Here is a 109,390-nt window from a genome sequence, read left to right on the forward strand (position 1 = left end):
TTCCACCGGCTCGGTCGGTCGGTGGAGCACCGGCTCACCGACGATGCAGATGGGAAGAATTGCCATGCGGCACAGATTACTCGGCACGGCGAACCCGAAATCCCCATGACTTTCATGGTTAGATGTTCAACGAACCACACCGATGTAATTCGACCAGTCCGATCGTCGATGCGGGCACTGTTCGCAGGTCACGCGGTGTGTAAGCAGGAAAGACCTCGAGGGAGCGAGATGGACGGCGCAACTGCGCGTAGTCAAAAGGGGTCGGGCCCGGTCGGCACCGGCGAACAGTCTGACACCCCGGGCACCCCCACCACCGGAACCGACGCGAATGTCGTCGGTGCCGACGGCCTCACGCGCCGCGAACACGACATCCTCGCCTTCGAGAGGCAGTGGTGGAAGTACGCCGGCGCCAAGGAGGAGGCCATCAAGGAACTCTTCGGGCTCTCGGCCACGCGGTACTACCAGGTCCTCAACGCTCTGGTCGATCGACCCGAATCGCTGGCCGTCGACCCGATGCTGGTGAAGCGTCTGCGTCGCCTGCGTGCCAGCAGGCAGAAGGCGCGCGCCGCCCGACGCCTCGGCTTCGAGATCACCTGACGCCTCGATCCGTGGAGTCCCGGACCGCGATGAGGCACCAGACGTCCGTAGAGTGGCGGCCGTGATGGCCCCCGAATCTGACAACACGCGGTTGCCGCTGCGCGCCGGGGCGATGCTGCTGTTCGCGATCGCGGTGGTCTGCATCGGGTTGGGCTGGCATTCCGCGGTCACCACCACCAGCAGTCCCGAGGCCGACCTGCGGGCCGCCGCGTCGAGCGCGTCGGAGACCCCGTCGTCGTCCGCCGGGTCGTCGTCGGCGGAGGCCGGTGCGCCGGCGAGTGGTACGAGTTCGTCCACCTCGGCCTCGGCATCGGGTCCTCTCGTCTGTGTCTACAACGCCGGGTCGCAGTCGGGCCTAGCGGTCGAGGTCACCGACACCCTCAAGGCCAAGGGCTACCGCACCAGCGAGCCCGGCAACCTGCAGTCGGCGAGCATCACCGAGAACACGGTCTTCTACACACCGTCGCTGCGCGACGAGGCAGAGAAGGTCGTCGCCGACCTCGACAACGGTGCGACCGCAGATCCCCGTCCCTCGGCCTTCACGCAGTGTCGCGGCGGGATCGCGGTCATCGTCATCACCCGATGACGCCCGGCCCGTGATCGTCGTCGGGCGACGAGCGGGCGGCGGGACCCCGCACGTGGCACGCCGGATATGATTTCCACCGACGCGCCCGCCCCGCGCCCGATCACAACAAGGGAGACCTTCCGCGATGATGTTCCAGCCGACCCTCCGCCACGCCGGTGTGCGCCGCGCACTCGTGCTCGCCGCCTCCACGGTCGCCGCCGGAGCAGTCCTCACCGCGTGCAGCCCGGGCGAGGAGCCCAGCTCGCAGCAGGGCACCACGCCCGCCGTCGTCACCGGTGACCAGGCCCCGAACAACCTCGGCATCAACGAGCGGGAGGCCGGCGCATCACCGACCGAATCGGGCAACGCCGAGCCGTCGGGCTCGGGTCTGACCGCGTCGCTGATCAGCCCCGGAGGCGCACGCGTCGGCGAGGCCACCTTCTCCACCGAGGGCTCGGCGGTCCGTGTCGACGTGAAGGTCACCTCCGGGATCACCCCCGGCTTCCACGGTTTGCACATCCACTCGGTGGGCAAGTGCGAGAACAACTCCGTCGCCCCCACCGGCGGCGCCCCGGGCGCGTTCCTGTCCGCCGGCGGCCACTTCCAGGTCGACGGCCGCACCGGCCATCCCGCGAGCGGCGACCTGGTGTCGATCAACGTCACCGGGGCGGGCACCGGGGAGACGGTCACCACCACCAGCGCGTTCACCCTGAGCCAGATCGCCGGCAAGTCGATCATGATCCACTCCGGCCCCGACAACTTCGCCAACATCCCCACGCGCTACGCGCCCGCCCCCGACCAGGAGACGCTCTCGACCGGTGACGCCGGCACGCGCGTCGCCTGCGGAGTCATCGAACAGGGGTGATCGCCCCCATCGAGTTCCGGGGTTCTGCCGCACCGACACTGGGTGTCGAGTGGGAATTCGCCCTGGTCGACAAGACCACCGGTGAACTCTCGAATTCGGCTGCGGCACTGTTCGATCGGGTCGTCGACCTCGCGGATTCGACGCTGGACAACCGGATTCACCAGGAGTTGCTGCGCAACACCGTGGAATTGGTGACCGGTGTCTGCACCACCACCGGTGAGGCCATGGCCGATCTGCGGCACACCCTCGGCGTGGTGCGCGCCATCGCCGACGACATCGGCGTCGACCTCTTCGGCGCCGGCACGCATCCCTACAGCGAGTGGTCGACCCAGCAGCTCACCGAGTCACCGCGCTACGCCGAGCTGATCGAGCGCACGCAGTGGTGGGGACGCCAGATGCTCATCTGGGGCGTGCACGTGCACGTCGGCATCGACCGCCGCGACAAGGTCCTCCCGGTGGTGAACGCCCTGCTCGCGTACTACCCGCACCTGTTGGCGCTCTCGGCGTCGTCGCCGATGTGGGCGGGCACCGACACCGGCTATGCGAGCAACCGCGCCATGATGTTCCAGCAGTTGCCGACGGCAGGTCTGCCGTTCCAGTTCTCCGAGTGGGCCGATTTCGAGGCGTTCGTCGCCGACCAGAAGACCACCGGCATCATCGACGACATCAACGAGGTGCGATGGGACATCCGCCCCTCGCCCCGCCTCGGCACCGTCGAGGTCCGGGTGTGCGACGGCGTCTCGACGGTCGCCGAACTCGAGGCCCTCGTCGCACTCATTCACTGCCTCGTCGTCGACATCGACGACCGCCTCACCGCCGGTACCCTGCCGCGGGAGATGGCACCGTGGCTGGTGCAGGAGAACAAGTGGCGCGCAGCGCGGTACGGCCTCGACGCGGTCATCATCCAGGACGCCGACTGCAACGAGAGACTCGTGACCGACGACCTCGCCGACATCCTGACCCGGCTCGAACCCGTCGCGCGACGGCTCGACTGCGTCGCCGAACTCGCCTCGGTCTCGTCGATCATCGACGGCCGGGGCTCGTATCAGCGCCAGCGCGCGGTGTTCGCGCAGACCGGTGACATGCGCGACGTGGTGACCGCGGTGGTCAACGAACTCGGCCGCTGAGCCGAGTCGGTCAGACGGTCGGTCGGGTCGCCTGCTGCTCGAGGTCGCGGGCGAGCAACGCGATGTGTGCCCGCGAGATGCCCTCGGGGAGAGCCAGATCGATACCGGTGGTCTGGGTGATGCGACGCAGTCGGTAGTCGACGGTGTTCGGATGGATGTGCATCCGCCGCCCGGTGCCCTTGCGGTTGAGCCCGGTGTCGAGGTGCACCCGCAGCGTCTCGAGGAGCTCGGGATGGTTGTCGAGCGGCTCGAGGGTCGAGGCGAGATGATCGCGCGCCGGACCGGGACGGGTGATCTGGTACTCGATGAGCAGATCCTGCATCTCGTAGAGACCCGGCGGGCGGCGGATCGCGCGCACCAGATCCATGAGCTCATGGCTCTCCGAGGCGAGCTCGGGGATGCGGTCGGTGGTGCCGATCGAGTGCGTCGCGATGATCGGCGCCTCGGCCACGGCCGAGAGGTCCTCGAGCAGCTCACCGTTCAGCACCGGCATGTCGGTGTCGGCGGGGATCAGCACGGTGCCACCGTTGTTGCTCAGCAGCGTCAGCGCGCGGGAGTTGAAGGTGGTCGCCAGCGACGACTGGACGCGACGCAACTTGCGGCGCGCGGCGATCTTGGTGTTGACCCGCGGGTCGAGCTCGTCGGGATGGGGCGCGATGGTCATCGACACCACCTGGTAGCTCTGTGCGACCGGCAGTCCGGTCTGGCGAGCCACCGACGACGCCGTGTGCCCCGACAGCAGCGCCGACATCAGCGTCTGCGTCGCCGACTGGTGCTGGCCGGCGACGAGGCGCTGCTCCTCCACGTACGCGGTGGCGACGGTGACGGTGAACGTGTCGAGCAGCTTCATCACGAGGCGGAAACCGGAGACGAGGTCGGCGAGATCGTCACCGCCGGCCTTCGCGGCGATCAGGTCGAAACCGATCTTGATGCCCTCGTGGTAGGTGTGGATGATCGTGTCGAGCGGCACGCCCTCGCGAGCCCACTGCGCGGCGGCCTCGCGGAGCTGGGCGAGCTGCTCCTCGCCGGGCGGACGCTGCTCGTCGAGGATCTCGATGGCCATGCGCAGACAGGTCTGGGTGACGGCGGTGACGTCACCGTGCAGCTGCTCGCCCGGGAGCGTCCCGCAGGGCGCCACGTTGTCGGCGAAGTGCCCGACCAGTTGGGTCGCCAACTTGTTGATGTCCGACAGCGACCGCGATGCGGGAAGGCCCGCCACGGTGATGGTCGGACCCGGCGCGCGATCCCCCGACGCGGCCGTGGTGTCCAGATCGGTGCTCGGTGTCGACATGATCAGTGGTACTCCCCGCTCCTTCACACGCACCCCCAAAGCCACGTGCGATTCATTTCGTGAGGTGAACAGTAACGCATGTTGAGGGGCCCCGGAAGTGTGCAGCTACACAAGTTACACATCCTCACGATCTGCTACGCAGATCGGGCATTCCGAGGGGTGCGTACCGTCTGAGCACCGACGATGTCCATGCCGATCGGTACGGCCGAACCGGTCAGTCCGACGAGCCGGAGTCCGCGTCGGAACGCTGCATCAGATCGTCGCGCACCCGCTGCTCCTGATACGCGAGTCGCCCGATCCGGTGGGCGACGACCGGTGCGGTGATGAGGGCGAACAACCCCGACAGCACCAGCATCCCGAAATCGACACTCCCGGCGAGACGGATCATCGCGGCGATCAGGATGAGCAACAGCCCGAACGTCTGCGGCTTCGTCGTCGCGTGCATCCGCGTCATCGTGTCGGGGAAGCGGAGCACACCGATCGACGCGGTGAACGCCAACACCGACCCGGTCAACACCAGGATCGCCACCACCACATCCGTGATCACCGTCGGACCTCCGGACTCGTCATCACCATCGGACCTCCGGCGCCGCTCACCGTCGGACCTCCGGTCCGGCACTGGGCTCGCCGGTCACCGGATGCACCCGCACGACGTCGTCGCGGACGCGGAACCTAGCGATCGCCACCGACCCCACGAAGCTGAGCAACGACAGCGCGACGATGGCGGGCACCACGGTGGAGTCGAGGCTGTAGGCCGCCCAGCCGGCGAGGCTGCACATGGCCAGCGCGACCACCGTGTCGAGGGCGACGAGCCGGTCGAGGGTGTTGGGGCCCACCAACACCCGGATCATGGTGATCACCGCCGACGCCAGCAGCAGGATCGCCGCGATAATCCAGACGATCGTCATCGCCGGTCTCCCTTCGCCTCGGGCACGGAGCCCCTCGTCTCGTGCGGGTCGCTGCGGACGGGAGCCGCGCCGTGGAACTCGTCGTCGAGACCGTGGTACGGACTCGGATGCCATTCACTGTCCCGCTCGAAGGCCCGGATGAACAACCGTTCGACGGTCTCCATCTGCCGGTAGAACGCGCGCACCTTCTTCTCACTGCTCACGTCGATCAGGTGAACGTAGAGCAGGCGACGGCGATGGTCGATCTCGACGACCATCGTGCCGGGCACCAGGTTGATGTAGTCGACCGCCAGCGTCAGCACCATGTCGGACTTGATCGCCAACCGCGTCCGCAGCACCGCCGACAGCGGTGGGCGACGCGGGCGGACCGCGAGCCACGCGACCTCGGCGCTCGACACGAAGAAGTCGCGGATCAGGTAGGCCACGAGCAACACGACCGTGGCGGGGTGGATACGCCCCTCCACGGGCACCCGCGGCAGAGGTAGCAACACCAGGATCACCACCGCGACCGCGACACCGCCGAGGATGTTCGCCCACGAGATGGTGCCCCACAGGAGCACCCACACGAACGTGAGCCACCCGATGGTCCACAGGCGGACCGCGATCTCACGGCCGTCGCCGCCCAGCCACGACAGCAGGTGCACCCGCGACTTCGCCCACACCACCGCCTTCGTGAGATGCCACGCGACGCTGAAGAACGACACCCGCCACGCGTGGTGCAGCCGCCCGTAGACCGGCCCCTTCGTCGGGATCGGCCCCATCTCCCGCCGGGGTTCGTCCGTCATCGGGAACCTCCCAGCACGGCGTCGAGATAGAGACTGGAGTCGGTCAGCTCGGCCGCGGCATCGTTGGTGAAGTCGAAGATCGGCCCGGCCCACACGGTCAACGCGACACCGGCGACCACCATCAGCATCGTCGGGACCACCATGCCGATCGGCATGCGTCCGACGTCGGCACGATCACCGAACGCGATGTCACCCTCCTCCTCGACCAGCGCCGAGGGACCGGTGTCGGCGAGATCGCCCTCGGGGGCGTCGGCACGCGGACGCCAGAACGCCTTCGTCCACACCCGCGCCATCACGTACAGCGTGAGGAGGCTGGTGACGACCGACCCGGCGACGAGCAGCCACGCCAGCACACTGCCGTCCTGCGTACCCGCCTCGATCAACGCGACCTTGCCGATGAACCCCGAGAACGGCGGGATGCCGCCGAGGTTCAGCGCAGGGATGAGGAACAGCCCGGCCAGCAGCGGACTGGCGGCCAGGCCACCGAGGCGACGCAGCGACGCCGAGCCCGCCTGACGTTCGATGAGACCCACCACCAGGAACAGCGTCGTCTGCACGAGGATGTGGTGCGCGACGTAGTAGATGGCGCCGGACAACCCGAAGCGTGACGACAGGGCGATGCCGAAGATCATGTAACCGATGTGGCTGACCAGCGTGAACGACAGCAGTCGTTTGATGTCGGCCTGGGCGATGGCACCGAAGATGCCGACCAGCATCGTCAGCAGACCGGCCACCAGCAGCACCGTGTCCATCGAGCCGCCGGGGAACAGCAGGGTGTGCGCCCGGATGATGGCGTACACACCCACCTTCGTGAGCAACCCGGCGAACACCGCGGTCACCGGGGCCGGGGCCGTCGGGTAGGAGTCGGGCAGCCACGTCGACAGCGGGAAGACCGCCGCCTTGATCCCGAACGCCACCAACAACACCGCGTACAGCGCGCCCTTCGTCCCGTCGGGGATGTCCTGCAGCCGGACCGCCATCTGCGCGAGGTTGAGCGTGCCGGTCGCCGCGTACGCGAAGCCGATACCCGCCAGGAAGATCAGCGACGACACCATCGACACCAACACGTACGACACACCCGCCCGCACGCGGTCGGCACTCGCGCCGAGTGTGAGCAGCACGAAGCTCGCCGCCAGCAACACCTCGAAGGAGACGTACAGGTTGAACAGGTCGCCGGCGAGGAACGCGTTGCAGACACCCGCGGTCAGCGCGAGGTAGGTGGGCAGGAAGATCGACACCGGCTGCTCGGTGGTGCCGTCGCGGATACCCTGCCCGACGGCGTAGAGCACGACGCACAGCAGCACCACCGTCGACACCACCAGCATCAGCGCCGAGAGCTGATCGGCGACGAGCGTGATGCCCAACGGGCCGTTCGTGTAACCCTTGCCGTCCCAACCGCCGACGTGCAGCGCGTAGGTGCCGTACTTGTCGGTGAGATACAGCAGCAGACACGAGGCGACGAAGGCCGCGCCGATCGCGGTGACGGCCACGGCGCGCTGGATCCGGGGACTGCGACCCATCACCAGGGTGAGCGCCGCGCCGGCCAGGGGCAGCAGCGTCGGGATGATGGTCAGCGTCGCGAACCAGCTGGTGTCGATGGTCATCGCCGATCACCTGCTTCCGGCGAGCCGTCATCTGTCACACGCGATTCTGGCGAGCCGTCATCTGCCGCATCCGGGGCGATGTCCTCGGCAGCGACACCGGCGAGGTCCGGGTCGTCGGGGATGAGGTCGTCGTTGGAATCGTCGTCGGCCTCGTCCTCGGGCATCAGGTCGGCCTCGATGCGCCGACGCTTGCGCTCACGGATCTCCTCTGCCGACAACGGGGTGCCGTCGTCGTCGAACATGTCGCCGGACCGGGTGTCGACACCGGTGACGGGGTCGTCGCTGCGGTCACGGTCGGGCGCCTCCGACAGCGACTGCTTCTTCACCTTGAGATCCTCGGGGTCGTCGTCGACCTCGTCGTCGGTGTTGATCACGAACGACCGGTAGGCGAGGGCCAGGACGAAGGCGGCGATGCCCATCGTGATGACGATCGCGGTGAGCACCATGCCCTGGGCCAGCGGATCGGCGTCGGCGGTGCGGCGATCCGACGAGCGCCCGTAGATCGGCGGGTTGCCCTCGCGTCCGGCGATCGTGATGATCAGCAGGTTCAGGCCGTTGCCGACGAGCAACAGCCCCAACAACATCCGGATGAGGCTGCGCTCGAGCAGCAGGTAGACACCGCACGCGGCGAGGAGCCCGGCGACGATGAGCAGTCCGAGGTTGATGGTCACGGGCGTGCCCCCATCCCGGTCGCATCGGCCCCGGCCGACGCGCGGCCCGCGGTGGTCGAGGTCTCCTCGATGTCGAGACGCGCGCCGAGGCTACGCAACACGTCGAGCACAAGTCCGACCACGATGAGATACACGCCGAGATCGAAGAACAGCGCGGTGACGAGCTTGATGTCGCCGAGGACGGGCAACGTGAGCTCGATCGTCGCCGACGACAGCGCCGGCGCACCGGCGAACACCGACGCCAGCGCCGTACCCACCGACAGCGCCAGGCCCAGCCCGAGGATGCGACCGGCGTCGACCGGGATGGCCTCGCCGAGCTCGTATCGCCCGCCGGCGAGATAGCGCAGCACCAGCGCCATACCCATGGTGAGGCCGCCCGCGAATCCACCGCCGGGCGCGTTGTGGCCGGCGAAGAAGAAGTAGATCGAGGCGACGACCATGGTCGGGAAGATCAGCCGCGTCGTCGCCTCCAACACCATCGAGCGATGCCGCGGATCGCGGAGCTCGCTGCCCCGCAACCAGGTGGTGCGGGCGGTGGGCATGTCGTCGACGGCGTCGGGATCGGCGCCGTGGAACCGGGCGGCGTCGGCGACGCGCGGTGCGGCACCGAACCGACGGTGACGGAACACCATCGACGCGACACCGGTCGCCGCGACCAGCAGCACCGACACCTCGCCGAGGGTGTCCCAGGCGCGGATGTCGACCAGCAGCACGTTGACCGCGTTGGCGCCGTTGCCCAACTCGTAGGCGGCCTTCGGCAGATCGTCGGCGACGGGGGTGGTGGTGCGCGCGCCCGCCGCGTAGAGACCGATCACCACCAACAGCGCACCGAACGCGAGACCGATGAGCGCCCGCAGGGGCTTGAACCCGGTGGAGTGCCGCGCCTCGGCCTCGGCGGGCAGCTTGCGCAAGACCAGCACGAAGATCACCAGGGTCAGCGTCTCGACGAGGAACTGGGTGAGCGCGAGGTCGGGGGCGCCGTAGAAGGCGAAGATCATGCCGCAGCCGTACCCGGTGACGCCGACGACGAGGGCCGCGGCGAGTCGGTTGCGCAGCACGGTGGTGGCGATCGCCGCGGCGATCATGATCCCGCCGATGACGACCTGGGCGAACGAGTCGAACCCGTTGAGGTCCAAACGGTTTCGCGCACCGATCAGCAGTGCGACGGTGGGCACCACGATGGTGGTGACCATGATGACGCCCTGTGTCAGCGGCAGCGAGCCGCGCTGCGTCACGCGGGTCAACGCCAACGACACCGTGTCGGCGCCGCGCAGCACCGCATCGTAGATGCGGTCGGCGTTGCCCAGTGGCGGCGTGTGGAAGCCCAGGCGGCGGCGACGTCGTCGCAGCACCACGAACGTCCCGACACCACCGACGATGACGATCACGGTCAACAGCAGCGGCAGGGTGAACCCGTGCCACAGCGCGAGGTGCTCGAGTTCGTGGCCGTTCGTGGGCAGCGTCTCCGCGTAGGGCTCGAACAGCGATCCGAGCGGGCCCGCGACGAACCCGGCTGCGACACCGAGCGCGGCGAGGATGCCGGCGGGGGCGATGAACGCGACCGACGGGTGATGCATGCGGGCCACCGCGGCGCTGGGTTCACGGCGGACCTTGCGGCCGAACGCCCCCCAGAGGAATCGGGTGGTGTAGGCCATCGTGAGGATCGACCCGAACACGACCACCGCCGTCGACACGGGGCCCTGCCAGCCGTCGAACCCGTCGACGTCGAGCAGAGACGTGAGCGCGGCCTCCTTGCCGACGAACCCGAGGGTGATGGGCAGTCCCGCCATGCTCGCCGAGGCGACCGCGGCGATCACCGCCAGCGACGGCGCCGTGCTGCCCAGACGGGCCAGTTTGCGGACGTCGCGGGTGCCGGTGGAGTGGTCGATGACGCCGACGACCATGAACAGCGACGCCTTGAACAGGGCGTGTGCGACGAGCATCGCGACACCGGCCAGCGCGACGTTCGCATCGCCGGTGCCGACGAGCACCATGAGGAAGCCGAGCTGCGACACCGTGCCGAACGCCAGGATCAACTTCAGGTCGAACTCGCGCAGCGATCGCCAACCGCCCAGCACCATCGTCAGCATGCCCAGGCCGACGACCGAGATCTGCCAGGCCATGAGGTCGCCGAACCCGGGGGCGAGCCGCGCGACGAGGAAGATGCCCGCCTTCACCATCGCCGCGGCGTGCAGATAGGCGCTGACGGGTGTGGGTGCGGCCATGGCGCCGGGCAGCCAGAAGTGGAACGGGACGATCGCCGATTTGCTGAGGGCGCCGATGAGGACGAGCACGACCGCGACGGTGACCGCGGTGCCGGTCGGGGGGTTCGCGATCACGTCGGAGAGCAGGTAGCTGCCGGCCCGCTCGCCGAGGATGACGATGCCCGCGAGCATCGCCAGTCCGCCCGCGGTGGTGACCAGCAGGGCCTGGGTGGCGGCGCGACGCGACGTCGCGCGCTGGGCGTAGAAACCGACCAGCAGGAACGACAGGACGGTCGTCGCCTCCCAGAAGATGTAGAGCACGATCATGTTGTCGCTGACCACGAGCCCGAACATCGCGCCGGTGAACGCGACCATCTGCGCGCCGAACCCCGCCACACGCCGCCGGATCCGGGGTCCCGATGGGCTGTCGTCGTTGTCGAAGTACTCCGCGCAGTAGCAGAGGACGAGTGCGCCGACGCCGAGCACGAGGATCGACATGATCGCCGAGAGGGTGTCCATCCGCAGATCGATGTCCATATGCAACGCCGGGACCCAGTGGATCGACTCCAGGCGTGGTGACCCACCGGCTCGCGGCCACTCGACGATGACCCCGACCATCGCCGCCGCGGGGGCTGCTGCGAGCAGGTAGAAGCCACGGCGGCCGAGCCAGGAGATGATCGCGGGCGCGGCGAGAGCCGTGAGGACCAGCGCGATCAGGGTGGCGATCAACAGGCACTCCGTCGTTCGATGGGCGGGGTGTCACGCGACGGCCGATGGTGCTGCTGGGCGGCCGCGTTCTCCCAGCTTACCGGCGGCGCGAGCGCCGGTGCTGTTCGGGGGACGCGGTGCCGTGCGGCCCGCGATAGGGTTCCAGCGGCGAAGTGGACGGCCGACCGACCCGGCGGCACGTGGAGCGAAGGACGTGGTTGCAGGTGACAGGCCCGGATCATCAGTGGCGTCGGTGGGGGCGGCGGGGCGGTACGGCGACGCGGTGGGTGGCGACGGTGATGATGCTCGTCGCGGCGGTGCTGCTGGCCGGATGCGGGTCGGGCTCGTCCTCGCAGGCGGAGAGTTCCACGGCCGGCGCACTGCAGTTGCCCGCGGATTTCCCGCGTGCCGACGTCCCACTCATCGAGGGCGCGCTGTTGTCCGCGGGCGGCTCGGCCGGCGAGGGCTGGAACCTCACCGTGCAGGGCTCGTCGACCATCACCGCCGCACTCGACGCCGGCGTGAAGAAGCTGACCGATGCCGGGTACCGCGAGGTCCAGCGCAGCACCGACGGCGGCAACCAGGTGGTGGTGTTGACCTCGACGAGGTCGTCGACCACCTACACCGTGGAGGTGGGCAGTGTCGCGGGCGCTGCGGGCGGACCGAACTCGGTGTTCTACCAGGTCTCCCGGAGCTGAGCTCGCGCGCGGCCACAGCGACCTGACAGGTGATGTGAGGTCGCCCAGCAGTTCTCGTCGATAGAAACGGTCGTACCCGACGCCGTGTCGGGTATCCGATCGCGAACGCGCCGATGTGCGCGTCGCCCGACGAGAAGGTGATCTCGACGATGACCAGTCCCTCCGTTGCCCCGACCGTGCACGACGTTCCCCCGCCACCGCACCCGGCGATCGCCGCCGAGCGGCCGTCGTTCGGCGCGTCCCTGGGCAGCCGCAGCACCGAGTTCAAGAACGCCCTGATCGCCGGTGGTGTCGGCATCGCCGTGGCGTTCATGGCCGCCGGTTTCGGCCTCGGCTTCTGGGCCGGTGACTCCGGCTCGTCGACGACCGCACCCCAGCAGGGGTTCTCTCAGCAGGGGCCGGGCCAGATGGGCTCGACCCAGGGTGGTTCGACCCAAGGTGGTTCGACCCAAGGGGGTTCGACCCAAGGGGGTTCGACCCAAGGGGGTTCGACCCAAGGGGGTTCGACACAGGGCGGTCCGATGGGCGGCATGACCCCGGGTGGCCAGATGGGTCAGGGCCAGACGGGTTCGGGCCAGACGGGTTCGGGCCAGACCGGCACCGGCACCGCGGGCACGACGACGAGCTGAGACGGGTCAGCGCCGCTCGGGGCGGCGTAGGCCGAGCCGGGCCTGCGACTTCTGCGGCCGACTGCGGTCGATCGCGCGCATGGCCCGGCGTTCGGCGCGGCGTTCCTTGGGTGCCTGATCCCACGTGTGCGGACGCGACGCGATCCAGCGTTGGGTGCGCCAGGCGAACGGGATGTGGACCAGATACGCCGCGATCACCAGGAACATCAGCAGATACGGGAACGTGACGAGCAGTGCCGCACAGATCGCGACCAGGATGAGCAGGCCCACGACCGCGCGCGGCGGGATCGAGTAGGTCTTCAGCGACGCGGTCGGGATACGGCTCACCGCGAGCGCGGCGGTCAGCATCATCCAGGTACCCACGGCGGCGAGCGAGGTCCACCAGCCGGTGCCGAACTGCTGCTCGGCGGCCACCGGCAGCAGCGCGATGAGTGCGGCGGCCGGTGCGGGCACGCCGACGAAGTAGTTCTTGGTGTACTCGGGGACGTCATCGTCGTCGTCGATGATGTTGAACCGCGCCAACCGGAGCACCACCGCGCACACGAAGATCAGCGCGAGCACCCAGCCGGCGTCCTGCCCACGCAGCAGCAGCAAGTACAGCGTGAGTGCCGGGGCCACACCGAAGTTGATGGCGTCGGCGAGCGAGTCGAGTTCGGCGCCGATCTTCGTGGTGGCGCCGAGCAGTCGTGCGATGCGTCCGTCGATGCCGTCGAGAAGGGCCGAGGCCGCGATCATCCCGACCGCGAGATCGACGCGGCCGTCGAGGGCGAACCGTGCCGCCGACAGGCCCGCGCAGATCGCGAGCACGGTCAGCGCCGACGGGACCAGCAGGCGGCCGCCGCCGAGATCGGGGACACGGGAGCGGTTGTGCGCCACGGACTGTCGGAGGGTGCGACGCCGACCCGTGGTGCCCCGTCCCGCCCCCCGGCGTCCGGTGGGACGGCGCGGGGACCGCACCGACGTCCGCCGGGCGTCGATCACGTCAGGCTCGCGAGAACGGTCTCGGCGCCCACGGCCCGCTGGCCGGGCAGCACCAGCGGCGCGGCGCCCTCGGGGAGGTAGACGTCGACGCGCGACCCGAACCGGATGAGGCCGTAGGTGGCGCCGAGGGTCAGTGTGTCGCCGGGACGCGCCTCGCAGACGATGCGGCGCGCGATGAGCCCGGCGATCTGCACGACACCCACATCGACGCCGAAGGCGGTGCGGATGCGCATCGAGGTGCGCTCGTTGTCGGTGCTGGCCGCGGGGAGATCGGCGGACAGGAAACGACCGGGGGTGTGGGTCACCGACACCACCTCGCCGGCGATCGGCACCCGTTGCACGTGGACGTCGAGGACGCTCAGGAAGGTCGACACACGGGGCAGGGGACGGTCGCCGAGGCCGAGTTCGGCCGGGGGCACCGCGGTGTCGACGAGCGTGATCTCGCCGTCCGCGGGGGCGACGACCGCGCCGGTCGTCGTCGGGGGGACGCGAGCGGGGTGGCGGAAGAAGGTCGCCGACGCCAGGGCGAGCGCGGTGGCGGGGCGGCGGATCCACCGGTGTCGGCGCGCGACGAGCGCCACGGCGGCCGGCCCGGCGACGAAGGGGATGCCTGCGGGGTGCATCGGGGGGACGGTGTGGCGGACCAGTTCGACGACGTGGGCGACGCCGCTGGTGTGCTCGGTGAGGACGCCGTCGACGGGCGGGGCGGCGATGCCGTCGGTCTCGAGGAGATGCGGCTCGGGCCGGTCGATCGCGTCGACCGCGTGTGTCCGGCCGGGAGTGCGGGGCCGTCTCGCCACGTCCGCTGCTCCGTCCCTCGACAAGTGTGTGATGGTGCGTGCCCGGCATGCGCCGGACGTGTGTGCCGACGTACGCCGGACGCGCCCAGGATAGCCGAGCGCCCCCGGGCGCCCCGCGCCCCGCATGCGGGTGCGCCGCGGGTCAGGGGTCGAGCAGGATCACCTCGACGACGCTGCCCGCCGCGACGTCGGCGGCGTCGGCCGGGATGTCGATGAGGGCGTTCGCCGAGGCCAGGAAGCGGAGATGGTGCGACGACGGAGGCCCGATGGGCTGCACCGTCGCGGCCCCGTCGGGGTCGACGGTGACCACACCCCGGCGGAACTGCTCTTTGCCCCGCGGTGATCGCATGTCGTCGGTGAGTCGTGCGCGACGGCGGACGCGGGCGGCGGGGAGCCCCATCGATGCCCGTAGCGGCGGGCGCACGAAGATCTCGAACGACACCTGCGCGCTCACCGGGTTGCCCGGCAGCGTCACGATCGGCACACCCGGGGAGCCGGCGGTGTCGCGGTCCGCACGGTAGGTGCCGCACCCCTGCGGCATCCCGGGCTGCATCGCGACCTTCACGAACTCGACGCCGTGACCGGAGAGCGCGTCCTTCACCACCTCGTACGCGCCGGCGCTGACCCCTCCGGAGGTCAGGATCAGATCGACGCGCCCGGCAGGGCCGTCGCCGCGCACCATCGCGTCGAGACGCGCACGGAACTGCTCGACGTCGTCGGGGACGAAATGCACCGGCGTCGCCCGCCCACCGGCCTCGCGCACCGCCGCACACAGCATCGCGCCGTTGCTCTCGTAGATCTGGCCGTGCTCGAGATCGACCCCGGGCGCCATCAGTTCCGAACCCGTGGACAGCACCACGACGTGGAACGGTGCGTGCACCGGAACCTGTGCGACACCGAGGGCCGCGAGCAGCCCGACCTGGGACGCGTGCAGCACGGTCCCGGCGGTCAGCGCGGTGTCGCCGGCGGCGATGTCGGAACCCGCACGTCGGATGCTGGTGCCCTCGGCGACCGGTGCGGCGATCGCGACCCGCTCGACGCCGCCGTCGGTGGCCTCCACCGCGACCACGGCGTCGGCACCGTCGGGCAGCGGTGCGCCGGTCATGATGCGGTGGGCCGTGTCCGGGTCGAGTCGCAGGCGATCGGTCCGCCCGGCGTAGATGTCCTCGGTCACCACCAGTCGTGTCGGGGTGTCAGTGGAGGATCCGGCGACCTCGGCGGCGCGCACGGCGTAGCCGTCCATCGCCGAGTTGTCGAAACCGGGCAGGCTGACCGCGGCGCGCACGTCGTCGACGACCGCACGTCCGAGGGCGTCGGCGATGGCCACCGACTCGATCGGCGTGGGGGAGAACAGGTCGGCGACGATCCGCGCGTGGTCGGCGACCGACCGCAGCGTCGCGGGGTCCTCGAGGTGCTGGTGCCCGTGCCCGTGGTGGTCGCCGGCGCCCGCGGTCACGACGGGTACGCCGCGAGGAACAGCGCCTCCGACAGCGCGGTGCGGCGGATCTCGTCGGGGTCGACGCTCTCGTCGGGAGCATGGATGCGGCACCGGGGTTCCTCCACCCCGAGCAGCGCGATCTCGGCCTCGGGGCAGATCTCGGCGAGCACCGTGCACAGCGGGATGGAGCCGCCCTGGCCGGAGTGCGCGACCTCGGCGCCGTAGGCCGTCGCCATGGCCGCGGTGAGTGCGCGGTAACCGGGGCCGTCGGTGGAGGCGGCGAACGGCGCCCCGACCGCCTCGGGGTCGATCGTCACCCGTGCGTTCCACGGGATGGCGCGACGCAGATGGGCCTCGAGGGCGTCGCGGGCGGTCGTCGGATCGATGCCCGGTGGCACGCGCAGGTTGAGCACGGCCGATGCGGTGGGCACGATCGCCGCCGCGCAGTTCGCCGTCGACGGTGCGTCGAGGCCGATCACGGTGACCGCGGGCCGCGCCCACACCATGTCGGCCGGCGCGCCCGAACCGATCACGTCGACCCCGTCGAGAACCGTTGCGTCGGAGGCGAAGACATCGCGGTCGTACGGGACGCCCGACCACGTCTGGTCGGCGGCGAGTCCGTCGATGGTGGTGTTGCCGTCGGCGTCGCGCAGGCTCGCCAGTCCGGCGATGAGCGCGGCGAGGGCGTCGGGGGCGGCGCCGCCGAACTGGCCGGAGTGCACGTCGGAGGCCAGCGTGGACACGGTGACCTTGAGGTTGGCGACGCCGCGCAGGCTGGTGGTCAGTGTCGGTGCGCCGACGGCGACGTTGCCGGTGTCGGCGATGAGGATCATGTCGGCGGCGAACAGCTCGGGCCGCTCGCGGGCCAGGTGGTCGAGGCCCTCACCTCCGGCCTCCTCCGAACCCTCGATGACGACGCGGATCCCGCAGCCCAGCGCATCGAGGCCGGGGTGCGCCGCGAGTGCCCGCAGCGCGGTGAGGTGGGCGACGACGTTGCCCTTGCAGTCGGCCGCGCCACGGCCGAACCACCGCCCGTCGCGGTCGGTCAGCATGAACGGCGGCGAGTTCCAGAGACCCTCGTCGCCGGCGGGCTGGACGTCGTGGTGGCTGTAGAGCAACACCGTGGGCGACCCGTCCGGGCCGGGTCGGTGCCCGATGACCGCCGAACTGCCGTCGGAGGTCACGATCGATTCGCACACGACACCCACCTCGGCGAACGCGGCGGTCACCCAGTCCGCGGCCCCGGCGCAGGCGTCGCGGTGCGACGGGGAGCCGTGCACCGATGCGAACGACACCAACTCGGCGAGATCGGCACGCGCGGCGGCCATCAGCTCATCGGTGACATCGACCGCCTCGGCGTCGACGGGGGGACGGTTCGCGGGGTGGTCGGCCATGTTTTCAGCATGCCATCCCCACGTGCTGCGACCCCCCGCGGTGACGACTAGCTTGAGAACACATGACAATCGGGCTGCTGCTGGACATCGACGGGGTACTGGTCACCTCGTGGCGTCCGCTGCCGGGCGCGGTCGACGCACTGGCCGCGCTGCGCGAACGCGATGTCCCGCGGATGTTCCTGACCAACACGACGTCGCGATCGCGTGCCGAGATCGCCGACGCTTTGAGCGACTGCGGGTTCGCCGTCGACCCCGAGGAGATCCTGAGCGCCGCGCGACTGACCGGTGAGTACCTGCGGGCGAACCATGCGGGCAAGCGGGCGTGGGTGCTCAACAAGGGCGCCATCGCCGCCGACCTGACCGGCGTGGAGGTGGTGACCGATCCCGATGACGCCCCCGAGGTCGTCGTGCTCGGCGGCGCGGGACCGGAGTTCACCCATGACGCGATGTCGCGGGTGCTGGAGTTCATGATCGCCGGGGTGCCGGTGGTCGCGATGCACCGCTCGATGACGTGGTCGACCGAGCAGGGCGTCCGCATCGACACCGGTGTCTATCTCGAGGGCCTCGAGAAGGCCGCGGGCACCACCATCCGGGCCATCGGCAAGCCGTCGCCGATCGGCTTCCGCGCCGCGGTGGAGATGATGGGACTCGAACCGACCTCGGTCGTGATGGTCGGCGACGACATGCACAACGACGTCCTCGGCGCCCAGGCCTCGGCGATGATCGGGGTGCTGGTGCGCACCGGCAAGTTCCGGGCGACGGCCCTCGAGAAGTTGCAGGCCGACGAGTTCGGCCCGGTGCCCGACCACGTGATCGATTCCGTCGCCGATCTGCCCGCGCTGCTCGACCGGCTGGGTCGCTGACCGCCGGATCGACTCCGCAGCGCTCACGGAGAGCGAAACCCGGTGATCGACGGCGGGCGTCTCCTACGCTGTCGCGGGAACGGTGCCGACTCCCCGGCGCCGACCGCCACGAGAGGATGGGTCAGATGAGCGGATTCAAGGACAAGTTCGACAAGGCCTTCGAGGACAAGCCGATCGACGAGCTCGCCGACGCGCCGGTGGACGCGTTGCAGGGGGTCAGCCCGCGGCACGCCGAACTCCTCAAGGAGGCGTTCAACATCACTACGGTGAAGGACCTCGGCACCAACAAGTACTTCCTGTGGGCCCAGGCGGTGTCGAAGCTCGCCGAGTGAGATGAGCTGACGGAACACCTCGAGGCCGTCGCCGGATCGCGTGGCCCGGAGAGCGTTTCAGCCCCGTTCGGCGGCGGCCTTGATCTTCTGGAGGGTCTCGCGCATGCCCTCGGCGAGTTCGTCGTCGAACGGCTCGGTGCCGCCCATGAACTTGCCGATGAGGAACGCCGATGCGGCGGTGGTCTTGCCGTTCTTCGCGACCCGGCGTTCGGTCAGCGTGACCCCGCGGTCGGTGGGGGTGATCTCGAATCCCCACTCGGTGCGGTTCTCGGCGATCCGGTAGGTGATCTGACGATCGGGCTCGAACCGCGTGACGGTGGCGGTCGTCGGCCACACCAGCAGTCCGCGCTTGTTGACGTTGATGGTCTTCGCGCCGAGTCGGGTCCTCCCGCCTCGTACGATCACCTTGCGGCACTGCGGACTCCACTCACCCATGCGGGCGAGGTCGGAGACGATCGACCACACCTTCTCGGGGGTGGCCTCGATGTCGGTCGAGGTCTCGATCAGCGGTGCTGCCATGGGTTGTCTCCTGGTGGTCGACGCGTCGATGCGTGAAGTGGGAGTCTATCGGCCCCGACGTTCACGCCGAGGTCTCGGCCGGGCCCATCGACACGCGGCCGGTGCCGATGCCGGCGAGTGTCCCGCCGTCGACCAGCAGGTCGACACCGCTGATGAAACTCGCCTTCGTGTTGTCGAGGAGGAAGTCCGCGGCGGCGGCCACGTCCTCGGCGGTCCCGAACCGGCCGGCCGCGTTGTCGTTCACCATCGACTTGTACGCGTCGTGGGCGAACTCGGCCTCGTACTCGTCCCAGCCCATCGGGGTGGCGACCACCCCGGGGCTGATCGAGTTGACCCGTGCGCCGCGGTCGCCCCACCGCGGCGCCTGGGCCTGTACGCGGATCTGGTTGGCGCGCTTGGCGTATCCGTAGGTCATCGCCCGCGCGAGGTCGGCGGGGACATCGGGCATCGACAGCAGCCCGACCTCCGCGAGGTCCTCGGCCGGTGCCGTCGCGAACGTCGCAGCGGTCGCGGAGTCCACGGCGTCACGGAAGATGTGACCGGCGATGCTGGCGATGTAGATCCCGGCGCCGCCGGGAGCGATGACCTCGCCGAACTCGTCGAGCGAGATCGCCATCCCCACCAGGTCGACGGCCGCGATCCGCTCGGCCGACGCCTGTGCGGGCGACAGGCCCGCCGTGTGCGCGACCGCGGTCACCGGGCCCAGCCCGGCGGCGAACTGCGCGAGATCGCGCACCGACCCGCGGTCGCTGACGTCGACGGCGTGGTCGCGCACGTCATGGCCCTGACGACGCATGGCCGAGGCCAACGCCTGCAGACGGGCGTCGTCGTGGTCGGCGAGGACCACCGGACGACCGGACCCCAGACGACGCGCGATGGCCTCGCCCATCCCACCGACGCCGACCACCACCAACACATCACCGATCATCCAGTCAGAATAGACACCTGTCTGGACGATCGTCCGCAAATGCGGCGATCGGTGACGTCAGATCAGCGTGAGCATGTCGTGATCGGCGACCGTCTCCGACAGGGCGCGCAGGTGGCCGTCGGACCCACCGAGGGTGTGGGCGATCGCGGTCAGGCGGCTCACCACGTGACCCACGGGGTACTCGGCGGTGAGGCCGATGCCGCCGTGGAGTTGGATGGTCTCCTGGCCGATGAGACGCGCCGAGTGGCAGATCTGCAGCTTCGCGCGTGATGCGGTCGCCGGGTCGACGTCGTCGTCGGCGAGACGCATCGTCGCGTAGGTGCTGATGCTGCGCGCCAGCTCGAGCTCGACGTACATGTTCGACGCGCGATGGGTGAGCGCCTGGAACGTCTTGAGCGGCACGCCGAACTGCTTGCGCGACTTCAGGTATTCGGTGGTCTGGTTCAGGGCCTGCTCCATGGCGCCGACGGCCTCGGCGCACAGGAGGGTCTGGGTGACGACCTCGGTCTTCGTGATCACCGCGGCGGCGTCCTCGACCGGCAGTGCGGTCGCGGCCGCACCGTCGAGGGTGACCCGGGCGGCGCGACGCCGGTCGTGGGTGCGCAGCGCGGTGCGGGTCACGCCGTCGGCGTCGGCGTCGACGAGGAACAGCGCGGGTGCGCCGTCGAGCGTGGCGGTGACGACGAACTTCCCGGCGACGTCGCCGGCGAGCACGGGGCTCTTGATGCCGGTCAGGGTGTAGCTGTCGCCGGAGGCGGTGGCGGTGGTCGCCAGGGCTGCGGTGGGCCACCGGTCGCCGGGCTCGTCATGGGCGTAGGCGAGCACCAGCCCACCCTCGGCGACCGCGCCGACGATCTCGCCGCGCAGAGCGTCGTCGGTGACCGCGGCGATCGCCACACCCGGCGTCGCCATGCCGGTGATGAACGGCTCCGGGGCCAGCGACCGTCCGAATTCGCCGGCCACGACCGCGGTCTCGGCGAAACCGGCACCGGCGCCGCCGTCGTCCTCGGAGAACGGGAGACCGAGGATGCCGATCTCGGCGAGCGAGCTCCAGACCTTCTCGCTCCAGCCGCGGTCGGTCTCGGCGACCTCGCGGAGCTTCTCTACGTCGTAGGCGCGGCCGAGCACCTCACGCGCGGTGTCGCGCAGGAGCGACTGCTCCTCGGTGAGTTCGAAATCCATGGGGGAGTGACCCTTTCGTGGGTGCAGAAAAGATGTGTGGGGTGCGGTGGACCGGTCTCTACAGACCCAGGATCCCCGAGGCGATGATGGTGCGCTGCACCTCCGACGAACCGCCGTAGATCGATACCTTGCGGGTGTTGAGGTACGTCGGCATGGCGAGGTGTGCCCACTCGGCGTCGTCGAGGGCGGGGTCGAAGACGGTCAGGGCGTCGGTACCGGCCAGGTCGGTCATGAGCTCGGTGACCTCCTGGGTGAGCTCGCTGCCGCGGAGCTTCAACACCGACGACACCGGGTTCGGCTTGCCGTCGCCGTCGGAGGCGACCACGCGCAGCTGGGTGAGTTCCAGTGCCAGCAGGGCGTTCTCGAGTTCGACGAAGCGGGCGCGGGTGAACGGGTCGTCGAGCAGGGAGCCGTTCGGGGTCGGGATCGACGCCGCGATCTCCTTGGCCCGGGCGAGACGGATCTTGTTGTACGAGACGCGGGCGATGCCACCGCGCTCGTTCGACAGCAGGAACTTCGCGTAGCTCCAGCCGGCGTTCTCCTCGCCGACGAGGTTCTCCACCGGGACGCGGACGTCGGTGAACCAGACCTCGTTTACCTCGTGGCCGCCGTCGATGAGCTGGATCGGACGCCGCTCGATGCCCTCGGAGTTCATGTCGATGAGCAGGAAGCTGATGCCGGCCTGCTTCTTCGGTGCATCGGGATCGGTGCGCACCAGGCAGAAGATCCAGTCGGCGTACTGCGCAAGCGTGGTCCAGGTCTTCTGGCCGTTGACGATGTAGTGGTCACCGTCGCGGACGGCCTTCGTCTTCAACGACGCGAGGTCCGAGCCGGCCTCGGGCTCGGAGAAGCCCTGGCACCACCAGATGTCGAGGTTCGCCGTCGCGGGCAGGAAGCGGTCCTTGATCTCCTGTGAACCGAACTGCGCGATGACCGGTCCGACCATCGCGGCGTTGAACGCCAACGGTTCGGGCACGGCGGCGAGGTTCATCTGGTCCTGCCAGATGTGGCGCTGCACCGGGGTCCAGTCCTTGCCGCCGTCGGCGACGGGCCAGTTCGGGACCGCGATGCCCTCCTCGTTGAGGATGCGCATCGTGGTGACGATGTCGTCGGGGAAGTTCAGATTTCCCGCGGCCGAGCGTTCGCGAATCTCTTTGGGGATCTTCGTGGTGAAGAGCGTCCGCATCTCATCGCGAAAGTCCGCTTCTTCGGGGGTGAGGGCGAGGTGCATAGCTCCTTATTACTCCCACTGCGGCCCGGGACGTCAACGCAGGTGGCCTCCGTGCGGACACCGGGACACGATCGCCGCTGCCGTTATCGCTTCGTGATCTTTCGAGACCTTCTCGTGATGTCGCGGGAGCGGTCGGCGAGATGTCTCCTTGACATCGTCCATTGTGACGGTGATCCACGACGGATTCCGCAGGACAGAGAGCAGGACCGCCATGAGTGCCGCCACCACGGAGACCTCCCGCCCCACCCGCCGGCGTTCCATCGGGGCCGGATCGGGTGTACTCCTCGTCCTGACCGTCGTGGTCATCGCCGCGCTGGTGACCTTCGTGCTGCAGAACACCGACAAGGTGAGCGTGAAGTTCCTCGCCTGGCAGCTCGATCTCGGGCTGGGTCTGGCGCTGCTCATCGGTGCGGCGGTCGGCGCCGTCCTCGCCTGGCTGATCTCGGGCTCGATCCGTGCGCGCCGAGCGCTGAAGTGATCCCGCTCCTGGCACGGCGCTACATCTACCGCTACCTGCTGGTGGCGTTCGCGCTGCCGCTCGTCGCCCGGCTCAGCCTGTCAGCGGGCGCCCGACTCGAACGCCGCAAGGGCCGCCGCACCATCGTCTCGCGCATCCTGACCGGCGTCGGTCGCTTCTCGCGCAAGCGGGTGACCAAGGCCGTCGACAAGGGCGTCGTCACGCCCAAGGCCGCCGAGCGCGCCCGCGCCTGACGGTCCGTCGTCGGTCGGGAGTTCGCCGCGGTCGCGCAACACCACCGCGGCGATCGCGGCCGCGGCGATCAGCGACACGATGAAGATCGCGTAGCCCACCGCGGTCGCGCGCAGGCCCACGTGGCCGGTGACGACGCCGGCGATCACCGCAGGAACGCTGAACGCGGTGTAGCAGACGGCGAACACCGCCGCGAACACCTGCGCGCGCTGCGAGGGCGCACTGACTCGCGCCATCTCCGACATGATGCCCAGAAGTGTGGTGCCGAAACCGATTCCGGCCAGGATCGACCCGATCACGTACACCGGTGCCGACTCGGCCAGGACCGCCGACATCGAGATCAGCACCCCGCCGGCGAGAGCGCTGTACCCGACGACGAGCTTCATCGTGGTCGACGCGCGGGAGGCGACGGTCGAGGCGAGGGCGGCGCTGCCGAAGAAGGCGCACAGGATCGCGCCACCGGTCGCGTGGTTGGCGACACCGAGGATCTGCGCGGTGATCGACGAGCCCAGCGACAGGTAGAGCCCACCGAGCGACCAGGTGGCGAGCATCGCCGGGACCGCCGAGAAGAACACCGGACGCACGTCGGCAGGTACGGCGATACTCGGTGAGATCGTCCCCAGCGCATGTGAACTCGACTCGAAGCCGAGGAGCGGCGAGGTCTCGGGCAGGAACGCGATCGTGGTGAGCAGTACGGCCAGGGCGACGATCAGGACGACGTAGACGATGACCCGCGGCAGCGGCGCGTACTCCACCAGCACGCCGGCGAGCACCACGCCCGTCGCGAGCCCGAGGGGCGGGGTGGCCGTGCTGACCATCGACCCCAGATGTGGTGTCGGGGCGAGGTCGACGAGGGCGGCACTCACGGTGCCGACCAGTGCGCCGGTCGCGAGCCCCTGCAGCACCCGGGCGGCGATCAGCATCGCGACACCGTCGGCGGTCAGGAACACCACCATGCTCACGATCAGCAGGACGATGGCGCCGGCGAGGACGGGACGTCGACCGATGTGGTCGGAGATCGATCCGACGGTGAGCAGCGTTCCCACCAGCGCGAGCACGTACACCGCGAACACGATGGTCAGGGTGAAGGCCGAGAACCCGAACAGCTGCTGATAGACGGGGTAGAGCGGCGACGGCGCGGCCGAGGCCAACAGCACCACCGTCGAGGTCAGGCCGACCAGCCAGAAGGCCACCGACCGCGGGATCTGTCGCTGCATGTCGCTACTCCTCGCTTAAAGCAGTGATTGTTGCTTTTGAGAAGGTAGCACCGTGCGCCGACTTAAAGCCAGTCGATTTGCAATAATGGCAGACATGACTCCCACCCGCACCTCTGCCCGACGGCCCGGCGGCCGCAGCGCACGCGTGCAGGCCGACGTCTACGCGGCGGTCGGCGCGCTTGTCAGCGAGGGTCATCGCGACACGATGACCGTCCCGCAGGTCGCCGAACGCGCCGGGGTGAACCCCACCAGCATCTATCGCCGCTGGGGCGGGGTGGCCACGCTCCTCGAGGAGGTCGCGGTCGCCGCGCTGACCGGCGACGAGCCCATGCCCGACACCGGCGCCATCCGCGGCGATCTCGAGGCGTGGGCGGGCATCATCGTCGCCGACATCACCCGACCCGAGCGCATCGTCTACCTCCGCGCGATGGTCAGTGCCCGCCAGGGCACCCCGGGTGAGTGCCCGTGCTGGGAGACCCGAGACGAGCAGGCCGGACAGATGCTCGCCCGCGCCGCCGAACGCGGCGAGGCCGTACCGACCGTCGCCCAGGTGCTCAACCACGTCGTGGCGCCGCTGTACCACCACGTCGTGTTCGGGCTCCACGCCGACGAGGCCTTCGCGCACTCCCTCGTCGCCGACGTCCTCGCGATGGCGCCGGCGCGCGTGCTCGCGCACTAGCCTGCGGCTCAGTCGTTCCCGCTGTCCGCGGTGACCTCGGTGATGTCGGACAGGAACCGGAGGACGACCTCGCGCTCGTCGTCGGGGAGGGCGCGGCAGACGTCGTCGATGCGGCTGATCGTCGCACTCCACGCCGCGTGCGTGGCCTGACGCGCGGCCGGGGTCTCGACCACCGACACCCGGCGTCGGTCGACGGTGTCGCGGACCCGCCGGACGTGCCCGGCGCGTTCGAGTCGGTCCACCAGGACGGTGGCCGAGGCCGACCGGATACCGAGGTGCGCGGCCAGCTCCGCCACTCCCATCGGTCCGCGCTGTGCGAGCGCGGCGATCGCCGCCATGTCGTTGGGGTTCATCCCCATCCGGTCGGCCATGCGCCCGACCAGCTCTCGCGACGCGCCGACCATGTCGCGGACGGCCACGGTCGCGGGGTCGAGGTCCGCGTAGGAGGAGTCCCCGCCGGTCGAGCTGTCACGGGTGGGCATGGGGGACATCCCACCATCGGGCGAGTGCATAGTCAATATGGTAGTTCGACAAACTGATTGCTAGATTGTCTACATACATTCGTAGCGAAAGGGACACCGACATGGCCGATCGACGAGCACACGAGGGTGACCGACCGCGAGTCCTCGTGACCGGGGGCAGTGTCGGAGGGCCGGCGCAGGCGTGGGCCCTGCAGCGGGCGGGTTTCGCGGTGACGCTCGTCGAACGGGCGCCGCGTCCACGCGAGGCCGGGCAGAACATCGACATCCGCGACGCCGGTCACGCGGTGCTGCGGGCGATGGGTGTCCGCGATGAGGTGAAGGCGGCCTCCACCGGAGAGGTGGGCATCCGCTACCTCGACCATCGCGGGGAGCCCTACGCCGAGCTGCCCGCCCTCGAGGGAGCCGACGGGCCGACCGCCGAGCTGGAGATCCTGCGCGGGAAGCTCTCCGAGATCCTGATGGGACTCACGGAGGGAACGGTCGAGCACCGGTTCGGGACGCACGTCGTCGCGCTCGACGACCGGCCCGGGGACGGGGTCGACGTCGCGTTCGCCGACGGCGCCCGCGAGCACTTCGACCTGGTCGTGGTGGCCGAGGGGCGCAACTCGACGACGCGCGACCTCGTGTTCGGCGACGAGGTGGGCACGATCAGCCGTGGCCTCTACATCGCCTACGGCACGATCGCCCGGTCCGCCGCCGACGATGACTGGTGGCGCTGGATGACCGCGCGGGACAGCCGCATGGTCGGCCTCCGTCCGGACAACACGGGCACGATCCGAGCGAACCTCGGTTTCCTGGCGCCGGATCTCGGCCTCGACCGTCTCGGTCACGCCGCGCAGATGACGGTGCTGCGCAACCGTTTCGCCGACGTCGGGTGGGAGACCGACCGCATCCTCGACGGCTTCGAGGCCGCGCCGGAGGAGTTCTACATGGAACGCACCGACAAGGTGGTGATGCCGACCTACTCCCGAGGACGGGTCATCGTCGTCGGCGACGCGGCGTGGGCGGGCGGCCCCACCGGTATGGGGGCGACGCTCGCACTGGTGGGCGCCTACGTCCTCGCCGGCGAACTCGACGCGGCCCGCACCGGCGACGTGATCGACCATCGCCGCGCTTTCACCGCATACGAACGGATCATCCGCCCGTACGCGGAGTCGGTCCAGACCCCGTCGTCGGGCAACTCCCGCATGGTGATGCCGCGGACGACGCGCGGCCTGCGGGTGCTGCGAGCCGTGCACACCCTGCTCGCGCGACCCGCGGTGCGTTCGCGGGTCGAGCACCGTCTGCTCTCGCGGGCGGGCAAGGATTTCGTGTTGCCGAGTTACCCGATCTACGCCGACGCGCCGGTCACTGCCGGACGGGGTGTCGGCTGAGGATCGAGACCCGGTTGAACGCGTTGATGGCGATGGCGACCCAGATGACCGCCGAGACCTGGTCGTCGGTGAGCGCGGCGCGGGCCCGTTCGTAGTGGATCTCCGCCACGTCGTGCGGCGGCAGGGTCGTCACCGTCTCCGCCAGCAGCAGTGCCGCGCGCTCGGTCTCGTCGAACAGCTCGGTCTCGCGCCAGGCGGGCAGTGTCGCGATGCGCCCCACGGTCTCGCCGGCGGCGATCGCGCGGCGCGAGTGCAACTCCAGGCAGAACGCGCATCCGTTGATCTGCGACACCCGTAGGTTGATCAGCTCCACCAGGATGCGCGGGAGATCGGCGCCGTGTGCCGTGTCCGACACCGCGGCGGCGACCCCACCCAGTGCCCGGTACGCCTCGGGGGACTGCTTGTCGATGTAGATGTGCGGGAGGTCCATCGCGACTCCTGTAGGTGGCTCGGTGGGCGTACGCCGCAGGTGGGATCACCGGCGTATCGTTCACTCACGCATCAACATAGACGCGGCGTGAGCGAGCGGATGGGACGGCGATGAGCAATCTCGAAGAGCACCCGGTGTCCCAGGAGTGCGTGGCCGACCCGCGCGGCGGCGTCGAGGTCATCACCGCGCGCGAGGTGCCGTTGGGCGGTCCGCGCGCGATGCGTGTCCGTCGGACGCTGCCGCAGCGACAACGGTCGCTGATCGGGGCGTGGTGCTTCATCGACCACTACGGCCCCGAGGACGTGTCGACATCGGCCGGTATGGACGTGGCGCCGCACCCCCACACCGGTCTGCAGACCGTCAGCTGGTTGTTCACCGGCGAGATCGAGCACCGCGACTCCGCGGGCGTCCACGCGATGGTGCGCCCCGGTGAGCTCAACCTCATGTCCGCCGGTCACGGCATCAGCCACTCCGAGGTGTCCACCCCGGACACGACGATCCTCCACGGGGCGCAGCTGTGGCTGGCACTGCCCGATGCCGTGCGCGACGACGACCACGGCTTCGACCACTTCGCGCCCGAACCGGTCACCGCCGGCGGCGCGCAGATGCGGGTGTTCCTCGGCGACGTGGGGATGCGGGTCGGCGACGAGCGCGTGCGGGCGGACTCACCGGTGCGGACCGCGACCGCACTGGTCGGCGCGGAGATCGTGCTGCCCGCGCACACCACCGTGACGCTCGAGGTCGCTCCGACGCACGAACACGGCGTGTTGAGCGACCGGGGTGACATCGCCGTCGAGAACGAGTCGCTCGCGGTCGGCGAACTCGGGTACGTCGGCGTCGGGTCGCCGACCGTCGTCGTCGCCAACCGATCCGACACGTCGGGTCGGGTACTGCTCGTCGGGGGCGAGCCGTTCACCGAGGAGATCATCATGTGGTGGAACTTCGTCGGACGCACCCACGACGAGATCGCCTCCTATCGTGCGCAGTGGGAGGCCGGCGACGTCCGATTCGGGACCGTCGAGGGATACCGTGGGCCGCACCCGCGTATCCCGGCTCCCGAGATGCCCACCACCGCGCTGCGCCCGCGCGCCAACCCGGCGCCGCACGCCGGCTCCACGAGAGGCCGATGACCATGCCGACCGACAAGACCGGCGCCCGGGCCGAGATCGCCGACAACCCGGCGATGCAGCGATTCGAGATCTCCGTCGACACCGGCGACGGCACCGGCTCCGTGGTGGGCTTCGCGCTGTACCGCGACCGCACCGACGATTCCGGCCGCGCGCAGCGGGTCTTCTTCCACACCGAGGTCGACGACGCCTTCGGCGGTCGTGGCCTGGGGACGTTGCTGGTCCGCGGCGCGCTGGAGGCCATGCGCGACAACGGAACCCGCGTGGTGCCGGTGTGTCCACTGTTCGCCGCCTACCTGCGCAAGCACGACGACTTCGCCGACATCGTCGACCGCCCCACCCAGCAGATCATGGACGACCTGCGCGAGCAGACCGCCTGAGGACTCAGGCCCCGACCCGGGGCCGCACGTCGGCGAGACCGAGATGGTGTCGCAGGGTGGTGCCGGTGTAGTCCTCACGGTGCACGCCGCGTTCCTGCAGCAGCGGGACCACCTCGTCGGCGAACCGGTCGAGGCCCCCGGGGGTGATGTGGGGGACGAGGATGAAGCCGTCGCACGCGTCGGCCTCGACGAACTCGATCATGGTGTCCGCGACGGTCTCTGCCGAGCCGATGAACGACTGCCGACCGGTGACCTCCACGATCAGCTCGCGCGTCGTGAGCTTCTTCGCCTCGGCCAACTGCCGCCATTCCGCCGCGACGTCTCGCGGATCGCGGTGGATGCGCACGCTGGCCCGCCCCTTCGCGACGGTGTTCTCGCCCGGGATGGGATCGACGGCCGGCAGCGGGCCGTCGGGATCGTGGTCGGAGAGATCCCGGTTCCACAGTTGCTCGAGGAATTTGATCGCGGTCTGACCGCTGACCTGCGCCAGGCGCACCTCGTGGGCGAGATCGGCGGCGTCGGCGTCGGTGTCACCGATCACGAACGTCGTCGCGGGCAGGATCAACAGCTCGTCGGGCTCGCGACCGAAGCGGGCGAGCCTGCCCTTCACGTCGGCGTAGAACTGTTGACCCGCATCGAGGGTCCCGTGCCGGGAGAAGATCGCGTCGGCGGTCTCGGCCGCGAAGTCACGGCCCTCCTCGGAATCGCCCGCCTGGAAGATGACCGGGCGTCCCTGCGGACTGCGCGGCACCGAGAACCGGCCGGTGATGTCGAACTGGCTGCTCGCGTAGGAGAACGCGCCCGCGTCGGGTCGTCGGAGGAACCGGCCCGTGGCCTTGTCGGCGACGATGTCGCTGTCGTCCCACGAATCCCACAGTCGCTGTGCGGCATCGAGGAACTCGCGCGCGCGGGTGTAGCGGGCGTCCTTGGCGAGATAACCCCCGCGACGGAAGTTCTGGCCGGTGAACTCGTCCCACGACGTGACCACGTTCCACGCCGCCCGGCCGTTGGTGAGGTGATCGAGGCTCGCGAACTGCCGCGCGACCTCGACCGGCTCGTTGAACGTCGAGTTGATGGTGCCGGTGAGGCCGAGGTGGCTCGTCACCTCGGCGAGCGCGGCGAGAACGGTGAACGTGTCCGGGCGGCCCACGACGTCGAGGTCGTAGATCTGGTCGTTCTGCTCGCGCAGCCGCAACCCCTCGGCGAGGAACAGGAAGTCGAACTTGGCGCGTTCGGCGGTCCGCGCGAAGTGGACGAACGACTCGATGTCGATGTGGCTGCCGGCGGCGGGATCGCTCCACACCGTGGTGTTGTTGACGCCGGGGAAGTGCGCGGCGAGATGTACCTGACGGCGGCGGTTCTTCTCGGGGGTGGTCATGCTGTCACCAGTCCTGCGTAGCGGTTGGCGGGGCGGGGGAGTCGGAGATGTCCGCGCAGGGTCTCCTCGGAGTAGTGCGTGCGGAACAGGTTGCGTCGCTGCAGTTCCGGGACCACGCCGGCCACGATCGCCTCGAGGTCCAGGGGCACGGCGCCCGGTCGCAGGCGGACACCGACCACCCCGGTCTCGGGGTCGACGAGCTCGGCGATCCGGTCGGCGACGTCGGCGGGGGTGCCGACGACCACCGCGGCGTCGTCGGAGAACTCGGTGCCGAGCCACTCGTCGAGTCGATCGCGGTGCGCCCGCGCCTGCGCGCGGGTGTCGCCGAGGAACACGGTCAGATCGGCCAGCACGCGCACGGCGTCGCCGCGGCCGGCCTCGACGCGGGCCCGGTCGATCTCGGCGACGATGCCGCACGCATCGGCGACGTCGGTGGGGGTCACGAACGCGAGGTCGGCCGAGCTGCCGACGAAGCGGTGCACGTCGCCCGTGTGGCTCAGCGCCGCGATGATCGGTTGGCCCTGCGGCGGTCGCGGCGTGATCGACGGTCCGCGCACCGAGAAGAACGCACCCCGGAAATCGATGTAGTGCAGCTTGTCCCGGTCGATGAAACGGCCGGTGGCGATGTCGCGGATCTCCGCGTCGTCCTCCCAGCTGTCCCACAGGCGACGCAGGACCTCCGCGTGATCGGCGGCCTCGGCGAGCAGGTCGGGGACGGGTTCGGCGCCGGGGCGGCGTCCGAACAGCGCGGTGTCGCCCGCGTGGTGCGAGATCCGCAGGCGGACTCCCGCCCGACCGTGCGACGCGTGGTCGAGGCTCGCGATCGCCTTCGAGACGTGGAACGGCTCGGTGTGGGTGGTGACCGCCGTCGGGATCAGTCCGACGTGATCGGTCGCGAGGGCGACGCGGGCGGCGATGAGCGTCGAGTCCAGATGTCCGACCGCGAGATCCACGCGCCCGTCGGCGGTGGCGGCCGGACCCGAGGAGGAGTCCGAGAGGGAGAACGAGTCCTCGATGGTCACCAGATCGAGCAGCCCCTGCTCGGCGAGGCGCACCTGATCGACCCAGTACTGCGCACTCACCAACTCGGTGGGGCGGGCCGAGTCGAGACGCCAGGCGGCCGGGTGTCGTCCCGCGCCACCCAGCGCGACGCCGACATGGATCGATTGCTCGGGGCTCGCGGACACGCGGACCTCACCTCCTGGTAGCGGTTGTCGTCGGGTCAACTCCAGGGTGCTGGTGACGATTCCGTTCGCGCGGAGAACAAATCACGGTGAACGCAACCGTCGCGAGATCGGCCGCGACGGCGCTCACTGGATCCATGTCTGTCTCCATCGGTGTCCTGCGTCCGTCGTGGCTGACGCGGTTGCGAGCGGTCGACCTGCTCTCGGCCGCCGCAGCGCTCAACCCCGACGCACACTCGGTGTGGCCGTCGTCGCGAGCCGCCCCGGCGACGCGGGCCGACGGGGCCTCGGGAATCGACGAGCGATGACCGCCATCCCGTTGTCGGTGCTGGACCTGTCGCCGATCTCGCAGGGCGGCACCCCGACCGATGCGCTGCGGAACTCGGTCCGTCTGGCGCAGCACGCAGAGAGCCTGGGCTACAAACGTTTCTGGCTCGCCGAACACCACTTCGTCGCCGTGGCCAGCTCGTCGACGCCGACGGCGATCGCGCTCGTCACCGCGGCGACCGACCGCATCCGCGTGGGGGCCGCGGCCGTTCAGATCGGGTTCCACACGCCGGTGTCGGTGGTGGAGGCGTTCGGCACCATCGACGCCCTGCACCCGGGACGCCTTGATCTGGGGCTCGGGCGGTCGGGTCAGCGTCGCGCCGAGGCCACCGCGGGATCGGCGCCGCCGCGCAGGCCGACCGTGACCGACGATCGGCTCGTCGACGGGGTGCTGGTGCCCCCGCCCTTCTCCGCGGCGAAACAGCTCGGGTCGCCTCGGATGGCCGCGGCGGCGACCGCTCTGCTGCCGCCGCCGGCGCAGCAACCCGATTTCGCCGAGGCCGTCGACGACGTCCTCGCGCTGCTCGCCGGCACCTTCGAGGTCGGGGGCGAGCACTTCTCGGCGGTGCCCGGTGAGCACGCCGAGGTCGAGGTGTGGGTGTTCGGCAGCAGTCGGGGCCAGAGCGCCGAGGTGGCCGGCCGACGCGGTCTGCCGTTCGTCGCGAGCTACCACATCACCCCCTCGACGGCCCTCGACGCGGTCGCGGCCTACCGCGACGCCTTCGTGCCGTCGGAGACGCTCGCCGAGCCCTACGTCGTGGTGTCGGCCGATGTCGTCGTCGCCGACGACGACGCCACCGCCCGCGAACTCGCCTCGAGCTTCGGGCCGTGGGTCCACAGCATCCGCGCCGGTGGTGGCGCCGTGCCCTATCCCGACCCCGCGGTCACCGAACCGCTCACCGAGGCCCAGCAGGCCGTCGTCGACGACCGCGTGCGCACCCAGTTCGTCGGCGACGCGCCCTCGGTCGCCGACGGTCTCCGCACCCTCGCCGCCGCCACCGGCGCCGACGAACTCGTCGTCACCAGCGTCACCCACGGCTTCGACGACCGCCTCCGCTCCCACGAGCTCCTCGCCAAGGAGTGGGGTCTGGCCTAGTCGACGGCGAAACTCTGCGCTCTCAGCCACGGCGTGGACGTACGTTCCATGCCGCTGCTGTCAGAGCAGGGTTTCGCCGCGGTGTGCGCGGCGTCGGATCAGGTCGAGGATCACCTCTTCGCTCGTGGCCCACTCGTGCACGACCTGTCGATAACTCAGACGGAGGACGACGTATCCGAGCTGGACCAGCCGTCGATCCCGGGCGCGGTCGGCTTCGTACCGTTCGGTGCCCGTGTGATGCGACTTGCTGTCGACCTCCACCACGAGACGGTCACCGATCAACAGATCCACGAACCCGACGCCCGGGACGTGGTGCTGCGGGGTCACCGCGATGTTCCTCGAACGCAACCGCACCCGGACCATGGTCTCGGTGCCCGATTGCGCGCGTCGGTCGCATCGTCGGAGTAGGTCCCGGACTTCGCGCGGGGCGTCGTGCAGCGCGGAGACGAGGTCGTCTGACGTCACCGACCTCAACTGGAGCGCGGAGTCGCAGAGCACCACGAAACCCTCGGGGTCCACGCATCGTGCGGCGTGACGGAGTGCGGTCGTCACGTCGTCGATCGCAGAATGCGGGGGCGGTGCGAGGCCGTACGCGCGACAGTGTCCTGGGTGTCGGCCACCGCGATTCTCGGGCCGTGCGTGCAGTGCATGGTCTCCCTCCGGTACCCAGATGCCGTGCCACCGGAGCGCGGAGACGCAGGACAACACGCCGCCCGCGCGTACTGCCGCACGGACGTCGGGATCGGCTCCCGGGGTGGCGAACCACCCCCGCCGGAGTCGCTCCAACGTTCCGGATCGCAGTAGCCGTTTGATCGCCGCGTCGTCGACCCCTGACGCGGCGAGTCGGGCCCGGGACACCACCCCACCGTGCCACCGTGTCAGGTGCGCGACCTCGAACATGAACGAATTCTCATCGCTGCCGCGACCAGGCGATGTCGTGCTCGGCGGTCGCTGTGGACAGGTGCCCGTCGGTGCGAGCGCGGGGACCAACTGTGGACGATGAGGGGTGCTCCGAACGGAACCGCCGCGACCTTGCACTCGCCATGGGCGAGTGCTAAAAAGGCAGTTGGCACTCTCGAACCGGGAGTGCCAGGTCGGAACGGTGAGATCGGGTCTTCACTGACACCCCCGGTCGTCCGTCGCGGGCACCGAGTCCGGCCAACGAACTTCAGTGTCACCCCCTATCGGAGGATCACTTCGCATGGCCAAGCAAATCGCGTTCGACGAAGAGGCCCGTCGCGGCCTCGAGCGGGGTCTCAACAGCCTCGCCGACGCCGTCAAGGTGACGTTGGGACCCAAGGGTCGCAACGTCGTTCTGGAGAAGAAGTGGGGCGCCCCCACCATCACCAATGACGGTGTGTCCATCGCCAAGGAGATCGAGCTCGAGGATCCCTACGAGAAGATCGGTGCCGAGCTCGTCAAGGAGGTCGCCAAGAAGACCGACGACGTCGCAGGCGACGGCACCACCACCGCCACCGTTCTCGCCCAGGCGCTCGTGCGTGAGGGCCTGCGCAACGTCGCGGCCGGCGCCAACCCGCTGGGCCTCAAGCGCGGCATCGAGAAGGCCGTCGAGGCCGTCACCGAGTCGCTGCTGAAGTCCGCCAAGGAGATCGACACCAAGGAGCAGATCGCTGCCACCGCCGGTATCTCCGCGGGCGACCCGTCCATCGGCGAGCTCATCGCCGAGGCCATGGACAAGGTCGGCAAGGAAGGCGTCATCACGGTCGAGGAGTCCAACACCTTCGGCCTGCAGCTCGAGCTCACCGAGGGCATGCGCTTCGACAAGGGCTACATCTCGGGCTACTTCGTGACCGATGCCGATCGGCAGGAAGCGGTCCTCGAGGATCCCTACATCCTGCTGGTCTCGGGCAAGGTCTCGACCGTCAAGGACCTGCTGCCGCTGCTGGAGAAGGTCATCCAGGCCGGCAAGCCGCTGCTGATCATCGCCGAGGACATCGAGGGCGAAGCGCTCTCGACCCTGGTGGTCAACAAGATCCGTGGCACCTTCAAGTCGGTCGCCGTGAAGGCCCCCGGCTTCGGTGACCGTCGCAAGGCCATGCTGGCCGACATCGCCATCCTCACCGGTGGCGAGGTCATCAGCGAAGAGGTCGGCCTCTCGCTCGAGGGCGCGGGCATCGAGCTGCTCGGTACCGCGCGCAAGGTCGTCGTCACCAAGGACGAGACCACCATCGTCGAGGGCGCGGGCGATTCCGACGCCATCGCCGGTCGTGTCTCGCAGATCCGTGGCGAGATCGAGAACAGCGACTCCGACTACGACCGCGAGAAGCTGCAGGAGCGTCTGGCCAAGCTGGCCGGCGGCGTCGCGGTCATCAAGGCCGGCGCTGCGACCGAGGTCGAGCTCAAGGAGCGCAAGCACCGCATCGAAGATGCCGTGCGCAACGCCAAGGCCGCCGTCGAGGAGGGCATCGTCGCCGGTGGTGGCGTGGCCCTGCTGCAGTCGGAGCCGGCCATCGACGGTCTGTCGCTCGAGGGTGACGAGGCCACCGGTGCCAACATCGTGCGCGTCGCGCTCGAGGCCCCGGCCAAGCAGATCGCGTTCAACGCGGGCCTCGAGCCCGGTGTCGTCGCCGACAAGATCCGCAACAGCCCGCTGGGCACCGGCCTCAACGCCGGCACCGGCGTGTACGAGGACCTGCTCGCCGCAGGCATCAACGACCCGGTGAAGGTCACCCGCTCGGCGCTGCAGAACGCAGCCTCGATCGCGGCCCTGTTCCTCACCACCGAGGCCGTTGTCGCCGACAAGCCGGAGAAGAACCCGGCCCCGGCGATGCCGGGTGGCGACGAGATGGGCGGGATGGGATTCTGATCCCCCCCGTCTGACTCGACAGACAGTCTGACTCATCAGACACAACCGAAGGCCGGTCACCGTTCGCGGTGGCCGGCCTTCGGCGTTCCCGGAGTCAGTTGGAGCGACGGATGAGGTCGTCGATCAGGACCGCGGCGCGTTCCCCGGCGTCGGTGTCGGTCTGCGCGGCGACCGCACGGGCGGCCGAGGCCCGACCCAGGGCGGACAGCACCGCGCGGTGCACGGCCTCCGGGGTGAGATCGCCCGGCGACATCCGGACGCCCGCGCCGGTGGCCGCGAACCTCGCCGCGACGTCGTGCTGGTCTCGGCCGAACGGGACGACCACCACGGGCACACCGCGCGCGACGGCCTTCTGGGTCACGCCGAGGCCGCCGTGTGTCACCGCGACCACCGCCTTGTCGAGGATCTGATCGTGCGGCCCGTTGCGCAGGATGGTGGTGTGCGGCCCGCGGGTGAACCCGGCCGGGTCGGTGTCCCCACAGGTGACGACCACGTGCAGGCCGGTGTCGGCGAGCGCGGTGAGGGTGGTCTGCGCCAGGTGGGCGTCGTTCTGGAACTCGGTCGAGCAGGTGACGAGCGCGACGGGGCGATCGATGGCGGCGATCTCGGGATGTACCGGCGCAGGCGGGGACCACAGCGACGGTCCGACGAGGTGCAGGGTGTCGGGCCAGTCCGCGCGGCGGTGCTCGATGGGCGGCCCGACGAAGTTGATCACCAGCGGGGCGATACGCAGCAGGTCGTCGGTGTGCCGGATCGGCGGGAGCCCGACGGAGCGGCGCGCATCGTTCATCGGACCCAACGACAGGCGGTCCCACAGCGCTCGGCCCGCGAAGGCCATCACCTCGTCGCGCACACGGTGGCGCCGGCCCGATCCCGGCAGCATCCCCGTCCCGATCATCGGACCGCGCCCGCTGAAGATCGGGAGGAAGGTGGGACACCACACCGCCCACGGGATCCCCGCGCGTTCGGCCGCGAACTGCACTCCGGCGGCGTTGAAGTCGGCGACCACGAGGTCGGGTCGACGTTCGGCGATCAGGGCGTCGGCGAGCGCGAACTGGGTGGGGATGCGCGACATCACCTCGGCCACGATCGACCGGACACGCTCCCGTCGTGACGGCGAACGCCAGTCGTCGAGCTCGGCGTCGTTGAGCTCCGGCGGCAGCGCGGCCGCCGACAGCCCCAGGTCGGCGAGCATGGGGACCTCGGAGGCGAGGGTGACGATGTGGATGTCGTGTCCGCGACGTCGCAGCGCGAGCATCGCGTCGACGATCGGGTACAGGTGTCCGCGGGCGGGTGAGGTGATGACGAGGACCCGCGCGCCGGCGGGCGGAGTGCTCCCGTCGGTCATCGAACGGCTCGGAGCGGATCGCATTCTGCGGACCGCGCCCGCGGGTTGCGGGCGGCGTCGGCGACCCGCGCATCGGCGGGCCACGCCGACGAGGCGAAGCGAGCGCAGTTCGCGCCCGTGGTGACGTAGTCGAGGAACGCGGTCTCGATGCCGGCCTGCGTGTTCTGCGCGACCGGTCCGAGGGTCATGAGATGCGTGGCGTCGCGCACGACCGCCCACCACGCGGGGGCGTCGACGATGCCGTCGAAGGTGCGTCGGATCTCTCGTGGCGGCGCCACGATGTCGCGGGTCCCGCTCATCACCAGCGTCGGTGTGGCGACGGCGTTCGCGACCGTACCCACCGCGGGGCCGATGGCGACGACCCCGACGACGCGCACGCCGCGGGGCAGCGAGAACTCCGCCGGCGTCGCGATCCCTCGTGCCCGGAGCCCGAGGAGATCGGCCGCGTGGAGTGCGTTCGTCGCACCGTAGGAGTGCCCGGCGATCACGACCGACCGCAGATCGATGCGACCGAACAGCGGGGAGCGCCGATCGGCGTCGGCCGCGACCGCGCGTCGGATCCCGCGGAACGTGCTGTAGGGCACCAGTTCGTCGAGCTGGTACGACACCGCGACGACGTATCCGTGACTCGCAAAGTGTCGCGAGAGGCGGTCGAAGTAGCCGGGGTTGGCCCCGAACCCGCCGCTGAACACGACCAACGGGTGGGTCCGACCGGAATCGATCGGGTAATAGAAGTTGACGCCGGTGCCCGATCGGGTGCCGATCGGTGCTGCGTCGGTGCACTCGAGAGGTGCGAACACGCGATCGCGGCGCGCCTCGCCGGTCTGCTCGACGGCGGCCGGCCCGCGGCAGGGGCCGACGGTCGTGGTCGACGCGACGGCGAACGGGCCGGGTGCAGCGGGATCGGTCCGGGACGCCGGGGCCTGCGGCAGCGGCTCGGCGTGGGCGGGCGTCGCCACGAGGGCGGCGAGAAGGGCAACAGCGACGGCACCGACGCGAACACGCACTGGGCGACTCTCCTGATCATGCTGGTTGAGTCGGACCACAGTAGCGCTCGTCGGCGACGATGGACCCATGCGCATGGTGACCTCTTTCGCCCGGATCTACACCACCGACCTCGACGCGCTGCTCGCGGCGCGCGCGATGCTGGGCTCCCCGTCCACCGGAGGTCGCAGGTTCGCCCTGCCCGACCGCGGGCTGCAGGTGATGATCACCGACGACACCGTCATCGTCGCCGGCGACGAGGACGCGCTCGCCGCCGTACGCGACACGCAGATCACGTGGCTCGTCGACGACCTCGACGGGGCGCTCACCGCGCTACGGCCACGGATCGAGCGGATCGTCGCCCCGCCGACGCGCGTGCCCACGGGCCGCAACGCCACCGTCCGGCTCGGCGACGTCCAGGTGGAGCTGGTGCAGTGGGACGAGACCTGAGGTCTCAGGCCGCGCGTGCAGCCGCCGGGGCGGTGATCCCGCGACGGTCGAGGATCGGGCGGACGCCCTCGGCGAAGTGATAGGCCTCCTCGAGATGCGGATAACCCGAGAGGATGAACTCGGTGAACCCGGCGTCGTGGTACTCGCCGATGAGGTTCGCGACCTCCTCGTGTGACCCGACGAGCGCGGTGCCCGCCCCGCCACGGACGAGGCCGACGCCCGCCCACAGGTTCGGGTGGATCTCGAGGGAATCGGTGCGACCGCCGTGCAGTGCGGCCATCCGGCGCTGACCCTCCGACTGCGACGCCGAGTGCAGCTGATGGGCATTCGCGATCTGGTCGGCCGGGAGCTCGTCGAGCAGCTTCTGTGCGACCGCCCAGGCCTCTGCCGAGGTGTCGCGGCTGATGGTGTGCAGCCGGATCCCGTATCGGAGGCGCCGTCCCTCGGCGTCGGCCAGGGCACCCACGCGGTCGATCTTCGCCTTCGCGTCCGCCGGTGGTTCACCCCACGTGAGGTAGGTCTGCACGCGGCGCGCTGCGACGGCCAGGGCCGGATCCGACGATCCGCCGAACCAGAACTCCGGCACCGGGTCCGGTGCCCGCGACACCCTCGCGTCGGCGACGCGGTAGAACTCGCCGGAATGATCGACCGACTCCTGCGTCCAGATGCGGTGCACGAGGTCGAGGAACTCGTCGGTGCGTGCGTAGCGGCGGTCGTGATCGACCCAGTCGCCGAAGCGGCGCTGCTCGGCGTCGTCGCCGCCGGTCACGATGTTCAGCAGCAACCGACCCTCCGACATCCGCTGCAGGGTCGCCGCCTGCTGGGCGGCGAGCGTCGGTGGCGTCAACCCGGGCCGGAACGCGACGAGGAACTTGAGCCGACGGGTCGCCTGCAGCAGGGCCGCGGTGGTCAACCATGCGTCCTCACACCACGTTCCGGTCGGGGTGAGGACACCCTCGTAGTCGAGACGGTCGGCGGCCTGGGCCACCTCGGTGAGGTAACGCAGGGTCGGCGGCCGGAAACCGGCGGGCTCCACCCGATGCGACGACGCGTGCGACGCACCGACGATCGAGCGTCCGTCGCCGGCGGTGGGCAGGAACCAGAAGACACGTGCGCTCATCGTGTGGCCGCCTTCACGGTGGCGTCGAAACGGGTGTCGACGAAGTCGGAGAACGGCTTGCCGGCCGGGATCTGCTTCGCCGCGACGAAGGCGTCGTACAGCTTCTGCTCGGAATCGATCACCGTCTGATCGAGGGGGATGGCCGGCCGCAGGCTGCGTCGTTGCGCCTGCTCGCCGGCGACGGGGTCGATCTTCACCGCTGCCGAGTACTTCGCCGACCACTCCTCGGGGTTGGCCTGCGCCCACGCGGACGCCTTGGCCAGTCGGGACACGAGATCGGCCAGTGCGGTGTTCTTCGCCGGGTCGTCGAGGGCCTGCTGCGAGGCGATGCCGAAGCCGTAGCCGTTGGCGACACCCTGCGCGGTGGTCAGGGTCCGCGCGCCGGTCTGCTGCTGCGCGAGGGCGGTGAACGGATCCCAGATGGCCCACGCATCGACCTGGCCCGCGGTGAACGCGGTCAGCGCGTCAGCCGGTTGGAGGGGGACGAGCGTGACGTCGGCGGGGGTCAAGCCGGCCTTCGTCAGCTGGAGCAGCAGGTGCCCGTGGGCCGAACTGCCCTTGCCGAAGGCGATCCGCTTGCCGCGCAGATCGGCGACGCTGCGCGCGGTCGAGGTCTTCGGCACCAGGATCTGATCTCCGCTCGCGTCGTTGGTGTACGCGCTCACGACCTTGATGCGGGCGTTCGCGGCGGCGCCGAAGATGGGCGGGGTGTTGCCCGTGACGGCGAAATCGATGCGCCCCGCGGTCGCCGCCTCCACCTGCGGTGGACCGGAGGTGAAGGTGGAGAACGACACCCGGTACGGGGTGCCGGTTAGCTGCCCCGATGCCTCCAGCAGAGCCTGGGTGCCGCCCTTCTGATCACCGACGTCCAGCGTGACCGAGGACAGTCGACTCGGGTCGACGGTCGACGGCGCGGCGGCCGACACGGTGTCGGATTCGCGCGAGACGCATCCGGCGAGCGCGGTGGCGCCGACGACGAGGGTCAGCAGCGATGCCGCGACACGGCGCGACCGGGGACGAGAAGCGAACAGCATGAGTGCCTTTCCGGTGGTACAGAACAGATCAGTGCACGCCGAGGGCGTCGAGAAGGTGCGCCCGCAGCGCCGAGAAGCCGGGGGTCCCGCGGTCGCGGGGGCGGGGGATGTCGACCTCGACGCGATCGGCGATCGCGCCGTCGTCGAGCACCAGAACCCGGTCGGCCAGTGCCACCGCCTCGTCGACGTCGTGGGTGACGAGCAGGACGCCGAAGCGGTGCCGCTGCCAGAGGTCGAGAAGCAACGACTGCATCGACAGCCGGGTGAGGGCGTCGAGGGCGCCGAAAGGTTCGTCGAGCAGCAGGAGTTCGGGTTCGCCGACCAGTGCGCGGGCCAGGGCGGCCCGCTGCGCCTGCCCGCCGGAGAGCGTGGCAGGCCAGGCGTCGAACTTGTCGTCGAGGCCGACCTCGACGAGCGTGGCCTCCGCGGCGCGCAGGGCCGGGGCCCCGGTGACCCCCGAGGGGTTGAGTCCGTAGGAGACGTTGTCGACCACGCTGCGCCACGGGAACAAGCGGGGTTCCTGGAACGCGACAGCCGGGCGACCCGCGACGTGGGTGTCGCCGGTGTGGTCGTCGGACAGGCCGGCGAGGACACGCAGGATGGTGGACTTACCGGATCCCGAACGCCCCACGAGCGCAACGATCTCGCCTCGGGCGACGGTGAGATCCACCCCGCGCAGGACCTGATGGTCGCCGTACCACTTGTCGACGCCGCGCAGCGATGCGACGGCGGTGTCGGTGGCCGTCACCGGTCGCCCTGGTAACGCAGTGCGCGGGCCTCGAGGATGCGCACGATGCCGTCGGTGATGATGCCGAGCAACGCGTAGACGACGAGTCCGAAGATGATGGTGTCGATCCGCAGGAAATCACGGGCCTGATTGATGATGAAACCGAGCCCTGCGTCGGAGTTGACCTGTTCGGCGACGATCAGCGTCAGCCACGCGATGGCCAGCGACTGTCGGAACCCGACGAGCAACTGGGGCGCGATGCTGGGCAGGATGACCCGCGAGAAGCGTTGACGCCATGAGAATCCGAGCACCGTGGCCGTCTCGAGATGGCGGCGGTCGATCTGGCGGATCGCAGACGACGTGTTGAGGTAGAGCGGGAACGCGACACCGAGCGCGACGAGCAGGATCTTCGGGGTCTCGCCGATGCCGAACCAGATGATGAACAGCGGGATCAGGCCCAGGTGGGGCAGTGCTCGCAACATCTGCAGGGGCGGGTCGACGGTGGCCTCGGCGACCCGCGACAGTCCTACGAGCGCACCGAGCGCGACACCGATCAGGCCGCCCAGCACGAGTCCTTCGACCACCCGTGTGCCCGACACCACCAGCGCATCGGCCAATTCGCCGTTGCGCACGAGTTCGGCTCCGGCGTCGGCGATCAGCGACGGGGCGGGCAGGATCCGTTCGGGGATGATCCGCAGCGCGCTGCCGATCTGCCAGAGGACGAGCAGAGCGATCGGCGACAGCACACGGATGACGGTCCAGCGGTGTCGTCGCCACCGGGATGGCGGCACCCGGCTCGTCTCGGGAGGCGCGACGTGCGCGGCGGTGGTGGGTGCCACCGGCGTCTCGATGCGCGCGTACGAAGTGACCATCGGCGAGGTCCTCTGCTGGAGTCGTGACCGACACCGATCGGTGCCGTGGACCCGACGGTCACAAACATTCGGACATCGAGCGACGGTTCCCGTCAGCCTGGGTCGATCTGCCGGCGAGATTTGCCACCCCGTCGGGTCGGGTCGCTAGGGAATGCGTCGCGCCCATGGGCGCCGATCACGACGCCTGTGCTCCCACGGCGCCGACCACCGCGGAATCCTGGCTCGCACGTCGTGGTTGAGACCGGTATGAGCAACCCCATCGCCGTCGAGATCTGGTCGGACATCGCGTGCCCGTGGTGCTACATCGGCAAACGTCGGTTCGAGGCCGGACTCGCCGCGTTCGAGGGGCGGGACGACGTGACGGTGACCTACCGGAGTTACGAGCTCGCGCCCGACACCCCGACCGACTTCGACGGCTCCGAGGTCGATTTCCTGGTCGGGCACAAGGGGATGTCGTCCGCGCAGGTCGAGCAGATGCTCGACGAGATGACGCAGCTCGCGGCGGTCGAGGGACTGGCGTACGACTTCGACGCACTGCACCACACCAACACCCGACTCGCCCATCGCACACTGCATCTCGCACGGACCGTGGGACGCCAAGGCGAGTTGACCGAGCGGTTGTTCGCGGCGTACTTCACCGAGGGGCGCCACCTGGGGCGCCCCGAGGAGCTCGCCGAACTCGCCGCGGAGGTCGGTCTCGACCGCGCGTCGGTGCTCGAGGCGCTGGCCGGCGACGACTTCGTCGACGAGGTCGACGCCGACATCGCCCAGGCGCGCGCCCACGGCATCGCCGGTGTCCCGTTCTTCGTCCTCGACGGCCGCTACGGCATCTCCGGCGCCCAGCCCGCCCCGGCGTTCACCTCCGCTCTCGAGCAGGTCGTCGACGACCGGCGGGATCAGCCCGCGCGCGCCTGACCCGTCCGAGGGTGAGGTGGTGCGTTCTCCGCGTGTTCATCTCGATGTAGTTGGCGAGGCTAAAGTTCGCGACCATGCGTCTGACCCGCCTCACCCCGCCCCTCGCCCTGGCGCTCGTGACCGCCCTCGCGCCCGCCGCGATCGCCGCGGCCTCGCCTGCCCCGCCCTCGCCCGCCCCGACCTCGACCGGGACGACCATCGGCGCGATCCAGGGACCGGGGTTCACCTCGCCGCTGGTCGGGCAGAAGGTCTCCGGGGTGCCCGGGGTGGTGACGGCGATCCGGACCGGATCCCCCCGCGGCTTCTGGATGCAGTCGGCCACACCCGACCGTGATGATCGTTCTCATGACCGCTCGACCTCCGACGGCATCTTCGTGTTCACCGGGTCGGCCGCGCCGACCGTGACGCCGGGCGACGCGGTCACCGTCGCGGCCACGGTGACCGAGTACCGCGCGGCGGCGAACGTCACCGACCTCAGCGTCACCGAGCTGACGTCGCCGACGGTGACGGTGGTGTCGTCGGGCAACGCGCTCCCCGCCCCGGTGGTCATCTCGCCGACCGCGGTCCCGTCCCGCTTCGCTCCCCCGGTGTCGGGCGACATCGAGCAGATCCGCCGCGCGGTGCCCACCCGATCGGCCCAGGAGTTCTGGGAATCGCACGAGGGTGAGCGCGTGTCGGTGCCGGCGCCACGGATCATCGCCCCGAGCAACACCTACGGCGACGTCTACATCACCTCGAAGCCGAACGCGGACCGGACGATCCACGGTGGCGCGCTGCTGTCGAGCTATGACCTGCCCACCGGTCGGGTCAAGGTCACCGCCCTCGACGGCGCGAAGCCCCGGATGAACGTGGGTGACCGGTTCGCGGGTCCCGTCGTCGGCCCGGTGGACTGGTCGAGCTTCGGCGGTTTCGTGATCGACGCGCCTAGCCTTCCCGCGGTCGTCTCCGGCGGACTGACCCCGACGGTGGCGTCGAAGCCCGACGCCGCCGACCTGTCGGTGGCGACCTACAACGTCGAGAACCTCGCCCCGCGCGACCCGCAGACGAAGTACTCGGCGCTCGCCCGCGGCATCGTCACCAATCTCGCGAGCCCCGACGTGGTGGCCGTCGAAGAGGTGCAGGACAACTCGGGCGCCACCGACGACGGCACCACCGCCGCGAACACCACGATCTCGACCCTCGTCGACGCGATCGCGGCCGCGGGCGGTCCGCGATACGACCACCGCGACGTCGATCCGACCAACGACGCCGACGGCGGCCAGCCGGGCGGCAACATCCGAACGGTGTTCCTGTTCAACCCGTCTCGCGTCGCGTTCGTCGACCGCGGTACGGCGACGGCCACCACCGCGACGACCCCGCAGCGCAGTGCGAGCGGTGGTGCCGAGCTCTCGGTGTCGCCGGGCCGGATTGCTCCGACCGACCCGGCGTGGGCGAACAGTCGCAAACCCCTTGTCGGTCAGTTCGTGTTCCGGGGTCGCACGGTGTTCGTGGTGGGCAACCATTTCGCCTCCAAGGGCGGTGACCAGTCGGCCGACGGCCGGTTCCAGCCGCCCGCACACAGTTCCGAGACCCAGCGACTCGCCCAGGCGCGCGTCGAGAACGCATGGATCCGGAGCCTCCAGGCGATCGACCGGCGCGCCTCGATCGTGATCGCCGGGGACCTGAACGACTACCAGTTCAGTCCCGCCGTCCGCACCCTCACCGGGGGCGGTACGGGTCTCGTCGACCTGATCGCCACCCTGCCGCGCGAGCAGCAGTACACCTACGTCTACTCCGGGGTGTCGCAGGTGCTCGACCACATCATCGTCAGCGCCGACCTGCGCGCCCGGGCGCGGTACGAGGTCATCCACCTCAACGCCGAGTTCGCCGGCCAGACCTCCGACCACGACCCGCAGGTGGTGCGCGTCCGCCCGTAGCGTGCGGAGGGCGGCCGAGCGACACCGTCGCCCGTAGCGTGCGGAGGGCGGCCGAGCGACACGTCCGCCCGTAGCGTGCGGAGGGCGGCCGAGCGACACGTCCGCCCGTAGCGAGCGCGCGCGGAGGGCGGCCCCGCGACACCGCCGTCCGTAGGATCGGGTGATGGTCACCGCGTTGCTGATAGCCGACGTCCAGAACGATTTCACCGAGGGCGGCGCGCTCGGTGTGACGGGCGGAGCCGCGGTCGCTCGCCGGGTCACCGAGTACCTCGCGGGTGAGGCCGACTACGACTTCGTGGTCGCTTCACGCGACTGGCACGACTCCGACAACGACAACGGTGGCCACTTCGCGACCGCGGACGCCCCCGACTTCGAGAACACATGGCCGGTGCACTGCGTGGCGGGTACCGAGGGTGCTCAGTACCACCCGGATTTCGTCGCCGACGCCGTCGACATCCACGTCCGCAAGGGCCAGGGGATCCCGGCGTACTCGATGTTCGAGGGATCCACCGACGACGGCTCCGCACTGGTGAACGTGTTGCGGGCGTGGGGCGTCACCGATGTCGACGTGGCGGGTATCGCCACGGACTACTGCGTGCGCGCCTCGGCCCTCGACGCCGTTGCGGCCGGGTTCCGTGTCCGCCTGCTGACCGATCTGATCGCGGGGATCTCGCCGGAGACGTCCGCGGCGGCGATCGACGAGATGGCCGACTTCGGCGTGACCGTGGTCTGAGGCGCGTTCACCGCACCGTCGCGACCACGAAGATCCGTCGGAACGGGAAGAACGTGCTGCCGTCGGCGCGGCGGGGGTACGCCGTCGACAGCTGCGGGGCCAGGTCGGCGCGGAACGCCTCCCAGGCGTCGTCGTCGAGGGCCGACCGGACCGGCGTCAATGCGGTGCCGGTGACCCAGTCGAGCACCGGGTCGTGACCGGTGAGCTGTTGGGCGTAGGTGGTCTCCCAGGCGTCGACGACGCAGCCGGCGTCGGTGAGCAGCGATGCGTAGCCGGTCGGGTCGTCGACGGTGTCGCCGCCGCGGAAATCGATCTGCGACAGCGCATCCCGCCAGCGCGGTGAGGTCGCGACGGACCGGATGATGCGATGGGACGGGAACTCGAAGTTGCCCGGGACCTGAAAGGCCAGCTGCGCCCCGGGGTGCAGCGCTCGGGCCCAGCTGCGAAGCAGATCGCGGTGTTCGGGAACCCACTGCAGGGTCGCGTTGGAGATGATGACGTCGGTGTCGGGTGCGGGCCGCCAGTCACGGACATCCTGCAGATGCGCGTCGATGCCGCGCTCGCGTGCGGCGGCCACCATCTCCGGTGAGTTGTCGGTCGCCTCGATGACGGCATCCGGCCACCGCGCCGCGAGTCCCGCGGTGAGATTGCCGGGGCCACAACCGAGATCGACGATGCGACGCGGTCGCTCGGCGTCGATGCGCGCCACGAGTTCTCCGTAGGGACGTCCCCGGTGATCGGCGAAAGCGAGGTAGTGCTCCGGGTTCCACATGTCAGCCTCCCGTCGAAACAGTACGCTCGTACTGTGAGTCAAACGGTACGCCCATACTGTTTGACCGGGCAAGGGTTCTCCCGGTCGGGTCGGTGACGTCCCGGGCGTCGACGCCGCCCTGGGATCTCACCCTGTCGTGGGACCGCGACGCGCGCCGTTGATCAGTGAGGGAGCGCGGTGATCGACGCGTGGGCGCGGGAGTCGCCGTCGACCGAGAGCCAGATGAGGATCCCGCCGTCGGTGGGTGCGGTCGTGATGCGCACGTCCTCGCCGAAGGTGATCGGCTTGTTGTACTCGATCACCAGGCGGTAGGGGTTGCTCAGCAGGTCGGGGTGATCGGGGAACACCTCGCGCAGCGCCTGGAGGTACACCGAGTTGTTCACGTGGTCGAGCCGGTCGGTGTCGGCGTGGCGCAGCACGAACCGCTGATCGGACTCGTTTGCCAGCGGGGTGTTCAGCCACGCCTTCCAGCGCAGACGGTGGTTGTCGGTGGTGGTGGCCAGCATGTCGAAGAACGTGTCCTCGAGGCGGCCCGGCGACTGGGTCTCCATGTTCATGTTGATCCAGAAGCCCTCGGTCTCGATGAGGCCGCCGTTGTCGCTCGTGACGCGCACGCGCATGTTGCACCAGCGCGGCGAGATGCCCGAGCACCAGCGCGACAGGTGGACCTCGTCGGGCCAGGTGATCGGGCGGATCACGTCGATGACGGTGCGGCGCACGATCCAGAACTTGTGGGTCTCGAAGGCGCCGGCGTCGACGAGGTGCTGCGCCCCGGCCTCCTGCAGGTATCGGGCGATGCCGTCGACGCTGAGTCCCTCGAACTGGTCGATGTCGGCGCTCGACAGCGGCCACCCGGTGTCGAAGACGTATCCCTCGGTGGGTCGATCGGTCAGCGGTGTCGCCACGAGCGGCTCGGTCGTCGACATCAGGCGGCCAACGCGGTGATCGACGCGTGCGAACGGGATTCACCGTCGACCGACAACCACAGGAGCAGTCCGTCGTCGATGGGCGCGGTGGTCAGGTGGACCTCCTGGCCGTACATGATCGGCTTGTTGAACTCGACCACGAGGCGGTGGGGTGCGGTGACGAGTTCGGCGACCTCGGGGGCGACCTCCGCCACGGCCTGCCAGTAGATCGCGTTCGTGACGTGCCCGAAACGGTCGGTGTCGCTGCGGCGGATCTGGAAGGTGCGTGTCGACTCGGTGGGGAGTGGTTCGGTCAGCATGGGTTTCCAGCGTAGGCGGGTGTTGTCGGTGGTCGTCGACAGGCGTGAGATCACGTAGTCGCTCATCCGGCCGATGCCCTCGGTCTCGATGTTGATGTTGAGCCAGAACCCGACGGTCTCGACCCGCCCGCCGTGGTCGCCGACGATCTGGACCCGCATGTCGCACCACCGTGACGACAACCCCGAACACCAGCGCGACACGGTCACCGTGTTCGGCCAGCTGATCGGTTCGATCATGTCGATCACGGTGCGTCGGGCGATCCAGAACTCGTGGTCGCCGAGCGCGTTGCCGTCGGCGAGGTGCAGGGCGCCGGCCTCCTGTAGGTAGCGGGCGGCCGAGTCGTAGCCCAGGATCTCGTTCTCGTTCATGTCGCTGGTGCGCACCGGCCACTGCGTGGTGAACACGTATCCCTCCGACGGGAGGGGGTCGAGGGTCAGGGCGGACAGCGCAGCGCTGGGCGACGACATGGGCGGATACCCCCGGATCGGAAGACGTGTGGACCTCGGGTGCGAACGTACCGCGCGGGCGGTCGCCGCGACGGCGGGAGCGCCCAGCAGATCACGCCGTCGGTGCTGGTGGTCGTCGCGACCAGCACGATGGTGTTCCTGTGACGGCTGGGGTGGCGCGGGAGTAGATTCACCAGTCATGTCTGGGTTGGGTGCGGCGGTGCGCGGATGACGCCGGTCTATCGCGCCGCACTGGGCTCGGAGTTCACCAAGCTGCACCCGAACATCCAGTGGCGGTACGGCGTCGATTCGACGTCGGGCGTCGCGCAGGTGACGAGCGGGATCGTCGAGTCGGTGTTCTGCACGTCCAAGCTCACGCCCCCGGTGCTGCGCTTCTTCCGTAAACGCAACGTGATGCCGACGACCACGAGCCGCCTCGTGCCGTTCTTCATGGACAACTACTGCTACGTCGACGAGCGCGGTCGCGAATCGCTCGCCGTCATCCGACGGTTCGCGTACTCCAACGGCGAGCAGCGGTTGCACTCGCTTCTCGTGAACGGGTCCTCGGGCCTGGTCGACTACTTCGGCGACGGGCCCGATCTGTTGATCCCGCTGAACCCCCGCGTCGGTCCGGGTGGCTCGCTGATCCTCGAGAGCGAGCCGATGCGGATGCTCAGCCGCGGACTGCGGATGGGGATGCGCGGGCTGTTCGCGACATCGATGCGCTACGTCGAGGAGTGGGACGACGACGAGCAGCGATTCCGGCTCGACGCGACGGTCCGCAACGTGACCCTCGGCGAGATCATGCACTTCCGTGGATGGTTCACCGCGAGTGATCGTCCGTGCACGATTCACGACATTCCCGACGAGGCCTGGCCGCTGCGTCTCGAGGAGACGGAATAGGCGATGTCCGACGGTGGTGATCGGCCACGCGGTCGTGGTCCGGTCGGGTACCTTCGCTGCCATGGCAGTCAGCGGTAACACCGAATTCGATGTCGACGTCGCACCGTCGGTGATCATGGAGATCCTGCTCGATGTGGAGGCGCTGCCCGAGTGGTCGGGCCCGCACAAGAGCGCCGAGATCCTCGAGGAGCACTCCGACGGCAGTCCCAAGCGGGTGAAGGTCGCGGTCACGATGGCCGGCATCACCGACAACGAGGTCCTCGACTACACCTGGACCGAGAACAGCTGCACGTGGGAACTGGTCGAGAGCGACCAATTGTCCTCGCAGAAGGGCACCTACACGGTCACCGAGAAAGACGGTGGGTCGCATGTGGCGTTCGAACTCGAGGCGGATCTCAAGATCAAGATGCCCGGTCTCATCGTGAAGCAGGCCCAGAAGAAGGCCGTCGAGACGGCGAAGAAGGGTCTCACCGCCGAGGCGAAGCGTCGCAGTTCCTGACGGGCGGTCTCGCGCGGAGTTCGTGACCTGATCGATGCACGGCGCTGCCGGTGGTAACGGCGTGTCGGCGAGTACGGTTGGCGCGTGCGAGTCGGTGGCCGCCGGGATCGCGAGTTTCGAGAAGATCAGTTGAGGTTCAGCATGTTTCGGGTTGGTTCACGGATGGCAGTGCGCACGGTTGCAGCAGGATTCGTCGGCGCGTGCGCCGTGGGCACGATGTCGCTCGTCGGCACCGGGGGCGCCTCGGCGGCGCCGCTGGTGTGCGACGCGGCCAACAACGGTCAGGTGAATCGTGTTGTCGGCGCCGGTAGTTGTGGTGCACGCGCCCAGGGCGTGGCGACGGCGCACGCCGAGGATCGCTCCGGTGCGGGCACCGCGGTGGCCTCGTCGCTCACCAACGGTCGCGCGAACGCGCTCAACACGGCGCCCGGTTCGACCGCTCTGGCCGGTGCGCGCAGCGGCGGCACGAGTTACTCGTTCAGCGTCGGACCCGGCGGTCTCTCGGTCGCCCAGGCCCGCACCGGCGGCACGTCGGTCTCCGTGGCCGGCATCGGTGGCGCGGCGTACTCCGGCGAGGGTGGCGTCCGCTGCAGCGGCGGCGCGGCGGCGGCCTACGACAGCACCACCGGCACCTTCTGCTTCGGGACGGGTCGCACGTACTTCACCAACGTGCGCTGACACAGCCTCGCGGCGACGCCCGCCGTTCACCTTCACGTCACGTTGCGGTCCGACCGTCGTTCTAATCTCGGCGGGTGACCGAACTGCGCGACGCCGTCGACCTGAGCACGTCCATCGGACGTGAGGAGCTGGCCCATGTGGTCGACCTCGCGGACACGTCGGGTTTCACCGTCGACGACTCCGACGACGACGATCCCCGCCTGATCCTGCGTAGCGACCACTCCGTCGTCGACACCTGGCGGGAGGGGTACCCGTACGACGAGCGGATGACGCGCGGCGACTACGAACTCGAGAAGCGGCTGCTGCAGATCGAGCTGCTCAAGCTGCAGAACTGGGCGAAGGACACCGGCGCCCGGGTGGTCATCCTGTTCGAGGGCCGCGACGCCGCGGGCAAGGGCGGCACCATCAAGCGCTTCATGGAGCACCTGAACCCGCGCGGCGCCCGGGTGGTCGCGCTGGAGAAGCCGTCCGAGCGCGAGTCGACGCAGTGGTACTTCCAGCGCTACGTGTCGCACCTGCCGGCCGCCGGCGAGATCGTGCTGTTCGACCGCTCCTGGTACAACCGCACCGGCGTCGAGCGGGTGATGGGTTTCGCGACCGACGCCCAGCACGCTCGGTTCGTCCGACAGGTCCCGCTGTTCGAGAAGATGCTCATCGACGACGGCGTCCACCTCGTGAAGTTCTGGTTCTCGGTGACCGCGCTCGAGCAGCGCACCCGGTTCGCAATCAGGCAGGTCGACCCGGTGCGGCAGTGGAAGCTGTCGCCGATGGATCTCGCCTCGCTCGACAAGTGGGACGACTACACCGCGGCCAAGGAGGAGATGTTCTCCCACACCGACACCGATCACGCGCCGTGGACCGTGGTGAAGAGCAACGACAAGAAGCGCGCCCGCGTGAACGCCATGCGCCACGTGCTGAACCTCTTCGACTACTCCGGGAAGGACGCCGAGGTCGTCGGCACCCCCGACCCGCTGATCGTGGGACGCGCGCGCGACCTGCTGGGGGAGTAGCGGCACCCGCTCGGGCGGGATCGGTAGCGTGGGGCGCGTGCGAACTTTTGGTGCGGGACTGGCGACCCTGATCGCGATCATCGCGATGGTGGGGGCGTTGCCGTCGTTGTGGGTGCACTATCGCGTGGTCGACCGGGAGGGGTTCACGTCGTTCGTGTCGCCGATGGCGCACGATCGGCAGATCCAGGATCTGATGGCCGACGAGATCGCCGCGCAGATCTCCGATCAGACCGGCGGGACGCTCAGCGCCACGCTGGTCCGCCCTGCGACCGGGGCCTACACCCGGAGTGATCAGTTCGTCGCCGACTTCGCCGATGTGCTGGGCCAGCAGCATGATTGGCTGTTCACCGAGCCCACCACCGACGCCGAACGCAACGGCGTCCTCACCCTCGATCTCACCGAGATGGTGAACCGCGCGATCCGGGACTTCGGCATCAGCGGTGTACGCGTCACCCAGCCCGTCGAGATCCCGCTGAGCGAGTCGCGCCGCAGCGGCCTCGAGGCCGGTCGGTACGCGACAGCGGGGGACCAGGTCACGCGCATCGCCTTCGTCGCCGCGGGCATCGCGGCGGTGTTCGCGCTGCTCGCGCTGATCCTGGCCCGTCGGCGCGGGTTCACCCTCGCTGCGCTCGGTGTGGGTGCGGTGATCGCCGGTGCGGTCAGCTGGGTGCTCGGCGTGTTCGCCCGGGGTCGCGCGGACGACGAGGTCGCCGGCGCCCAGAGTTCGGCCAAACAGATAGCGCGCATCGTCATCGACTCCTCCATCGACGACCTGCACCACACCTCCCTGATCGTCGGTGGCGTCGGCGTCGCCGCGATCGCCGTCGGCATCCTGGTCTCCCTCACCCTCGAGCGCTCCCGCCGCTGAGCCGTGTCAGACATCGTGCCGACGGTGTGGAAACGGTCGTCGGTACTGCTGACTGTGTGGAAACGGTCGTCGAGTGTGCTGACAGCGTGACGCGAGCCGACGACGAGACAACGCACACTCGGCGTCCGGCTTCCGCACCGTCAGCGGCACTAGAACACAACCATCCACCCGAAATATACTCACGTTCAACACTATTCACTGAAATCAATCCTTCACCCCTCGAACACGTGTGCTAGAATGGACGTACAGTCACACCTGGGGAGGGGCAGTCGGTGAGCGATCTCGTGGCGAAATACGTTGCCCTGCAATCTCTCGTGGCAGAGATCGCTGCGGAGACCTCGGACGCCCACGACGACGAGACCGTCGCACAACTGGCGATCGACCACCACACCGTTGTCCGCCAATTCGAATCCATCGGCAACCAGCGGATCCTCGAGGTCTCCGACCGGGACGCTCACAAGGCTGCCGGATGCGTGACCGTCACCGAATTCCTGCAGACGAAACTCCGCATCACCCACCCCAAGAAGGGGTTACAGGCGGTGCAGGCGTTGGAACCGCTACTTGCGATGACCGGTGAGAAACTGTCGCCGTTGTGCCCGAACACCGCTCGCGAGTTGGCCGCCGGAACGATCGGCCCCGATCACGTACACGCGGTGTTGGACGTGATGAAGAAGATCCCGTCGGCCGTCGATGTGGAACAGCGGGCGCGGGCAGAGGAAGTCCTGGCCGAATTCGCAACCACACTCACGCCCAAAGAGATCACCGCTGCCGGCGTGCGGATCCTGGCGCATCTTGATCCGGACGGCATTCTCACCGACGACCGCGATCGCGCACGCAACCGGAAACTGAACCTCGGCTGCCAAGACAGCCAGTTGATGTCGAAGCTGACCGCGACGCTGGATCCCATCACGCGGGCCCTGTTCGACGTCGTGCTCGCCAAGTGGGCCGCGCCCGGGATGAACAACCCCGACGACGACAAGTCACCCAAAGGCGATCACGGCGACGCCGATCCAGAGCTGCTGAAACAGGCGGCCGATCGGGACTACCGCTCGCAGTCCCAACGGAACCACGACGCCTTCACCGCCCTGCTCGATGCCGCGGTCAACGGTGGAGTCCTCGGTGGATCGCATCGGGGGTTGCCGCCCCAGATCATCGTCTCCATCACCGACGCACAATTGCGCGAACACGCCAGCGTGGCGCGCACCGCCACAGGCAGCGACCTCCCGATCAGCGACGTCGTGAAACTGGCTGCCGAAGCACAGCCCCACCTCGCGGTGTTCAGCGACGTCACAAACGAGCCCCTGTTCTTCGGCCGCGGCCGGCGGTTGGCCTCACAAGCGCAGCGGTTGATGGCCTTCGCCCAGTACAAGGGGTGTAGCAAAGACGACTGCACGACACCGTTCGCCCACACCGAAATGCACCACGCGGAGACCGATTGGGCCGACGGAGGTCTCACCGACTCGCCACACATGGCACCCGCCTGCGGACGCCACAACCGCGCCGTCGGTCCCGAACCGCATCAGTGGAGCACCGAGAAGATCACCGACGGCCCCGACAAGGGCCGCTACGGCTGGCGACGCAACACCGACCCACCCGACCAGCTTCGCGCCAATCATGTGCATCGCATCGACGAACTGCTACAACGACATTCCCGAGAGGTCGATCCACCGTGCCCCGAGCGGAGTGAACCGACGCCGGCTCGAAGCTTCGACATCGTCTGGCCCCGGGCTCCGCTGTACCTCGCTGCCTCGTAGCTGGTTGCGTTCTACCGCCGCTGACTGTGCGGAAAGTCGTCGTCGAGTGTGCGCTGTCCGACTGTCGACTCACGCGAGGCGGCGAGCACACTCGACTGAACTTTCCACACACTCAGCCCTGCGTGCTGCGGGAACCGACCGTCTGCCAGAGGAACTCGTACGCCAGAGCCGATTTGAAGGCCGACTGTTTGTTGTCGGCCGCGCCGCCGTGGCCGCCCTCGATGTTCTCGTAGTACCGCACGCGATGGCCCAGTTCCTCCATGCGCGCGGTGAACTTACGGGCGTGACCCGGGTGCACACGATCGTCGCGGGTGGAGGTCGTCATCAGCAGGTCGGGATACCGCGCACCGGCGACGATCCGCTGGTACGGCGAGTAGGTCGACAGGAACTCCCATTCCGCGGGGTCGTCGGGGTTGCCGTATTCGGCCACCCACGACGCGCCCGCGAGCAGCAGGTGGTAACGCTTCATGTCGAGCAGTGGTACCTGACACACGATGGCGCCGAACAACTCCGGGTACGTCGTCACCATCACCCCCATCAGCAGTCCGCCGTTCGACCCGCCCTGCGCGGCCAGGCGATCCGGTGAGGTGAGCCCGCGTGTGACGAGATCCTTCGCCACCGACGAGAAGTCCTCGAACACCAGGTGACGGCCGGCCTTGAGTGCCTGGGTGTGCCACGACGGGCCGTACTCGCCGCCGCCGCGGATGTTCGCGATCACGTAGATCCCGCCCCGCGTGATCCAGCTCCGCGCGGAGATCGCCGCATAGCCCGGGGTCATCGAGTTCTCGAACCCGCCGTAGCCGTAGAGCAGCGCCGGCCCGTCGGTGACGTCGTCGCGCTTCACCACGAAGTACGGCACCGACGTGCCGTCGTCGGAGGTCGCGAAATGCTGCGTCGCGGAGATGCCGTCGGCGTCGAAATGGGCCGGACTCTGCTTGAGCGGAGCCACACCGTCGACGGTGGTGCCGTGCAGCAGGGTCGGCGGCGTGGTGAAGCTGCTCGCCGACAGGAAGATCTCGTCACCGACGTCGGGATCGGTGTCGAGTACGGAGATCGTCGCCAGCGCCGGCAACCCCGCGAGGTCGGCGCGTGCCCAGTCGCCGAGCGTCAACAGATGGACCTCGGTCTGCACGTCGTGCAGCGTCACGAGCACCAGGTGCGACGCAGTTGCCCGCACATCCTGGAGGCTGGTGTGTGCGTCGGGGGCGAACAACACCCGCCCCGACGACTCCTCGCCGGCGAGGAACCGCGGGTAGTCGAACACCACGAGAGTGCCTGCCGGATGGGTGGTCTCGCCCGTCGTCCAGTCCGAACGGGTCAGCACGAACAGCCAGTCGTGCCGGATCACGGTGTGGGCGTCGTCGGGCACGGCGATCTCGATCAGCTCGCCGTCGCGCACCTCATAGGTGACCTGATGGAAGAAGTCGACGGCCCGCACCAGGAAGTCGCGCTCCCAGCCGGGTGTCGCGTCGTGGCTGATCTGCACCGCGACATCCGAGCGTTCCCCGGCAAACACCGTCTGCGCCTCGGCCAGCGGTGTCCCGCGGGCCCAGCGCTTGGCGATACGGGGGTACCCCGACTCGGTCAGCGACGACACGCCGTCGGCGTCGGGGCCGAAATCGGTTCCCACGAAGATGGTGTCGCGGTCGATCCATCCGACGTCGGACTTCTCCTCGGGCAGCGCGAACCCGCGCTCGGACCCGTCGGGATCGACCCAGGTGCGTGACACGAGGTCGAACTCGCGGACGACGGCGGCATCGGCGCCGCCGCGCGACAACGACACCAACGCGCGCTCGTGATCGGGTCGCAGGACGGCCGCACCCTGCCACACCCAGTTCTCGTCCTCGGCCGCGGCGACGGCGTCGAGATCGATCAGCACGTCCCAGTCGGGGCGGTCGGTGCGATACGACTCGAGCGTGGTGCGGCGCCACAGCCCACGGGTGTTGGTGGCGTCGCGCCAGTAGTTGTAGAGGTGCTCACCGCGCCTGCGCACGTAGGGGATGCGGTCGTCGGTGTCGAGGATCTCCAGCGCCGAGGCCTCGAGCTCGGCGAAACGCTCGCCACCGGTGAGTTCGTCGAGCGTGGGCTGGTTGTGTTCGCGCACCCACGCCAGCGACTGTTCGCCGGTGACCTCCTCGAGCCAGAGGTACGGATCGTCGGGGTTGCTCGCCGTGTCGGTCACCCACCCGATTGTGTCAGGCGCCCGATCAGCGGAACCGATCGCGCAGCGTGGCATCGGTCTCCCACCACAGGGCGGGCGGTGCGTCGGCATCGGCGCGATCACCGGCGTCGTCACCGGCGGGCACCGACGTCGCCGACGGAGGACGCCCCGCATCGATCTGCGCGTCGATCTCGGCGTCGATCTCCAGGGCTCGGCGGGTCTGCTCGGTGCGGAACCGACTCATCAGGGTCAGCAGGAACGGCAGGCCCACCACGTCGCCGAGGACCCACAGGATGCCCGCTCCGATGATCTGATCGGTGCGCAGCGACGGACCCCATGTGCGGTCGAGGGCGGCGTACCAGCCGTGCGCGATGTCGCCTCCCTGCCAGATGACGACCCCGAGCAGGCCGTCGCCGATTGTCTCCACCAGCGTGATCAGCAGCGACAGGGCCTGGGGGAACCGGCGCGGCACCGGGTCGACCTGCAACCGCGACCAGAAGTAGCCGAAGCCGATCACCACGAACAGCAGGCGGGTGACGATGTCGAGGGCCGTACCGCGCAGCACCGCGGAGTACCAGCCGGTGAGGTAGAAGAGCCACGGCGTGATCAGCACCGCCGCCGAGGTGACCGCCGGATAGGTCAGCACCCGCGCGGCCCTCGACGCCATCGCCGCGTCGAACCGCCGCCTGCCGCGCGGCCCCAGAGCATCGCGCGCGACCGTGAGCGGCATCCCCGCGGCCAGCCCGAACGGCACGATCAGCAGCAGGATCACCACCTGCAGCGCGCGCACCCAGAACAGCACGTCGGCGTACGCCCCGACGAAGCTCGCCGTCGAGACCACCCACACGCCGACACCCATCACGGTGAACACCGCGCCCCGACCCGCCGAGACCGTCGACCGCCGCCACGCCCACCAGTACGCGGCAAGCACGACAAGGCAGACACCGAGCGTGACGACATCGAGATGACCTGTGGTCAGGGCGGATTCGACGGTCAGCGGACGGTGGACGACAGACATCGTCGGAGTATGTTCCCGGGCGTCGGCGTGCCACAACCTCGGCGACCGAAGCGCGGAGAATGTCGGCTCCTCGACCGGGCCCTTGCGCCGTGCGCGAACTTGTGCCGGTCGGCCTGCGTGGGCCGATGCGGGCAACGTAGGCTGGCGCCCGTGGCTGAACACTTTGACACAGTTGTCCTCGGCGCAGGTCCGGGAGGGTACGTCGCCGCGATCCGGTGCGCCCAGCTCGGGCAGAAAGTCGCCGTCATCGAAGAGAAGTACTGGGGCGGTGTGTGCCTCAACGTCGGGTGCATCCCGTCGAAGGCGTTGCTGCGCAACGCCGAGCTCGCCCACATCTTCCATTCACAGGCGAAGACCTTCGGCATCTCCGGTGAGGTGACCTTCGATTTCGGCGCGGCCTACGACCGCAGCCGCAAGGTCTCCGAGGGGATCGTCAAGGGCGTCCACTTCCTGATGAAGAAGAACAAGATCACCGAGATCGACGGCTACGGGGTGTTCACCGACGCCAAGACCATCGTCGTCGGCGACGACCGTGAGGTCACGTTCGACAACGTCATCATCGACACCGGCTCGTACGTGAAGCTGCTGCCCGGTGTGGAACTGTCCGACAACGTCGTGACCTACGAGTCGCAGATCCTCACCCGCGAGCTGCCGGAGTCGATCGCGATCGTCGGTGCCGGCGCCATCGGCATGGAGTTCGGGTACGTGCTCGCCAACTACGGCGTCGACGTCACCATCATCGAGTTCCTCGACCGCGTGCTGCCCAACGAGGACAAGGACTCCTCGAAGGAGCTGGCCAAGCAGTACAAGAAGCTCGGCGTGAAGATCCTGACCTCGACCAAGGTCAAGACCGTCGACGACCAGGGCTCGAAGGTCGTCGTCAGCTACACCGACGCCAAGGGCAACGACAGCGACCTCACGGTCGACAAGGTGATGATGTCGGTCGGGTTCGCGCCGCGGGTCGAGGGCTTCGGCCTCGACAAGACCGGTGTCGAGCTGACCGAGCGCGGTGCCATCGCGATCGACGAGTACATGCGCACCAACGTCGACGGCATCTACGCGATCGGTGACGTCACCGCCAAGCTGATGCTCGCGCACGTCGCCGAGGCGCAGGGCGTGGTCGCCGCCGAGACCATCTCCGGCGCCGAGACGATGCCGCTGGGCGATTACCGGATGATGCCGCGCGCGACGTTCTGTCAGCCGCAGGTCGCCTCGTTCGGTCTCACCGAGGAGCAGGCCAAGGACGAGGGCTACGACGTGAAGGTCACCACCTTCCCGTTCACCGCCAACGGCAAGGCGCAGGGACTCGGCGAGCCCGCGGGCTTCGTCAAGCTCATCACCGACACCACCCACGACGAGCTCATCGGTGGACACCTGGTGGGCGACAACGTGTCCGAGATGCTCCCCGAGCTGACCCTGGCCCAGAAGTGGGATCTCACCGCGCACGAACTCGCGCGCAACGTGCACACGCACCCCACCCTGTCGGAGGCCATGCAGGAGACGTTCCACGGCGCCGTCGGGCACATGATCAACCTGTAGATCGTCACCCTCGGTGGACGGTGAGCTGACCAGGGAGTGGGAACCGCCCTGGCCGCTCGACATCCGCCGCACCCTCGCGCTGCACCGTCGGGGAAGTGGCGACCCGTCGTTCCGCTTCGCGCCCGACGGCTCGGTCTGGAAGAGCAGCCACACCCCCGACGGTCCCGGCACGATGGCCATCACCCGACGCTCGGGTGTGGTGACCGGGCACGGCTGGGGCCCGGGGGCGGCGTGGCTGCTCGATCACCTGCCGTCGCTGCTCGGTGCGGAGGATGATCCGTCGGCGCTGATCGCTCGCGACGCGGTTGTCGCCGTCCTCCAGCGGCAGGCGGAGCACGCGGGCGTACGGCTGGGGCGCACCGACCGCGTGTGGGAGGCGCTGGTGCCGGCCATCCTCGAGCAGAAGGTGCTCGGGCGTGAGGCGTGGCGTGCCTGGCGATACCTGGTGCGGCGCTTCGGTGAACCGGCACCCGGCCCCGCCGACGGACCGTCGGCGGACATGAGAGTGCCACCCCCGCAGCGGGACTGGGCCGACATCCCCAGCTGGGAATGGCATCGCAGCGGGATCGAACCGGTGCGCATGCGCACCATCCGCGGCGCCACGGCCCTGGACGTCGAACGTCACCACACCAAGCTCACGCTGCTGCGCGGCGTGGGTCGGTGGACCGAATCGGAGGTGCGGTGCCGCGCGCTGGGCGATCCCGATGTGGTGCCCGTGGGCGACTACCACGTGTGCAAGACCGTGGGTCAGACCCTCATCGGGGAACCGGTCGACGACGCGGGGATGCTCGAACTGCTCGAACCCTATGCCGGACAGCGCTATCGCGTCGTGCGCCTCATCGAGCTGTACGGCACCCGCCCGGAACGGCGCGGCCCTCGCATGTCGGTGCGGGACTACCGGTCGTTCTGACGCGGCCGGTCGGGCTCACTCGAACCCGGAGGACACCGGCGGTTCCCGGACGTCGTCGCCCGCGCTGCGGAGCCGACGCAGCGAGAACGACTCCGTCGACGGGTCCCAGGCGCGGGTGATCGGGAGTCGGGCGGTGTTGAGCACGGCCTGGGCGACGACGATGACCGTGGTGAGGCGGGCCAGGCCGCGTTTGCCGTGCAGACGATAGGTGCGCGGGATGCACAGGGCGTACCGCAGGAAATCGCGCGGGCCCGACAGGAGCCGACGCCCCGACACCCCCGCCGCCATCCCGGGAACGAGGGCGACGACCCAGCCCGCGGCCTTCAGGTTCAGGCTCAGATCGAGGTCCTCGTAGACGTCGCGTCGGTAGGAGACAGCGTCTTTGACCGTGTCCCACGCAGCTGTCCGCAACGCGGTGTTCGCTCCGCTGACCTGGATTATCGAGACCGGCGCACCGTCTACCGACGCACGGGCGGCGCGGTCGTCGTGGTCACGGGCGCGTTTGCGGTACCAGCCCTGGTGTGGCAGGTCGTAGATCACCGCGGGGCCGGTACCCGCGCCGACCTCGGGGTGTCGTGCGAACATCGTCTCGATCGCATCGGCCCAGCCCGGCGACACGCGGGTGTCGGCGTCGATGCCCGCGATGACGTCCCCGGTCGCGGCGTTGAAGCCCGCGTATCGCGCGTGCGACAAACCCGGCACCGGTTCGGCCAGCAGCCGGATGGCCGGATGGTCGCGCGCCATCTCGGTCACGATCTGCGCGGTCGCGTCGGTGCTGTTGTTGTCGACCACGATGATCTCGCCGACCGCCGGCCCCTGATCGAGGACGCAGCCGATGCAGTGCGCGATCGTGCGCTCTTCGTCGAGGGCGGGTATCACCACGGATATCGCCATGACTCAGACGGTACGTCCGCGCGACGCAGGAACCCGGGAGGTCAGTGCGCCGCGCCCGCCGCGTCGAAGGCAAGGATCGCCGATTGGGTCTGGGCGATGGAACGCGGACGGCTGAGGTCGAGCCCGATGGCCTCGGACACCTTTGTCATGCGGTTGTCGACGGTGTTCGGGTGGATCGACAGACGTCGCGCCGTCTCGCGTCGGTTCAGTCCGCAGGACATGTGGATCCGCAACGTCTCGAGCAGCTGCGCGTTGTCCTCCAGCGGGCGGATCATCGCCGCGAGCCGGTCGCGGGCGGGCCCGGGGCGGGTGACCTGGTACTCGATGACGAGATCGGCGAGGCCGTACAAGCCCGGGGGCTTGCCGATCGCGCGGGCGAGTTCGAGCAGTTCGTCGGCCTCGGCCGCGAGGCGCGGGACCTCGGTGGGGCCACCGACGACCGACGTGCACGTCACGTCGGCGCCCATGGCCCCGCGCAGCGCCTCGACCGTGTCGGTGTCGACGGCGTCGTCGGGTCGGTACAGCGGGACGATCACCGTGCCGCCGCGCGCCCCGAGCAGGCACAGAGCCCGGTCACCGAGGACGTCGGCGACCACCGTGCGCAGACGTCGCCACGTGGGGGCATCGGCGTCGGCGACGAGGGCCAGCACCTGGTAGCGCTCGGCGGGCGCGACACCCAACTCCGCGGACTGGTGGACGTGCATCCGCCCGGCCAGCACCTCGGTGACGAACGATTCGCGCGGCGAGTCGGTGGGGGGCGTGAGTTCGTGGTCGGCCTCGGCGACGAACGCCCTGGTCACGATGGAGATCACGCGTCCGCGGATGTCGATGAGCAGCGACAGGGCACGAAGCGTCTGCGCGCGGTCGACGCCGTCGTCGGAGGCTGCGTCCGGGGAGGGGGCGCCGTCCGGCTCGGTCACGGCGCGCACGACGGTGTCGAAGGCGCTGCCGACGACCGACAGGATCGCCGACAGGTCGATGCCGTCACGCGTCCACATGGCGACCGCGGAGGCGATCGTCTGCGCGATGTCGTCGTCGGCGACCGCGGGCTCGAACTCCTCGGCATCGGCGACTGCGGCCATCGCCGCGGCCGCGATAGCGGACTCGAGGTGACCCGGGGTGTGGGCGGGAGCAGGCGTGCGACGCGAACCGACCAACGTCATCGCGGCGCAGGAGATGCGGACACCCAGGTGCTTGATGTCGGCGTCGATCCCGGTGGCACCGTTGCGGCCGCGCAACAGTTCTCGCACCGCGTAGCCGATCGCGGCCAGCGGACGTGCGTCGGGCCGCGCGAACGCGGTCGTCGTGGGTGTGTGTGCGTACATGTGGCTGCCCCTCCCGCATCAGTGCCCTCCCCGGCACGGGGACACGCTAACGCAGGACAGGTCGGCTCATGGCCGAATCGTCACATCGATTGTTGACACGTTCACATGTCAGATGGCTTGCGGGCGGTCACGAACTGGCCCTGGCCGGTGATCGTCTGCTCGATGTCGGTGAGGCCCGCCGCGGCGAGGCGGTCGGTGATCTCGTCGCGGTCGAAGATGCGGAACCCGGTCGCGCGGTTGAGCAGGCCGGTCCCGGGGACCGAGGTCAGACGCGTCCGCACGGTCGTGAACACGACGACCTCGCCGCCGGGCGCGACCACCCGCGCGAGCTCGTCGATCACGGCCATCGGGTCGGTGATCAGGTAGAGCGCGGCGAGGCAGGCGACGGTGTCGAAGGTGTTGTCGAAGAACGGCAGTGCGTGGGCGTCACCACGGACGTACGCCACCTGCGGACCGGTGTTGTCGAGTACGGCACGACCGAGCATCGGGGCCGAGAAGTCGAGCCCGACGGCGAGGCCCGCGCGGTCGAGGCCGGTGCCGAAACGCCGCGTGTAGTTGCCCGGGCCGCAGGCCACGTCGAGGATCATCCGGTCACCGGGACGGCTCAGCCGTGCGGTGAGCTGCTTGTCGAAGGCGGCGGTGGAGGTGCCGCCCAGGCTGAACAGACGCGTGAACACCGGTCGCCACGCGCGTTCGTACACCTCGGCGAACACCGGGTTCTGCATCATCCGCAGGCTCAGCGACTGGGCCGTCTCGGGTGGGGGCAGCACGTCGAGGTAGCCCGAGGACTCGTCGCGCACGGGCACCGTCAGCAGCGCGCGGACCCGGTCGGCGGCCGAACCGATCGGCCGAGGTGTCATCGGTCGCGCTCGATGCGCAGGGTCCCGATCGTGGTGGCCAACGAGTCGTACTGGTTGACCAGCATGACCAGGCCGATCTGCTGTTTCGGCGTGAGGTGTCCCCGCAGTGCGTCCCAGTTGCGGTCGGAGATGTCGCGGTCGCCCACCAGTTCGTCGACGGCGGTGAGGATCGCGCGTTCGCGTTCGCCGAAGCCCGCGTCGGGACCCTCCATGATCCGTTCGGCCAGCGCGCGGTCGATGCCGGCACGCTTGCCCATGCGCAGATGGTGGTCGAGTTCGTAGGCGCACTGCCTGAGGTGGGCGGTGCGGATGATGACCATCTCGGTCTCCTTGCGCGACAGCGGCCCGAACGGCATGAGGCGACCGGAGTAGTGGAGCCATCCCCGGAACAGTCCACCGGTGCGGCCGAGGGTGGAGAAGATGTGCATGTCGCTCACCCCCTGGGTGCGCGCCGCGGCGCGGCAGAACACCCAGTTGAACGGACCGAGTTGACGGAGATTGCCCGGGGCCACGCGAGGTTGGGTCACGCGTCCGAGGTTAGAGGGTCAGTCGATGAGATAGGGCGAGATGGTGCTGCGGTGCTCGTCGATCTGCAGGGTCGCGCCGAGTGCCGGGAAAGCGCGCTGTGCGCAGTTCACGCGTTCGCACACCCGACAGCCGGCGCCGATCGGTGTCACCTGGGCCTGCGGACCGATCTCGAGCCCGTCGGAGTACACGAGCCGACCCGCATGGCGCAGTTCGCATCCCAGTCCGATGGCGAAGGTCTTGCCGGGCTGGCCGTAGCGCGCGGCGCGTCGCTCCACCGTGCGGGCGACCCAGAGGTAGGTGCGGCCGTCGGGCATCTGGGCGATCTGCGTGAGGATCTTGCCGGGGGAGGCGAAGGTCTCGTAGACGTTCCACAGCGGGCACGTGCCTCCGCTGGAGGAGAAGTGGAAACCCGTCGCCGACTGCCGTTTGGACATGTTGCCCGCGCGGTCGACCCGCACGAACGAGAACGGGATGCCGCGCAGGTTCGGCCGCTGCAGCGTCGACAGCCGGTGACAGATCGTCTCGTAGGACACCTGGTAGAACGCCGACAGTCGCTCGATGTCGTAGCGGAAATCCTCTGCCGCGCCGTGGAACTGGGAGTAGGGGAGCACCGCGGCGGCCGCGAAGTAGTTGGCCAGCCCCAGTCGGGCGAGGCTGCGGGCCTCGTCGTTGGTGAAGTTGCCCTCGTCGGCCAGCTTGTCCAGCAGGTCGCCGTACTCGAGGTAGGCCAGTTCGGCGGCGAGCTTGAACGTGCGCTGGCCACCGGAGAGGTGGCGGGAGATCTCGAGCCGTCGGGTGCGGGGGTCGAGGCGGTGCATGAGGGTGTCGCCCATGTCGACCCGCCGGACGATCTCGACGCCGTGCACCGTCTCGAGGCGGTTGTGGATCTCGCGGCGGACGTCGCCGGAGTGCATGCGCATCCGGGTGGCCATGTCCTCGGCCGCGACATCGAGCTCGTGCAGGTAGTTGTGGCGTTGGTAGAAGTAGTCGCGCACCTCCTCGTGGGGTGCGGTGATCGACCCGCGCATGCTGCCGTCGACGCGGTCGTCGGTGGCGGCGGCGAGTTGATCGGTGGCGATCCGGTAGCGCCGGTGCAGGTTCACCATCGCGCGGGCGAGATCGGGATGCGATCGCACCATCTCCGCGACGTCGGCGGTGTCGGTGTCGGCATCGAGATCGGGGTCGCCGAGCACCTCACGCATCTCGGCGATCAGCCGCACGTTGTCCTGCGAGCTGAAGAACTCCGCGTCGACGCCGAACACCTCGGTGATGCGGGCCAGCACCGAGTCGGTCAGCGGGCGGACGTCGTGCTCGATCTGGTTCAGATACGACGGCGAGATCGACAGTGTCCCGGCGAGCGCCACCTGCGACAGTCCGCGTTGCGACCGCAGCGCGCGTAGTCGGGACCCCACGAAGGTCTTGCCCCCGCGGTCGGTGTCGCCGCTCCGGTCCGGATCGCGGCCCGCAGTGGATGTGATCATGGTCACCACCTTCCTCTCGTCGCGGCGACGACCGCCGACGGCGGCGTGCGCAGCCCGCCGTGTCGATCGGACCGGTCGTGCGACAAAAACGCAGTACGGGCGTACTTTTTGCCCCGGGCGCCCGGCGGACTTCGCAGATCCATCTTCGCAGAGTTTGCAAATCTGTCACCTGTTGTGGCTCAGATTGGCACATCCAAGGTGTGGACCAGCACGTTTGGTGTGTGGCACCCTCGGTGCAGGCGGCGCCCTCGGGCGGCTCACCGGTTGCGAATCCGATCGGCGCAGAGCTGCACGAATCGCCGGGTACTCACACAGTCCCGGTGCCCCCGAACGGCGCACGGCGCCACCGGACAAGACCAAGTAGACGAAGTCGATGAAAGTGAAGTGGGCATGAGCAACACCGGAAAGCCGAGGACCACCGCGGAGATCCAGCAGGATTGGGACACCAATCCCCGCTGGAAGGGCATCACCCGCGAGTACACCGCCGAGCAGGTTTCCGAGCTCCAGGGCTCGGTCGTCGAGCAGAACACCCTCGCCAAGCGTGGCGCCGAGATCCTCTGGGACGGCGTGAACGGCGTCAACGGCGACGAGTACATCAACGCGCTCGGTGCACTCACCGGCAACATGGCCGTGCAGCAGGTGCGCGCCGGCCTCAAGGCCATCTACCTCTCGGGTTGGCAGGTCGCCGGTGACGCGAACCTGTCGGGCCACACCTACCCCGACCAGTCGCTCTACCCGGCCAACTCGGTGCCGTCGGTGGTCCGCCGCATCAACAACGCGATGCTGCGCGCCGACGAGATCGCCAAGGTCGAGGGCGACAACGCCGTCGACAACTGGGTCGTCCCGATCGTCGCCGACGGTGAGGCCGGCTTCGGTGGCGCGCTCAACGTCTACGAGCTGCAGAAGGCCATGATCGCCGCGGGTGCCGCCGGTACCCACTGGGAGGATCAGCTCGCCTCGGAGAAGAAATGCGGCCACCTCGGTGGCAAGGTGCTCATCCCCACCCAGCAGCACATCCGCACGCTGACCTCGGCGCGCCTCGCGGCCGACGTCTCCGACACCCCGACCGTCGTCATCGCGCGCACCGACGCCGAGGCTGCCACCCTCATCACCTCCGATGTGGACGACCGTGACAAGCCGTTCCTCGACGGCAGCCGCACGGCCGAGGGCTTCTACGGCGTGAAGAAGGGCATCGAGCCCTGCATCGCCCGTGCGAAGGCCTACGCCCCGTACTCCGACCTCATCTGGATGGAGACCGGCAAGCCCGACCTGGAGCTCGCGAAGAAGTTCGCCGAGGCCGTCAAGGCCGACTTCCCCGACCAGCTGCTGGCCTACAACTGCAGCCCGTCGTTCAACTGGAAGCAGCACCTCGACGACGAGACCATCGCCAAGTTCCAGAACGAGCTCGGCGCCATGGGCTTCAAGTTCCAGTTCATCACCCTGGCCGGCTTCCACGCCCTCAACTACTCGATGTTCGATCTGGCCCACGGCTACGCCCGCAACCAGATGACCGCCTACGTCGAGCTGCAGGAGCGCGAGTTCGCCGCCGAGGAGCGCGGTTACACCGCCACCAAGCACCAGCGTGAGGTCGGTGCCGGTTACTTCGACCGCATCGCCACCACCGTCGACCCCAACACGTCGACCGCTGCGCTGAAGGGCTCCACCGAAGAGGGCCAGTTCCACTGAGCTGACCCGCCACTCCGGAACTCTTCACGACCAGTCAGGCGGCCCGCAGCGTCAGCTGCGGGCCGTCTGTCTATCTGGTGAACAGTTCGCTCGTCCCCGATCAGAGTTACCCCCTTCTCGCCAATTCTCATGTTGCGCAGACATACGCAGCGCGATTCACCTCAAGCAAGGAGCGCGATCGTGGCTACCGAGGTGATCTCGCGGATCGGTGTCATCGGTTCGGGTCAGATGGGGGCCGGTATCGCCGAGGTGTGTGCCCGCGCCGGCACCGACGTCCTCGTGCACGACACCACCCGCGACCGTGTCGCCGACGGGCGCACCCGCATCCTCGAATCGCTCGACCGCGGCGTGAGCAGCGGTGCGCTGACCGAACGCGAGCGCGAACAGGCCTGCGGTCGGCTGCGATTCACCACCGATCTCGACGGGTTCGCCGATCGTCAGATGGTGTGCGAGGCCGTCGTGGAGGACGAGTCGGTGAAGTCGGCGCTGTTCACCGCGCTCGACGCGATCGTCACCGACCCCGACGCCGTGCTCGCCTCGACGACCTCGTCGATCCCCATCACACGACTGGGCGCGGCGACCACCGACGGCCACCGTGTGATCGGCCTCCACTTCTTCCACCCCGTGCCGGTGCTGCCGCTGGTGGAGCTCGTCACCACCTCGAGCACGGCTGACGTGATCGCCGCGCGAGCCGAGCTGTTCGCCTCGGATGTGTTGGGCAAGCAGGTCATCCGTTCCGAGGACCGCTCCGGCTTCGTGGTCAACGCGCTGCTCGTCCCGTACCTCCTCTCGGCGATCCGCATGGTGGAGAACGGGCTCGTGACGGCCGAGGACGTGGACCGGGCGATGATGCTCGGCTGCGCGCACCCGATGGGCCCGATCAAACTGGCCGACCTCGTGGGCCTCGACACCGTGAAGGCCATCGCCGACACCCTCTTCGCCGAGTACGCCGAACCGCTCTACGCGCCGCCACCGCTGCTGCTGAGCATGGTCGACGCCGGCCGCCTCGGCCAGAAGTCCGGACGCGGCTTCTACCGCTACCCCGCGACTGCACAGGCGTAGCAGTGCGTCCCGCTGAGCGGGACGAACTGCTACCGATGCCCTGTTTGCAGCCGACTCACAGGGGGCGTCCAGGCTCGACGACGGTGTCGCGGCCAGGGTGGACGACATGATGATGCGACGGATGGTCGACATCCTGCGCTCGGCGCCGGTGTCGGTGACCTGGCTGGCGTTGCTGCTGGTGACCACGGTGCTGCAGCGGACCGCCGCCCCGGAGCGGGTCGCGGCGTGGCTGGCCGCGTCGTCGACCGACATCTCCCACCTGGTGTCCGATCCGGTCGCGGTGCTCCTCTCGAGCCTGGCGTGGCTCGACGGCGCCTACTGGCTGCCCTACGCCGTGATGTTCGCGGTCGTCGTGATCCCGATGGAACGCCGACTGGGCGTCCGACGTTGGGCCGCACTGGGTCTCGCCGGACACATCGTCGGCACCGGCGTGAGTCAGGGCGCGCTGTGGGTGGCGATCGCGGTCGGCGCGACGTCGTCGTCGCAGATGTCGATGCGCGACATCGGGGTCAGCTACGCGATCTTCGCGTTCGTCGGCGGCGCGGCGCAGTTCGTCGAACCGCAGTGGCGACGGGCGTTCGCGACGACCGTCGTGGCGCTGGCGGGGCTCACCCTCGTCGTCGACCCCTCGGTGACGACGCTCGGGCACCTCGTGGCGATCACCACCGGGCTGCTGCTCGGTCCGGTGATCGTCGGTCCGCAGGTGGTCGGTCCGGGTGGTGCGGGCGCTCAGGTCTGCGCGAGCCGCTTCCTCTCGTGCTCGACGTCGAAATCGGGGGCGGGCCACTCGAGGTCGAGGCGCCCGAGGGCCTCGATCATCAGCTCCGTGACAGCAAGGCGCGCATACCATTTCCGGTCGGCGGGCACGATGTGCCAGGGCGCGGTGTCGGCGTCGGTCTCGTCGAACACCACCTGATACGCCTCCTGGTACGCCGGCCAGTACTGGCGTTCGTCGATGTCGCCGGGGTTGTACTTCCAGTACTTGTCGGGCCGGTCGAGGCGCTCGGCCAGCCGCTCGCGCTGGGCGTCGGTCGAGATGTGCAGCATCACCTTGACGACGGTGGTGCCGGCCGCGACGAGGTCGGCCTCGAAGTCGTTGATGATCGCGTAGCGGGTGGACCACTCGGATTCCGGGACGAGATCGTGCACACGGACGGCCAGCACATCCTCGTAGTGTGAGCGGTCGAACACGCCGATCTGGCCCGCCGCAGGCAGTTTGGCGCGGATCCGCCAGAGGAAGTCGTGGGCGAGTTCCTCATCGGTGGGCTTGCCGAACGACGCGTGCGACACCCCCTGCGGGTCGACCATGCCCATGACGTGTTTGACGATGCCGCCCTTGCCCGCGGTGTCCATCCCCTGCAGCACCAACAGGACCGATCGCGGGTCGCCGCTGCGTCCGTGCGCGTAGAGCCGCTCCTGCAGCCCGGCGAGAAGCGCGCCACGGGCTTTCAGCGCCGCCTTGCCCGCGGATTTGCCGCCGTCGAACCCCGGCGTCGAGCGCTGGTCGATGCCGCTCAGCGGTCCCTGCGCGCGGGCGCGCAGGAGGGTGGGTGCCGAGGCGATGGCGGGATCGCCCGAGCCGGACTCGTCAGAAGGGGACACGGGGTCAACCTACCGGCCCGAACAGCCCGCCACCGCCGAATGCCGCACGGTGCGAGTCGGGTACGACGCCGTCGTCGTTGGCCAGCCCGTACTCGCGGCCGAGCTCGGCGGTCACCAACGTCGCACCGCTGCGCGCGGACAGGTCGGGGTCGCGGGCGAGGGCGTCGACGACACGGCCGACGAACGTGGGGTCCTCGGCGCGCTCGAGAGAGAACCCGGCGAAGTCGTTGACACCCAACGACATCAGCAGCTCGGTGCGGACCAGTCCCGGCCACAGGCTCACCGCGCTGACGCCGGTCCCGGTCAACTCGTGCGCCATGTCGGAGGTCATCTTGTCCAGCCCCGTCTTGCTCATCCCGTAGAGCACCGAGTGCAGGTGCCCGCGCGACCCGAACGACGAGATGCTCGCGATGAGACCCGAACCGGCGTCGACCATGCGCCGCGCCGCGTGCACCGAGGCGACATAGTGCGCGCGGAGTCCGACCCCGATCAAGGTGTCCCAGTCGGAGATCGGGCGTTCGAAGAACTTCTCGGAGAAGCCGCCGAAGCCACGCGGTGCCGCCCACACGTTGTTGACCAGCAGGTCCAGACGCCCGTGGTCACCGTCGATGCGCTCGAACAGTTCTGCCACCGCATCGTCGTCGGTGTGGTCGCAGCTGATCGCCTGTGCCGTCCCGCCGGCTGCGGTGATCTCGGCGGCCACACGACCGAGCCGGTCGTCGGGTCCGACACCGCCGCGGGCGGTGAGACACACCGTCCACCCCGCCTCGCCGAGAGCGCGCGCGACACCACGACCCACGCCGCGGCTCGCGCCGGTCACCAGCGCGACCGGCGGGGTCAACGGTCGACGTCGTCGGGGAGCTGCGCGAACGGTGGCGCGCTCACCCCGCGCACCACGTGCCCGCCGAAGGCGTCCTCCGCCGACAGCGTCCCCTCGCCGGCGCCGTGCGGCGTGCTGATGCGTACCTCGGTGCCCTCGGCGACCGGCGGATCGGCAGGATCCGACACCACCGCCAGTCCGCGGATCCGTCCCTGCCACTGGTAGCGACCGGCGATGGGATCGAAGTGGCCGATCAGTTGGACGTTCGCCTCCACCGGGCGCCGTCCGCCCACGGTGATCGTCGCCGGACCGGTGTAGCCACCCGCGTCGTCATCGTGGCCGTCTGCGGGTTCGTGATCGCTCATGGCGTCACTGTAGGGAGTCAGGTCGCGGTCGTCGACGGTGCGACGCCGAACTCCGGCAGCGGGTGCTCCCGCGAGTTGAACACCGCCGCCGAGCCGCCGACCTCGGCGATGCCGACGAACGACGTCCACACCAGCATCGTGAGGTGGTCGATGAGCTGTTCCTGGCTCAGGGTGCGCTCGACCATCCACCAGTGGGTGGCGAGCTGCACGCCGCCGACGAGTGCGTACGCCCACGTCTCGAAGCCGGCGGTGTCGAGACCTCGGTGGCTGAGCCGCTCGTTCATCGCGAACGCGACGACCTGCGCGATCAGCTTCTCCGAATCGGCGAGAACCGTGGGGCTGGAGAACTTCGAGCTGGTCACGAAGGTGTAGATCTGGGTCTCGTCGGCGATGGTCTGCACGTAGATGGAGATCACCGCGCGCGTCATCGTGAACTCGTCGACGTCGTCGATCAGCGCCTCGGTGAGCCGCGGCAGCAGGGTCACCTCGATGAACCGCACCATCGCGGCGGTGTTCAGATCGTTCTTGTCGGTGAAGTAGCGGTAGAGGACGGTCTTCGAGACGCCGATGTGCGAGGCGATCTCGTCCATGCCGATGTCGGCGCCGAGGGCGCGCACCGCGGTGAGGGTGCCGTCGACGAGTTCCGCGCGCCGCTCCTCCTTGTGCTGTTGCCACCGCTGCTTGCGGCCGTCGGGCTTGCCGTCGGGGATGTCGTCGGCGGCGCCCCGCAGCGCGGCCTCGAGCCCTTTCGTCGCGTTCGCGGCGGCCACGACGGCGGCACGGGCCGCCGCGGCGGTGGTCTGGCGAGCGGGCATGCGCCCACAGTATCCCCGCCGGTGGGCGCCGGATCACCGCAGCTCGTCCGGCGCGGGCACGAGAGTCGGATTCGGGTAAGACTGGTCAGGTGAATTCGATGTCGACGGCGCAGCGCACCGACCCCGCGCCCGCCCCCAGCGCCGCCCCCACCGGTCTGTCCGGCTTCGACGCCGCCGACGCCGAACGCCGGCGAGCCCTGCGGAAGATGAAGGTGGTCGCGACCGGGCTGCTGGTCTTCGCCGCCGGTGTGTACCTGCTGACCCGCTGGATCGAGAGCCGCGACGGCGCCGACGCCGCCGGCTGGGTCGCCTACGTGCGCGCGGCCTCGGAGGCGGGCATGGTGGGCGCGCTCGCCGACTGGTTCGCCGTCACCGCACTGTTCCGCCAGCCACTGGGCCTGCCCATCCCACACACCGCCCTGATCCGCCGGAAGAAGGACCAGATCGGCGACCAGCTCGGCGGATTCGTCGAGCAGAACTTCATGACGCCCTCGGTGATCGAGGGACAGGTCGGCAAACTCGAACTCCCGCAGCGGGTCTCGCGATGGCTGGCCGATCCGCGCAACTCCGATCGCATCAGCGAGGAGGCGTCGCGCGCCATCGGACTGGCGGGGGAGATGCTGCGCGACGAGGACGTCGAGCAGTTCATCGTCGCGGGGATGCGGTGGATGGCCGAACCGCAGTGGGGACCGCCCGCCGGTCGCGTGCTCGAGCAGCTGATCGAGGAGAACAGGCTCGCGCCGATCATCGCGATGCTGTGCGACCGCGCGCACGACTGGGCGCTCGACAGTCAGGGCCTCATCGATCGGGTGATCGACAAGGACGGCCCCGCCTGGGCGCCGAAGTTCCTCAACGCCGTTGTCGGTGAACGGATCCACCGCGAACTCGTCGACTTCACCAACAAGGTCCGCTCCGATCCCGACCACGAGGTGCGGCGGGCGATGAACCAGTTCCTGGAGAACTTCGCCCAGGATCTGCAGCACGACAAGGCCACCATCGAGCGGCTCGAGGAGATCAAGGCCGAGTTCATCGGTCGCGACGAGGTGGCCGGTGCGGCGTCGTCGGCGTGGAAGGCCGCGAAAGCCGTTCTCGAACAGGCGCTCGACGATCCCGACAGCACATTGCGCGCGACGCTCGCCGACGCGGTCATCAAGGTCGCCACGCGCGTCAGCAACGACGAGGCGTTGCAGGCCAAGATGAACTTCTGGACCGTGCGGGTCGCACGCCACGTCGCGGCCAACTACGCGACCGAGATCGTCTCGGTGATCACCGAGACCGTGCGCGGGTGGGACGCCGAGGACACCAGCCGCAAGATCGAGCTCCAGGTGGGTCGCGATCTGCAGTTCATCCGCATCAACGGCACCGTCGTCGGCTCGCTCGCCGGCCTCGCGATCTACTCGATCTCGGTGCTGCTCTTCGGCTGACGCCCCCGGCACACCCTCTCTCCGTGTGGTATCGGCCACTATCGGGGCCAAAAATTAGCTGAGTGCTTGCATTTGTTAGCACTCGGTGCGAATACTGGTGCACGGAGACTCAAGGAGGTACCGATGAACTCTGAATCGGTCGATCCACCGGAGAACACAACGCCTCTCGTGGATGCCGAGGACGCAGCGACTCGAGCAGTCGAGAACGTTGTGAACGCCGCACAGGACATCGGTGCGTTCATCAGGTCTCAGCGGGTTGCCGCGGAAGTCTCGGTTCGGCAGTTGGCCGAACGGGCCGGAGTCAGCAATCCGTATCTGAGCCAGATCGAACGAGGACTGCGCAAACCGTCGGCAGATGTGTTGGCGCAGATCGCGAAAGGTCTGCGTGTGTCGGCGGAAGTGCTGTACGTCCGCGCAGGCATTCTCGAAGAACGTGCGGCCAGCCCGGTACGCGACGCGCTGCTGGCCGACTCACAGATCAGCGAGCGACAGAAACAGATGTTGCTCGAGATCTACGAGTCGTTCCGCAAGGAGAACGGCGTCCCAGCCGCTCCGTAGTCCCAGTCGCGTCGGTTCACCATCGCATCACCCATGAAGGAGACACCAATGAGCAAGAACGACAAGCTTTTCTCGACCCCGATCTACGCCGCGGTCGGCGTGGGCGACCTTGCCCTCCAGCAGGTGAACGAGGTCCTCACCCAGCTCCGTGAGCGCACCGAGGCCGCCACCGAGACCGCCCAGGCGCGCATCGAGGAGACCCGCGAGCGCCTCACCGAGACCCGCGACCGCATCAACGCACTCCCCGAGGAGGTGCCTGCCGGTATCGACGACCTGCGCACCCGTTTCACCCCCGAAGAGCTCCGCAAGGTCGCCGAGGCCTACATCGAGGTCGCGACCGGCATCTACAACTCGCTCGCCGAGCGCGGCGAGGAGACCGTCGAGCGTCTGCGCACCCAGCCCGAGTTCCAGGAGAACGTCTCGAAGGCCGAGAAGGTCTACAACGACGCCGTCGACCTGACCGAGGACGCCCTGGGCACCATCTCCTCGCAGACCCGGGCCGTGGGTGAGCGCGCCGCGAAGCTCGCCAACCTCGCCTCGGGCAAGGCCGCCGGTGCCGCCGGCACCGTCGAGGCCAAGGCGCGCGGCCGCAAGGACTCGCCCGCCAAGGTCCTCGAGGAGCTGAAGGAGCCGGCCGCGAAGCCCGCCGCCAAGAAGGCCCCGGCCAAGAAGGCCCCCGCGAAGAAGGCCCCGGCCAAGAAGGCCCCCGCGAAGAAGGCCCCGGCCAAGAAGGCCGCCTCGAAGTAAGGCCCTTCACCGCCAGACCCGGACGCCCCCGACGGACCACGGTTCGTCGGGGGCGTCCGTGCGTTCGCGGGCCGCGACCGGTGTCGGTGATGCCCGGATAGGATCGGGGCCATGAGCATCCTCGCCTACGGACAGAGCCTCATCGTCCTGATCCTCACGATCGTCGGTGGAGCCGCCGCGATCGTCGCACTCGTCCACGCCGCGATCCAGCGTCCCGACGCCTTCCCGGCCGTCGATCGGCAGTCGAAGGTGATCTGGGTCGGCATCCTGGTGCTCGCGAGCCTGTTCATCTGGTTCTTTGGGCTGCTGGGCCTGTTCGGCATCATCGGCATCGTTGCGGTGCTGGTCTACCTCGTCGACGTCCGCCCCCGCGTCGACGCGATCCAGAACAAGCGCTGGTTCCGCAAGGTCTGATCTCCGCCGGCGCCCGTTGGTGCCATCGCGTGGCGTGACAATATTCGTTGTCTCAATACCTTGACAACGGTAGGTGTCATATCGCATCGTTGATTGACAAGGACTTTGTCGTCAACCGAGGGCAGAACCGCCTTCGACAGGAGCCCACGATGACCATCGCAGCCGAGCCCCTCACCCGATTCGATCGCGTGCAGGACCGCCAGGACACCGCGCGGAGACTGCTGGCCTCGTCGGCACGGAAGTCCTACGACCCGCTGATCGAGGTCGACTGGGATGCCCCGATCGACCACGAGAGCTTCTACGGCATGACCCCCGAGTGGTGCAGCCTCTATGGCACCGAGATGTGGGATCAGATGACCGAGGCCCAGCGCATCACGCTCACCGAGCACGAGGCCGCGAGCATCAGCGCGACCGGCATCTGGTTCGAGATCATCCTCATGCAGATGCTCATCCGCGACGCCTACAAGCAGGATCCGGCGTCGCCGCACTTCCAGTTCGCGCTCACCGAGATCGCCGACGAGTGCCGGCACTCGACGATGTTCGCCAAGGCCGCCGAGCACTTCGGCATCCCGAACTACGAGCGCCCGAAGTGGATCAACTTCCTGTCGCGCCCGTTCAAGGCGCTGGCGTCGGGATCGCTGGCCTTCGGTGGCACCCTGGCCGCCGAGGAGATCCTCGACATGATGCAGCGGGACTTCATGAAGGACCCGCGCGTGCAGCCGGTCACCCGCACCGTCAGCAAGATCCACGTGCTCGAAGAGGCCCGCCACATCCGCTTCGCCCGCGAGGAGACGGTGCGCATCGCGGCCGACATGAGCCCGATCCGCCGCCACCTGACGCGCCTCATGCTCGCGATCACCGTCTACATGGTGGTGTTCTGCCTCGTGAACCCGAAGGTCTACGAGGCTGCCGGCCTCGACAAGAAGGCCGCGAAGAAGGCCGCCCGCACCAACACCTACTACAACGACCGCAAGCGCAACGGATGCGCCAAGACGGTGTCGTTCCTCGACGAGTGCGGTCTCATCGGCGGACCCGGGAAGTACCTGCTGCGCCGCGGCGCGATCATCTAGCACGACCGACGAGGTACGGGAACACTGCGCGGATAGACTCGCCGCGTGGCTGAATACCGGATCAACGAGCTCGCCGAGGTGTCGGGTGTCAGCGTGCGCAACATCCGGGTCTACCAGGATCGCGGGTTGTTGCCGTCGCCGAAGATCAAGGGGCGCACAGGGTGGTACTCGCAGGAGCACCTCGTCCGGTTGAACCTGATCTCGCGACTGCTCGAACGCGGCTACACCTTCGCGACGATCAGCGAGCTGCTGCAGGCGGCGCACTACGGGATGAAGGTGGAGCACGTGCTCCACGGCACCCCGAAGTCGGGCCGGTGGCGCACCTTCAAACGCGCGGCCACCATCACGCTGACCGAACTGCGCCGGACCCTCGGTGCCGACGAACGCACGATCGCGATGAGTCAGAAGCTGGGTCTGCTCGCCAAGGAGGGGGCGCAGTACGCGATCAAGAGCCCCGAGCTGCTCGAGGGTGCCGAGGTGCTGGTGAAGGCCGGCATCGACCTGGAGTCGTTGCTCCGCAAGTGGGAACGCGTCCAGAACGACATCGACGACATCGCCGACAACTTCGTCGCGATCATCACCGACAAGTACTTCGGCGACGACGGCCGCCTGCTCGACATGGAGGAGACCGAGGTCGCCAAGGTCGCTCATCTGATCGGTGCGGTCCGCCCGATGGCCCACGAGATCGTGGAGTCCGCGTTCCGGCGCTCACTCGACGTGAAGATCTCGCAGGCACTCGGCGAGGCCTCGGAGATCTTCGACAACGACCGCGGTCTGGACACCGATCCGCTCAGCGGGTCCGCCTGAGCGCCACCCCCAGCCCGACCGATGGCCGTTCGGGCACGCATCGGAGAGGTTCACACACATGACGAGGACGCATCGGCCGATACGCGAGGTGGCCCGATCGCATCGAGTGCTCACCGGGTCCGCCATCGCCGGCGGTGTCGCGGTCGGTGGGGCCGGGCTCGCGGTGGGGACCATCCTGGGCGCTCTGGTGCGCACCGCCCTGACCGGGCCCGCGCCGATCGACGACGGCCCCGACGCGCTGCTCGCCGAACCGGCCATGACGCCCGAGCGCATCGACGTCCGCGCCTCCGACGGCAATCCGATCAACGTGCTCGCCTACGGTCCGCCCGACGGCGACCTGCTCGTGATGGCCCACGGATGGACCTGCAACACGCGGCACTGGTACGCCCAGATCAACGCCTTCGCCGCCGACCACCGCGTGGTGGTCTACGACCAACGCGGCCACGGCAAGACCCCGCTCGGTCGCACCAAGCTCAGCACCGCGTTGCTCGGGTCGGACCTCGAAGCGGTGCTGCGCGCGGTGGTCCCCGACGGGCGTCGTGCGCTGATCGCCGGGCACAGCATGGGCGGGATGTCGGTGCTGGCGTGGGCGAAACACCACCCGGCGAGCGTCGACCGTTTCGCGCGCGTCGTGGTGCTGACCTCCACCGCCGCGGTCGAGGTGGTGCAGAACCTCGCGGTGGTGCCCGAAGGCCTGCCGCGGTTCACGCGCCCGTTCGAGCACGCCGTCGGCCGGCTCGTCGCCACCACGCCCGCGCCGCTGCCGCACACCACCGCCTCACCCAAGGTCGCGCAGTACATCGCGCTCAACACCCAGGCGAAGCTCTCGCACGTCGAGTTCTGCGACCACATGATCAGCGAGTGCCCGGCCCGTGCGCGTGCGCGCTGGGGTTCGGCGCTGCTCGACCTCGACGTCTGGCAGGGCGTCATCAACCTCACGGTGCCGACCGCGGTGGTCGTGGGCACCGACGACCGCCTCACCCCGCGCAAGCACTCCGACGCCATCGCGTCCACGCTCAAGGCCGCCGGGCATCTGCAGGAGTACCTGGTGCTCGACCACACCGGGCACATGAGCAACATCGAGGAACACGACCGCTACAACGACCTGCTCAAGGAACTGCTCACCGCGACCCGCGACCGCGTCGCGTACACCCCCTGACCGGTCAGTCGTCGGCGAAGCCGTCGAGCACCGCGCGTGATCCCGACAGGCCGAGGCGGGTGGCGCCGGCGGCGATGAGCTCGGCGGCGAACTCCGCGGTGCGGATGCCGCCCGAGGCCTTGATGCCGACCGATGCCGGTACCGCGGCCCGCATCAGCTCGACGGCCTCCACGCTCGCGCCGCCGCTGGGGTGGAACCCGGTCGACGTCTTCACCAGCGAGGCACCTCCCTGCGCGGCCCGCTTCGACACCTCCGTGACCGCGTCGGGTCCGGCGAACTCGAGCAGGGCCGCCGACTCGATGATCACCTTGAGCACGGCGTCGGGGCCGATGGCCTCGCGGACGGTGAGCACGTCGGCGAACACCTCGTCGTAGAGCCCGGCGACCGCTGCGCCGACGTCGATCACCATGTCGATCTCGTCGGCGCCGGTGTCGATGGCGAGTCGCGCCTCGGAGGCCTTGACGAGCGAATGATGTTTGCCCGAGGGGAATCCCGCCACCACACAGGTGCGCTGCGACCCGGTGTCGATGGGCAGCATCGACGGTGACAGGCACACCGCGAGCACCCCGAGATCGGCGGCCTCGGCGACACAGGCCAGTGCGTCGTCGCGTGATGCCTCGGGCTTGAGCAGGGTGTGGTCGACCATTGCGGCCACGCGTCGTCGGGTGAGGGTTCCGGTCGAGGCAGAAGTCATGTCGTCGAGCGTGGCACACCGACGACGGATGCGGTCACCCGAATGGGGCGGAACGGGGGACGTGCACGATCGATGGCGTCGTCGGCCCGATCTATGCGGCTATCTGCCGGATCGACGGCGGACGTCGGTGAGGAGCACGTGGACGCCGACGAGGAGCACGATCATGACCCCGGCGGCGGCGCCACCGGCGATGAACCAGTGGTGCAGGGGATAGGTGTAGGCCGAGCGGCCGTCCCCGATGGCGGTCGAGGCGAACAGCGTCACCGCGAAGACGGCGACGGCCGCCCAGATGACACCGGCGTAGCTGACCAGCGTCAACGCCAACGGATTGTGGGCGATCGGGCTGCGCGCTGCCTTCGTACGTCCTCGCATGGTGGATGCCACCTCACATCGGTCGATCGGTCGGTGTCGAGATCGTACCGCCGTGAACTGAGCCGCCGCTGTGGACTTCGCGGACATTCTCAGGTTCGTCATCGGTTCAGAAATGCTCGCGTACGGACTCCTGCTCGAGCAGCTCGTCGAGGTCCTTCAACCGGTTCATCGTCGCCACCGACCGCGCCGTGCGGTTGTTCTTCCGCAGCATCTCCTCGTGACGATGGGTGAACGCCCAGTAGCCCGCGGTGAAGGGGCAGGCGTCGTCGCCCACGCGCTTTTTCGGGTTGAACTCGCAGGGCTTGCAGTGGTCGGACATCTTGTCGATGTAGGCGCCACCGGAGGTGTAGGGCTTCGTCGCCATCAGCCCGCCGTCGGCGTGTTGGCTCATCCCGATGACGTTGACCGGCATCACCCAGTCGAACCCGTCGACGAAGTTGGCCCGGAACCACTCGGAGAGCTCGGCCGGGTCGTAACCGCGTTGCAGCGCATGGCTTCCCAGAAGCATCAGGCGCGGGATGTGGTGCACCCACCCGCGATCGCGCACACCGCGCAGCGCCTCCGACAGGCACCGCGCGGTGACCGCGTCGGCGTCGAGGTCGCGGAACCAGTCCGGCAGCGGCACGTGGGCGTCGAGGCTGTTGTTCTCCATGTACTCGGGCCCGTAGTGCCAGTAGAGGTGCCAGATGAACTCGCGCCACCCGATGATCTGCCGGATGAACCCCTCGCCGGCGGAGATGTCGACCGACCCGTCCCGGACCGCGGCCTCGGCGGCGTGCACCACGTCGAGGGGATCGAGCAACGACAGGTTCAGCGGCACCGACAGGAGCGAGTGCGACATGGCCCAGTCGGCGTCCATCATGGCGTCCTCCCACCGACCGAACGTCGCCAGACGCTGGTCGATGAAGGTGCGCAGGGCCTCGTCGGCCTCGTCGGAGGTGACCGCGAACAACCGTGGCCCGTCGACGCCGGTGAACGCGACACCGTCGGCGACCATGGCGTCGAGGTCGGCGCGGACCTCCTTGTCGATCTGGTCCTCGGTGGGCCACCACGGCGGGTCGACACCGAGGGTGTCGCGCTTGGGTGGTGCGTCGCGGTTGTCGTGGTCGTAGTTCCAGCTGCCGCCCGAAGGCTTGTCGCCGTCCATGAGGATGTCGAACCGCACCCGCTGGTCGCGGTAGAAGTTCTCCATCCGGAACTTCGTGCCGTCGCCGGCCCACTCGCCGAACTCCTTGCGCGACAATGCGAACGACGGATTGGGGAGGACCTCCGAGACCAGTCCCTCCTCGGCGAGGCGGGCGACGAACGCCGACGCGGCGTGCGACGTCGGCTCGTGCACCACGACCGGTCGGCCCAGTTCGACGAGCGCGTCGCGGTACCCCGACGCCTGCCAGAACTGTGCGCGGTCACCGAGTTCGGCCGCCAGGTGTCGGATCCCGGAGAGCACGAGGTGCGCCTTCTGTCGGTGCCCGACGCGACGCGCGATGGCCGCCGACGACTCGACGAGGATCACCTCGCGGTCGGCGTGCTGCGGCGCGGAGTGGATGTGGCGACCGAGCTGATCACCGAAGAGCCACAGCGGATCCGGGCTCACAGGATGGTGCAGGCGTCGTTGGTCGAGCCCTGGTCCACCGGTGTCGACCCGAGGGTGTCCTGATTCAGCGGGACGTCGGTGCCGGTGACCCGGAAATCCACCCCGGTGGAGGTGACCGACAGCTGCTGGAAGTCGAGCTGGTCGAACAGCGGCGGGAACAGCGACTTCGACACGCCGTCGACGAGGGTCTGGGCGAATCCCGACGGCACGCCGAACACCAGCGCGCTGGCCTTGACGACCTGGAACTCGATCTTGCCGCCGGTGACGGTCGGCTTGAGCTCCACGCTCACCGGGATCGGGAAGATCGCGACGGTGACCGTAGCGTCGAGCGACATGGTGCCGGTCGACTGGTTCCCGGTGACGCTGTTCAACGTGAAACCGCCGAACAGCCCGGAGAGACCGCTCTGACCGTTCTGCGTGGAATCGGCGCCACCGGTGTTCTGATCGGCCGGATTTTGATCGGTTGCGGTCTGGGCCGACTGCTTGCTCAGTTCGACGATGCGCGAGAACGGCACCGACCCGTTGGCCGACAACGAGCCCAGCGTGGACCCGTCCGACCGCGCGGTGATGTTGTCGGCGCGCCCGTGCAGTTCGATGGCGGACCCGTTGTCGCCGCCGGCGTCGATCTGGACATACGGGACCTTCTTGGTGGCGTACTGCAGCAGCATCGGCTTCTTGCTCAGCGACACCGACGCCGACGAGCCGGTGACGTCGCTGAACGACTTCTCCAGGCAGTCCTTGGTGGCGTTGCGCAGGTACAGCTCGCTGCCCACCCCGGCGATCACCAGGACGAGCACCACCACGAGTGCACTGATCGTCACGATCACGCCGGTGCGCCGCTTCGGTCGGGTCGGCGTGGGTCCCGGGTCGGCGGCCGCCACCTGCTGTGTCTGTGGCTCGGCGTCGAAGGGGCGTGTCTGCGAATACGCCTGCCCGCCGACCGGGAACTGCTCGGTCGGCGGTGTGTGGCCGGGCTGCTGCGGACTGTTGTCGGGTCGCTCGGGCTCATTCATCACCTCCGATTCTGCCTGCCGATGGTGAGGCGATCGTGAGAGTTCCCGCAAAACACCATGGCGGGCGGTGACCGGCGGACGTCGGCGGTCGGGTGGGGACGGCCGATCAGGCGGTCACGACCCCCGCGCGGGCGGGTGCCAGACGTCGGTTCGCCAGCACGCCGATCGCCGCCCGCGCCGCCTCGACGCGCTCGAGGTCGACGTCGTGGACGCCCAGGTGTTCGTGTTCGCCGTACTCGGCCATCAGCTCGCCGAAGGGGTCGACCAGCACCGAGTTGCCGATGCCGGTGGGTGCCGACGACGTCGCCGTCGCGGGGTCGTCGGGCAGGGCCTGCCCGACCGCGGCGACGACGGTGGAGCTGTCGAGCGCGCGGGCCTGGGCCAACACCCGCCACTGACGCCGTTTGCCCGGGCCCGCACCCCACGAGGCGGGCACCACGATGAGCTCGGCGCCGTCGTCGGCGAGTGCGGTGAACAGTTCGGGGAAGCGGATGTCGTAGCAGGTCGCGAGGCCGACGGTGTGCCCGGCGACGGAGATGGTGGTCGGTGCCGAGCCGGCGGCGACGGTGTCGGACTCCCGGAACCCGTAGGCGTCGTAGAGGTGGATCTTGTCGTACGAGGTCGCCGATCCGTCGGGGCCGGCGACGAGCAGGGTGTTCCGCACCCGTGCGCGCCCGTTCGCGGCGTCGGCGGGGGTGAACATGCCGACGACGACAGTGGTCGCGGCCTCGGCGGCGATGGCGCACACCGACGTGGCCCACGGACCGTCGAGCGGTTCGGCGACCGGTGCGAGCGGCACCCCGAAACGACACATCGTGGCCTCGGGGAACACCACCAGCTCGGCGCCCGATTCCGCCGCCTGCCGGGTGCGGCCGGCGACGATGTCGAGATTGGCGTGCGGATCGGTGCCGGTCGACACCTGGGCCATCGCGATACGCATGGATGACACGGTACGGCGCTGTCGCCGACGATGGGACGGCTAGCGGCTCGGTGCGACGAACGACCACGGGACGGTGAGGGTGTTGTCGCGCAGGCGGCGTCGCGGTATCTCGCACGGCACCCCGCTCGCCGCGAGCGCCCGCCGGGCGTGTGACCACCGCACCCGCGGACCGTAGGGGGCATACGGCGCGGCGACGTCCCAACACCGGTCGGCCGCGGTGAGCAGGTCGTGGATCGGGCTCCCGGGACGGTTGTGGTGGATCAGCGCCTTGGGCAGGCGGGCCGCGATCGCCGAGGGATGGTCGGTGTGTCGCGGCGCCCACGACAGCGTCAGCGAGCGTGGGCCGTCGGCGTCGAGAAGGATCCAGGCGCAGCGTCGGCCGATCTCGTCACACGTGCCCTCCACGATGAGCCCACCCGGTGCGAGAGCGTCCTGCATCCGGCGCCAGTGGCCGACGACCTGGTCCTCGTCGTACTGCCGCAGCACGTTGTAGGCCCGCACCAGATGTGGTCGCAGACCGGCGAGTTCGAAACCGCCACGGGCGAATCGGACACCGTCGTGGTCGGCGACCACCCGGGCGGGGTCGATCTCGAGGCCCACGAGCGAGAGGTCGGCGACGACGTGACGCAGGCGTCGGTACATCTCGACGGCGGTGTCGGGGCGGTCGCCGTAACCGAGATCGACGGCGAGGGGATGCTCGGCGGCACGGAGCACGTCGACGATCTCGGGGCGCGAGGCCATCCACCGGTCGACCCGGCGGAGGCGGTTGATGTTGGTGGTGCCGCGGGTGATGACCCCGTCGGGGTGGTGCCGCGACGGCTCAGCCGTTGGCCTTGATCCAGTCCGCGGTGAACTCCGCCTCGCCGCGGAACAGGTCGACCAGGTTGACCAGGATCAGCTGCTCGAGCTTGCCGTTGACGAACGGGACGTAGACCTTGACCTCGGTCGTGCGCCGCAGCGTGCAGCCCGATTCGGTGGGAAAGAGCTCCTGTACGCCGGTGAGGCTCCCGGGGCCGGCCGGGATGCCGGCGCTGTAGGTGCCCTCGGTCTTCTCCGGGTGGAACGGTCCGAGGAACTCCTTGCGCGTGATGATCATGTCCTTCTTGATCACCGCGTTGGCGATGGCGGGGAGGTCGGATTTCGGCAGCGTCTGCACCAGCACGATGTCGATGCCATTCTCGTCGACCACGAACTTCTCGACATCGGACTGGGGGGTCAGCTTCCGGAACTCCACCATCTGGGCATCCCAGAAGTCCCGGCTCGACAGAGCCGAATAGACCTTCTCGGTGGGGTGCTCGTAGCGGGCTGAGTAGCTGAGACGTCGCGCCATGGGGTTACCGTACCCGCCGCCTGGTCACGGGTGCTCGTCGTGCCAGGCAATCGTGAAATCGCGCTCGGCCTCGAACAGCGTGCGCATGTTCTCGGCGATCATCTTCTCGATCTTCCCGCCGATCAAGGGGATTCGAACGGTCACCTCACCGGCGAACGCGATGGAGCACTTCTCGGAACCGGTGGCCTCGATGGTGCCCGAGGTGGTGGCCGGTGCGCCGTTGACCGTCGCGTCGAAGGTGCCGGCCGACCGGTCGTCGGAGGTGAACTCGATCGACACCGTCCGGTGGATGGCGAGGTCGCCGGGGATCATCGAGGTGACCGCCGAGGGCAGCTTGTCGGCGGGGATCTTCTGGATGAGCGCGATCTTCGCCCCGGTGTCGGTGATGTCGGCCGATTCGAGCTCGCCCGGCGCCTTGTCCGAACCCACCGCCAGGGTCGACCAGTACTCGGGGTCGGAGATGGCCTTCCGATAGGCCGCCATGCCGAACGGGAACTCGATGGTGTGCTGCAGCTTCGTCGCCATGACCTGCAGACGTTACCGTTGGCCCGTGGGATCCCGTGACGCGAACGACCTCGACGCCGGCGGCGGTGTGTCGTTGGCCGACCTGACCACCCTGCGCCTGGGCGGTCGTGCACGTGGCCTCGTCCGGGCCACCGACGTCGACGAGCTCATCGCCGCCCTGGACCGTCTCGACCGTGCGGGCGAGCCGGTGCTCATCGTCGGCGGCGGGTCGAATCTCGTTGTCTCCGACGAGGGTTTCCCCGGGACCGTGGTGCAGATGGCGCAGGACGGCATCCGGGTCGGCGAGGTCGACCCGGCGCGCGACACCGTCGTGGTCGTCGCCGGTGCGGGGGTCGACTGGGACCGTCTGGTCGCCGACACCGTGTCCCGTGATCTCGGTGGCCTCGAATGTCTGTCGGGTATCCCGGGTGCGACCGGCGCCACGCCCGTGCAGAACGTCGGTGCCTACGGCGTCGAGATCGCCGACGTCCTCGACGAGGTGCAGGTCCTCGACCGTGCGACCGGTGCCGTCGAGTGGGTGTCGCCGGCGGCGCTGCAGCTGGGCTACCGGACCAGCGCGCTGAAACACCGGTCGGACCGGGTCGTCACGGCGGTGGCGTTCGCGCTGACCCACGACGGTCTGAGCGCGCCGATCCGGTATCGCGAGCTCGCCGGCGTCCTGAGGGTGGAGCCGGGCGCGCGCGTGCCCGTCGGTGAGGCCCGCGAGGCGGTCCTGCGGCTGCGCCGCGGCAAGGGCATGGTGCTCGACGCCGACGACCACGACACCTGGAGTGCGGGGTCGTTCTTCACCAATCCCGTTGTCGGTGAGCATGATCTGCCTCACATCCTCGAACGGATCGTCGCCCGGGTCGGGGACGTCCCGATCCCGCGCTATCCGGCGCAGGACGGCGTCAAGTTGTCGGCCGGCTGGCTCATCGAGAGGGCCGGGTTCGGTCGCGGCCATCCGTCGGCGGATGCACCGGCGCGCCTGTCGACCAAGCACACCCTGGCGCTGACCAACCGCGGCGCCGCCCGGACCGAGGACCTGTTGGCGCTCGCGCGCGAGGTGCGCGACGGTGTGGCCGCGGCCTTCGGGGTCGTCCTCGAGCCCGAACCGGTGCTCGTGGGATGCCGTCTGTAGGCCCTGCGACACCCGGTGTGACCGGATGGACGTTCTCCGCGTCGTCCGGAGCACTCCCCGCCTGCAGGTATCGTCGGTGTACATGACCGTTTCTCGTGGCCATTCCCCGATGACCAGGCGGACGGCGCTCGGCGCGATCGCCATCGGCGCCGTCGGCGTCACCGCCGCAGCCTGCAGCACCGGCTCGTCCGGCGACACCGCGTCCGGAGCCGCCGCGTCGAAGAGCGCAGAGCCCTCGGCCGGCATCACCTTCTCCCCGGCGCTCGACGCGAACGCCAACCCCAGCCCCACCGCGGCGTTCTCGGTGAAGGTGAGCAAAGGCCAGCTCAACCCCGACGTGAAGCTGACCAACTCGCGCGGCACCGTGGTGACCGGCGCGCTGTCGGAGGACCGCACGACCTACACGATCGGTGAGCCCCTCGGCTACGGCAACACCTACACCTGGTCGGGTACGGCGATCGGCGACGACCGCAAGACCGTGCCGATCCAGGGCACCTTCACGACGTTGACCCCGCAGGAGCAGGCCAATGTCGTCATCAACATCGCCGACGGCCAGGAGGTCGGCATCGCCGCACCCCTGATCCTCAAGTTCGACTCCACCGTCACCGACAAGAAGGCCGTCGAGAAGGCGCTGACCGTCACGACCACACCCGAGACCGAGGGCAGCTGGGCCTGGCTGCCCGAGGACAACGGTTCGCGGGCGCACTGGCGCAGCAAGGAGTACTTCGCGCCGGGCACCAAGGTGTCGATGGTCGGCAAGCTCTACGGCCTCGACCACGGCGACGGCGTGTACGGCGCCGCCGACGTCACCAGCGACTTCGTCATCGGTCGCTCGCAGATCGTGAAGGCCGACGCCACGTCGTTCAAGATCGACGTGATGCGCGGCAGCGATGTGCTGATGACCCTGCCGTGCAGCTACGGCAGCGGTGACCTCGACCGCAACGTCACCCGCTCGGGCATCCACGTGGTGAGCGAGAAGCACGAGGACTTCTACATGTCGAACCCGGCGGCCGGGTACTTCAACGTGCGCGAGCGTTTCGCCGTCCGCATCTCCAACAACGGCGAGTTCATCCACGCCAACCCCGAGACCACCGGTGTGCAGGGCTCGTCGAACGTCACCAACGGCTGCATCAACCTGTCCCTCGACAACGCGCAGCAGTACTTCAACGTCGCGATCTACGGCGACCCCGTCGAGGTCACCAACACGCGGATCCCGCTGTCGGAGGCCGACGGCGACATCTACGACTGGACGTTCAGCTGGGACGACTGGAAGTCGATGTCGGCGCTCAAGGGCGAGGTCACCAGCTCCTCGGCGCCGGCCACGCCGTCGAATGCGCCGCAGCTGTCGGGGATCTCGACCACCCCGCCGACCCCGGCCCGCCAGGGTCCGACAGGCTGATCCGGGGCCTATCCGGTCTTGACGTTGCGGCGGGCGCTGGCCTGGTCGCGCGGCTTGAGCACGATCTGATCCAGGTTCACGTGCGGCGGCCGTGACGCCACGAAACCGACGACCTCGGCGACATCGCCCGCGGTCAACGGGGTCAGGCCGTCGTAGACCGCCGCGGCCTTCTCGGCGTCGCCGTCGAACCGCACCAGCGAGAACTCCGTCTCCACCATCCCGGGCAGGATCTCGGTGAGCCGCACGGGCTTCCCGATCAACTCCGGGCGCAGCGTGCGGTGCAGTACGGCCTGTGCGTGCTTGGCCGAGGTGTAGCCCGAGCCGTTGTCGTAGGTCTCGATCGCCGCGATCGAGGTGATGGTGACGATCAGGCCGTCACCGGAGTCGACGAGCGCGGGCAACAGCGCCTTCGTCATCCGCAGCGTGCCGAGCACGTTGGTCTCCCACATCCATCGCCACTGTTCGAGATCGGCGTCGGCCACCGTCGCCAGGCCCTGCGCGCCGCCGGCGTTGTTCACCAGGACGTCGACGCGGTCGAGCTGAGCGCAGAAGTCGGTCACCGAGGCGTCGTCGGTCACGTCGAGCGCGATCGCCCGGCCGCCGATCTCCTGCGCGAGGGTCTGCAACCGGTCGAGCCGCCGCGCACCGACGACGACCTCATACCCCTGTGCGGCAAGCGTTCTCGCGGTGGCCTCGCCGATCCCGGAACTCGCTCCGGTGACGACGGCGACGCGGCGGGATGACGACGGGGTGTCGGGAGTGGTCATGGCACGAGTTTACGGTGGCGCCGCGGGCGGCTTAGGCTGAGCCCGGCGCCGTGCAGACTCAGTCGGGGACCGCCATCGCATGTCCGAACACACTGCAGGGTAGGGGCAACCGACCATGGGCACGATCAAGCGCGACGTCTCGTCGATGATGGACATCTGGGTGGGGGCCGCCACTGAGCTCGAGGTGCAGGTCACCGTGGCGAAACTGCCCGGGATGGACCTCGTGGAGACCCTGACGGTGTCGGTGAACGGGAACTCGGTCACCCCCGAGGAGATCGTCGGCGAGTGCGGTACCCGCATCCATCGCTTCGCGGTCGACCACGGCAACGTGCTCGTGCAGTACTCGGCGTCGGTGAACACCCCGGCCGATCCGCTCACCGAGCAGGTGGGGGAGCGGTCGATCTACCTGAGGCCCAGCCGGTACGCCGAGGCCGACAAGTTCTTCGGTTACGTCACAGCGGAATTCGATCTCAGCAAGCCGCCCATCGAGCTGCTGTTCGAGGTGTCGAAGTTCGTCGCCGACCGCCTCAACTACCTGCCGGGCGCCAGCGATCCCATCGACGGCGCCGAGGACACCCTGCTCGCCAACGCCGGGGTCTGCCGCGACTTCGCCCACCTCGTGGTGGCATTGCTGCGCGCGCTGAACATCCCGGCCCGCCTCGTCGCGGTGTACGCCCCGGGCTGCGTGCCGATGGACTTCCACGCCGTCGCCGAGGCCCTCATCGACGGCACCTGGCTCGTGGTCGACGCGACCGGCCTCGCGCCGCGTCAGGCCCTGGTGCGGATCGCGACCGGTCGCGACGCCGCCGACACCGCGTTCCTCGACAACCACTCCGGCAACATCACCCTCAACAACTACGAGGTCATCGCCACCGTCGCAGGCGAACTCCCCGTCGACAACGGCTCCGATCACATCAGCATCGGCTGATCGGGCGTCAACCCGCCACCAACTGACGAACCCGCCTCGTGCACGAGGCGGGTTCGTTGGTTCGCGGCGGGTTCGTGCCGTTGGTGGGGGGTCAGCCGGCGAGCAGGGCCGCGCAGCGGAGCAGTCCGATGTGGCTGTAGGCCTGCGGGTGGTTGCCCAGTGAACGCTCGGCGACCGGGTCGTACTCCTCGGACAGCAACCCGGTGGGGCCGGCGGCCTTCACGAGCTGATCGAAGAGCGCCTCGGCGTCGGTGCGTCGACCGATGAGCAGGTAGGCCTCCACCAGCCACGCCGCGCAGAGGTGGAACCCACCCTCGCCGCCGGGCAGACCGTCGTCGTGGTGATAGCGGTACACCGTTGCGCCACTGCGCAGCTCGGCCTCGGTGGCCTCGACGGTCTGGGTGAAGCGCGGATCGGCGGGATCGATCATCCCGGCCAACCCGATGTGCAGGGTGGCGGCGTCGAGGTCGGTGCCCTCGTACGCCGCGGTGAACGACCGCACCTCGGCGTTCCAGCCCTGATCGATGACCTGCCCGGCGATCACGTCGCGCAGCACCGACCACCCCGGCTCCACCTCGCGACCGAACCGCTCGCCGATCTTCAGCGCGCGATCGACGGTCATCCAACACATCACCTTCGAGTACACGTGGTGACGCGGGTTGCCGCGGATCTCCCAGATGCCGTGATCGGGCTCGAACCAGCGGCGCTCGACTGCCCACACCATGTTCGCGACCAGGTCCCAGTCGGCGTCGGTGAGCGGTGTGGCGTCACCGGTGGCCGCGCGGGCGTCGGCGAGGTGGCCGATGAGTTCGACGATCGGACCGAAGACGTCGAGCTGCACCTGCTGGTTCGCGGCGTTGCCGACACGGACCGGTCGCGACCCGGCGTACCCGGGCAGCGAGTCGATGATGGCCTCGGGCGGCAGACCGCCACCGGCAAGCGTGTAGAGCGGGTGCAGCCACTCGGGGCCGTTCACGGTGCCGAGCACGCGGTACAGCCAGGTGAGGTAGCCCTCGGCCTCGGCGTGCGACCCCACCGACACCAGCGCCGACGCGGTCAGCGCGGCGTCACGCAGCCAGCAGTAGCGGTAGTCCCAGTTGCGGACACCGCCGATCTCCTCGGGCAGCGACGTGGTCGCCGCGGCCATGATCGAGCCGGTGTCGGCGTGGACCAGTCCCTTGAGCGTCAGCGCCGACCGCTTCATGAGGTCGGGCTTGATGACGGGCAGGGCCAGACCGGCCGACCAGTCGCTCCAATAGCTCTGCGCGAGCTCGCGGCGCTGGGTCTCGGTCCGCTCCTCCTCGCCGATGTAATCGGTGCCGCAACGCAATTCGAGTACCACAGGGCCGTTCGACGCGTCGACGACGGCGGTCGCGCGCTGGTAGAAGCGCTCGGTGTCGATGCGCCAGGTGACACCCGGTGCGCGCAGGACGATCGGCTCGTTCGAGCCGTACACGCGCAACCCGTCCTCGACGGCCTCGATCTGCACGCTGGCCTGACCGAACTCCGGTCGCGGCGCGAACTCGACCATCGCCGGGACCGACCCGGTGATGACGCGGACGAGGTCGGTCCTGCCCGGCGCGACGTCGTGCGGCAGGTAGTCGACGACCTCGAGTCCGGCCCAGCGGGTCGCGATGGTCATGGTGCCGTCGACGTAGCGCTGGCTCTGCGGCAGTGGTGCGCGACGGTCGCCGTCGACGTGGGGACGCACGCCGAACTCACCGGCGTCGACGGTGCCGAGCAGGCTCGCGAACACCGCCGCCGAATCGGGTTCGGGGTGACACATCCAGCACATCTTGGCATCCGGCGTCAGCAACGCGACGGTGCGCGGCGAGGCCAGCATCGACAACCGTTCGATGGGGGCGGCGTTCTCGCCACGCAGCCAGGCGCGACGCTCCTCGTAGAGGAACGCCAGCGCCAGCGCGACCTGATCGGTGTCGGTCACGCGGTAGGTGGCGAGGGTGTCGCCGTCGCCGACCTTGACGCCGAAATCGGGTCCGTGGAGGCGGCGGAACGCCTTCTCGTCGGTGACGTCGTCGCCGAAGAAGATCGCCGCGCCGGCCCCGGCCTGGTGGCGCAGGATGTCGAGCGCCTGCCCCTTGTCGGTGCGGATCACGGCGAGCTCGATCACCGACTTGCCCTCGGTGACCTGCACGCCGTCCCAGGTGGCAGGCCCCACCCGCACGCGGTGCAGCGCCGAGTCGGAGTCGGTGTCGGAGGCGTTGCGCACGTGCAGGGCGGTGCTGGCGGGTTTGGTCTCCACCGTCACGCCCTCGTAGTCGACCGCGATGGCCCGCAGCTCGGTGACGACGGTGTCGAGGAGTTCGGTTGCCGCGGCGCTGATCTCGTGCACGAAGCCGATGTCGAACTCGCTGCCGTGGCTGCCCACGAGGTGGACCTCGGCGGGCAACCGCGACAGCGTCGCGAGGTCACGCAGGGCGCGACCGGAGATGACCGCCGCGGTGGTGGAGTCGAGGTCGGCGATGGCCCGCATCGCGCGGACCGAGTCGGGGTTGGGCCGCGCGTCCTCGGGGCGGGACACGATCGGCGCCATGCAACCGTCGTAGTCCGAGGCGACGAGCAGACGCGGGGTGCGCGCGATGTCCTTCAACGCGCGGCGCAGCTCCGGGGACAGATCTTGGGCACTCACTCGGTGAGTCTAGAACCCCCGGGCGAGGGGGCTCCAATCGAGAAACCCCGACGTGTGCTGCGCGACGGCGACGCGGTCACTGACCGTTGTCGTCGTCGGCGCCGTCCTCGACCAGATCGACACCGCGGTTGCCGCTCGGCGTGGTCTCGCTGGTGTTGGCGAGCACCCCGAGGAAGCTCTGGGCCCAGCGGCTCACGTCGTGGGCCAGCACCTGCCTGCGCAGCGAGCGCATGCGCTTGCGTCCGTCCTCGGGGGCCTGCTCGACGGCGGCGACGATGGCGTCCTTCACCCCGTCGAGGTCGTACGGGTTGGCCTGGTAGGCCGACCGGAGTTCGGCCGCGGCACCGGTGAACTCGCTGAGCACCAGCGCGCCACCGAGATCGCTGCGGCACGCGACGTACTCCTTCGCGACGAGGTTCATCCCGTCGCGCAGCGGCGTCACCAGCATGACGTCGGCGGCGACGAAGAACGCGATCAGCTCGTCGCGCTCGACCGGGCGGTGCAGGTACTGCACGACCTGGTGGGCGACCTCGCCGTACATGCCGTTGATGTTGCCCACGAGCTGCTCGATGCCCGCACGCATCTGGATGTAACTGTCGACGCGTTCGCGGCTGGGCGTCGCCAGCTGGATCATCACCATGTCCTGCGGATCGATCCGCTTCTCGGCGAGCAGCTCGCTCAGCGCCTGCAACCGGACGTCGATGCCCTTGGTGTAGTCGAGGCGGTCGACGCCGAGCATGATCGTCGACGGGTTGCCCAGCTCCTCCCGGATGCGGGCGGCGCGGTCACGGATCTTCTTCGACCGCGAGGTCTGGTCGAGCGCACCGGAATCGATGGAGATCGGGAACGCACCCACGCGGACGTTGCGGAAACCGACCTGCACCACACCGAATTTCGAGCGGACACCGACCGACCCCTTCGACGTGGCCTGACCGGCCAGCCGTCGGGCGAGGTAGAGGAAGTTCTGCGCGCCACCGGGGAGGTGGAAACCGATGAGATCGGCGCCGAGCAGGCCCTCGACGATCTCGGTGCGCCACGGGAGCTGCATGAACAGCTCGACCGGGGGGAACGGGATGTGGAGGAAGAAGCCGATCTTCAGATCGGGCCGCAGCATCCGCAGCATCTTGGGCACGAGCTGCAGCTGGTAGTCCTGCACCCACACCATCGCGCCCTCGGACGCCGCGTCGGAGGCGGCCTCGGCGAAACGCCGGTTCACCTCGACGTAGGTGTTCCACCACTCGCGGTGGTACTCGGGCTTGACCAGCACGTCGTGGTAGAGCGGCCAGAGGGTCGCGTTGGAGAAACCCTCGTAGTACTCGTTGATCTCGGTCGCCGAGAGCGGCACGGCACGCAGCTGCAGACCGTCGACCACGGGGTGCTCGCTGGAGTCGGGGACACCCGACCACCCGACCCAGGCCCCGGTCTGTGACCGCAGGATGGGTTCGAGCGCGGTCACCAGGCCGCCGGGGCTCCGCTTCCAGCGGACGCTGCCGTCGGGCAGGGTCTCCTTGTCGACCGGGAGACGATTGGCCACCACGACGAAATCGGCGGCATGGAAATCGGTGTCGACGCGATCAGGGACGAGCCCCTCGGGATCGGTGACGTTGGTCGGCACGCTCAGACGACGTCGGGGCTGATCCCGAGCATGGACAGCAGCATCCTGCACTCGTCGGCATCGGTGGCGTAGGCGGCGACCACGCGTCGGGCGGACTTGGCGGTCTCGGCGGCGACCGTCGCGATGTCGTCCTCGGCAATCTCGGCGGTGTCGCTGGTCTTGGCAGGCATGACGATCAGTTTACCCCGCGTCATCATCGGCCCTGACCTCGGCCTTTGGTCGCCGCCCGGCTCGGGCCTGTGGTCGCCGTCCGGCTCGGGCCTGTGGTCGCCGCTCGGCCCGGTCGTTCTGCTCATCGGTCGGCCCGGGCGGTGAGGTCGTCGGCGGTGATCCGCGCGAACGACCCCGAGTCGGCGCGCAGCGCACGCATCGGTTCGGTGACGGCGACGTCGTCGGGCACGGGTGGCGGGTCGTCGGCGTCGCGGGTGAACCGTTTCGGCCGCAACGCCGACCGCGCGGTCAGCAGAGCGCGCGTGGGACGGGTCGGGATGCGGGGTCGTCGCAGCGTACGGGCGAGGAACTCGCCCAGCGTGACGCCGGCGGCGAGCGCCGCCCCGATGCCCAACGCCGAGGCGAGGGCGGTGAAACCGTCGAGCGTCTGCTCGTTGAGGAACCCGTAGAGCCCGCGGTAGACCGCGAGACCGGGCAGCAGCGGCGTGATGCCGGCGACCGCGACGACCAGGGGCGGCGTCAACGCGCGGCGGGCGAGGAGACCACCCACGAAACCGACGGTGACCGCGGCCAGACCGCCGGCGATGACCGCGCCGATGTCGATGAGTGCCGCCGCGGCCGACACCATCGCCCCGATGAGACCGCCGGCGAAGGCCACCGTGAGCGCGCGGGTCTCGGCGTAGCTGCCGAGGGCGAACGCGGCGGCCGCGACACCGCCACCGATGATCTGCGCGGGTGCGTCGGTGAGACCCAGGGTGGTGGTGCTGGTGATGGTCGGCAGGTAGGTGCCGGTGCCCTCGAGCAGGCGCAGCGCGACGCTCACGCCGGAGATGATGCCGCCGGTGAGGATCAGCAGTTCGAAGAACCGCGCGACCCCGGTGATGGGGGCGCCGGTGATGGCGTCCTGCACCGAACCCACCAACGACAACCCCGACAGCAGCACGATCACCCCCGCCGCGATGACCAGCGACGGGGAGATCGCGACCCCCAGTGCCTCCTGATAGCGGAACACCAGGGCCGCCGGGATCACCGCGATGAAGCCGCCGGCCACCTGCTGGAAGAACTGCGGTGTGCCCCACCGGTTGAGGAAGCGGTTCATGCGGTCGATGAACGCCGTGGTGAGGAACGCGACGACGGCGACGAGCCACCCGCCACCGAGGGTCACCGACAGTGCCGCGGCCATCGTCGACCACGCCAGCGTCGCGATCCAGCGGGCATAGGGATGCGGTGAGGAGATGATGTCGTCGATCACCTCGTGGGCCTCGCCCGGCGTCACCGCGAGACTGCGGATCTTGCGGATCAGCCGGTCGACCTGCGCGAGGCGCGTGAAGTCGAGGGAGCGGTAGTGCACGGTGCGCATCGCGGTGACCGGGGGCATCGACGAGCCGCGACGGGCGCTCACCATGATCGTGTTGTAGGTCACGTCGACATCGGCGCGTTCGACGCCGAACATGCCTGCCACGAAACGGATCTGGGTCTGGGTGTCGATGGCGCCGGTGCCCGAGTCGAGGAGCACCGAACCGACCTTGATCGCCAGATCGAGGACCTCGGTGACCGCGGCGTCGTCGGTGAGGTCGACGGGCTGGCGCGGCGAGAGCGGCGAGGTCAGCGGCTCGATCGTGTCGATCGTCGCGCGACGGGAGCCGGCCAGGGGTCGCAGCATCCTGCGGATATACTCGGCCACGCTGTATTCGCCTCCTTAGCTCAGTGGTAGAGCACTCGCCTTGTAAGCGGAAGGTCGTCGGTTCAATCCCGACAGGAGGCTCGATCCACCTCCCCCGGGGGTGAAGTCGCCGTGATCGACATCGATGCCGGTCAGAAGCCAGTCGCTGTCGACGCCGAACACCTCCGCGATCCGCTCGACCATATCGATGTCCCACGACTGCTGGCCGAGGAGGCGTCGGCCGAGGGTCGTGTGATTGATGCCGGCGTGCTCAGCGAGGGATCGACGGGAGAGGTCCGTCTGGCCCATGAGGCCCTTGATGCGCGCGGTGATTCGTTGGTCGCGGGTCTCCGCTGGTGGCGCGGTTGCTGCCCGTACCTGAGGACGCGGTGTGTTCATATTTGGGACGATAGTCCACCCATTCTGGTATTTCAACAGGTGAAGGCGGCACAACCGGTTTGATCTGACGACACACGTTTCTCGAAGTGGTTGCGTGGCTCAAATTTGAGACATAGCGTGGCCCTCATGAACCAGCCCACGGGTCACCCTCGCCGCAGCGCGGTCGCCGCGAACGTCCGGGCTGAGCTGGCACGCAGACAGGTCACAGTCGCCGAGCTCGCCACCCGCCTACAGGTGGGACGTTCATCGATCTTCCGTCGACTCAACGGCGACCTCCCGTGGACCGTCGACGAACTGTGGTCAGTGGCCGACACCCTCGAGGTCCCCATCGCCCGACTCATCGAGGTCGACGACAACGCGGTCGCATCATGACCGACGACCTCGCAGCGTTCGCTGCCCTCCCGCTCGCCGAGCGCGTCGCCCGCATCCGCGCCACCGACCCGCCACCGCCGCCACCGCCAGCCGTCGTCGCCGGTCTCGCGGCCCTCACGACGACGCTGTTCACACCCCGGCTCTAGACAGACCGCTGGCCGGCACCCCGGAAGTGTGCCGGCCAGCGAGAACCACATGTCAGACAACAACATTGCATCCCTGGGAGGATCACCATGCCTGTCTGCTCGCCACGCTACCGGCCGCGAACGCTGTGACATTCGCTCCGGGCGTCTACCTCGACGTAGACGAGCCCGATTACTTCGCTGATCCGGCCCTGTCGAACTCCGGCGCCAAGTCGCTGCTCACCAGCCCCGCGGTGTACCGGGACCAGGTCGACAACCCGAAGCCGCCGACGAAGTCGATGGAGCTCGGCACCGTCGTCCACACGCTGGTGCTGGGCACCGGCTCCCGCATCGGTGTCGTCGACGCCGACGCGTGGACGACGAAAGCCGCGAAGGAGGAGGCCGCAGAGATGCGGGCCCGCGGCACCGTCCCCGTCCTCGCGCACCAATTCGAGACCGCGCAGAAGATCGCCGCCCGCGTCCGCGAGCACGACATCGCCGGGCAGCTGTTCGCCGACGGCGACCCCGAAGTGTCGATGTGGTGGCGCGACAGCGAGACCGACATCATGCGGCGCTGCCGCATCGACTGGATGATGCGGCGCCGTGGCGGGAACCGGCAGGTCCTCGTCGACCTCAAGACCACCGCAACGCACTGCGAGGCAGGCGAACTCGCCAAGGCCGTCGCCCGGTACCTCTACCACATGCAGTCGTGGTGGTACTGCGACGGCGCGCAAACCCTCGGCCTCGGCGCCGACCCCGCGTTCGTGTTCGTATTCGTGTCCACCACGAGCCCACACCTGGTGCGCGTCGTCGAGCTCGACGCCGAGGCTGTCGCCGTCGGAAAGCAACTGGCCCGCCAGGCCATCGACCGCTTCATCGAGTGCACCAACGCCGGCGTCTGGCCCGGCTGGCCACCCACCATCACCTCCCTGTCCCTGCCCCGCTGGGCAATGCGCTAACCCAACCGAAGGAGAACCCATGTCCACCGCCATCGAGCAGCTGTCCGTCCCCGCGTCCGCGCGCCCCGACCGCATCTCGCAGGCGACGAGCGTCGAGCAGTCCCGCGCCGTCGCCGAGGTCCAGGCCGCCGCCGTCATCGCCCGCCAGAACCCGCGATCCAAGCAGCGCGCCGTCGCCGAGATGTCCGAGGAGTGCGCACTGCCGTTCGTCGCCGAACGCGCCTTCTACCGGTACCGGCGCGGCGGCGAGAACGTCACCGGCGGATCGATCCACCTCGCCAAAGGCCTCGCCCGGTGCTGGCAGAACATCGCCTACGGCACCTCTGAGTTGCGGCGCGACGACGTCGCGGGCGAATCCGAGATGAGTGCGTGGGCGTGGGACCTCGAGGCGAACAACCGGGTGTCGATCACATTCACCGTGAAGCACCTCCGCGACACCTCAGACGGCCCGGTGAAGCTGACCAGCGGCCGCGACATCTACGAGCACCTCACCAACCAGGCCAACCGCCGCATGCGTGAACAGATCTTCGCGGTGCTCCCCGCCTGGTTCACCGACCAGGCATCGAAGCTGTGCACCCAGACCCTCGAGCACGGCGGCGGCGTCGCCCTCGGCACCCGCGTCGCCCGCATGATCGCGCACTACGCCGAGAAACTGAACGTGACACAGGCGCAGCTCGAGCGCCGCGTCGGCCGCGCCGCCGACGACTGGACACCCGCCGACCTTGCTGAGCTGTCGGTCATCGGGCGGGCAATCGACACCGGCGAGATGAGCGTCGACGCCGAATTCGAGCGCACCCTGACCGTCGCCGACATCGTCCCCACCGCGCAGGCCGCGCCGGCCGCAGACAGCCCACAGGATCCCGACGACACCGCGCCGCCTGCTGACCAGCAGAACGGTGACACCGAGCCGTCTGAGCCACCGCCCGCACAGACCCCGAAGCGGAAGCTCCTCGACCAGCTCGCCGAAACGTTCTCGGCTGAGGGCTGGGACGACAGCGACGACGAGGGCAAGTTGGCGTGGCTGTCGTCGTTCATCAAGTCCGCGCAACCCATCACCCGCTACGACGCACTCACCTCGCCGCAGATCCGGGCGGCGATCGACGAGATCCGCGACCCGAGCGGCAACGGCGACAACGAGGGAGGCAAGTCGTGAAGTACTCCGCGTGGATGGCGTCCGCCGACCGGGCGCACGCCATGACAGCCGAGGTCGCCGCGGTCGCGGTCCCGAACAACCCCAACCTGTTCCACCGCGCCCTCCACATCGGCGTCGGCGACACCCCCGCCGAGGTCCTCGACCCGTTCGACCGACGCCTCCTGCTGCTACGGCTGCGGCACTGGCCGATCAGCGACGTCGCCGCCCACACCGGCTGGTCGGAGTACACCGTCGCCCGCATGCGCGACGAGCTCGCACACCTCCCCCTGACCGCCTGATCTAGACGAGGAGCACACAGCCACCGTGGCAGGCAAAGGAACGTCGTATCGCGCTCTGGAATGGGCGTGGACGCGAGAGATCGCACCAACCCACAAGTTGGTGATGGTCAACCTCGCGGGTCGAGTGGACCAGGCGTACAGCTGCTTTCCGTCGGTGCGACTGATCGTCGAGGAGACCGGCCTGAGCCGGGCGACGGTGTTCCGCATCCTGGCCGAGCTCGAGGCGACCGACCTTCTCCTCGTCGCGTCCCGCACCCGCGGCAACGGTTCCACCCGATCGAACCGCTACTACCTCAACCACCCCGACGCACCACACGTCATCGGGGAGCTCGACGACGAGAACGAGGACCGCGCAGACGAAGTCGAACGGGCCGCGGCACGGGCGATCGCACGCGCCGGATCCGCCCCGGTGGGGTCTCACCATGAGACCCCACCCCCGTCTCACAGTGAGACCCCCGAGGGTCTCACCACGCGACCCCTGGGGGTCTCACACCGAGACCCCTTGAACCATCCATATGAACCACCCACTAGAACCCACCCACCAACCGAACCGTGTTCTCACCCAACGCAACAACCTCACGTGCCGCCGACCCCGGCCCACGCAGCGAGCAATCCATCACCGGGGGAGGAGCAATCGTGAGCCGCTACCGCGACCCCGCCGCCGCGTACGCCGACGCCATCGACGCCCACTGCGAAGCGTGCGGAGCCGAACCCGGCCAGCTGTGCACCAACCCGATCAACCAGCGTCCGCGCCGCATCCCATGCGTGCGCCGCGGCCAGAGTGGACACACACACGACCGTGCCGCCGTCCAGAACCTCGACTCGATCACCGACAAGGAGAACCACCAGCCATGACCACCCCCGCACCCCGCACCACCCTCGACGAGCTCCTCACTGAGATCGACCGCGACCACTCGCGCACGGGCACCAGCTACACCGAGATCAAGATCAACGAGTACGGCACCACCCTCGTCGTCTACGACGCCGCACCGTCGAGCAGCTACGACTTGGCCGACGAGGATCCCGGCGAACCCGGTGAGCTGATCATCGCCGGCACCGCCGTCCCGGGCTCGTCACCCGACCTCGTCGCGGCCCGCCTCCTCGCCGAGCTCCGGGCCCGGTGACCGCGATGACCCTGCCCAACCAGCCCGAGCTGGCAGTCGACGACCGCGTCGTCCTCTCCGTTCCGCCGGTGCTCAACCGGGGGCGAGACACGGGAACCGTGCTGGCGCTCACCAGCGACAGCACTCGCGCCGCCGTCGAGTGGGACCGCGGCGCCGCGTTCTGGCACGACGTGCGTGTCCTGAAACGCGTCGGTGGCCTGATCCACGTGACGGTCGCCGCGGTCCTCGCTGTCTGCTCGCACTGCGACGTGTCGTTCGGCCTGCCGCCATACCTCGAGGGCCACCGCTGGGTCTGCCCACACGGTCACCCCAACGAGCCCACGGTGGCCGTCGAGAGCGGTGACCCCCGATGACCGACCTTGTCCCCACCGACCAAATCGAGCAGATCGTCGGTGTCGCCCGACACCCGAACCGCCACTATGCCCGCGCAGTGTCCGCCGAACAGACGGTCTACATCCTGCACTCGCGCGAGTGCCTGGACAGCGGCATCGACCTTCGACGCTGCATGTTCTCCACCGCGCTCGACCGCGGCATCGACATCACCCAGTGGGACGGCCACGAGGACGCACCCGTCCTCGTCGCCGTCGCGCTGCCGACCGGACGTCTCATCCCGAGTACGGGCGCGGCCGACCCCGTCGACGGCGGTGCGCGCTGATGGCCCGCATCAACGACAACCTCACCGTCCAGATGGTCGGAGTCGCAGCCGTCGTCCGCCACGACTCGTCGGGCATCGAGGCACTGGTGCCCCTCGACGACGTCGGCGTCCGCGAGGTCCTCGCCCCCGACTTCGTGTGGCCGTTCCCCGCCACCGATACCGAGGTCGCGCAGATCGCGTTCTGGCTCGGCTACTTCTACGCCCACCACTGGAACCGGTGACCGCAATGATGCACCGACCACCGATCCCACCGATCGCCGCGCACCGCCCCACCGTCGGCGGCCTCGTCGCCCCGTTCGTCAACGTGACCCTCGCCGACGGCGGCGTCGACTTCCGCGCTCAGCACGACGCCCGCACCCAGGACTGCTATCGCAACCGGTGGTGCCAACTGTGCGGTGTCCCGATTGGGCATCCCATCGTCCTGTTCGGCGGCCCCCGCCAACTCGAGACGCTGCAGTTCGACGAACCACCGATGCACCCCGAGTGCGCTGTCTACGCCTCCCATGCCTGCCCGATGGTCGCCGGCCGACAGGACCGCTACGCGAAGCGACCCCCGCTGTCGGCGGGTCACCGCGGCGAGACGTGCGCGACGCCCGGGTGTGCGTGCGAGGGATGGGTCCAGACACCCGGCACATCGGACTCCGACCTGTCCGGGCGCCTCTCGCACTCGTGGTTCGCGTTCTACGTCACCGGCTACGCGCTGGGCCTCACCCCCGACCGCAGCCGCGTCGCCGCCGCCGTCGTCCGACCCGACCAGGTCCGCGCCGTCCGCCAGATCTCCGCACCAGGCGAAGGCCGCACCTGGCGACGGATCCCCGTCGAGTGGCCCGAGGAGATGACCAATGCCTGAGTACCCGCAGTGGCTCAACATCCGGCCCATCCACCAGTGGCCCACCCAACTGTCGACCCATCGATCCCGCGGCCCGTTCAACAACGTGGCGTGGGGATCGACATCGGAGCTGCTCCGCAAAGAGCTGCGTGCCCTCGGCGGCGGCCGACAGGCACCAATCGTCCTCGAGGTCGCGGTCACCCCCGACCAACTCCGCAAGGACGGCGGCGGCCTGTACGCCGGTGTGACGCCTCAGCATCCGGGCGTCATCCTCAACATCGACGCCGACGTCGGCAAACTGTCCTACCCCTGCGACACGTTCACCCACTGGGAACACAACGTCCGCGCCATCGCGATCGCACTCGAATCGATCCGCCGCATCACCCGCTATGGCGTCGGCGAGACCGGCCAGTGGTACCGGGGTTTCGCTCAACTCACCGCTGCCACCCCGGGCGCACCCACGTTCACCGTCGACGAGGCGATCACGTTCCTCGCCGCCACAGCCGAACTCGACGAGTCATTCGATCCGTCGCTCACCATCTCATCGACCGCGCAGCTGTACCGCCGTGCCTGCGCTGTCGCCCATCCCGACAAGCCGACCGGTAACCGCCAGGTGTGGGAACGCGTCGAGGCCGCAGCCAAAACCCTGCGAACGGCGGGCCGACTGTGACCACATCGACCGCCGTCATCGTCGACGTCGACGGCACCCTGTGCGACGTCACGACCGCGCTGCACCACCTGACCGGACCGCGCCGCAACTTTCACGCATTCCACGAAGCGACCGCGCAGTGCCCACCCAACCCGCACGTCCTCGACTGGTGCCACCAACGCCACGCCGAGGGCCACACCGTCATCGTCGTCACCGCCCGCAAGTACCAGCACGAGACCCTCACCGTCGACTGGCTCGACCGCCACATGCCCGTGCCCTACGTCGGGCCCCTCATGCGCGGCGACTTCGACGACCGCAACGACAACCTCGTCAAACGCGCGATCCTCCGGATCATCACCGGCGAGATGGGATACCGCGTCGTCGCAGCGATCGACGACAGACCCCGCGTCATCGCGCTGTGGCGGTCCCTCGACATCCCAACCACCGTCGTCTACCGCCACGACTGGCCCGCCTCAGGGGAGAACTACGACCCCACCGACATCCCCGGTGCGAGCACCTGATGGGCACTCGATACGAGATGGCCCGCCGACAGATCCGCGTCGGCGAACTCGCAGCCGCCGGCCACACCGCACACGCCATCGCCACCCAACTCGGCGTCCACATCCGCACCGTCCAAAACGACCTCAACGCCATGGACTTCTACGCCGCAGACACACCCCAACTGTTCGACGACACCCCACCACACCGCTGCCGACACGGCCGACGACCAGGCCGAGACCGATGGGGACGACCCCACTGCCGCCACTGCACAGACAGGAGCCCCCGGTGAAAGACACCGACAACGTCATCCAACTCAGGCCCGACACCCACGACGGCCTGACATGCGAAAAGTGCGGCGAGGCATGGTTCCGCGCCGTCGTCACATTCGACCGCGCCGGCCGGATCAACGGCTGGGCGTCGATGGCCACCTGCAACGAATGCGGACACACCCAGTTCATCGACACCGACCCGACGGCACACCCACACGAGGGCACATGAGCGAACACATCACCCGCCCGATCGTGAACACCCGATCAGGTGGCCGCTGCGAACGGTGCGGCCAGACCGGCACCACCATCCACCACCGCCGCAAACGATCCCGCGCCGGCCGATGGTCACCGGACAACTGCGTCGCCCTCTGCGGTGACGGCGCCCGCGGCTGCCACGGCTGGACCGAGACCCACCCCGACGAGGCCGTCCGGGAGGGGTGGCTCATCCCGTCGTGGGGTCCGTCGCCCGAGCTGGTCCCGGTGGTCGTGGCGTCGCTGGGCATGCAGGTGTGGCTCGCCCCGGACGGCGGCTACCTCCTCGATCAGCCCGAGCCACCCGAATCCGCTGCACAGCAACAGAAAGGCGTCCGAGATGAGTGACACCACCGAGCCGATGGACATGCCGCTCGACCCGGATCCGCCGTACTTCGCGGCGACGTCCCCGTCGGGGCACGTGCACGTGTCGGTGACCCGGTTCGCCGATGACAAGGCCGTAGCCGTCGGCGCCGAGCTCGACGACCTGATCGAGATCCTCGGCACCATCCGGAAGGACCTCCGGTGACCGAGCTGCACCAGCGGGAGCTGATCACCGCGGCCCGTCTCCACGCTGCGGCGCAACTGATCCGCGACGTCAACACCGCCCTGTCCGCGTCGGACCTCAACATCGGCCGCACCCCCGACGAGCTCGACGCCCTCGCCGTCAACGTGTCCGGGCAACCGACACCGCCGGTCGAGTTCGTCGACGACCCGCCGCCACCGAAGCTCCGCGGCCGCGGAGCGAAACACCAGGCGTTCGCCGACGAGCTCCGCGCGCACCCGGACCGGTGGGCGCGGCTGCCGTGGCTGCCGGCGAATCACCCGACAGCGCGGGCCTTGGCCAACCGGATCCGGCGCGGCGAGTTCATCGCCTACCGCGGGAGCGACGGCGTGTTCGACGCGTACGCGCGTGACGGCGCGGTCCTGGTCCGGTTCCGCCCCAACCCCATCGACGACCGGCCACTGCGGCTGGTCCCTGCAACACCCACCACCCCGAAGGAGAAATGATGCCCAACAGGCGAACACACCCGAGAGTGATCGTCACCGACACCAAGGTGACCATCGAACCCGACGAACACACCGCACCGATCCACATTCCGCTCACCATCCTGGCGGCGCACTCGGCGCACCTCAACGACGTCGGCGGCACCCGGGTCCTCACGCTCGGCGTGTTCTGCCAATCGATACAGATGCACGACCTCGCGACCGAAGCGTTCTGGGCGCCCACCTCATTCGTGTCGGCCATGCTCGACGTCGTCGACGAACTGACGGCGACAGGGTTCTCGGTCGCTGATCCGCCGGCGGCCGGCGACGGGATCCAGCTGCAGAACTCGGCACTGGTCGTCTACAAGTGCACCCAGTGCGGCGACACCGGCGCACTCCACGACCCCGACGGCACCATCGTCGGCATCTGCTCGTGCCCCGCCGGGGTCCGAGGGACCGAGCGCCTCCTCGCCGCAGTACAGAACGTCGACGCTGCGATCAGCCCGGGTCACGACAGGGTCGAGGTCGTGGGCATTCCCGAGGGAGATGACGCCGATGAGCTGCTCGAGGAGTACGACATCCGCGTCGTCACCGAGGGCCCGACGTTCGGGATGCCCATCACTGTCCGCGTCGACGACTTCACCCTGCAGCATCTCTCGACCGACGAGGCGCGTCGGCGCGCGCAGGCTCTGCTCGCCGCGGTGCACCGCGTGGAGACCGCCACCACCGAGCAACGCCTGATCGCTGGGGCGGACCCGAACTGCCGTCACTGCCGCGGCACCGGGATGGAGGGGGCAGGTGAGGGCCGCGACTACTGCCGGTGCACCGCCGGCCCCGACTGCGCCGAATGTGGTGACCCCGACGGCCACCACCACCGCACCTGTAGCCACGGAGCCGACCAGTGACGGCCTCGGACGGCGACACGACCCGCGACTGGATGCCGGTCATCGTTCTCGCGGTCATCGACCTCCTGCTACTCGCTCTCGTTCTTGCCGGAGGCGTGTCGTGCTGACCGGCGTCCGCAGCTGGTGGTCGCGGTTCATTGACCGCCACGCACCGGTGATCAGAGACCGACCGTCACGGCTCGACGTCGCCGACGCCCCGACCGCCATCGAGATCCGCATGCCCGGGCGCAACGGCATCCTCGACGTCACCGAGGTCAAGCTGACACCGGAACAGCTCGACGAGCTCATGCGCACCGTCGGCCTGCTCGACGAGGGCCTCGACGCGATCCGTCGCGTGCAGAGCTGGGGCGCGGCGCGAACCGAGGCCGGCCAGTGACGCGGCGCTCGCGGGTGGTCACCGCTATCGAGACCGTCAACAGCGCGATGTCGATGTGGAACCAGGCGGTCACGTTCAAGAAACAGGCCACTGAGCGGCTGGCCGAGTCCCGGAAATGGACTATCCACATCCTGATGCGGGACCGGATCTACCCCGACGTCCAGCAGTGGCTGCTGTCGCTGCCCGCCCGCGACGAGCCCCACACGTTCACCCTGTCCACGACGTACGACCGGCAGGCCCGGTACAGCTACGACGGGAAGGCGATGCGGTGGTGCACGTTCGACGGACACCGCATCGGGTTCCGTGTCGCTGAGGCCGGGAAGGACGACGACGCCACCGAGGCATCTCCCTCGGACAGCGGCTCGTACATGCTGCGCGAGCGGCAGCTCGAGATCGTGTCCGGGTCACCGGCTGCGGTCGCCGCGGTCAAGGCCAAGGTCCAGCAGCTCCTCGACGCGAAACGGATCGTCGACTCCCCGCCGTCGATCCACGTCCACTCACGTTGGGGGTGGGACCGGTCGCAGGCACCGCTGCGCAGCCTCGCATCGGTCGTCCTCGACCGCGGGATCAAGGAGTCGGTGTCCGCCGACATGGGCCGGTTCCTCGGCTCTGAGAGCGACTACGTCGAGCGTGGCCTGCCCTGGCACCGCGGCTACCTCCTGCACGGCCCGCCCGGCACCGGCAAGACCAGCCTGATCAAGGGCCTCGCCGCCGAGCACGGCCTCGACATCTACTACCTGTCGGTGTCGTCGATGCGCAACGACGACGACCTGATCGACCGCGTGCACGATGTCCGCCCCCGCTCGGTGGTGCTGCTCGAGGACATCGACTCGGCGACCGCCGCGACTGACCGGTCCGACGAGTCCGGTGTCACGACGTCGGGTCTCCTCAACGTCCTCGACGGCATGTTCACCCCGCACGGCATGATCGGCGTCCTCACCACCAACCACCGCGACCGACTCGATCCGGCGATCCTGCGGCCGGGTCGGATCGATGTGCAGCTCGAGCTGGGGCCGGCGACGACGTGGCAGGTGCGGCAGCTGTTCCGCGCGTTCTACGATCGCGAGCCCGCCGACGACATCCGGGTGTTCGACAACCCGAACATGCGGCCCACGTCCGCCGACGTGATCGAGGCGTTCAAGGGCCACCTGTACGACGCCGACGGCGCCGAGCAGGCGCTACGAGAACTGGTGCTCATTCGGGCGCCGCGGGTGGCGCAGCGATGACCGCGGCGACGCTCGCGGGGCTGCTCCTCGCGCACCTGGTCGGCGACTACCTTCTGCAGTCGCACTGGATGGCGACCGAGAAGGTCCGGCGGTGGTGGCCCGCAATCGCGCACGCCGTCACCTATGGCCTGCCGTTCCTGCTCGTCACCCAGTCCCCGGCGGCTCTGCTCGTGATCGTCGGCACCCACGCCGTCATTGACCGGTACCGCCTCGCTCGCCACGTCGTGTGGGCGAAGAACCACCTCGCGCCCCGCGCGGCCTGGCCCGGATCGTTCAGGAAACCCAGGTGTTCCGCTGACACCGGAACACCAACAATTTCCGAACAAACGGGTTACCCCGACAACACGCCACCGTGGCTGGCGGTGTGGCTGATGATCATCGCCGACAACACCCTGCACCTGCTGATCAACGTGGCGGCGGTGGTGTGGCTATGAGGCAGGCGATCGTGTTGTGGTGGCACCGCCGCGTGCTGGGCCACCACCAGGAGTCGGTGATGAACGGCGCCACCGAGCCCGGCGTGAGGTGCTACTGCCCGATCTACTCGCGGCCTGCGCCATGGATGGCACCGAGAGAGGGCGGCTACCGTCCGACGCCACGAAAACGCTTCCGCTGGTTTCCGTCCGACGGCGGGGGCGGCAAGTGAGGTGGCGTCGACGTCGCGGCCGGCACTGGACCGGTGAACCCGTCGCGCAGATCATCGCCCGCCTCGACGTCCGGCTGCATGCATGGTTGCCCGATGGGTCGCTGCTGCTGTGGCCCGGACGTCCAGCTGGCGATACCGAGCGGCTGTCGGACACATTCACGCTGCGATCCAATGGCCGGCCGGCCGACGACCCGTTCGACCCGTCGGCGTGGTCGGGATTGACCATCGGGTGGGACCGCGACGGGATGCGCTACGGCGAGATTGTCGGTGATCACGAGTACACCCGCCGCGCACACGCCCACTGTCGCGCCCAGATCCGCGCCTTCTCTCACGGGATCAACGGGTGACGGCCGGACCTACGTGCCCCGACTGCGGGCGGCAGATGGTGTCGTGGGGTGTCCGCTGCCTCACCTGCGGTCAGGCCCAACTCATCGCCGACCACCGCGCCCGCTCCGCTGCCGGGCGCACCACCCGGCGGGTCGCGGTGTTCGCGTCCCGGCACTGGCGCACCGACTCCACGTTCCAGCAGCGGCAACTCGCGGCCCTCGTCGACGCCCTCGCGGACGACAACACCGTCGACGGGCATCCGCCCACCCTCGTCGCGTTCGGGTCGGCACCGGCCGAACGGTACGTCGCCGACCTGTGGGAGTTCTGCAGCTGGCCGATCGAGCAGCGTCACCCTGATCAGGTGATGCGCGTCGACGTCCTCACGACCATCGACGCCGCGGTCATCGTCCGCCGCGACCCGGCGCTGATGGTGGCGCAGCTCGCACAGCTCGAGCTGTGCCGTGTATCGGTCGCGAGGTGGCACGCGTGACCGTCGACGAGGCCATCGCCGTGCTCGAGGCGGCGGCCGAGCCGGTGAAGGTGCCGAGTGTCATCCGCGGGTCTCTGCCGCAGCTGCACCGGCGTGCACTGCAGGCCGTCGACTGGGCGCCAGGGGACGAGCTGTCAACCGCGATTGAGGTGTTGCGGTCGGCGCGACGGCTGTGATGTCCGATCCGCTGAGACCGGCACCCACCGCGCGAAACACTCACGGCAGAACAGCCCGTCGCCGCCGTCTCGGACGTCGGGGTGATCGTGATAGTTCGGGCTGACTCCGTCGCACTCGTCGGTCGACCAGTCAACGCCGCTGACGAACGTCAATTCGATCACAACTGGGGCTCGGGGTCGGTGTCGAGAAGCGCGGCAAGGCCGTGCTGGCGGGCGATCGCGAGAGAGCGGTCCGCGCCAGCGATCAGTTTGGCGTCGCGGCGGGCCCGGTGTCGGCGCCGGCCGATGACCACCGCGCCGGCCACACCGAGGACGACGACGATGAGCGTCGCGACCCAGTAGTGCGTGATGACGCCGAGGACCATCACCGCGGCCAGGAACGCGAGCACCGGATGCCTCCGCGCCGCCGTGTACGTCGACCAGACGACACCGGACATATCGACAACCCCCGAGGTTGTAGTAGGTGGAACAAAGATATCAGTGTCGTCGGCGTGCTGGCGGATACTTGCCCCATGGCCCGACCCCAAGTCACCGTCATCGGCACCCGCGAAATGCCCGTCGACGCGCTCCACCCGCACCCCAACAACCCGAACCACGGCGACATCGACACCCTGTCGGAATCCCTCGCCCGGTTCGGCCAGTACCGCGCAATCGTCGTGTGGCATCCGTCGAACACGATCCTCGCCGGCCACCACGTGTGGCGGGCCGCGAAACTCCGCGGCTGGGAAACCGTCCGCGTCGAGCTCGTCGACTGCGACGACGACACCGCGACCGCACTGATGCTGGCCGACAACCGCATCGCCGAACTCGGCCCCGGCATCGACCCCGGCGAACTCCTCGCGGTCCTCAACACCGACATCGACCTCGCCGGCACCGGCTACACCGACGAGGACATCGACGCTCTCATTGAGAAGCTGACACCCCCGGACCCCGACGACGACCACAGCGGGAGCGATGACGGGAAGCGGGACAGCGGGATCGGTGTCCGGGTGTCGTGCTCGAGCAACGACGAACGCGACGACCTACTCGTCGAGCTACGCCGCCGCGGCTACGACGCCGAGGCGGTCTGATCCTTCGGCGCCCACGGACGCCCACCACCGACACCACGACCGGGTCGCGTGTCGAGCCACTCGGTGATCGTCGCGCGACGCCACACCGGTGTCTGCCCGAACGTCGCGTCAGGGGCCGGGAGGTCGCCGGGCTTCGCGTCGTCGGCGCGGCGGTGCGCGGTCGCCCGCGTGTGATAGGTCTGCGCGGATCCGCGGGTGACGCCGGCCATCTCGGCGACCCCGCCGAGGTCGACGTATTCGTCGGCGCCGCGTCGTCGAGGAGTTCTAGCCATGGGAACAACGATAACCCGTGTAGGTGAGCGCACCGCGTTCGTTGCGCTGGCCGCGGCGGGTGTCATCCGCCGAGCGCCAGGACCATCGCCTTGCGCACCGCCTCGCCGGCCAACGCCGACAGGTCATCACGGGACAGCTCGAGCTCGGTGACAGCGTCGCCACCGAGGACCGCGAGATAGGCGCGGCCATCGACCACTCGGATCGACAGGTTCGGGTTCATCGGGGGATGGGCCATGGGGTCTCCTTCGTCGAGCATCGCGTGCAGCGGTGCAGGCCAGGTCGGGAACAGTGCGAGGAAATCGGTGCGGTCGAGCGGCACCAGGACGCCGCTGTCGCGGTCGTCGATCGAGCAGTGGCAGCCGCGGGACCGGCAGGTGTACGGGCCGGCCATGGTGTCGGCGTCACGCGCGAGGCGGTGGACAGCGCCGGCGTGCAGGCACTGCACACACACGTGCCCCCACCCGTGCACGGTCACGTCTCCTCGGCTCGGCGGGCAGCAGCGAGAATGGCGGCGGCGATGTCCCGGGCGTCGTCGGGTGTGGTCGTGTCGGTGCCACACAACGCGATCGTGAGCTCGCCATCCTCGGCGTAGATCTCGTGATCGTCCACCGACCACTGCGCGCCGAACGCGTCCTCGCCGTGCGGCTCGGGGAGTTGGACGATGGCGTGGGTGGCGGACAGCACCGCCAGCGCTTCACGCGCGGCGGTCTCGATCCAGTCAGGTCGCTTCCCGCCGATGCTGTGGGTGTAGTTCGCGGTCATCATGCGGTAGAGCGCGTCCGCGAGGGTGGCGGCGGGGTCGGCAACCCGATCCCCGGTCACGATGCCGCCCAACGCTCGCCGGCGCGATTGATCGCCAAAGTCAGGCGATCACGGATCGCGGTGGCCTGCTCGACGCTCATGTGAGCGGCCTGGGTCACTTCGTCGTTGTCCGCGTCACCGGGGCGTTGGGTCCGCAACCAGATGTGAGGCCCCGACGCTGCAGATGACTCGTACACGGACACGACGTCGCCGTAGGTGGTAGCTACCGGGCTGCCGTACAGCTCGAATCCGCGCTCGCTGACGTAGGTCTGGATCTCGCTCATTCTGTGTCTCCTGTGGTCGTGGGCAGTAGGGCGGTCAGGCGCTCGAGCTCGAGGCGGCACAGCAGCTCGTAGACGGTCACGAACCGCCGGCCCGACGCGCTGATCGACTCCGCGGCGTGCCGGCCGTACACCTCGGCGTCGACGTCCATCACGCGGTCTGCGGGACGTCGGGGTGCACCGGGCACGGCTCGTCGCTGTGCTGGTGCCACTCGCCGGACAGCGAGCACCGGGTGGCCGGGTCCTGCTCGCACCACTCGATGCAGGTGCAGTCGACCCACGGCGCGGCCATCACGCCGCCCACAGCGTGAGCTGACGCGGAGGGCAGTCACACGTCATCCCGCGCAGACCGACGTAGTGACCGATGCACGCCTCGTGTTTGTGGCAGTGCTGCGGTCCGCCGTTGGTGGGCCGGAACGGGTCGTCGCGGCGGGCGCGCTGGTCGCGGCGGTGGTTCAGCATG

At 69.2% G+C, this 109,390-nt stretch carries 128 protein-coding genes, 1 tRNA gene and 3 pseudogenes (2 of these 132 running past the window's edge); 68 read left to right on the forward strand and 64 right to left on the reverse strand.

What is annotated here, in order from left to right:
- Positions 1-66: the 5' portion of a peptide deformylase gene (locus OG579_RS16315; protein ID WP_328856790.1), read on the reverse strand. 555 nt of this gene lie to the left of the window's left edge; the window shows 66 of its 621 coding nt (coding positions 1-66); its start codon is at positions 64-66; its stop codon lies off the left edge, out of view.
- A gap of 162 nt (positions 67-228) precedes the next feature.
- On the opposite strand from OG579_RS16315, the gene OG579_RS16320 reads away from it, so the two are divergent.
- The 4 genes from OG579_RS16320 to OG579_RS16335 all read left to right on the forward strand — a co-directional run bounded on the left by OG579_RS16320 (position 229) and on the right by OG579_RS16335 (position 3,154).
- Positions 229-597 carry a DUF3263 domain-containing protein gene (locus OG579_RS16320; protein ID WP_055785927.1) on the forward strand — a complete coding sequence of 123 codons (369 nt, stop codon included), beginning with the start codon at positions 229-231 and terminating at the stop codon, positions 595-597.
- A gap of 64 nt (positions 598-661) precedes the next feature.
- Positions 662-1,183, forward strand: coding sequence for a LytR C-terminal domain-containing protein (locus tag OG579_RS16325; protein WP_328856791.1), 522 nt, complete (start codon positions 662-664; stop codon positions 1,181-1,183).
- Positions 1,184-1,307: 124 nt separating this feature from the next.
- Positions 1,308-2,027, forward strand: coding sequence for a superoxide dismutase[Cu-Zn] (gene sodC, locus OG579_RS16330; RefSeq protein ID WP_082501646.1), 720 nt, complete (start codon positions 1,308-1,310; stop codon positions 2,025-2,027).
- Positions 2,027-3,154 (forward strand): glutamate--cysteine ligase, encoded by a 1,128-nt coding sequence (locus OG579_RS16335; protein WP_328859276.1) that lies wholly within the window; start codon positions 2,027-2,029, stop codon positions 3,152-3,154. The genes sodC and OG579_RS16335 overlap by 1 nt, the downstream gene beginning before the upstream one ends.
- A gap of 10 nt (positions 3,155-3,164) precedes the next feature.
- Here OG579_RS16335 and OG579_RS16340 read toward each other — a convergent pair whose 3' ends face one another.
- The 7 genes from OG579_RS16340 to OG579_RS16370 form a co-directional block, all read right to left on the reverse strand.
- Positions 3,165-4,445: a PucR family transcriptional regulator gene (locus OG579_RS16340; RefSeq protein WP_328856792.1), complete on the reverse strand. Its 1,281-nt coding sequence runs from the start codon at positions 4,443-4,445 to the stop codon at positions 3,165-3,167.
- 214 nt (positions 4,446-4,659) lie between these two features.
- Positions 4,660-4,992, reverse strand: a complete 333-nt coding sequence (gene mnhG / locus OG579_RS16345) for a monovalent cation/H(+) antiporter subunit G (protein ID WP_055785930.1) — start codon at positions 4,990-4,992, stop codon at positions 4,660-4,662.
- A 46-nt stretch (positions 4,993-5,038) separates the two neighbouring features.
- A complete protein-coding gene (locus tag OG579_RS16350) occupies positions 5,039-5,353 on the reverse strand; it encodes a monovalent cation/H+ antiporter complex subunit F (protein ID WP_045821673.1) in 315 nt (104 codons plus the stop codon).
- Positions 5,350-6,138 carry a Na+/H+ antiporter subunit E gene (locus tag OG579_RS16355; protein ID WP_045821674.1) on the reverse strand — a complete coding sequence of 263 codons (789 nt, stop codon included), beginning with the start codon at positions 6,136-6,138 and terminating at the stop codon, positions 5,350-5,352. Before OG579_RS16355 ends, OG579_RS16350 begins: the two co-directional genes overlap by 4 nt.
- A complete protein-coding gene (locus tag OG579_RS16360) occupies positions 6,135-7,742 on the reverse strand; it encodes a Na+/H+ antiporter subunit D (protein WP_045821675.1) in 1,608 nt (535 codons plus the stop codon). Before OG579_RS16360 ends, OG579_RS16355 begins: the two co-directional genes overlap by 4 nt.
- Positions 7,739-8,413: a Na(+)/H(+) antiporter subunit C gene (locus OG579_RS16365; protein ID WP_328856793.1), complete on the reverse strand. Its 675-nt coding sequence runs from the start codon at positions 8,411-8,413 to the stop codon at positions 7,739-7,741. The genes OG579_RS16360 and OG579_RS16365 overlap by 4 nt, the downstream gene beginning before the upstream one ends.
- Positions 8,410-11,346, reverse strand: coding sequence for a Na+/H+ antiporter subunit A (locus OG579_RS16370; protein ID WP_328856794.1), 2,937 nt, complete (start codon positions 11,344-11,346; stop codon positions 8,410-8,412). Before OG579_RS16370 ends, OG579_RS16365 begins: the two co-directional genes overlap by 4 nt.
- A 203-nt stretch (positions 11,347-11,549) precedes the next feature.
- Between OG579_RS16370 and OG579_RS16375 the strand changes: the two genes are divergently transcribed.
- Both OG579_RS16375 and OG579_RS16380 read left to right on the forward strand, forming a co-directional pair.
- Positions 11,550-12,023 (forward strand): hypothetical protein, encoded by a 474-nt coding sequence (locus OG579_RS16375; protein WP_328856795.1) that lies wholly within the window; start codon positions 11,550-11,552, stop codon positions 12,021-12,023.
- 149 nt (positions 12,024-12,172) lie between these two features.
- Positions 12,173-12,652 carry a hypothetical protein gene (locus OG579_RS16380; RefSeq protein ID WP_328856796.1) on the forward strand — a complete coding sequence of 160 codons (480 nt, stop codon included), beginning with the start codon at positions 12,173-12,175 and terminating at the stop codon, positions 12,650-12,652.
- Positions 12,653-12,658: 6 nt separating this feature from the next.
- On the opposite strand, the gene OG579_RS16385 is transcribed toward OG579_RS16380, so the two are convergent.
- From OG579_RS16385 to OG579_RS16400, 4 genes are all read right to left on the reverse strand, one after another.
- Positions 12,659-13,633 carry a CDP-alcohol phosphatidyltransferase family protein gene (locus OG579_RS16385; RefSeq protein ID WP_082079849.1) on the reverse strand — a complete coding sequence of 325 codons (975 nt, stop codon included), beginning with the start codon at positions 13,631-13,633 and terminating at the stop codon, positions 12,659-12,661.
- The gene (locus tag OG579_RS16390; RefSeq protein ID WP_328859277.1) at positions 13,630-14,346 is read right to left on the reverse strand and encodes a phosphatidylserine decarboxylase; all 717 of its coding nucleotides are present in this window, start codon (positions 14,344-14,346) and stop codon (positions 13,630-13,632) included. Before OG579_RS16390 ends, OG579_RS16385 begins: the two co-directional genes overlap by 4 nt.
- Positions 14,347-14,575: 229 nt before the next feature.
- On the reverse strand, positions 14,576-15,826 hold the full coding sequence (gene moeA / locus OG579_RS16395; protein WP_328859278.1) for a molybdopterin molybdotransferase MoeA: 1,251 nt from the start codon (positions 15,824-15,826) through the stop codon (positions 14,576-14,578).
- A 59-nt stretch (positions 15,827-15,885) separates the two neighbouring features.
- On the reverse strand, positions 15,886-17,265 hold the full coding sequence (locus OG579_RS16400) for a dipeptidase (RefSeq protein WP_328856798.1): 1,380 nt from the start codon (positions 17,263-17,265) through the stop codon (positions 15,886-15,888).
- Between the two features lie 62 nt (positions 17,266-17,327).
- Between OG579_RS16400 and OG579_RS16405 the strand changes: the two genes are divergently transcribed.
- Together OG579_RS16405 and OG579_RS16410 are read left to right on the forward strand one after the other, a co-directional pair.
- Entirely contained in the window at positions 17,328-18,128 is an 801-nt protein-coding gene (locus OG579_RS16405; RefSeq protein WP_328856799.1) for an HAD-IIA family hydrolase, read from the forward strand.
- A gap of 125 nt (positions 18,129-18,253) precedes the next feature.
- Entirely contained in the window at positions 18,254-18,460 is a 207-nt protein-coding gene (locus tag OG579_RS16410; RefSeq protein WP_328856800.1) for a hypothetical protein, read from the forward strand.
- A gap of 57 nt (positions 18,461-18,517) precedes the next feature.
- Here the strand turns inward: OG579_RS16410 and OG579_RS16415 are convergent, their stop codons facing one another.
- From OG579_RS16415 to OG579_RS16430, 4 genes are all read right to left on the reverse strand, one after another.
- Entirely contained in the window at positions 18,518-18,979 is a 462-nt protein-coding gene (locus OG579_RS16415; protein ID WP_328856801.1) for an SRPBCC family protein, read from the reverse strand.
- 61 nt (positions 18,980-19,040) lie between these two features.
- Entirely contained in the window at positions 19,041-19,907 is an 867-nt protein-coding gene (locus OG579_RS16420) for an SDR family oxidoreductase (protein ID WP_328856802.1), read from the reverse strand.
- A 57-nt stretch (positions 19,908-19,964) separates the two neighbouring features.
- Positions 19,965-21,089 carry an acyl-CoA dehydrogenase family protein gene (locus OG579_RS16425; protein WP_328856803.1) on the reverse strand — a complete coding sequence of 375 codons (1,125 nt, stop codon included), beginning with the start codon at positions 21,087-21,089 and terminating at the stop codon, positions 19,965-19,967.
- Positions 21,090-21,147: 58 nt separating this feature from the next.
- The gene (locus tag OG579_RS16430; RefSeq protein WP_045821684.1) at positions 21,148-22,320 is read right to left on the reverse strand and encodes an acyl-CoA dehydrogenase family protein; all 1,173 of its coding nucleotides are present in this window, start codon (positions 22,318-22,320) and stop codon (positions 21,148-21,150) included.
- Positions 22,321-22,531: 211 nt separating this feature from the next.
- Between OG579_RS16430 and OG579_RS16435 the strand changes: the two genes are divergently transcribed.
- A complete protein-coding gene (locus OG579_RS16435; protein ID WP_045821685.1) occupies positions 22,532-22,798 on the forward strand; it encodes a lipopolysaccharide assembly protein LapA domain-containing protein in 267 nt (88 codons plus the stop codon).
- 80 nt (positions 22,799-22,878) lie between these two features.
- Here OG579_RS16435 and OG579_RS16440 read toward each other — a convergent pair whose 3' ends face one another.
- Positions 22,879-24,246: an MFS transporter gene (locus tag OG579_RS16440; RefSeq protein ID WP_065973494.1), complete on the reverse strand. Its 1,368-nt coding sequence runs from the start codon at positions 24,244-24,246 to the stop codon at positions 22,879-22,881.
- Between the two features lie 94 nt (positions 24,247-24,340).
- Here OG579_RS16440 and OG579_RS16445 point away from each other — a divergent pair, with 94 nt between their 5' ends.
- Entirely contained in the window at positions 24,341-24,925 is a 585-nt protein-coding gene (locus OG579_RS16445) for a TetR/AcrR family transcriptional regulator (RefSeq protein ID WP_238981167.1), read from the forward strand.
- Positions 24,926-24,933: 8 nt separating this feature from the next.
- Here the strand turns inward: OG579_RS16445 and OG579_RS16450 are convergent, their stop codons facing one another.
- Complete coding sequence (locus OG579_RS16450; protein ID WP_328856804.1) at positions 24,934-25,437, reverse strand: MarR family winged helix-turn-helix transcriptional regulator; 504 nt, start codon at positions 25,435-25,437, stop codon at positions 24,934-24,936.
- A gap of 71 nt (positions 25,438-25,508) precedes the next feature.
- Here OG579_RS16450 and OG579_RS16455 point away from each other — a divergent pair, with 71 nt between their 5' ends.
- Positions 25,509-26,780 (forward strand): FAD-dependent monooxygenase, encoded by a 1,272-nt coding sequence (locus OG579_RS16455; protein ID WP_328856805.1) that lies wholly within the window; start codon positions 25,509-25,511, stop codon positions 26,778-26,780.
- Here OG579_RS16455 and OG579_RS16460 read toward each other — a convergent pair.
- The gene (locus OG579_RS16460; RefSeq protein ID WP_328856806.1) at positions 26,755-27,210 is read right to left on the reverse strand and encodes a carboxymuconolactone decarboxylase family protein; all 456 of its coding nucleotides are present in this window, start codon (positions 27,208-27,210) and stop codon (positions 26,755-26,757) included. The two genes, OG579_RS16455 and OG579_RS16460, sit on opposite strands and share 26 nt — an antisense overlap.
- 110 nt (positions 27,211-27,320) lie before the next feature.
- Here OG579_RS16460 and OG579_RS16465 point away from each other — a divergent pair, with 110 nt between their 5' ends.
- Together OG579_RS16465 and OG579_RS16470 are read left to right on the forward strand one after the other, a co-directional pair.
- On the forward strand, positions 27,321-28,340 hold the full coding sequence (locus OG579_RS16465) for a pirin family protein (protein WP_328856807.1): 1,020 nt from the start codon (positions 27,321-27,323) through the stop codon (positions 28,338-28,340).
- Positions 28,337-28,717, forward strand: a complete 381-nt coding sequence (locus OG579_RS16470; protein WP_328856808.1) for a GNAT family N-acetyltransferase — start codon at positions 28,337-28,339, stop codon at positions 28,715-28,717. The genes OG579_RS16465 and OG579_RS16470 overlap by 4 nt, the downstream gene beginning before the upstream one ends.
- A 4-nt stretch (positions 28,718-28,721) precedes the next feature.
- Here the strand turns inward: OG579_RS16470 and OG579_RS16475 are convergent, their stop codons facing one another.
- Complete coding sequence (locus tag OG579_RS16475; protein ID WP_328856809.1) at positions 28,722-30,095, reverse strand: NtaA/DmoA family FMN-dependent monooxygenase; 1,374 nt, start codon at positions 30,093-30,095, stop codon at positions 28,722-28,724.
- Positions 30,092-31,282, reverse strand: coding sequence for an LLM class flavin-dependent oxidoreductase (locus OG579_RS16480; RefSeq protein WP_328856810.1), 1,191 nt, complete (start codon positions 31,280-31,282; stop codon positions 30,092-30,094). The genes OG579_RS16475 and OG579_RS16480 overlap by 4 nt, the downstream gene beginning before the upstream one ends.
- Before the next feature lie 134 nt (positions 31,283-31,416).
- Here OG579_RS16480 and OG579_RS16485 point away from each other — a divergent pair, with 134 nt between their 5' ends.
- Together OG579_RS16485 and OG579_RS16490 are read left to right on the forward strand one after the other, a co-directional pair.
- A complete protein-coding gene (locus OG579_RS16485; protein ID WP_328856811.1) occupies positions 31,417-31,587 on the forward strand; it encodes a hypothetical protein in 171 nt (56 codons plus the stop codon).
- Positions 31,584-32,702: an LLM class flavin-dependent oxidoreductase gene (locus OG579_RS16490; protein WP_328856812.1), complete on the forward strand. Its 1,119-nt coding sequence runs from the start codon at positions 31,584-31,586 to the stop codon at positions 32,700-32,702. Before OG579_RS16485 ends, OG579_RS16490 begins: the two co-directional genes overlap by 4 nt.
- Positions 32,703-32,762: 60 nt before the next feature.
- On the opposite strand, the gene OG579_RS16495 is transcribed toward OG579_RS16490, so the two are convergent.
- Both OG579_RS16495 and OG579_RS22000 read right to left on the reverse strand, forming a co-directional pair.
- Positions 32,763-33,254: an endonuclease domain-containing protein gene (locus OG579_RS16495; protein WP_328856813.1), complete on the reverse strand. Its 492-nt coding sequence runs from the start codon at positions 33,252-33,254 to the stop codon at positions 32,763-32,765.
- Between the two features lie 225 nt (positions 33,255-33,479).
- A pseudogene (locus tag OG579_RS22000) lies at positions 33,480-33,602 on the reverse strand (type IV toxin-antitoxin system AbiEi family antitoxin domain-containing protein); the annotation flags it as partial.
- A 301-nt stretch (positions 33,603-33,903) separates the two neighbouring features.
- Between OG579_RS22000 and groL the strand changes: the two are divergent.
- Complete coding sequence (gene groL, locus OG579_RS16500) at positions 33,904-35,529, forward strand: chaperonin GroEL (protein ID WP_045821695.1); 1,626 nt, start codon at positions 33,904-33,906, stop codon at positions 35,527-35,529.
- A gap of 94 nt (positions 35,530-35,623) precedes the next feature.
- Here the strand turns inward: groL and OG579_RS16505 are convergent, their stop codons facing one another.
- Positions 35,624-36,877, reverse strand: coding sequence for a glycosyltransferase (locus tag OG579_RS16505; RefSeq protein ID WP_328856814.1), 1,254 nt, complete (start codon positions 36,875-36,877; stop codon positions 35,624-35,626).
- Positions 36,874-37,884, reverse strand: a complete 1,011-nt coding sequence (locus OG579_RS16510; RefSeq protein WP_328856815.1) for an alpha/beta hydrolase family protein — start codon at positions 37,882-37,884, stop codon at positions 36,874-36,876. The genes OG579_RS16505 and OG579_RS16510 overlap by 4 nt, the downstream gene beginning before the upstream one ends.
- 73 nt (positions 37,885-37,957) lie before the next feature.
- On the opposite strand from OG579_RS16510, the gene OG579_RS16515 reads away from it, so the two are divergent.
- On the forward strand, positions 37,958-38,311 hold the full coding sequence (locus OG579_RS16515; protein WP_328856816.1) for a hypothetical protein: 354 nt from the start codon (positions 37,958-37,960) through the stop codon (positions 38,309-38,311).
- A gap of 4 nt (positions 38,312-38,315) precedes the next feature.
- On the opposite strand, the gene OG579_RS16520 is transcribed toward OG579_RS16515, so the two are convergent.
- Genes OG579_RS16520 through OG579_RS16535 form a run of 4 tightly spaced genes read right to left on the reverse strand, consistent with a single transcriptional unit; the run spans position 38,316 to position 42,064 of the window.
- Positions 38,316-39,431, reverse strand: a complete 1,116-nt coding sequence (locus OG579_RS16520) for an LLM class flavin-dependent oxidoreductase (RefSeq protein ID WP_328856817.1) — start codon at positions 39,429-39,431, stop codon at positions 38,316-38,318.
- Positions 39,428-40,465 carry an ABC transporter substrate-binding protein gene (locus OG579_RS16525; protein ID WP_328856818.1) on the reverse strand — a complete coding sequence of 346 codons (1,038 nt, stop codon included), beginning with the start codon at positions 40,463-40,465 and terminating at the stop codon, positions 39,428-39,430. Before OG579_RS16525 ends, OG579_RS16520 begins: the two co-directional genes overlap by 4 nt.
- Positions 40,466-40,493: 28 nt before the next feature.
- Positions 40,494-41,213 carry an ABC transporter ATP-binding protein gene (locus OG579_RS16530; RefSeq protein WP_328856819.1) on the reverse strand — a complete coding sequence of 240 codons (720 nt, stop codon included), beginning with the start codon at positions 41,211-41,213 and terminating at the stop codon, positions 40,494-40,496.
- Entirely contained in the window at positions 41,210-42,064 is an 855-nt protein-coding gene (locus OG579_RS16535) for an ABC transporter permease (protein ID WP_328856820.1), read from the reverse strand. The genes OG579_RS16530 and OG579_RS16535 overlap by 4 nt, the downstream gene beginning before the upstream one ends.
- Positions 42,065-42,310: 246 nt before the next feature.
- On the opposite strand from OG579_RS16535, the gene OG579_RS16540 reads away from it, so the two are divergent.
- The 3 genes from OG579_RS16540 to OG579_RS16550 all read left to right on the forward strand — a co-directional run bounded on the left by OG579_RS16540 (position 42,311) and on the right by OG579_RS16550 (position 45,628).
- Entirely contained in the window at positions 42,311-42,979 is a 669-nt protein-coding gene (locus OG579_RS16540; RefSeq protein WP_328856821.1) for a DsbA family oxidoreductase, read from the forward strand.
- A gap of 74 nt (positions 42,980-43,053) precedes the next feature.
- Positions 43,054-44,895: an endonuclease/exonuclease/phosphatase family protein gene (locus tag OG579_RS16545; RefSeq protein WP_328856822.1), complete on the forward strand. Its 1,842-nt coding sequence runs from the start codon at positions 43,054-43,056 to the stop codon at positions 44,893-44,895.
- 163 nt (positions 44,896-45,058) lie between these two features.
- Positions 45,059-45,628: an isochorismatase family protein gene (locus OG579_RS16550; RefSeq protein WP_328856823.1), complete on the forward strand. Its 570-nt coding sequence runs from the start codon at positions 45,059-45,061 to the stop codon at positions 45,626-45,628.
- A gap of 7 nt (positions 45,629-45,635) precedes the next feature.
- Here OG579_RS16550 and OG579_RS16555 read toward each other — a convergent pair whose 3' ends face one another.
- The 3 genes from OG579_RS16555 to OG579_RS16565 form a co-directional block, all read right to left on the reverse strand.
- A complete protein-coding gene (locus OG579_RS16555; protein WP_328856824.1) occupies positions 45,636-46,400 on the reverse strand; it encodes a trans-aconitate 2-methyltransferase in 765 nt (254 codons plus the stop codon).
- A gap of 161 nt (positions 46,401-46,561) precedes the next feature.
- Positions 46,562-47,326 carry an acyl-[acyl-carrier-protein] thioesterase gene (locus tag OG579_RS16560; protein ID WP_328856825.1) on the reverse strand — a complete coding sequence of 255 codons (765 nt, stop codon included), beginning with the start codon at positions 47,324-47,326 and terminating at the stop codon, positions 46,562-46,564.
- Entirely contained in the window at positions 47,326-48,093 is a 768-nt protein-coding gene (locus OG579_RS16565; protein WP_045821712.1) for an acyl-[acyl-carrier-protein] thioesterase, read from the reverse strand. Before OG579_RS16565 ends, OG579_RS16560 begins: the two co-directional genes overlap by 1 nt.
- A gap of 207 nt (positions 48,094-48,300) precedes the next feature.
- Here OG579_RS16565 and OG579_RS16570 point away from each other — a divergent pair, with 207 nt between their 5' ends.
- The 6 genes from OG579_RS16570 (at position 48,301) to OG579_RS16595 (ending at position 53,784) form a co-directional block, all read left to right on the forward strand.
- The gene (locus tag OG579_RS16570; RefSeq protein WP_045821713.1) at positions 48,301-48,975 is read left to right on the forward strand and encodes a DUF4166 domain-containing protein; all 675 of its coding nucleotides are present in this window, start codon (positions 48,301-48,303) and stop codon (positions 48,973-48,975) included.
- 61 nt (positions 48,976-49,036) lie between these two features.
- Complete coding sequence (locus OG579_RS16575) at positions 49,037-49,474, forward strand: SRPBCC family protein (protein WP_045821824.1); 438 nt, start codon at positions 49,037-49,039, stop codon at positions 49,472-49,474.
- A 162-nt stretch (positions 49,475-49,636) separates the two neighbouring features.
- The gene (locus tag OG579_RS16580) at positions 49,637-50,152 is read left to right on the forward strand and encodes a DUF6764 family protein (RefSeq protein ID WP_328856826.1); all 516 of its coding nucleotides are present in this window, start codon (positions 49,637-49,639) and stop codon (positions 50,150-50,152) included.
- 74 nt (positions 50,153-50,226) lie between these two features.
- Entirely contained in the window at positions 50,227-51,162 is a 936-nt protein-coding gene (gene ppk2 / locus OG579_RS16585) for a polyphosphate kinase 2 (RefSeq protein ID WP_045821715.1), read from the forward strand.
- A 37-nt stretch (positions 51,163-51,199) separates the two neighbouring features.
- Positions 51,200-52,030: a hypothetical protein gene (locus OG579_RS16590; protein ID WP_328856827.1), complete on the forward strand. Its 831-nt coding sequence runs from the start codon at positions 51,200-51,202 to the stop codon at positions 52,028-52,030.
- A gap of 272 nt (positions 52,031-52,302) precedes the next feature.
- Complete coding sequence (locus OG579_RS16595; RefSeq protein WP_328856828.1) at positions 52,303-53,784, forward strand: HNH endonuclease signature motif containing protein; 1,482 nt, start codon at positions 52,303-52,305, stop codon at positions 53,782-53,784.
- Positions 53,785-53,896: 112 nt separating this feature from the next.
- Here the strand turns inward: OG579_RS16595 and OG579_RS16600 are convergent, their stop codons facing one another.
- Together OG579_RS16600 and OG579_RS16605 are read right to left on the reverse strand one after the other, a co-directional pair.
- Positions 53,897-56,020: a prolyl oligopeptidase family serine peptidase gene (locus tag OG579_RS16600; protein WP_328856829.1), complete on the reverse strand. Its 2,124-nt coding sequence runs from the start codon at positions 56,018-56,020 to the stop codon at positions 53,897-53,899.
- The gene (locus OG579_RS16605; RefSeq protein ID WP_328856830.1) at positions 55,992-56,963 is read right to left on the reverse strand and encodes a cytochrome c oxidase assembly protein; all 972 of its coding nucleotides are present in this window, start codon (positions 56,961-56,963) and stop codon (positions 55,992-55,994) included. Before OG579_RS16605 ends, OG579_RS16600 begins: the two co-directional genes overlap by 29 nt.
- Before the next feature lie 150 nt (positions 56,964-57,113).
- Between OG579_RS16605 and lpdA the strand changes: the two genes are divergently transcribed.
- The gene (gene lpdA, locus OG579_RS16610) at positions 57,114-58,502 is read left to right on the forward strand and encodes a dihydrolipoyl dehydrogenase (protein WP_328856831.1); all 1,389 of its coding nucleotides are present in this window, start codon (positions 57,114-57,116) and stop codon (positions 58,500-58,502) included.
- A 13-nt stretch (positions 58,503-58,515) separates the two neighbouring features.
- Entirely contained in the window at positions 58,516-59,412 is an 897-nt protein-coding gene (locus OG579_RS16615) for a DNA-3-methyladenine glycosylase family protein (protein WP_328856832.1), read from the forward strand.
- 15 nt (positions 59,413-59,427) lie between these two features.
- On the opposite strand, the gene OG579_RS16620 is transcribed toward OG579_RS16615, so the two are convergent.
- From OG579_RS16620 to ramB, 5 genes are all read right to left on the reverse strand, one after another.
- Entirely contained in the window at positions 59,428-60,306 is an 879-nt protein-coding gene (locus tag OG579_RS16620) for a glycosyltransferase family 2 protein (protein WP_328856833.1), read from the reverse strand.
- A gap of 41 nt (positions 60,307-60,347) precedes the next feature.
- Positions 60,348-61,631 carry a PucR family transcriptional regulator gene (locus OG579_RS16625; RefSeq protein ID WP_328856834.1) on the reverse strand — a complete coding sequence of 428 codons (1,284 nt, stop codon included), beginning with the start codon at positions 61,629-61,631 and terminating at the stop codon, positions 60,348-60,350.
- A 101-nt stretch (positions 61,632-61,732) separates the two neighbouring features.
- Entirely contained in the window at positions 61,733-62,491 is a 759-nt protein-coding gene (locus tag OG579_RS16630) for a class I SAM-dependent methyltransferase (protein WP_082079857.1), read from the reverse strand.
- Positions 62,488-63,018 (reverse strand): carboxymuconolactone decarboxylase family protein, encoded by a 531-nt coding sequence (locus OG579_RS16635; protein ID WP_055786069.1) that lies wholly within the window; start codon positions 63,016-63,018, stop codon positions 62,488-62,490. Before OG579_RS16635 ends, OG579_RS16630 begins: the two co-directional genes overlap by 4 nt.
- An 18-nt stretch (positions 63,019-63,036) precedes the next feature.
- Complete coding sequence (gene ramB, locus OG579_RS16640) at positions 63,037-64,500, reverse strand: acetate metabolism transcriptional regulator RamB (protein ID WP_045821826.1); 1,464 nt, start codon at positions 64,498-64,500, stop codon at positions 63,037-63,039.
- A 390-nt stretch (positions 64,501-64,890) separates the two neighbouring features.
- Between ramB and aceA the strand changes: the two genes are divergently transcribed.
- From aceA to OG579_RS16655, 3 genes and pseudogenes are all read left to right on the forward strand, one after another.
- On the forward strand, positions 64,891-66,186 hold the full coding sequence (gene aceA, locus OG579_RS16645) for an isocitrate lyase (protein WP_045821725.1): 1,296 nt from the start codon (positions 64,891-64,893) through the stop codon (positions 66,184-66,186).
- Positions 66,187-66,366: 180 nt separating this feature from the next.
- Complete coding sequence (locus OG579_RS16650) at positions 66,367-67,248, forward strand: 3-hydroxybutyryl-CoA dehydrogenase (protein ID WP_328856835.1); 882 nt, start codon at positions 66,367-66,369, stop codon at positions 67,246-67,248.
- A 121-nt stretch (positions 67,249-67,369) separates the two neighbouring features.
- Positions 67,370-67,936: pseudogene (locus tag OG579_RS16655) on the forward strand (rhomboid-like protein); the annotation flags it as partial.
- A 41-nt stretch (positions 67,937-67,977) separates the two neighbouring features.
- Here the strand turns inward: OG579_RS16655 and OG579_RS16660 are convergent.
- Genes OG579_RS16660 through OG579_RS16675 form a run of 4 tightly spaced genes read right to left on the reverse strand, consistent with a single transcriptional unit; the run spans position 67,978 to position 70,850 of the window.
- Positions 67,978-68,850 carry a polyphosphate kinase 2 family protein gene (locus tag OG579_RS16660; RefSeq protein WP_408068692.1) on the reverse strand — a complete coding sequence of 291 codons (873 nt, stop codon included), beginning with the start codon at positions 68,848-68,850 and terminating at the stop codon, positions 67,978-67,980.
- A gap of 4 nt (positions 68,851-68,854) precedes the next feature.
- Positions 68,855-69,691: an SDR family NAD(P)-dependent oxidoreductase gene (locus tag OG579_RS16665; protein WP_328856836.1), complete on the reverse strand. Its 837-nt coding sequence runs from the start codon at positions 69,689-69,691 to the stop codon at positions 68,855-68,857.
- A complete protein-coding gene (locus OG579_RS16670) occupies positions 69,688-70,035 on the reverse strand; it encodes a DUF4873 domain-containing protein (RefSeq protein ID WP_328856837.1) in 348 nt (115 codons plus the stop codon). The genes OG579_RS16665 and OG579_RS16670 overlap by 4 nt, the downstream gene beginning before the upstream one ends.
- A gap of 17 nt (positions 70,036-70,052) precedes the next feature.
- Positions 70,053-70,850 (reverse strand): TetR/AcrR family transcriptional regulator, encoded by a 798-nt coding sequence (locus tag OG579_RS16675; RefSeq protein ID WP_328856838.1) that lies wholly within the window; start codon positions 70,848-70,850, stop codon positions 70,053-70,055.
- 98 nt (positions 70,851-70,948) lie between these two features.
- On the opposite strand from OG579_RS16675, the gene OG579_RS16680 reads away from it, so the two are divergent.
- The 7 genes from OG579_RS16680 (at position 70,949) to OG579_RS16710 (ending at position 77,029) form a co-directional block, all read left to right on the forward strand.
- On the forward strand, positions 70,949-72,274 hold the full coding sequence (locus OG579_RS16680) for a DUF445 domain-containing protein (protein WP_408068693.1): 1,326 nt from the start codon (positions 70,949-70,951) through the stop codon (positions 72,272-72,274).
- Positions 72,275-72,397: 123 nt separating this feature from the next.
- Complete coding sequence (locus tag OG579_RS16685; protein ID WP_045821728.1) at positions 72,398-72,832, forward strand: helix-turn-helix domain-containing protein; 435 nt, start codon at positions 72,398-72,400, stop codon at positions 72,830-72,832.
- Between the two features lie 48 nt (positions 72,833-72,880).
- The gene (locus OG579_RS16690; RefSeq protein WP_328856839.1) at positions 72,881-73,579 is read left to right on the forward strand and encodes a heparin-binding hemagglutinin; all 699 of its coding nucleotides are present in this window, start codon (positions 72,881-72,883) and stop codon (positions 73,577-73,579) included.
- A gap of 111 nt (positions 73,580-73,690) precedes the next feature.
- Positions 73,691-73,993, forward strand: coding sequence for a DUF2516 family protein (locus tag OG579_RS16695; protein WP_045821730.1), 303 nt, complete (start codon positions 73,691-73,693; stop codon positions 73,991-73,993).
- A 149-nt stretch (positions 73,994-74,142) separates the two neighbouring features.
- Positions 74,143-75,063, forward strand: coding sequence for an AurF N-oxygenase family protein (locus OG579_RS16700; RefSeq protein ID WP_045821731.1), 921 nt, complete (start codon positions 74,143-74,145; stop codon positions 75,061-75,063).
- A gap of 45 nt (positions 75,064-75,108) precedes the next feature.
- Positions 75,109-75,870, forward strand: coding sequence for a MerR family transcriptional regulator (locus tag OG579_RS16705; protein ID WP_328856840.1), 762 nt, complete (start codon positions 75,109-75,111; stop codon positions 75,868-75,870).
- 58 nt (positions 75,871-75,928) lie between these two features.
- Positions 75,929-77,029: an alpha/beta fold hydrolase gene (locus OG579_RS16710; protein WP_328856841.1), complete on the forward strand. Its 1,101-nt coding sequence runs from the start codon at positions 75,929-75,931 to the stop codon at positions 77,027-77,029.
- A 4-nt stretch (positions 77,030-77,033) separates the two neighbouring features.
- Here the strand turns inward: OG579_RS16710 and deoC are convergent, their stop codons facing one another.
- From deoC to OG579_RS16750, 8 genes are all read right to left on the reverse strand, one after another.
- Positions 77,034-77,723 (reverse strand): deoxyribose-phosphate aldolase, encoded by a 690-nt coding sequence (gene deoC / locus OG579_RS16715; protein ID WP_328856842.1) that lies wholly within the window; start codon positions 77,721-77,723, stop codon positions 77,034-77,036.
- Positions 77,724-77,822: 99 nt separating this feature from the next.
- Positions 77,823-78,095 carry a hypothetical protein gene (locus tag OG579_RS16720; protein WP_328856843.1) on the reverse strand — a complete coding sequence of 91 codons (273 nt, stop codon included), beginning with the start codon at positions 78,093-78,095 and terminating at the stop codon, positions 77,823-77,825.
- A gap of 106 nt (positions 78,096-78,201) precedes the next feature.
- Complete coding sequence (locus tag OG579_RS16725; protein ID WP_328856844.1) at positions 78,202-79,689, reverse strand: cryptochrome/photolyase family protein; 1,488 nt, start codon at positions 79,687-79,689, stop codon at positions 78,202-78,204.
- On the reverse strand, positions 79,686-80,702 hold the full coding sequence (locus OG579_RS16730; RefSeq protein ID WP_328856845.1) for an LmeA family phospholipid-binding protein: 1,017 nt from the start codon (positions 80,700-80,702) through the stop codon (positions 79,686-79,688). Before OG579_RS16730 ends, OG579_RS16725 begins: the two co-directional genes overlap by 4 nt.
- Before the next feature lie 106 nt (positions 80,703-80,808).
- Entirely contained in the window at positions 80,809-81,642 is an 834-nt protein-coding gene (locus tag OG579_RS16735) for a carbon-nitrogen hydrolase family protein (RefSeq protein ID WP_328856846.1), read from the reverse strand.
- 39 nt (positions 81,643-81,681) lie between these two features.
- Positions 81,682-82,383, reverse strand: a complete 702-nt coding sequence (locus OG579_RS16740; RefSeq protein WP_328856847.1) for a class I SAM-dependent methyltransferase — start codon at positions 82,381-82,383, stop codon at positions 81,682-81,684.
- A gap of 79 nt (positions 82,384-82,462) precedes the next feature.
- Positions 82,463-82,972, reverse strand: a complete 510-nt coding sequence (locus OG579_RS16745) for a DUF2505 domain-containing protein (RefSeq protein WP_045821739.1) — start codon at positions 82,970-82,972, stop codon at positions 82,463-82,465.
- 24 nt (positions 82,973-82,996) lie between these two features.
- Positions 82,997-83,497, reverse strand: a complete 501-nt coding sequence (locus OG579_RS16750; protein WP_045821740.1) for a DUF2505 domain-containing protein — start codon at positions 83,495-83,497, stop codon at positions 82,997-82,999.
- Between the two features lie 25 nt (positions 83,498-83,522).
- Between OG579_RS16750 and OG579_RS16755 the strand changes: the two genes are divergently transcribed.
- The gene (locus OG579_RS16755) at positions 83,523-84,617 is read left to right on the forward strand and encodes a UDP-N-acetylmuramate dehydrogenase (RefSeq protein WP_328856848.1); all 1,095 of its coding nucleotides are present in this window, start codon (positions 83,523-83,525) and stop codon (positions 84,615-84,617) included.
- A gap of 82 nt (positions 84,618-84,699) precedes the next feature.
- Positions 84,700-86,016 carry a L,D-transpeptidase gene (locus OG579_RS16760; protein WP_045821832.1) on the forward strand — a complete coding sequence of 439 codons (1,317 nt, stop codon included), beginning with the start codon at positions 84,700-84,702 and terminating at the stop codon, positions 86,014-86,016.
- 8 nt (positions 86,017-86,024) lie between these two features.
- Here OG579_RS16760 and OG579_RS16765 read toward each other — a convergent pair whose 3' ends face one another.
- Positions 86,025-86,783, reverse strand: coding sequence for an SDR family oxidoreductase (locus tag OG579_RS16765; RefSeq protein ID WP_328856849.1), 759 nt, complete (start codon positions 86,781-86,783; stop codon positions 86,025-86,027).
- A 115-nt stretch (positions 86,784-86,898) separates the two neighbouring features.
- On the opposite strand from OG579_RS16765, the gene OG579_RS16770 reads away from it, so the two are divergent.
- Positions 86,899-87,711, forward strand: a complete 813-nt coding sequence (locus OG579_RS16770) for a transglutaminase-like domain-containing protein (RefSeq protein ID WP_328856850.1) — start codon at positions 86,899-86,901, stop codon at positions 87,709-87,711.
- Between the two features lie 91 nt (positions 87,712-87,802).
- Here the strand turns inward: OG579_RS16770 and otsB are convergent, their stop codons facing one another.
- From otsB to OG579_RS16790, 4 genes are all read right to left on the reverse strand, one after another.
- Positions 87,803-90,361, reverse strand: a complete 2,559-nt coding sequence (gene otsB / locus OG579_RS16775) for a trehalose-phosphatase (RefSeq protein ID WP_328856851.1) — start codon at positions 90,359-90,361, stop codon at positions 87,803-87,805.
- Positions 90,362-90,437: 76 nt separating this feature from the next.
- The gene (locus tag OG579_RS16780; protein ID WP_045821834.1) at positions 90,438-91,898 is read right to left on the reverse strand and encodes an alpha,alpha-trehalose-phosphate synthase (UDP-forming); all 1,461 of its coding nucleotides are present in this window, start codon (positions 91,896-91,898) and stop codon (positions 90,438-90,440) included.
- Between the two features lie 80 nt (positions 91,899-91,978).
- Entirely contained in the window at positions 91,979-92,146 is a 168-nt protein-coding gene (locus tag OG579_RS16785) for a hypothetical protein (protein ID WP_160298507.1), read from the reverse strand.
- Positions 92,147-92,268: 122 nt separating this feature from the next.
- Entirely contained in the window at positions 92,269-93,831 is a 1,563-nt protein-coding gene (locus OG579_RS16790; RefSeq protein WP_328856852.1) for a threonine/serine exporter family protein, read from the reverse strand.
- Between the two features lie 9 nt (positions 93,832-93,840).
- Between OG579_RS16790 and OG579_RS16795 the strand changes: the two genes are divergently transcribed.
- Positions 93,841-93,912 (forward strand) — tRNA-Thr (locus OG579_RS16795).
- Between the two features lie 99 nt (positions 93,913-94,011).
- On the opposite strand, the pseudogene OG579_RS22005 reads toward OG579_RS16795, so the two are convergent.
- Positions 94,012-94,209: pseudogene (locus OG579_RS22005) on the reverse strand (hypothetical protein); the annotation flags it as partial.
- Between the two features lie 126 nt (positions 94,210-94,335).
- Between OG579_RS22005 and OG579_RS16805 the strand changes: the two are divergent.
- The 25 genes from OG579_RS16805 to OG579_RS16920 all read left to right on the forward strand — a co-directional run bounded on the left by OG579_RS16805 (position 94,336) and on the right by OG579_RS16920 (position 106,502).
- A complete protein-coding gene (locus tag OG579_RS16805; RefSeq protein WP_328856854.1) occupies positions 94,336-94,581 on the forward strand; it encodes a helix-turn-helix domain-containing protein in 246 nt (81 codons plus the stop codon).
- Positions 94,578-94,727 carry a hypothetical protein gene (locus OG579_RS16810; RefSeq protein WP_328856855.1) on the forward strand — a complete coding sequence of 50 codons (150 nt, stop codon included), beginning with the start codon at positions 94,578-94,580 and terminating at the stop codon, positions 94,725-94,727. The genes OG579_RS16805 and OG579_RS16810 overlap by 4 nt, the downstream gene beginning before the upstream one ends.
- 125 nt (positions 94,728-94,852) lie before the next feature.
- Positions 94,853-95,662, forward strand: coding sequence for a PD-(D/E)XK nuclease-like domain-containing protein (locus OG579_RS16815; protein ID WP_328856856.1), 810 nt, complete (start codon positions 94,853-94,855; stop codon positions 95,660-95,662).
- Between the two features lie 19 nt (positions 95,663-95,681).
- Complete coding sequence (locus OG579_RS16820) at positions 95,682-96,815, forward strand: hypothetical protein (protein WP_328856857.1); 1,134 nt, start codon at positions 95,682-95,684, stop codon at positions 96,813-96,815.
- Positions 96,812-97,093: a hypothetical protein gene (locus tag OG579_RS16825; RefSeq protein WP_328856858.1), complete on the forward strand. Its 282-nt coding sequence runs from the start codon at positions 96,812-96,814 to the stop codon at positions 97,091-97,093. The genes OG579_RS16820 and OG579_RS16825 overlap by 4 nt, the downstream gene beginning before the upstream one ends.
- 25 nt (positions 97,094-97,118) lie before the next feature.
- A complete protein-coding gene (locus OG579_RS22010; protein ID WP_408068694.1) occupies positions 97,119-97,733 on the forward strand; it encodes a helix-turn-helix domain-containing protein in 615 nt (204 codons plus the stop codon).
- The gene (locus OG579_RS16830) at positions 97,730-97,948 is read left to right on the forward strand and encodes a hypothetical protein (RefSeq protein WP_328856859.1); all 219 of its coding nucleotides are present in this window, start codon (positions 97,730-97,732) and stop codon (positions 97,946-97,948) included. The genes OG579_RS22010 and OG579_RS16830 overlap by 4 nt, the downstream gene beginning before the upstream one ends.
- The gene (locus OG579_RS16835) at positions 97,945-98,217 is read left to right on the forward strand and encodes a hypothetical protein (RefSeq protein WP_328856860.1); all 273 of its coding nucleotides are present in this window, start codon (positions 97,945-97,947) and stop codon (positions 98,215-98,217) included. The genes OG579_RS16830 and OG579_RS16835 overlap by 4 nt, the downstream gene beginning before the upstream one ends.
- A 5-nt stretch (positions 98,218-98,222) precedes the next feature.
- Positions 98,223-98,570, forward strand: coding sequence for a hypothetical protein (locus OG579_RS16840; protein ID WP_328856861.1), 348 nt, complete (start codon positions 98,223-98,225; stop codon positions 98,568-98,570).
- Positions 98,567-98,872: a hypothetical protein gene (locus OG579_RS16845; RefSeq protein ID WP_328856862.1), complete on the forward strand. Its 306-nt coding sequence runs from the start codon at positions 98,567-98,569 to the stop codon at positions 98,870-98,872. The genes OG579_RS16840 and OG579_RS16845 overlap by 4 nt, the downstream gene beginning before the upstream one ends.
- Positions 98,872-99,093 (forward strand): hypothetical protein, encoded by a 222-nt coding sequence (locus OG579_RS16850; protein WP_328856863.1) that lies wholly within the window; start codon positions 98,872-98,874, stop codon positions 99,091-99,093. Before OG579_RS16845 ends, OG579_RS16850 begins: the two co-directional genes overlap by 1 nt.
- 5 nt (positions 99,094-99,098) lie before the next feature.
- On the forward strand, positions 99,099-99,722 hold the full coding sequence (locus OG579_RS16855) for a hypothetical protein (protein WP_328856864.1): 624 nt from the start codon (positions 99,099-99,101) through the stop codon (positions 99,720-99,722).
- Positions 99,715-100,371 carry a molecular chaperone DnaJ gene (locus tag OG579_RS16860; protein ID WP_328856865.1) on the forward strand — a complete coding sequence of 219 codons (657 nt, stop codon included), beginning with the start codon at positions 99,715-99,717 and terminating at the stop codon, positions 100,369-100,371. The genes OG579_RS16855 and OG579_RS16860 overlap by 8 nt, the downstream gene beginning before the upstream one ends.
- A complete protein-coding gene (locus OG579_RS16865; protein WP_328856866.1) occupies positions 100,368-100,871 on the forward strand; it encodes a phosphatase domain-containing protein in 504 nt (167 codons plus the stop codon). The genes OG579_RS16860 and OG579_RS16865 overlap by 4 nt, the downstream gene beginning before the upstream one ends.
- 265 nt (positions 100,872-101,136) lie before the next feature.
- Complete coding sequence (locus OG579_RS16870) at positions 101,137-101,349, forward strand: hypothetical protein (protein WP_328856867.1); 213 nt, start codon at positions 101,137-101,139, stop codon at positions 101,347-101,349.
- Entirely contained in the window at positions 101,346-101,720 is a 375-nt protein-coding gene (locus OG579_RS16875) for an HNH endonuclease (RefSeq protein ID WP_328856868.1), read from the forward strand. The genes OG579_RS16870 and OG579_RS16875 overlap by 4 nt, the downstream gene beginning before the upstream one ends.
- Positions 101,713-101,901, forward strand: coding sequence for a hypothetical protein (locus tag OG579_RS16880; RefSeq protein WP_328856869.1), 189 nt, complete (start codon positions 101,713-101,715; stop codon positions 101,899-101,901). The genes OG579_RS16875 and OG579_RS16880 overlap by 8 nt, the downstream gene beginning before the upstream one ends.
- Entirely contained in the window at positions 101,898-102,383 is a 486-nt protein-coding gene (locus OG579_RS16885) for a hypothetical protein (protein ID WP_328856870.1), read from the forward strand. Before OG579_RS16880 ends, OG579_RS16885 begins: the two co-directional genes overlap by 4 nt.
- Positions 102,384-102,409: 26 nt before the next feature.
- Entirely contained in the window at positions 102,410-103,264 is an 855-nt protein-coding gene (locus OG579_RS16890; RefSeq protein ID WP_328856871.1) for a hypothetical protein, read from the forward strand.
- Positions 103,265-103,364: 100 nt separating this feature from the next.
- The gene (locus OG579_RS16895; RefSeq protein ID WP_328856872.1) at positions 103,365-103,640 is read left to right on the forward strand and encodes a hypothetical protein; all 276 of its coding nucleotides are present in this window, start codon (positions 103,365-103,367) and stop codon (positions 103,638-103,640) included.
- 14 nt (positions 103,641-103,654) lie between these two features.
- Positions 103,655-104,866 (forward strand): AAA family ATPase, encoded by a 1,212-nt coding sequence (locus OG579_RS16900; RefSeq protein ID WP_328856873.1) that lies wholly within the window; start codon positions 103,655-103,657, stop codon positions 104,864-104,866.
- Positions 104,863-105,300 carry a DUF3307 domain-containing protein gene (locus OG579_RS16905; protein WP_328856874.1) on the forward strand — a complete coding sequence of 146 codons (438 nt, stop codon included), beginning with the start codon at positions 104,863-104,865 and terminating at the stop codon, positions 105,298-105,300. The genes OG579_RS16900 and OG579_RS16905 overlap by 4 nt, the downstream gene beginning before the upstream one ends.
- 205 nt (positions 105,301-105,505) lie before the next feature.
- Positions 105,506-105,856 (forward strand): hypothetical protein, encoded by a 351-nt coding sequence (locus tag OG579_RS16910; protein WP_328856875.1) that lies wholly within the window; start codon positions 105,506-105,508, stop codon positions 105,854-105,856.
- A complete protein-coding gene (locus OG579_RS16915; RefSeq protein ID WP_328856876.1) occupies positions 105,853-106,326 on the forward strand; it encodes a hypothetical protein in 474 nt (157 codons plus the stop codon). The genes OG579_RS16910 and OG579_RS16915 overlap by 4 nt, the downstream gene beginning before the upstream one ends.
- Positions 106,323-106,502: a hypothetical protein gene (locus OG579_RS16920; RefSeq protein ID WP_328856877.1), complete on the forward strand. Its 180-nt coding sequence runs from the start codon at positions 106,323-106,325 to the stop codon at positions 106,500-106,502. The genes OG579_RS16915 and OG579_RS16920 overlap by 4 nt, the downstream gene beginning before the upstream one ends.
- A 158-nt stretch (positions 106,503-106,660) precedes the next feature.
- Here the strand turns inward: OG579_RS16920 and OG579_RS16925 are convergent, their stop codons facing one another.
- Positions 106,661-106,939 carry a hypothetical protein gene (locus tag OG579_RS16925; RefSeq protein ID WP_328856878.1) on the reverse strand — a complete coding sequence of 93 codons (279 nt, stop codon included), beginning with the start codon at positions 106,937-106,939 and terminating at the stop codon, positions 106,661-106,663.
- A 75-nt stretch (positions 106,940-107,014) separates the two neighbouring features.
- Here OG579_RS16925 and OG579_RS16930 point away from each other — a divergent pair, with 75 nt between their 5' ends.
- Positions 107,015-107,572, forward strand: a complete 558-nt coding sequence (locus OG579_RS16930) for a ParB N-terminal domain-containing protein (RefSeq protein ID WP_328856879.1) — start codon at positions 107,015-107,017, stop codon at positions 107,570-107,572.
- Here OG579_RS16930 and OG579_RS16935 read toward each other — a convergent pair.
- The 6 genes from OG579_RS16935 to OG579_RS16960 form a co-directional block, all read right to left on the reverse strand.
- The gene (locus OG579_RS16935; protein ID WP_328856880.1) at positions 107,551-107,844 is read right to left on the reverse strand and encodes a hypothetical protein; all 294 of its coding nucleotides are present in this window, start codon (positions 107,842-107,844) and stop codon (positions 107,551-107,553) included. The genes OG579_RS16930 and OG579_RS16935 overlap by 22 nt on opposite strands.
- Positions 107,845-107,906: 62 nt before the next feature.
- Positions 107,907-108,320: a hypothetical protein gene (locus OG579_RS16940; protein ID WP_328856881.1), complete on the reverse strand. Its 414-nt coding sequence runs from the start codon at positions 108,318-108,320 to the stop codon at positions 107,907-107,909.
- Positions 108,317-108,667 carry a hypothetical protein gene (locus OG579_RS16945; protein ID WP_328856882.1) on the reverse strand — a complete coding sequence of 117 codons (351 nt, stop codon included), beginning with the start codon at positions 108,665-108,667 and terminating at the stop codon, positions 108,317-108,319. The genes OG579_RS16940 and OG579_RS16945 overlap by 4 nt, the downstream gene beginning before the upstream one ends.
- Positions 108,664-108,930, reverse strand: coding sequence for a hypothetical protein (locus tag OG579_RS16950; RefSeq protein ID WP_328856883.1), 267 nt, complete (start codon positions 108,928-108,930; stop codon positions 108,664-108,666). Before OG579_RS16950 ends, OG579_RS16945 begins: the two co-directional genes overlap by 4 nt.
- The gene (locus OG579_RS16955; protein WP_328856884.1) at positions 108,927-109,115 is read right to left on the reverse strand and encodes a hypothetical protein; all 189 of its coding nucleotides are present in this window, start codon (positions 109,113-109,115) and stop codon (positions 108,927-108,929) included. Before OG579_RS16955 ends, OG579_RS16950 begins: the two co-directional genes overlap by 4 nt.
- A gap of 103 nt (positions 109,116-109,218) precedes the next feature.
- Positions 109,219-109,390, reverse strand: the 3' portion of a protein-coding gene (locus OG579_RS16960; RefSeq protein ID WP_328856885.1) for a hypothetical protein. The gene runs 164 nt beyond the window's last position; only the last 172 of its 336 coding nucleotides appear in the window; its start codon lies off the right edge, out of view; the stop codon is at positions 109,219-109,221.

The organism is Williamsia herbipolensis, from assembly GCF_036153515.1.
GTDB lineage: Bacteria > Actinomycetota > Actinomycetes > Mycobacteriales > Mycobacteriaceae > Williamsia_A > Williamsia_A herbipolensis.

Excerpts from the sequence above, each read along its gene's own strand:
- OG579_RS16320 (WP_055785927.1), top strand. The coding sequence starts at position 229 with ATGGACGGCGCAACTGCGCGTAGTCAAAAGGGGTCGGGCCCGGTCGGC.
- OG579_RS16325 (WP_328856791.1), top strand. The coding sequence starts at position 662 with ATGGCCCCCGAATCTGACAACACGCGGTTGCCGCTGCGCGCCGGGGCG.
- sodC (WP_082501646.1), top strand. The coding sequence starts at position 1,308 with ATGATGTTCCAGCCGACCCTCCGCCACGCCGGTGTGCGCCGCGCACTC.
- OG579_RS16340 (WP_328856792.1), bottom strand. The coding sequence starts at position 4,445 with ATGTCGACACCGAGCACCGATCTGGACACCACGGCCGCGTCGGGGGAT.
- OG579_RS16350 (WP_045821673.1), bottom strand. The coding sequence starts at position 5,353 with ATGACGATCGTCTGGATTATCGCGGCGATCCTGCTGCTGGCGTCGGCG.
- OG579_RS16355 (WP_045821674.1), bottom strand. The coding sequence starts at position 6,138 with ATGACGGACGAACCCCGGCGGGAGATGGGGCCGATCCCGACGAAGGGG.
- OG579_RS16360 (WP_045821675.1), bottom strand. The coding sequence starts at position 7,742 with ATGACCATCGACACCAGCTGGTTCGCGACGCTGACCATCATCCCGACG.
- OG579_RS16380 (WP_328856796.1), top strand. The coding sequence starts at position 12,173 with ATGACCAGTCCCTCCGTTGCCCCGACCGTGCACGACGTTCCCCCGCCA.
- OG579_RS16400 (WP_328856798.1), bottom strand. The coding sequence starts at position 17,265 with ATGGCCGACCACCCCGCGAACCGTCCCCCCGTCGACGCCGAGGCGGTC.
- OG579_RS16405 (WP_328856799.1), top strand. The coding sequence starts at position 17,328 with ATGACAATCGGGCTGCTGCTGGACATCGACGGGGTACTGGTCACCTCG.
- OG579_RS16410 (WP_328856800.1), top strand. The coding sequence starts at position 18,254 with ATGAGCGGATTCAAGGACAAGTTCGACAAGGCCTTCGAGGACAAGCCG.
- OG579_RS16415 (WP_328856801.1), bottom strand. The coding sequence starts at position 18,979 with ATGGCAGCACCGCTGATCGAGACCTCGACCGACATCGAGGCCACCCCC.
- OG579_RS16420 (WP_328856802.1), bottom strand. The coding sequence starts at position 19,907 with ATGATCGGTGATGTGTTGGTGGTGGTCGGCGTCGGTGGGATGGGCGAG.
- OG579_RS16425 (WP_328856803.1), bottom strand. The coding sequence starts at position 21,089 with ATGGATTTCGAACTCACCGAGGAGCAGTCGCTCCTGCGCGACACCGCG.
- OG579_RS16430 (WP_045821684.1), bottom strand. The coding sequence starts at position 22,320 with ATGCACCTCGCCCTCACCCCCGAAGAAGCGGACTTTCGCGATGAGATG.
- OG579_RS16435 (WP_045821685.1), top strand. The coding sequence starts at position 22,532 with ATGAGTGCCGCCACCACGGAGACCTCCCGCCCCACCCGCCGGCGTTCC.
- OG579_RS16440 (WP_065973494.1), bottom strand. The coding sequence starts at position 24,246 with ATGCAGCGACAGATCCCGCGGTCGGTGGCCTTCTGGCTGGTCGGCCTG.
- OG579_RS16445 (WP_238981167.1), top strand. The coding sequence starts at position 24,341 with ATGACTCCCACCCGCACCTCTGCCCGACGGCCCGGCGGCCGCAGCGCA.
- OG579_RS16450 (WP_328856804.1), bottom strand. The coding sequence starts at position 25,437 with ATGCACTCGCCCGATGGTGGGATGTCCCCCATGCCCACCCGTGACAGC.
- OG579_RS16455 (WP_328856805.1), top strand. The coding sequence starts at position 25,509 with ATGGCCGATCGACGAGCACACGAGGGTGACCGACCGCGAGTCCTCGTG.
- OG579_RS16460 (WP_328856806.1), bottom strand. The coding sequence starts at position 27,210 with ATGGACCTCCCGCACATCTACATCGACAAGCAGTCCCCCGAGGCGTAC.
- OG579_RS16465 (WP_328856807.1), top strand. The coding sequence starts at position 27,321 with ATGAGCAATCTCGAAGAGCACCCGGTGTCCCAGGAGTGCGTGGCCGAC.
- OG579_RS16470 (WP_328856808.1), top strand. The coding sequence starts at position 28,337 with ATGACCATGCCGACCGACAAGACCGGCGCCCGGGCCGAGATCGCCGAC.
- OG579_RS16475 (WP_328856809.1), bottom strand. The coding sequence starts at position 30,095 with ATGACCACCCCCGAGAAGAACCGCCGCCGTCAGGTACATCTCGCCGCG.
- OG579_RS16485 (WP_328856811.1), top strand. The coding sequence starts at position 31,417 with ATGTCTGTCTCCATCGGTGTCCTGCGTCCGTCGTGGCTGACGCGGTTG.
- OG579_RS16490 (WP_328856812.1), top strand. The coding sequence starts at position 31,584 with ATGACCGCCATCCCGTTGTCGGTGCTGGACCTGTCGCCGATCTCGCAG.
- groL (WP_045821695.1), top strand. The coding sequence starts at position 33,904 with ATGGCCAAGCAAATCGCGTTCGACGAAGAGGCCCGTCGCGGCCTCGAG.
- OG579_RS16505 (WP_328856814.1), bottom strand. The coding sequence starts at position 36,877 with ATGACCGACGGGAGCACTCCGCCCGCCGGCGCGCGGGTCCTCGTCATC.
- OG579_RS16515 (WP_328856816.1), top strand. The coding sequence starts at position 37,958 with ATGGTGACCTCTTTCGCCCGGATCTACACCACCGACCTCGACGCGCTG.
- OG579_RS16520 (WP_328856817.1), bottom strand. The coding sequence starts at position 39,431 with ATGAGCGCACGTGTCTTCTGGTTCCTGCCCACCGCCGGCGACGGACGC.
- OG579_RS16525 (WP_328856818.1), bottom strand. The coding sequence starts at position 40,465 with ATGCTGTTCGCTTCTCGTCCCCGGTCGCGCCGTGTCGCGGCATCGCTG.
- OG579_RS16535 (WP_328856820.1), bottom strand. The coding sequence starts at position 42,064 with ATGGTCACTTCGTACGCGCGCATCGAGACGCCGGTGGCACCCACCACC.
- OG579_RS16540 (WP_328856821.1), top strand. The coding sequence starts at position 42,311 with ATGAGCAACCCCATCGCCGTCGAGATCTGGTCGGACATCGCGTGCCCG.
- OG579_RS16545 (WP_328856822.1), top strand. The coding sequence starts at position 43,054 with ATGCGTCTGACCCGCCTCACCCCGCCCCTCGCCCTGGCGCTCGTGACC.
- OG579_RS16550 (WP_328856823.1), top strand. The coding sequence starts at position 45,059 with ATGGTCACCGCGTTGCTGATAGCCGACGTCCAGAACGATTTCACCGAG.
- OG579_RS16555 (WP_328856824.1), bottom strand. The coding sequence starts at position 46,400 with ATGTGGAACCCGGAGCACTACCTCGCTTTCGCCGATCACCGGGGACGT.
- OG579_RS16560 (WP_328856825.1), bottom strand. The coding sequence starts at position 47,326 with ATGTCGACGACCGAGCCGCTCGTGGCGACACCGCTGACCGATCGACCC.
- OG579_RS16565 (WP_045821712.1), bottom strand. The coding sequence starts at position 48,093 with ATGTCGTCGCCCAGCGCTGCGCTGTCCGCCCTGACCCTCGACCCCCTC.
- OG579_RS16570 (WP_045821713.1), top strand. The coding sequence starts at position 48,301 with ATGACGCCGGTCTATCGCGCCGCACTGGGCTCGGAGTTCACCAAGCTG.
- OG579_RS16575 (WP_045821824.1), top strand. The coding sequence starts at position 49,037 with ATGGCAGTCAGCGGTAACACCGAATTCGATGTCGACGTCGCACCGTCG.
- OG579_RS16580 (WP_328856826.1), top strand. The coding sequence starts at position 49,637 with ATGGCAGTGCGCACGGTTGCAGCAGGATTCGTCGGCGCGTGCGCCGTG.
- OG579_RS16600 (WP_328856829.1), bottom strand. The coding sequence starts at position 56,020 with ATGCCACGCTGCGCGATCGGTTCCGCTGATCGGGCGCCTGACACAATC.
- OG579_RS16605 (WP_328856830.1), bottom strand. The coding sequence starts at position 56,963 with ATGTCTGTCGTCCACCGTCCGCTGACCGTCGAATCCGCCCTGACCACA.
- OG579_RS16620 (WP_328856833.1), bottom strand. The coding sequence starts at position 60,306 with ATGGCGATATCCGTGGTGATACCCGCCCTCGACGAAGAGCGCACGATC.
- OG579_RS16625 (WP_328856834.1), bottom strand. The coding sequence starts at position 61,631 with ATGTACGCACACACACCCACGACGACCGCGTTCGCGCGGCCCGACGCA.
- OG579_RS16630 (WP_082079857.1), bottom strand. The coding sequence starts at position 62,491 with ATGACACCTCGGCCGATCGGTTCGGCCGCCGACCGGGTCCGCGCGCTG.
- ramB (WP_045821826.1), bottom strand. The coding sequence starts at position 64,500 with ATGATCACATCCACTGCGGGCCGCGATCCGGACCGGAGCGGCGACACC.
- aceA (WP_045821725.1), top strand. The coding sequence starts at position 64,891 with ATGAGCAACACCGGAAAGCCGAGGACCACCGCGGAGATCCAGCAGGAT.
- OG579_RS16670 (WP_328856837.1), bottom strand. The coding sequence starts at position 70,035 with ATGAGCGATCACGAACCCGCAGACGGCCACGATGACGACGCGGGTGGC.
- OG579_RS16675 (WP_328856838.1), bottom strand. The coding sequence starts at position 70,850 with ATGCCCGCTCGCCAGACCACCGCCGCGGCGGCCCGTGCCGCCGTCGTG.
- OG579_RS16680 (WP_408068693.1), top strand. The coding sequence starts at position 70,949 with ATGTCGACGGCGCAGCGCACCGACCCCGCGCCCGCCCCCAGCGCCGCC.
- OG579_RS16685 (WP_045821728.1), top strand. The coding sequence starts at position 72,398 with ATGAACTCTGAATCGGTCGATCCACCGGAGAACACAACGCCTCTCGTG.
- OG579_RS16690 (WP_328856839.1), top strand. The coding sequence starts at position 72,881 with ATGAGCAAGAACGACAAGCTTTTCTCGACCCCGATCTACGCCGCGGTC.
- OG579_RS16695 (WP_045821730.1), top strand. The coding sequence starts at position 73,691 with ATGAGCATCCTCGCCTACGGACAGAGCCTCATCGTCCTGATCCTCACG.
- OG579_RS16700 (WP_045821731.1), top strand. The coding sequence starts at position 74,143 with ATGACCATCGCAGCCGAGCCCCTCACCCGATTCGATCGCGTGCAGGAC.
- OG579_RS16710 (WP_328856841.1), top strand. The coding sequence starts at position 75,929 with ATGACGAGGACGCATCGGCCGATACGCGAGGTGGCCCGATCGCATCGA.
- deoC (WP_328856842.1), bottom strand. The coding sequence starts at position 77,723 with ATGACTTCTGCCTCGACCGGAACCCTCACCCGACGACGCGTGGCCGCA.
- OG579_RS16720 (WP_328856843.1), bottom strand. The coding sequence starts at position 78,095 with ATGCGAGGACGTACGAAGGCAGCGCGCAGCCCGATCGCCCACAATCCG.
- OG579_RS16730 (WP_328856845.1), bottom strand. The coding sequence starts at position 80,702 with ATGAATGAGCCCGAGCGACCCGACAACAGTCCGCAGCAGCCCGGCCAC.
- OG579_RS16735 (WP_328856846.1), bottom strand. The coding sequence starts at position 81,642 with ATGCGTATCGCGATGGCCCAGGTGTCGACCGGCACCGATCCGCACGCC.
- OG579_RS16740 (WP_328856847.1), bottom strand. The coding sequence starts at position 82,383 with ATGGCCTCGCGCCCCGAGATCGTCGACGTGCTCCGTGCCGCCGAGCAT.
- OG579_RS16745 (WP_045821739.1), bottom strand. The coding sequence starts at position 82,972 with ATGGCGCGACGTCTCAGCTACTCAGCCCGCTACGAGCACCCCACCGAG.
- OG579_RS16750 (WP_045821740.1), bottom strand. The coding sequence starts at position 83,497 with ATGGCGACGAAGCTGCAGCACACCATCGAGTTCCCGTTCGGCATGGCG.
- OG579_RS16760 (WP_045821832.1), top strand. The coding sequence starts at position 84,700 with ATGACCGTTTCTCGTGGCCATTCCCCGATGACCAGGCGGACGGCGCTC.
- OG579_RS16765 (WP_328856849.1), bottom strand. The coding sequence starts at position 86,783 with ATGACCACTCCCGACACCCCGTCGTCATCCCGCCGCGTCGCCGTCGTC.
- OG579_RS16770 (WP_328856850.1), top strand. The coding sequence starts at position 86,899 with ATGGGCACGATCAAGCGCGACGTCTCGTCGATGATGGACATCTGGGTG.
- OG579_RS16785 (WP_160298507.1), bottom strand. The coding sequence starts at position 92,146 with ATGCCTGCCAAGACCAGCGACACCGCCGAGATTGCCGAGGACGACATC.
- OG579_RS16805 (WP_328856854.1), top strand. The coding sequence starts at position 94,336 with ATGAACCAGCCCACGGGTCACCCTCGCCGCAGCGCGGTCGCCGCGAAC.
- OG579_RS16810 (WP_328856855.1), top strand. The coding sequence starts at position 94,578 with ATGACCGACGACCTCGCAGCGTTCGCTGCCCTCCCGCTCGCCGAGCGC.
- OG579_RS16820 (WP_328856857.1), top strand. The coding sequence starts at position 95,682 with ATGTCCACCGCCATCGAGCAGCTGTCCGTCCCCGCGTCCGCGCGCCCC.
- OG579_RS16835 (WP_328856860.1), top strand. The coding sequence starts at position 97,945 with ATGACCACCCCCGCACCCCGCACCACCCTCGACGAGCTCCTCACTGAG.
- OG579_RS16840 (WP_328856861.1), top strand. The coding sequence starts at position 98,223 with ATGACCCTGCCCAACCAGCCCGAGCTGGCAGTCGACGACCGCGTCGTC.
- OG579_RS16845 (WP_328856862.1), top strand. The coding sequence starts at position 98,567 with ATGACCGACCTTGTCCCCACCGACCAAATCGAGCAGATCGTCGGTGTC.
- OG579_RS16850 (WP_328856863.1), top strand. The coding sequence starts at position 98,872 with ATGGCCCGCATCAACGACAACCTCACCGTCCAGATGGTCGGAGTCGCA.
- OG579_RS16855 (WP_328856864.1), top strand. The coding sequence starts at position 99,099 with ATGATGCACCGACCACCGATCCCACCGATCGCCGCGCACCGCCCCACC.
- OG579_RS16860 (WP_328856865.1), top strand. The coding sequence starts at position 99,715 with ATGCCTGAGTACCCGCAGTGGCTCAACATCCGGCCCATCCACCAGTGG.
- OG579_RS16875 (WP_328856868.1), top strand. The coding sequence starts at position 101,346 with ATGAGCGAACACATCACCCGCCCGATCGTGAACACCCGATCAGGTGGC.
- OG579_RS16880 (WP_328856869.1), top strand. The coding sequence starts at position 101,713 with ATGAGTGACACCACCGAGCCGATGGACATGCCGCTCGACCCGGATCCG.
- OG579_RS16905 (WP_328856874.1), top strand. The coding sequence starts at position 104,863 with ATGACCGCGGCGACGCTCGCGGGGCTGCTCCTCGCGCACCTGGTCGGC.
- OG579_RS16925 (WP_328856878.1), bottom strand. The coding sequence starts at position 106,939 with ATGTCCGGTGTCGTCTGGTCGACGTACACGGCGGCGCGGAGGCATCCG.
- OG579_RS16930 (WP_328856879.1), top strand. The coding sequence starts at position 107,015 with ATGGCCCGACCCCAAGTCACCGTCATCGGCACCCGCGAAATGCCCGTC.
- OG579_RS16935 (WP_328856880.1), bottom strand. The coding sequence starts at position 107,844 with ATGGCTAGAACTCCTCGACGACGCGGCGCCGACGAATACGTCGACCTC.
- OG579_RS16950 (WP_328856883.1), bottom strand. The coding sequence starts at position 108,930 with ATGAGCGAGATCCAGACCTACGTCAGCGAGCGCGGATTCGAGCTGTAC.